General features: G+C 69.1%; 107 protein-coding genes, 2 pseudogenes and 1 riboswitch (2 of these 110 running past the window's edge). Of the genes and pseudogenes, 59 read left to right on the top strand and 50 right to left on the bottom strand.

All coding sequences use genetic code 11. The annotated features are described in order from the left end of the window. A protein-coding gene (locus ACZ5Z2_RS12885) for a PhoH family protein (RefSeq protein WP_464758990.1) crosses the window boundary here: on the bottom strand, window positions 1-191 show its 5' portion. The gene continues 793 nt to the left of window position 1, outside the view; 191 of the gene's 984 nt are visible here — the first part of the coding sequence; its start codon is at window positions 189-191; its stop codon lies off the left edge, out of view. A gap of 131 nt (window positions 192-322) precedes the next feature. Then, window positions 323-1,666 carry a tRNA (N6-isopentenyl adenosine(37)-C2)-methylthiotransferase MiaB gene (gene miaB / locus ACZ5Z2_RS12880; RefSeq protein WP_464758989.1) on the bottom strand — a complete coding sequence of 448 codons (1,344 nt, stop codon included), beginning with the start codon at window positions 1,664-1,666 and terminating at the stop codon, window positions 323-325. Between the two features lie 192 nt (window positions 1,667-1,858). Between miaB and ACZ5Z2_RS12875 the strand changes: the two genes are divergently transcribed. Next, the gene (locus tag ACZ5Z2_RS12875) at window positions 1,859-2,959 is read left to right on the top strand and encodes a lytic transglycosylase domain-containing protein (RefSeq protein WP_464758988.1); all 1,101 of its coding nucleotides are present in this window, start codon (window positions 1,859-1,861) and stop codon (window positions 2,957-2,959) included. Window positions 2,960-2,964: 5 nt separating this feature from the next. On the opposite strand, the gene ACZ5Z2_RS12870 is transcribed toward ACZ5Z2_RS12875, so the two are convergent. Then, entirely contained in the window at window positions 2,965-4,140 is a 1,176-nt protein-coding gene (locus ACZ5Z2_RS12870) for a S1C family serine protease (protein WP_464758987.1), read from the bottom strand. A 188-nt stretch (window positions 4,141-4,328) separates the two neighbouring features. Here ACZ5Z2_RS12870 and petA point away from each other — a divergent pair, with 188 nt between their 5' ends. From petA to ACZ5Z2_RS12845, 5 genes are all read left to right on the top strand, one after another. Beyond that, on the top strand, window positions 4,329-4,934 hold the full coding sequence (gene petA, locus ACZ5Z2_RS12865; RefSeq protein ID WP_464758986.1) for a ubiquinol-cytochrome c reductase iron-sulfur subunit: 606 nt from the start codon (window positions 4,329-4,331) through the stop codon (window positions 4,932-4,934). Continuing rightward, window positions 4,934-6,235 carry a cytochrome b gene (locus ACZ5Z2_RS12860; RefSeq protein ID WP_464758985.1) on the top strand — a complete coding sequence of 434 codons (1,302 nt, stop codon included), beginning with the start codon at window positions 4,934-4,936 and terminating at the stop codon, window positions 6,233-6,235. The genes petA and ACZ5Z2_RS12860 overlap by 1 nt, the downstream gene beginning before the upstream one ends. A gap of 28 nt (window positions 6,236-6,263) precedes the next feature. After that, window positions 6,264-6,995, top strand: coding sequence for a cytochrome c1 (locus ACZ5Z2_RS12855; protein WP_464758984.1), 732 nt, complete (start codon window positions 6,264-6,266; stop codon window positions 6,993-6,995). Window positions 6,996-7,072: 77 nt separating this feature from the next. Beyond that, on the top strand, window positions 7,073-7,696 hold the full coding sequence (locus ACZ5Z2_RS12850; protein ID WP_464758983.1) for a glutathione S-transferase N-terminal domain-containing protein: 624 nt from the start codon (window positions 7,073-7,075) through the stop codon (window positions 7,694-7,696). A 20-nt stretch (window positions 7,697-7,716) separates the two neighbouring features. Continuing rightward, entirely contained in the window at window positions 7,717-8,142 is a 426-nt protein-coding gene (locus ACZ5Z2_RS12845; RefSeq protein WP_464758982.1) for a ClpXP protease specificity-enhancing factor, read from the top strand. 1 nt (window position 8,143) lies between these two features. On the opposite strand, the gene ACZ5Z2_RS12840 is transcribed toward ACZ5Z2_RS12845, so the two are convergent. From ACZ5Z2_RS12840 to ACZ5Z2_RS12825, 4 genes are all read right to left on the bottom strand, one after another. Continuing rightward, window positions 8,144-8,578 (bottom strand): DUF3301 domain-containing protein, encoded by a 435-nt coding sequence (locus ACZ5Z2_RS12840; RefSeq protein WP_464758981.1) that lies wholly within the window; start codon window positions 8,576-8,578, stop codon window positions 8,144-8,146. Between the two features lie 109 nt (window positions 8,579-8,687). After that, window positions 8,688-9,548, bottom strand: coding sequence for a carboxylating nicotinate-nucleotide diphosphorylase (gene nadC, locus ACZ5Z2_RS12835; protein WP_464758980.1), 861 nt, complete (start codon window positions 9,546-9,548; stop codon window positions 8,688-8,690). Beyond that, window positions 9,545-11,848 carry a DUF1631 domain-containing protein gene (locus ACZ5Z2_RS12830; RefSeq protein ID WP_464758979.1) on the bottom strand — a complete coding sequence of 768 codons (2,304 nt, stop codon included), beginning with the start codon at window positions 11,846-11,848 and terminating at the stop codon, window positions 9,545-9,547. The genes nadC and ACZ5Z2_RS12830 overlap by 4 nt, the downstream gene beginning before the upstream one ends. Before the next feature lie 62 nt (window positions 11,849-11,910). Then, window positions 11,911-12,183: a Trm112 family protein gene (locus ACZ5Z2_RS12825; protein WP_464758978.1), complete on the bottom strand. Its 273-nt coding sequence runs from the start codon at window positions 12,181-12,183 to the stop codon at window positions 11,911-11,913. Between the two features lie 61 nt (window positions 12,184-12,244). Here ACZ5Z2_RS12825 and purE point away from each other — a divergent pair, with 61 nt between their 5' ends. Further along, window positions 12,245-12,748 carry a 5-(carboxyamino)imidazole ribonucleotide mutase gene (purE, locus tag ACZ5Z2_RS12820; protein WP_464758977.1) on the top strand — a complete coding sequence of 168 codons (504 nt, stop codon included), beginning with the start codon at window positions 12,245-12,247 and terminating at the stop codon, window positions 12,746-12,748. Further along, window positions 12,745-13,902 carry a 5-(carboxyamino)imidazole ribonucleotide synthase gene (locus tag ACZ5Z2_RS12815; protein WP_464758976.1) on the top strand — a complete coding sequence of 386 codons (1,158 nt, stop codon included), beginning with the start codon at window positions 12,745-12,747 and terminating at the stop codon, window positions 13,900-13,902. Before purE ends, ACZ5Z2_RS12815 begins: the two co-directional genes overlap by 4 nt. A 523-nt stretch (window positions 13,903-14,425) precedes the next feature. Here the strand turns inward: ACZ5Z2_RS12815 and tsf are convergent. Both tsf and rpsB read right to left on the bottom strand, forming a co-directional pair. Then, window positions 14,426-15,304 (bottom strand): translation elongation factor Ts, encoded by an 879-nt coding sequence (gene tsf, locus ACZ5Z2_RS12810; RefSeq protein ID WP_464758975.1) that lies wholly within the window; start codon window positions 15,302-15,304, stop codon window positions 14,426-14,428. Between the two features lie 104 nt (window positions 15,305-15,408). Next, window positions 15,409-16,275, bottom strand: coding sequence for a 30S ribosomal protein S2 (gene rpsB, locus ACZ5Z2_RS12805; protein WP_464758974.1), 867 nt, complete (start codon window positions 16,273-16,275; stop codon window positions 15,409-15,411). Window positions 16,276-16,590: 315 nt separating this feature from the next. Here rpsB and map point away from each other — a divergent pair, with 315 nt between their 5' ends. Then, the gene (gene map, locus ACZ5Z2_RS12800; RefSeq protein WP_464758973.1) at window positions 16,591-17,355 is read left to right on the top strand and encodes a type I methionyl aminopeptidase; all 765 of its coding nucleotides are present in this window, start codon (window positions 16,591-16,593) and stop codon (window positions 17,353-17,355) included. A gap of 165 nt (window positions 17,356-17,520) precedes the next feature. Beyond that, window positions 17,521-20,145 carry a [protein-PII] uridylyltransferase gene (gene glnD / locus ACZ5Z2_RS12795; RefSeq protein ID WP_464758972.1) on the top strand — a complete coding sequence of 875 codons (2,625 nt, stop codon included), beginning with the start codon at window positions 17,521-17,523 and terminating at the stop codon, window positions 20,143-20,145. Between the two features lie 54 nt (window positions 20,146-20,199). Here glnD and ACZ5Z2_RS12790 read toward each other — a convergent pair whose 3' ends face one another. After that, window positions 20,200-21,321 (bottom strand): HD-GYP domain-containing protein, encoded by a 1,122-nt coding sequence (locus tag ACZ5Z2_RS12790; RefSeq protein WP_464758970.1) that lies wholly within the window; start codon window positions 21,319-21,321, stop codon window positions 20,200-20,202. A gap of 40 nt (window positions 21,322-21,361) precedes the next feature. Further along, a complete protein-coding gene (locus ACZ5Z2_RS12785; protein ID WP_464758969.1) occupies window positions 21,362-24,451 on the bottom strand; it encodes a ligand-binding sensor domain-containing diguanylate cyclase in 3,090 nt (1,029 codons plus the stop codon). Window positions 24,452-24,731: 280 nt separating this feature from the next. On the opposite strand from ACZ5Z2_RS12785, the gene dapD reads away from it, so the two are divergent. From dapD to ACZ5Z2_RS12745, 8 genes are read left to right on the top strand one after another with little or no spacing between them, the layout of a single operon-like run. Continuing rightward, entirely contained in the window at window positions 24,732-25,559 is an 828-nt protein-coding gene (dapD, locus tag ACZ5Z2_RS12780) for a 2,3,4,5-tetrahydropyridine-2,6-dicarboxylate N-succinyltransferase (protein WP_464758968.1), read from the top strand. Beyond that, window positions 25,556-25,912 carry a Spx/MgsR family RNA polymerase-binding regulatory protein gene (locus tag ACZ5Z2_RS12775; RefSeq protein ID WP_464758967.1) on the top strand — a complete coding sequence of 119 codons (357 nt, stop codon included), beginning with the start codon at window positions 25,556-25,558 and terminating at the stop codon, window positions 25,910-25,912. The genes dapD and ACZ5Z2_RS12775 overlap by 4 nt, the downstream gene beginning before the upstream one ends. 3 nt (window positions 25,913-25,915) lie before the next feature. Next, a complete protein-coding gene (locus tag ACZ5Z2_RS12770) occupies window positions 25,916-26,413 on the top strand; it encodes a DUF2165 family protein (RefSeq protein ID WP_464758966.1) in 498 nt (165 codons plus the stop codon). A 4-nt stretch (window positions 26,414-26,417) separates the two neighbouring features. Then, window positions 26,418-27,482, top strand: coding sequence for a VIT1/CCC1 transporter family protein (locus ACZ5Z2_RS12765; protein ID WP_464758965.1), 1,065 nt, complete (start codon window positions 26,418-26,420; stop codon window positions 27,480-27,482). A 52-nt stretch (window positions 27,483-27,534) separates the two neighbouring features. Next, window positions 27,535-28,686 carry a succinyl-diaminopimelate desuccinylase gene (gene dapE / locus ACZ5Z2_RS12760; protein ID WP_464758964.1) on the top strand — a complete coding sequence of 384 codons (1,152 nt, stop codon included), beginning with the start codon at window positions 27,535-27,537 and terminating at the stop codon, window positions 28,684-28,686. 17 nt (window positions 28,687-28,703) lie between these two features. After that, a complete protein-coding gene (locus ACZ5Z2_RS12755) occupies window positions 28,704-29,336 on the top strand; it encodes an MAPEG family protein (protein ID WP_464758963.1) in 633 nt (210 codons plus the stop codon). A gap of 54 nt (window positions 29,337-29,390) precedes the next feature. Further along, entirely contained in the window at window positions 29,391-30,767 is a 1,377-nt protein-coding gene (locus tag ACZ5Z2_RS12750) for an MBL fold metallo-hydrolase (protein ID WP_464758962.1), read from the top strand. 15 nt (window positions 30,768-30,782) lie between these two features. Then, window positions 30,783-31,169 carry a DUF3224 domain-containing protein gene (locus ACZ5Z2_RS12745; RefSeq protein ID WP_464758961.1) on the top strand — a complete coding sequence of 129 codons (387 nt, stop codon included), beginning with the start codon at window positions 30,783-30,785 and terminating at the stop codon, window positions 31,167-31,169. Between the two features lie 5 nt (window positions 31,170-31,174). Here the strand turns inward: ACZ5Z2_RS12745 and ACZ5Z2_RS12740 are convergent, their stop codons facing one another. Both ACZ5Z2_RS12740 and ACZ5Z2_RS12735 read right to left on the bottom strand, forming a co-directional pair. Next, complete coding sequence (locus ACZ5Z2_RS12740; RefSeq protein WP_464758960.1) at window positions 31,175-33,580, bottom strand: penicillin acylase family protein; 2,406 nt, start codon at window positions 33,578-33,580, stop codon at window positions 31,175-31,177. Then, a complete protein-coding gene (locus ACZ5Z2_RS12735) occupies window positions 33,577-34,383 on the bottom strand; it encodes a phosphodiester glycosidase family protein (RefSeq protein WP_464758959.1) in 807 nt (268 codons plus the stop codon). The genes ACZ5Z2_RS12740 and ACZ5Z2_RS12735 overlap by 4 nt, the downstream gene beginning before the upstream one ends. A gap of 97 nt (window positions 34,384-34,480) precedes the next feature. On the opposite strand from ACZ5Z2_RS12735, the gene ACZ5Z2_RS12730 reads away from it, so the two are divergent. From ACZ5Z2_RS12730 to ACZ5Z2_RS12720, 3 genes are read left to right on the top strand one after another with little or no spacing between them, the layout of a single operon-like run. Further along, window positions 34,481-34,969 (top strand): NUDIX hydrolase, encoded by a 489-nt coding sequence (locus tag ACZ5Z2_RS12730; RefSeq protein ID WP_464758958.1) that lies wholly within the window; start codon window positions 34,481-34,483, stop codon window positions 34,967-34,969. After that, on the top strand, window positions 34,948-35,367 hold the full coding sequence (locus ACZ5Z2_RS12725) for an NUDIX hydrolase (protein ID WP_464758957.1): 420 nt from the start codon (window positions 34,948-34,950) through the stop codon (window positions 35,365-35,367). Before ACZ5Z2_RS12730 ends, ACZ5Z2_RS12725 begins: the two co-directional genes overlap by 22 nt. 46 nt (window positions 35,368-35,413) lie before the next feature. Further along, window positions 35,414-35,755 carry a zinc ribbon domain-containing protein YjdM gene (locus tag ACZ5Z2_RS12720; protein ID WP_464758956.1) on the top strand — a complete coding sequence of 114 codons (342 nt, stop codon included), beginning with the start codon at window positions 35,414-35,416 and terminating at the stop codon, window positions 35,753-35,755. 3 nt (window positions 35,756-35,758) lie between these two features. Here the strand turns inward: ACZ5Z2_RS12720 and ACZ5Z2_RS12715 are convergent, their stop codons facing one another. Both ACZ5Z2_RS12715 and parC read right to left on the bottom strand, forming a co-directional pair. After that, window positions 35,759-36,238: a hypothetical protein gene (locus tag ACZ5Z2_RS12715; protein WP_464758955.1), complete on the bottom strand. Its 480-nt coding sequence runs from the start codon at window positions 36,236-36,238 to the stop codon at window positions 35,759-35,761. Window positions 36,239-36,572: 334 nt separating this feature from the next. Then, window positions 36,573-38,810 (bottom strand): DNA topoisomerase IV subunit A, encoded by a 2,238-nt coding sequence (gene parC / locus ACZ5Z2_RS12710; RefSeq protein WP_464758954.1) that lies wholly within the window; start codon window positions 38,808-38,810, stop codon window positions 36,573-36,575. A 682-nt stretch (window positions 38,811-39,492) separates the two neighbouring features. Between parC and ACZ5Z2_RS12705 the strand changes: the two are divergent. After that, window positions 39,493-39,921: pseudogene (locus tag ACZ5Z2_RS12705) on the top strand (IS110 family transposase); the annotation flags it as partial. A gap of 9 nt (window positions 39,922-39,930) precedes the next feature. Here the strand turns inward: ACZ5Z2_RS12705 and ACZ5Z2_RS12700 are convergent. From ACZ5Z2_RS12700 to ACZ5Z2_RS12640, 13 genes are all read right to left on the bottom strand, one after another. Continuing rightward, window positions 39,931-40,263: a type II toxin-antitoxin system RelE/ParE family toxin gene (locus tag ACZ5Z2_RS12700; RefSeq protein ID WP_464758953.1), complete on the bottom strand. Its 333-nt coding sequence runs from the start codon at window positions 40,261-40,263 to the stop codon at window positions 39,931-39,933. Between the two features lie 6 nt (window positions 40,264-40,269). Continuing rightward, window positions 40,270-40,545, bottom strand: coding sequence for a ribbon-helix-helix domain-containing protein (locus ACZ5Z2_RS12695; protein ID WP_464758952.1), 276 nt, complete (start codon window positions 40,543-40,545; stop codon window positions 40,270-40,272). 128 nt (window positions 40,546-40,673) lie between these two features. Next, window positions 40,674-41,792, bottom strand: coding sequence for a cyclopropane fatty acyl phospholipid synthase (cfa, locus tag ACZ5Z2_RS12690; RefSeq protein WP_464758951.1), 1,119 nt, complete (start codon window positions 41,790-41,792; stop codon window positions 40,674-40,676). A 5-nt stretch (window positions 41,793-41,797) separates the two neighbouring features. After that, on the bottom strand, window positions 41,798-42,136 hold the full coding sequence (locus tag ACZ5Z2_RS12685) for a DUF190 domain-containing protein (protein WP_464758950.1): 339 nt from the start codon (window positions 42,134-42,136) through the stop codon (window positions 41,798-41,800). Between the two features lie 16 nt (window positions 42,137-42,152). Then, window positions 42,153-42,554, bottom strand: coding sequence for a fluoride efflux transporter CrcB (gene crcB, locus ACZ5Z2_RS12680; protein WP_464758949.1), 402 nt, complete (start codon window positions 42,552-42,554; stop codon window positions 42,153-42,155). 54 nt (window positions 42,555-42,608) lie between these two features. Next, entirely contained in the window at window positions 42,609-43,001 is a 393-nt protein-coding gene (gene crcB, locus ACZ5Z2_RS12675) for a fluoride efflux transporter CrcB (RefSeq protein ID WP_464758948.1), read from the bottom strand. Window positions 43,002-43,059: 58 nt separating this feature from the next. Then, window positions 43,060-43,149, bottom strand: a riboswitch (Fluoride riboswitch). A gap of 39 nt (window positions 43,150-43,188) precedes the next feature. After that, window positions 43,189-44,292, bottom strand: coding sequence for a DUF2235 domain-containing protein (locus tag ACZ5Z2_RS12670; RefSeq protein ID WP_464758947.1), 1,104 nt, complete (start codon window positions 44,290-44,292; stop codon window positions 43,189-43,191). Between the two features lie 90 nt (window positions 44,293-44,382). Continuing rightward, window positions 44,383-46,164 carry a DUF885 domain-containing protein gene (locus ACZ5Z2_RS12665; RefSeq protein ID WP_464758946.1) on the bottom strand — a complete coding sequence of 594 codons (1,782 nt, stop codon included), beginning with the start codon at window positions 46,162-46,164 and terminating at the stop codon, window positions 44,383-44,385. 88 nt (window positions 46,165-46,252) lie between these two features. Beyond that, complete coding sequence (locus ACZ5Z2_RS12660) at window positions 46,253-46,729, bottom strand: hypothetical protein (protein WP_464758945.1); 477 nt, start codon at window positions 46,727-46,729, stop codon at window positions 46,253-46,255. A 168-nt stretch (window positions 46,730-46,897) separates the two neighbouring features. After that, entirely contained in the window at window positions 46,898-47,173 is a 276-nt protein-coding gene (minE, locus tag ACZ5Z2_RS12655; protein WP_464758944.1) for a cell division topological specificity factor MinE, read from the bottom strand. 2 nt (window positions 47,174-47,175) lie between these two features. Next, window positions 47,176-47,991 (bottom strand): septum site-determining protein MinD, encoded by an 816-nt coding sequence (minD, locus tag ACZ5Z2_RS12650; protein WP_464758943.1) that lies wholly within the window; start codon window positions 47,989-47,991, stop codon window positions 47,176-47,178. A 55-nt stretch (window positions 47,992-48,046) separates the two neighbouring features. Beyond that, window positions 48,047-48,799, bottom strand: coding sequence for a septum site-determining protein MinC (gene minC / locus ACZ5Z2_RS12645; RefSeq protein WP_464758942.1), 753 nt, complete (start codon window positions 48,797-48,799; stop codon window positions 48,047-48,049). Beyond that, on the bottom strand, window positions 48,796-49,413 hold the full coding sequence (locus ACZ5Z2_RS12640) for a GNAT family N-acetyltransferase (RefSeq protein WP_464758941.1): 618 nt from the start codon (window positions 49,411-49,413) through the stop codon (window positions 48,796-48,798). Before ACZ5Z2_RS12640 ends, minC begins: the two co-directional genes overlap by 4 nt. Window positions 49,414-49,605: 192 nt before the next feature. Between ACZ5Z2_RS12640 and ACZ5Z2_RS12635 the strand changes: the two genes are divergently transcribed. The 7 genes from ACZ5Z2_RS12635 (at window position 49,606) to ACZ5Z2_RS12605 (ending at window position 57,835) form a co-directional block, all read left to right on the top strand. Next, on the top strand, window positions 49,606-50,826 hold the full coding sequence (locus ACZ5Z2_RS12635) for a sensor histidine kinase (RefSeq protein WP_464758940.1): 1,221 nt from the start codon (window positions 49,606-49,608) through the stop codon (window positions 50,824-50,826). A gap of 121 nt (window positions 50,827-50,947) precedes the next feature. Further along, window positions 50,948-51,589, top strand: a complete 642-nt coding sequence (locus ACZ5Z2_RS12630) for a response regulator (RefSeq protein ID WP_464758939.1) — start codon at window positions 50,948-50,950, stop codon at window positions 51,587-51,589. A gap of 295 nt (window positions 51,590-51,884) precedes the next feature. Further along, the gene (locus tag ACZ5Z2_RS12625) at window positions 51,885-53,213 is read left to right on the top strand and encodes an SRPBCC family protein (RefSeq protein WP_464758938.1); all 1,329 of its coding nucleotides are present in this window, start codon (window positions 51,885-51,887) and stop codon (window positions 53,211-53,213) included. Window positions 53,214-53,334: 121 nt separating this feature from the next. Further along, window positions 53,335-54,276: an ABC transporter ATP-binding protein gene (locus ACZ5Z2_RS12620; RefSeq protein WP_464758937.1), complete on the top strand. Its 942-nt coding sequence runs from the start codon at window positions 53,335-53,337 to the stop codon at window positions 54,274-54,276. Next, a complete protein-coding gene (locus tag ACZ5Z2_RS12615; RefSeq protein WP_464758936.1) occupies window positions 54,273-55,007 on the top strand; it encodes an ABC transporter permease subunit in 735 nt (244 codons plus the stop codon). The genes ACZ5Z2_RS12620 and ACZ5Z2_RS12615 overlap by 4 nt, the downstream gene beginning before the upstream one ends. A gap of 1 nt (window position 55,008) precedes the next feature. Further along, entirely contained in the window at window positions 55,009-56,925 is a 1,917-nt protein-coding gene (locus ACZ5Z2_RS12610; RefSeq protein ID WP_464758935.1) for a GldG family protein, read from the top strand. Between the two features lie 52 nt (window positions 56,926-56,977). Then, entirely contained in the window at window positions 56,978-57,835 is an 858-nt protein-coding gene (locus ACZ5Z2_RS12605; protein WP_464758934.1) for a cytochrome c oxidase assembly protein, read from the top strand. A gap of 57 nt (window positions 57,836-57,892) precedes the next feature. Here ACZ5Z2_RS12605 and ACZ5Z2_RS12600 read toward each other — a convergent pair whose 3' ends face one another. Both ACZ5Z2_RS12600 and ACZ5Z2_RS12595 read right to left on the bottom strand, forming a co-directional pair. Beyond that, complete coding sequence (locus tag ACZ5Z2_RS12600) at window positions 57,893-58,339, bottom strand: copper chaperone PCu(A)C (RefSeq protein ID WP_464758933.1); 447 nt, start codon at window positions 58,337-58,339, stop codon at window positions 57,893-57,895. Then, window positions 58,336-58,947: an SCO family protein gene (locus tag ACZ5Z2_RS12595; RefSeq protein ID WP_464758932.1), complete on the bottom strand. Its 612-nt coding sequence runs from the start codon at window positions 58,945-58,947 to the stop codon at window positions 58,336-58,338. The genes ACZ5Z2_RS12600 and ACZ5Z2_RS12595 overlap by 4 nt, the downstream gene beginning before the upstream one ends. Window positions 58,948-59,026: 79 nt before the next feature. Between ACZ5Z2_RS12595 and ACZ5Z2_RS12590 the strand changes: the two genes are divergently transcribed. The 4 genes from ACZ5Z2_RS12590 to ACZ5Z2_RS12575 all read left to right on the top strand — a co-directional run bounded on the left by ACZ5Z2_RS12590 (window position 59,027) and on the right by ACZ5Z2_RS12575 (window position 62,780). Then, window positions 59,027-59,401, top strand: coding sequence for a DUF423 domain-containing protein (locus tag ACZ5Z2_RS12590; RefSeq protein WP_464758931.1), 375 nt, complete (start codon window positions 59,027-59,029; stop codon window positions 59,399-59,401). Between the two features lie 49 nt (window positions 59,402-59,450). Then, window positions 59,451-59,795, top strand: a complete 345-nt coding sequence (locus ACZ5Z2_RS12585; protein ID WP_464758930.1) for a hypothetical protein — start codon at window positions 59,451-59,453, stop codon at window positions 59,793-59,795. 61 nt (window positions 59,796-59,856) lie between these two features. Then, window positions 59,857-61,038, top strand: a complete 1,182-nt coding sequence (purT, locus tag ACZ5Z2_RS12580; protein WP_464758929.1) for a formate-dependent phosphoribosylglycinamide formyltransferase — start codon at window positions 59,857-59,859, stop codon at window positions 61,036-61,038. Window positions 61,039-61,253: 215 nt separating this feature from the next. Beyond that, window positions 61,254-62,780, top strand: coding sequence for an FMN-binding glutamate synthase family protein (locus ACZ5Z2_RS12575; RefSeq protein ID WP_464758928.1), 1,527 nt, complete (start codon window positions 61,254-61,256; stop codon window positions 62,778-62,780). Here the strand turns inward: ACZ5Z2_RS12575 and ACZ5Z2_RS12570 are convergent. The 5 genes from ACZ5Z2_RS12570 to ACZ5Z2_RS12550 are packed head-to-tail and all read right to left on the bottom strand — an operon-like array spanning window position 62,770 to window position 66,387. Next, window positions 62,770-63,651 (bottom strand): diguanylate cyclase, encoded by an 882-nt coding sequence (locus ACZ5Z2_RS12570; protein ID WP_464758927.1) that lies wholly within the window; start codon window positions 63,649-63,651, stop codon window positions 62,770-62,772. The genes ACZ5Z2_RS12575 and ACZ5Z2_RS12570 overlap by 11 nt on opposite strands. A gap of 55 nt (window positions 63,652-63,706) precedes the next feature. Next, the gene (locus ACZ5Z2_RS12565; protein WP_464758926.1) at window positions 63,707-64,411 is read right to left on the bottom strand and encodes an arginyltransferase; all 705 of its coding nucleotides are present in this window, start codon (window positions 64,409-64,411) and stop codon (window positions 63,707-63,709) included. Window positions 64,412-64,463: 52 nt separating this feature from the next. Further along, window positions 64,464-64,856 (bottom strand): putative signal transducing protein, encoded by a 393-nt coding sequence (locus tag ACZ5Z2_RS12560; RefSeq protein ID WP_464758925.1) that lies wholly within the window; start codon window positions 64,854-64,856, stop codon window positions 64,464-64,466. Window positions 64,857-64,872: 16 nt separating this feature from the next. Next, on the bottom strand, window positions 64,873-65,739 hold the full coding sequence (locus ACZ5Z2_RS12555) for an acyl-CoA thioesterase (protein ID WP_464758924.1): 867 nt from the start codon (window positions 65,737-65,739) through the stop codon (window positions 64,873-64,875). A 57-nt stretch (window positions 65,740-65,796) separates the two neighbouring features. Then, window positions 65,797-66,387 (bottom strand): N-acetylmuramoyl-L-alanine amidase, encoded by a 591-nt coding sequence (locus ACZ5Z2_RS12550; RefSeq protein WP_464758923.1) that lies wholly within the window; start codon window positions 66,385-66,387, stop codon window positions 65,797-65,799. Window positions 66,388-66,461: 74 nt separating this feature from the next. On the opposite strand from ACZ5Z2_RS12550, the gene ACZ5Z2_RS12545 reads away from it, so the two are divergent. The 3 genes from ACZ5Z2_RS12545 to ACZ5Z2_RS12535 all read left to right on the top strand — a co-directional run bounded on the left by ACZ5Z2_RS12545 (window position 66,462) and on the right by ACZ5Z2_RS12535 (window position 69,654). Then, window positions 66,462-66,980, top strand: a complete 519-nt coding sequence (locus tag ACZ5Z2_RS12545) for an alpha/beta hydrolase (RefSeq protein ID WP_464758922.1) — start codon at window positions 66,462-66,464, stop codon at window positions 66,978-66,980. Further along, entirely contained in the window at window positions 66,977-69,163 is a 2,187-nt protein-coding gene (rlmKL, locus tag ACZ5Z2_RS12540; protein ID WP_464758921.1) for a bifunctional 23S rRNA (guanine(2069)-N(7))-methyltransferase RlmK/23S rRNA (guanine(2445)-N(2))-methyltransferase RlmL, read from the top strand. Before ACZ5Z2_RS12545 ends, rlmKL begins: the two co-directional genes overlap by 4 nt. A gap of 68 nt (window positions 69,164-69,231) precedes the next feature. Further along, window positions 69,232-69,654 (top strand): hypothetical protein, encoded by a 423-nt coding sequence (locus ACZ5Z2_RS12535; protein ID WP_464758920.1) that lies wholly within the window; start codon window positions 69,232-69,234, stop codon window positions 69,652-69,654. A gap of 77 nt (window positions 69,655-69,731) precedes the next feature. Here ACZ5Z2_RS12535 and ACZ5Z2_RS12530 read toward each other — a convergent pair whose 3' ends face one another. Further along, entirely contained in the window at window positions 69,732-71,234 is a 1,503-nt protein-coding gene (locus ACZ5Z2_RS12530) for a S10 family peptidase (protein ID WP_464758919.1), read from the bottom strand. Between the two features lie 221 nt (window positions 71,235-71,455). Between ACZ5Z2_RS12530 and ACZ5Z2_RS12525 the strand changes: the two genes are divergently transcribed. The 5 genes from ACZ5Z2_RS12525 (at window position 71,456) to ACZ5Z2_RS12505 (ending at window position 76,506) form a co-directional block, all read left to right on the top strand. Continuing rightward, complete coding sequence (locus tag ACZ5Z2_RS12525; protein WP_464758918.1) at window positions 71,456-72,292, top strand: SAM-dependent methyltransferase; 837 nt, start codon at window positions 71,456-71,458, stop codon at window positions 72,290-72,292. 57 nt (window positions 72,293-72,349) lie between these two features. Beyond that, window positions 72,350-72,649, top strand: coding sequence for a hypothetical protein (locus ACZ5Z2_RS12520; RefSeq protein WP_464758917.1), 300 nt, complete (start codon window positions 72,350-72,352; stop codon window positions 72,647-72,649). An 85-nt stretch (window positions 72,650-72,734) separates the two neighbouring features. Then, window positions 72,735-74,429, top strand: a complete 1,695-nt coding sequence (locus ACZ5Z2_RS12515; RefSeq protein WP_464758916.1) for a tetratricopeptide repeat-containing diguanylate cyclase — start codon at window positions 72,735-72,737, stop codon at window positions 74,427-74,429. A gap of 32 nt (window positions 74,430-74,461) precedes the next feature. Then, a complete protein-coding gene (locus tag ACZ5Z2_RS12510) occupies window positions 74,462-74,719 on the top strand; it encodes a hypothetical protein (protein WP_464758915.1) in 258 nt (85 codons plus the stop codon). A gap of 77 nt (window positions 74,720-74,796) precedes the next feature. Then, complete coding sequence (locus ACZ5Z2_RS12505) at window positions 74,797-76,506, top strand: GGDEF domain-containing protein (RefSeq protein ID WP_464758914.1); 1,710 nt, start codon at window positions 74,797-74,799, stop codon at window positions 76,504-76,506. 13 nt (window positions 76,507-76,519) lie between these two features. On the opposite strand, the gene ACZ5Z2_RS12500 is transcribed toward ACZ5Z2_RS12505, so the two are convergent. The 3 genes from ACZ5Z2_RS12500 to ACZ5Z2_RS12490 all read right to left on the bottom strand — a co-directional run bounded on the left by ACZ5Z2_RS12500 (window position 76,520) and on the right by ACZ5Z2_RS12490 (window position 79,705). Then, on the bottom strand, window positions 76,520-76,948 hold the full coding sequence (locus tag ACZ5Z2_RS12500; RefSeq protein ID WP_464758913.1) for an FKBP-type peptidyl-prolyl cis-trans isomerase: 429 nt from the start codon (window positions 76,946-76,948) through the stop codon (window positions 76,520-76,522). A gap of 94 nt (window positions 76,949-77,042) precedes the next feature. Next, window positions 77,043-77,756 carry an SH3 domain-containing protein gene (locus ACZ5Z2_RS12495; RefSeq protein ID WP_464758912.1) on the bottom strand — a complete coding sequence of 238 codons (714 nt, stop codon included), beginning with the start codon at window positions 77,754-77,756 and terminating at the stop codon, window positions 77,043-77,045. An 80-nt stretch (window positions 77,757-77,836) separates the two neighbouring features. Beyond that, window positions 77,837-79,705, bottom strand: a complete 1,869-nt coding sequence (locus ACZ5Z2_RS12490) for a 3'-5' exonuclease (protein WP_464758911.1) — start codon at window positions 79,703-79,705, stop codon at window positions 77,837-77,839. Between the two features lie 154 nt (window positions 79,706-79,859). Here ACZ5Z2_RS12490 and ACZ5Z2_RS12485 point away from each other — a divergent pair, with 154 nt between their 5' ends. The 3 genes from ACZ5Z2_RS12485 to ACZ5Z2_RS12475 all read left to right on the top strand — a co-directional run bounded on the left by ACZ5Z2_RS12485 (window position 79,860) and on the right by ACZ5Z2_RS12475 (window position 83,163). Continuing rightward, window positions 79,860-81,044, top strand: coding sequence for a GGDEF domain-containing protein (locus ACZ5Z2_RS12485; protein WP_464758910.1), 1,185 nt, complete (start codon window positions 79,860-79,862; stop codon window positions 81,042-81,044). Between the two features lie 225 nt (window positions 81,045-81,269). Further along, complete coding sequence (locus ACZ5Z2_RS12480; RefSeq protein WP_464758909.1) at window positions 81,270-82,349, top strand: 3-deoxy-7-phosphoheptulonate synthase; 1,080 nt, start codon at window positions 81,270-81,272, stop codon at window positions 82,347-82,349. Window positions 82,350-82,491: 142 nt separating this feature from the next. Then, on the top strand, window positions 82,492-83,163 hold the full coding sequence (locus ACZ5Z2_RS12475; RefSeq protein WP_464758908.1) for a DUF1345 domain-containing protein: 672 nt from the start codon (window positions 82,492-82,494) through the stop codon (window positions 83,161-83,163). Window positions 83,164-83,177: 14 nt separating this feature from the next. Here ACZ5Z2_RS12475 and ACZ5Z2_RS12470 read toward each other — a convergent pair whose 3' ends face one another. After that, window positions 83,178-83,660, bottom strand: coding sequence for a YajQ family cyclic di-GMP-binding protein (locus ACZ5Z2_RS12470; RefSeq protein ID WP_464758907.1), 483 nt, complete (start codon window positions 83,658-83,660; stop codon window positions 83,178-83,180). 186 nt (window positions 83,661-83,846) lie between these two features. Here ACZ5Z2_RS12470 and ACZ5Z2_RS12465 point away from each other — a divergent pair, with 186 nt between their 5' ends. Then, window positions 83,847-85,025: a BaiN/RdsA family NAD(P)/FAD-dependent oxidoreductase gene (locus ACZ5Z2_RS12465; RefSeq protein WP_464758906.1), complete on the top strand. Its 1,179-nt coding sequence runs from the start codon at window positions 83,847-83,849 to the stop codon at window positions 85,023-85,025. A gap of 384 nt (window positions 85,026-85,409) precedes the next feature. On the opposite strand, the gene ACZ5Z2_RS12460 is transcribed toward ACZ5Z2_RS12465, so the two are convergent. Together ACZ5Z2_RS12460 and ACZ5Z2_RS12455 are read right to left on the bottom strand one after the other, a co-directional pair. After that, window positions 85,410-85,871: a YaiI/YqxD family protein gene (locus tag ACZ5Z2_RS12460; RefSeq protein ID WP_464758905.1), complete on the bottom strand. Its 462-nt coding sequence runs from the start codon at window positions 85,869-85,871 to the stop codon at window positions 85,410-85,412. Beyond that, entirely contained in the window at window positions 85,868-86,749 is an 882-nt protein-coding gene (locus ACZ5Z2_RS12455) for a PhzF family phenazine biosynthesis protein (protein ID WP_464758904.1), read from the bottom strand. Before ACZ5Z2_RS12455 ends, ACZ5Z2_RS12460 begins: the two co-directional genes overlap by 4 nt. A gap of 159 nt (window positions 86,750-86,908) precedes the next feature. Here ACZ5Z2_RS12455 and ACZ5Z2_RS12450 point away from each other — a divergent pair, with 159 nt between their 5' ends. Then, a complete protein-coding gene (locus tag ACZ5Z2_RS12450; RefSeq protein WP_464758903.1) occupies window positions 86,909-87,514 on the top strand; it encodes a rhomboid family intramembrane serine protease in 606 nt (201 codons plus the stop codon). A gap of 37 nt (window positions 87,515-87,551) precedes the next feature. Continuing rightward, window positions 87,552-88,559 carry an aminopeptidase gene (locus tag ACZ5Z2_RS12445; protein ID WP_464761706.1) on the top strand — a complete coding sequence of 336 codons (1,008 nt, stop codon included), beginning with the start codon at window positions 87,552-87,554 and terminating at the stop codon, window positions 88,557-88,559. Window positions 88,560-88,624: 65 nt separating this feature from the next. Here ACZ5Z2_RS12445 and ACZ5Z2_RS12440 read toward each other — a convergent pair whose 3' ends face one another. The 4 genes from ACZ5Z2_RS12440 to ACZ5Z2_RS12425 form a co-directional block, all read right to left on the bottom strand. Continuing rightward, window positions 88,625-89,431 (bottom strand): c-type cytochrome, encoded by an 807-nt coding sequence (locus ACZ5Z2_RS12440; protein ID WP_464758902.1) that lies wholly within the window; start codon window positions 89,429-89,431, stop codon window positions 88,625-88,627. A 61-nt stretch (window positions 89,432-89,492) separates the two neighbouring features. Further along, window positions 89,493-90,449: an alpha/beta hydrolase gene (locus ACZ5Z2_RS12435; RefSeq protein WP_464758901.1), complete on the bottom strand. Its 957-nt coding sequence runs from the start codon at window positions 90,447-90,449 to the stop codon at window positions 89,493-89,495. 133 nt (window positions 90,450-90,582) lie between these two features. After that, a complete protein-coding gene (locus ACZ5Z2_RS12430; protein ID WP_464758900.1) occupies window positions 90,583-91,401 on the bottom strand; it encodes a sterol desaturase family protein in 819 nt (272 codons plus the stop codon). Between the two features lie 12 nt (window positions 91,402-91,413). Next, on the bottom strand, window positions 91,414-92,058 hold the full coding sequence (locus ACZ5Z2_RS12425) for a hypothetical protein (protein WP_464758899.1): 645 nt from the start codon (window positions 92,056-92,058) through the stop codon (window positions 91,414-91,416). A gap of 202 nt (window positions 92,059-92,260) precedes the next feature. Here ACZ5Z2_RS12425 and ompR point away from each other — a divergent pair, with 202 nt between their 5' ends. The 4 genes from ompR to pncB all read left to right on the top strand — a co-directional run bounded on the left by ompR (window position 92,261) and on the right by pncB (window position 95,883). Further along, window positions 92,261-92,995, top strand: a complete 735-nt coding sequence (ompR, locus tag ACZ5Z2_RS12420) for an osmolarity response regulator transcription factor OmpR (protein ID WP_464758898.1) — start codon at window positions 92,261-92,263, stop codon at window positions 92,993-92,995. Beyond that, window positions 92,992-94,275 (top strand): ATP-binding protein, encoded by a 1,284-nt coding sequence (locus ACZ5Z2_RS12415; protein WP_464758897.1) that lies wholly within the window; start codon window positions 92,992-92,994, stop codon window positions 94,273-94,275. Before ompR ends, ACZ5Z2_RS12415 begins: the two co-directional genes overlap by 4 nt. Before the next feature lie 13 nt (window positions 94,276-94,288). Further along, complete coding sequence (locus ACZ5Z2_RS12410) at window positions 94,289-94,450, top strand: hypothetical protein (RefSeq protein ID WP_464758896.1); 162 nt, start codon at window positions 94,289-94,291, stop codon at window positions 94,448-94,450. Window positions 94,451-94,698: 248 nt separating this feature from the next. Then, complete coding sequence (gene pncB, locus ACZ5Z2_RS12405) at window positions 94,699-95,883, top strand: nicotinate phosphoribosyltransferase (protein ID WP_464758895.1); 1,185 nt, start codon at window positions 94,699-94,701, stop codon at window positions 95,881-95,883. Between the two features lie 143 nt (window positions 95,884-96,026). Here the strand turns inward: pncB and queG are convergent, their stop codons facing one another. Next, window positions 96,027-97,124, bottom strand: a complete 1,098-nt coding sequence (gene queG, locus ACZ5Z2_RS12400; protein ID WP_464758894.1) for a tRNA epoxyqueuosine(34) reductase QueG — start codon at window positions 97,122-97,124, stop codon at window positions 96,027-96,029. 15 nt (window positions 97,125-97,139) lie between these two features. On the opposite strand from queG, the gene ACZ5Z2_RS12395 reads away from it, so the two are divergent. From ACZ5Z2_RS12395 to mutL, 4 genes are all read left to right on the top strand, one after another. Beyond that, complete coding sequence (locus ACZ5Z2_RS12395) at window positions 97,140-98,621, top strand: NAD(P)H-hydrate dehydratase (protein ID WP_464761705.1); 1,482 nt, start codon at window positions 97,140-97,142, stop codon at window positions 98,619-98,621. Next, the gene (tsaE, locus tag ACZ5Z2_RS12390) at window positions 98,618-99,079 is read left to right on the top strand and encodes a tRNA (adenosine(37)-N6)-threonylcarbamoyltransferase complex ATPase subunit type 1 TsaE (protein WP_464758893.1); all 462 of its coding nucleotides are present in this window, start codon (window positions 98,618-98,620) and stop codon (window positions 99,077-99,079) included. Before ACZ5Z2_RS12395 ends, tsaE begins: the two co-directional genes overlap by 4 nt. A 182-nt stretch (window positions 99,080-99,261) precedes the next feature. Beyond that, window positions 99,262-100,797, top strand: coding sequence for an N-acetylmuramoyl-L-alanine amidase (locus ACZ5Z2_RS12385; RefSeq protein ID WP_464758892.1), 1,536 nt, complete (start codon window positions 99,262-99,264; stop codon window positions 100,795-100,797). Window positions 100,798-100,823: 26 nt separating this feature from the next. Further along, the gene (gene mutL / locus ACZ5Z2_RS12380; protein WP_464758891.1) at window positions 100,824-102,650 is read left to right on the top strand and encodes a DNA mismatch repair endonuclease MutL; all 1,827 of its coding nucleotides are present in this window, start codon (window positions 100,824-100,826) and stop codon (window positions 102,648-102,650) included. Window positions 102,651-102,689: 39 nt separating this feature from the next. On the opposite strand, the gene ACZ5Z2_RS12375 is transcribed toward mutL, so the two are convergent. Further along, on the bottom strand, window positions 102,690-103,733 hold the full coding sequence (locus tag ACZ5Z2_RS12375; protein ID WP_464758890.1) for a GGDEF domain-containing protein: 1,044 nt from the start codon (window positions 103,731-103,733) through the stop codon (window positions 102,690-102,692). A gap of 297 nt (window positions 103,734-104,030) precedes the next feature. On the opposite strand from ACZ5Z2_RS12375, the gene ACZ5Z2_RS12370 reads away from it, so the two are divergent. Further along, window positions 104,031-104,963, top strand: coding sequence for a DUF1684 domain-containing protein (locus ACZ5Z2_RS12370; protein WP_464758889.1), 933 nt, complete (start codon window positions 104,031-104,033; stop codon window positions 104,961-104,963). A gap of 135 nt (window positions 104,964-105,098) precedes the next feature. Here ACZ5Z2_RS12370 and ACZ5Z2_RS12365 read toward each other — a convergent pair whose 3' ends face one another. Continuing rightward, window positions 105,099-105,881, bottom strand: coding sequence for an enoyl-CoA hydratase/isomerase family protein (locus ACZ5Z2_RS12365; RefSeq protein WP_464758888.1), 783 nt, complete (start codon window positions 105,879-105,881; stop codon window positions 105,099-105,101). A 129-nt stretch (window positions 105,882-106,010) separates the two neighbouring features. Between ACZ5Z2_RS12365 and ACZ5Z2_RS12360 the strand changes: the two genes are divergently transcribed. From ACZ5Z2_RS12360 to ACZ5Z2_RS12350, 3 genes and pseudogenes are all read left to right on the top strand, one after another. Further along, window positions 106,011-106,766: an FKBP-type peptidyl-prolyl cis-trans isomerase gene (locus ACZ5Z2_RS12360; protein WP_464758887.1), complete on the top strand. Its 756-nt coding sequence runs from the start codon at window positions 106,011-106,013 to the stop codon at window positions 106,764-106,766. A 33-nt stretch (window positions 106,767-106,799) separates the two neighbouring features. Continuing rightward, a pseudogene (locus ACZ5Z2_RS12355) lies at window positions 106,800-107,578 on the top strand (NUDIX hydrolase). Then, a complete protein-coding gene (locus tag ACZ5Z2_RS12350; protein WP_464758886.1) occupies window positions 107,575-108,420 on the top strand; it encodes a sulfurtransferase in 846 nt (281 codons plus the stop codon). The pseudogene ACZ5Z2_RS12355 and the gene ACZ5Z2_RS12350 overlap by 4 nt, the downstream one beginning before the upstream one ends. A gap of 469 nt (window positions 108,421-108,889) precedes the next feature. On the opposite strand, the gene ACZ5Z2_RS12345 is transcribed toward ACZ5Z2_RS12350, so the two are convergent. Continuing rightward, window positions 108,890-109,066 carry the final stretch of a beta-ketoacyl-[acyl-carrier-protein] synthase family protein gene (locus ACZ5Z2_RS12345; RefSeq protein ID WP_464758885.1) on the bottom strand. It continues 1,056 nt past the right edge of the window, so the window shows 177 of its 1,233 coding nt (coding positions 1,057-1,233); its start codon lies beyond the right edge, outside the window — the gene reads right to left on this strand; its stop codon occupies window positions 108,890-108,892.

Here is a 109,066-nt window from a genome sequence, read left to right as displayed (position 1 = left end):
ACTTTTTCGGCGCTGCGCGCGGCGGCTTCCTCGCCGATCGCCTTGAACAGGTTGCCGCGGTGGTCGATCTCCACGCCCAGGCGCAGCTCGATCTGGCGCAGGTGCTCGTCGAACGGCCCGCACAGGCTGGCAAGCCGGGCGTTGTCTTCCGGATCGAGGGCGAAATCGCGTTCGTTGAGGCCTGGGGTCATGCTTCTTGGCTTCCTCTCCCCTCCGGGGAGAGGATTGAGGTGAGGGGACGGTCTTGCGAAAAGCGCTGGAGCGTGCGACCAGATTGGCCCCTCACCCCGGCCCTCTCCCCGGAGGGGAGAGGGGGTAAAGCTCAGGCGGCCGCTTCGGCCAGCGCGTGCACGCGCCCGCGCAGCGAGTTGGCCATGGCGTCGGTGATCAGCACGTCGACGAAGCGCCCGATCATGCGCGCGTCGCCGGGGAAGTTCACGTAGCGCATGTTCTCGGTGCGGCCGGCGAGTTCGTGCGGGTTCTTGGCGCTCGGCTTCTCCACCAGAACGCGCTGCACGGTGCCGACCATCGCCTCGTTGATCTGCTTCGCATTGGCGTTGATCGCGGCCTGCAGGCGTTCCAGTCGAGCGTGTTTCTCTGCCATCGGGGTGTCGTCAGCGAGGCTCGCAGCGGGCGTGCCGGGACGCGCAGAGAAGATGAAGCTGAAGCTCTGGTCGAAACCGACGTCCTCGATCAGTTTCATGGTCTTGTCGAAGTCCTCGTCGGTCTCGCCGGGGAAGCCCACGATGAAGTCCGAACTGATGCAGATGTCCGGGCGCACGGCGCGCAGCTTGCGGATCTTCTGCTTGAACTCCAGCGCGGTGTAGCCGCGCTTCATCGCGGCGAGGATTCGATCCGAGCCGGCCTGCACCGGCAGGTGCAGGAAGTTGGCGAGCTTGGGTACGCTGGCGTAGGCCTCGACCAGCGAGTCGGAGAACTCCAGCGGATGCGAGGTGGTGAAGCGGATGCGACCGATGCCCTCGATCTGTGCGATGGCGTGGATCAGCACCGCGAGGTCGGCGATGCCGCCGTCGTGCATGGATCCGCGGTAGGCGTTGACGTTCTGGCCCAGCAGGTTCACCTCGCGCACGCCCTGTTCGGCGAGCTGCGCCACTTCCACCAGCACGTCGTCGAACGGGCGGCTGATCTCGGTGCCGCGGGTGTAGGGCACCACGCAGTAGCTGCAGTACTTCGAGCAGCCTTCCATGATCGAGACGAAGGCGGTGGGGCCTTCGGCGCGCGGCTCGGGCAGCCGGTCGAACTTCTCGATCTCGGGGAAGGAGATGTCCACCTGCGGCTTGCCGCTCTCGCGGCGCGACTCGATCAGCTCGGGCAGGCGGTGCAGGGTCTGCGGGCCGAACACCAGATCCACGAAGGGTGCGCGCTTGATGATGGCCTCGCCTTCCTGCGAGGCCACGCAACCGCCCACGCCGATCAACACCGGCTTGCCGCCCAGCTTGTGCTCCTTCCAGCGGCCAAGCTGGCTGAACACCTTCTCCTGCGCCTTCTCGCGGATCGAGCAGGTGTTGACCAGGATCACGTCCGCCTCGGACTCGTCCTGGGTCAGCTCCAAACCGTGCGAGGCCTTGAGCACGTCGGCCATCTTGGCCGAGTCGTACTCGTTCATCTGGCAGCCGTGGGTCTTGATGAAAAGTTTGCCGCTCATGGTGTGCTTGCCGTGGTTGTGCGGGGCGCGGCGCAAACGGCGCCGAACCGCGCATTTTACGCCGGCCGGCCCTTGCCCGCCATCGAGCGGGCTTGGCGGATCAGGCACTTGGAATGCCTGCGGCAGGGATGCAGCGCACGAAACGCCGGGCGCGCCCTTGGCGCGGACGCCGCGCGACGGCACACTGCCGGCATGTTTGATGCCGAGCGCCACAAGGGGAGTGCCGGCCGGCTCGATGCAGGCTCCCCGCCGTCCCGTGCGATTCCCGCGAGGATCGCGCTGGCTTGCGCCTTGCTCGCGGGCGCGTTGTGGCTGCCGAAGGTACATGCCGGCACCTTGTACCGCTGTACCGGCGCCAGCGGCGAGGCGGTGTTCACCAGCAGCACGGCGGGCTATCGCGGTTGCCACCGGCTGGGCAGCTACGGCGCGTCGGCGCGGCGCGCGCCCACGGTGTCGCTGCAGAACGTGCGGGGCACGGTGGTGGGCACGCGATCGCAAGCGGCCGTTGCCGCGACCTTGCTGTCCACCGTGAAGGGCAGCGTGCTGACGACGGCGAAGGCGGCGACGCCCGATGCCTTGCCGCTCGCTTCGGCGGTGCCGGCGGATATGCGCGGACATTGGACGTACCGCCAGGCCGGCGACAACGGCGCCTCTGCGTTGCCCGATGTGCCTGCCGCCACCGCGCCGGGCGACCGCGTGCTGCGCGGTGCGGTGTATCGCATCGCGCGCGCCGACGGCAGCGTGGAGTACACCAACATCCCGCCTGCCGGCCGCGAGGCGAAGGCGGCGAAGATGCTGTTCACCTATATAGCCACCTGCTTCGCCTGCAACCTGCACTCGAACGTCCACTGGGGCAGCGTGGCGCTCGACCTCACCGACTACGCCGACGCGATCCGCTCGGCCAGCGTGGAATACGGCGTGGACGAGGCGTTCATCCGCGCCATCATCCACGCCGAGAGCGCGTTCAACCCGCGCGCCATGTCGGTCAAGGGTGCGCAGGGCCTGATGCAGCTGATGCCGGCCACGGCCAGCGACATGGGCGTGCTGGACGCCTTCGACAGCGGCCAGAACATCCGCGGCGGCGCGCGTTACCTCGCCCTGCTGCTGCGCACCTTCAATGGCGACGAGCACCTCGCCGCCGCCGCCTACAACGCCGGCCCCGCCGCGGTGCAGCGGTACGACGGCGTGCCGCCGTATGCGGAAACCCAGGTCTACGTGCAGCGCGTGGACACCCTGCGCAAACGCTACGCGGCGGCGCTTCATCCGCCTTTGGCGGTGGCGCGGCCGGGCTGAGTTGCCTACTGCAGGCCGTCGTCGGTAGCGGACGTGCTGTTCGCGGTCATCGGCGGACGCTCGGTCAGCGTGGCCGTGACGTGGAACGGGCTGCCGTTGCGCAGGCCGGAGATTTCCACCGTGGTGCCGGGCTTGGTCGCCGACTCGCGCCGGCGCAGGTCGGACGGATCGCGGATGTTGTCGTCGCCGATGCGCAGCAGGATGTCGTGCGGCTGGATGCCGGCCTGCGCGGCGGGGCTGCCGGGGTACACGTCGGTGACCTGTGCGCCGCGCGCCGCCGCGGGCAGGCCGCTGTTGGCGGCCACCGGCACGAAGCTGTAGTCCGCGCCCAGCCAGCCGCGCACCACGTGGCCGGTGGCGACGATCTGGTCGAGCACGTTCCTGGCGGTGCCCACCGGGATCGCGAAGCCGATGCCCTCGGCATTGGCCGCCTTGCCGATCAGCAGGGAGTTGATGCCCACCAGCCGGCCCTCGGCGTTGACCAGCGCGCCGCCGGAGTTGCCGAAGTTGATCGCCGCGTCGGTCTGGATGAAGTCCTCGGCGCGGGAGTCGTCCAGCTGGCGGCCCACCGCGCTGACGATGCCCATGGTCACGGTCTGGTTGAGGCCCAGCGGGTTGCCTATCGCCAGCACCACGTCGCCGGGGCGGGGCTTCTGCTCCGCGAACCTAATCACCGGCAGGTTGCCGGCGTCGATCTTCAGCACGGCGAGGTCGGTTTCCTCGTCGAAGCCGACCACGCGAGCCTGGGCCACGCGGCCGTCGTACAGCAGCACCTGGATGTCGGTGGCGTGCGAGATCACGTGGTAGTTGGTGAGCACGTAGCCCTGCGCGCTGACGATCACGCCGGAGCCCAGCGTCTTCTCGTGGCGCTCGTAGGTGGTGAGCGTGCCGCCGAGCAACTGCTGCAGGATGGGATTGTCGTACATCTTGATCGCCGGCGCGTTGACGATCTTGTTGGCGTAGATGTTCACCACCGAAGGCGCGGCGGCAGTGACCGCATCAGCGTAGGAGGTGGGCGCCTGGATGGCCGGCGCCTCGGCCGTCGTGGCGCCGGGCAGGTGCAGGCGCGCACGCAGGCGTGCGCCGCTGGCCGGCCAGAACAGGCCGATCACGAAGGCTGCGGCGAGGCCGACGACGACACAGCGGGCGAGGAAGGCAAGCGTGCCGGCGGCATGTTTCATGTCGTGCTGCAGTCCGTGACGGGCGGGCGAACGGTAGGGTAGGCTGGCGACGGCAAGGAGCGTCGATACGCCGCGGCCCCTTTATTGTACGGTGTAGGGGCTGACGCTAGACTAACGTGATTTTCAGGGGTTCCAATCTGATTGTCGGGCGCGAGCCCTTCTTGACGCAGCAAGTACCGGAGAGCCTGATGGCGAACGAAGTCGTCGATCATGGCCGCCGCCGGTTTCTCACGTCAGCCACCGCAGTGGTCGGTGGCGTGGGGATCGTGTCGGCAGCCGTGCCCTTCATCAAGTCGTGGGAACCCAGCGCGCGAGCCAAGGCCGCAGGGGCTCCGGTCACCCAATCCCTCAAGAAGATCGAACCCGGCCAGCAGCTGATCGTCGGCTGGCGCAGCCTGCCGGTATTCATCGTCAACCGCACCCCGGCGCAGCTGGCCGCATTGCCGAAGCAGGATCCGCGCCTCGTCGATCCGAAATCCGACGGCGCCTCCGCCGCCCAGCAGCCGAAGTACGCGCAGAACGAGACGCGCTCGATCAAGCCCGAGTGGCTGGTGATGGTCGGCATCTGCACCCACCTGGGCTGCGTGCCGAACTACGTGGGCGAGATCAAGCCCGAGCCGTTCGACCCGAACTGGCAGGGCGGCTACTACTGCCCCTGCCACCACTCGCGCTACGACATGGCCGGCCGCGTGTACCAGGGCGTGCCCGCGCCGAAGAACATGGAAATCCCGCCGTACCACTTCATCGACGACACGACCGTGCAGATTGGCGTGGGTCCGGAGGGAGCAGCGTAATGGCCAACGTATTCGCAAGCATCGGCGACTGGGTCAACGAGCGCGCGCCGGGCCTCGTGCCCGTGTACCGCAAGCACATGACCGAGTACTACGCGCCGAAGAACTTCAACCTCTGGTACTACTTCGGCTCGCTGGCGATCTTGGTGCTGGTCAACCAGATCGTCACCGGCATCTTCCTCACGATGAACTACAACCCGAGCGCGGCGGGAGCCTTCGACTCGGTGCAGTACATCATGCGCGACGTGGAGTGGGGCTGGTTGATCCGCTACATGCACTCCACCGGCGCGTCGCTGTTCTTCGTGGTGGTGTTCCTGCACATGTTCCGCGGCATCATGTACGGCTCGTACAAGAAGCCGCGCGAGCTGGTGTGGCTGCTCGGCATGCTGATCTTCCTGGTGCTGATGGCCGAGGCCTTCATGGGCTACGTGCTGCCGTGGGGCAACATGTCGTTCTGGGGCGCCAAGGTGATCGTGTCGCTGTTCGGCACCATTCCGGTGATCGGCAGCCACCTGGTCGAGTGGATCATGGGCGACTTCCTGCCCGCCGACGCCACGCTCAACCGCTTCTTCGCGCTCCACGTGATCGCGTTGCCGATCGTGCTGCTGCTGCTGGTGGTGCTGCACCTGGCCGCGCTGCACGAGGTGGGCTCGAACAACCCCGATGGCGTGGACGTCAAGCACGGCCCCAAGGGCAACCGCTGGGACGCGCTGAAGCCGGCGGACGGCATCCCGTTCCACCCGTATTACACGGTGAAGGATCTGTTCGGGGTGGGCTTCTTCCTGATCGTGGCGGCCTTCATCATCTTCTTCGCGCCGACCTTCGGCGGCTGGTTCCTCGAGCACGACAACTCGATCCCGGCGAACAATCTGGTCACCCCGGCGGAGATCAAGCCGGTGTGGTACTTCACCCCGTTCTACGCGATCGTGCGCATGATCCCGTCGTTCGCGGGCACGGCGGTGTGGGGCGTGCTGGCGATGTTCGGCGCGATCGCGGTGCTGTTCCTGCTGCCGTGGTTCGACCGCGGCCAGGTCAAGTCGATCCGCTACCGCGGCACCGGCTACAAGGTGGCGCTGACGCTGTTCGTGATCGCGTTCTTCGGCCTCGGCGCGGTGGGCGCGGGCGTCACCGCGGAGGTGATCCCGGCCTGGTTCGGCAACGTCGACCTGACCACCTGGGAGAACGCGTTCGGCCGCACGATGACGCTGATCTACTTCGGCTTCTTCGCCTTCCTGTGGGCCTACACACATTTCGGCTGGGAAAAGACCAAGCCGGTTCCGGATCGGGTGACGACGCATGACTAAGCCGACGCTCTTGATGAGGCCCAACCTGATGAAGCGACTCCTTCCCGCGTTCGCGCTGGCCTTGGTTCTGCTGTTCGCCGGCCAGCCGGCGGCGCACGCCGAGGGCGAGGGGCAGCTGATGGCGTCCGGCTCCAGCATCCGCGACCAGGCCTCGCTGCAGCGGGGCGCGCGGCTGTTCTTCAACTACTGCGTGGGCTGCCACTCGCTGAAGTACATGCGCTACTCGCGCATCGCCGACGATCTCGGGCTGACCGAGCAGCAGGTGATGCAGAACCTCAACTTCACCGGCGCCAAGTTCGACGACCCGGTGATCTCGCACATGCCGGCGGAAGACGCCACGAAGTGGTTCGGCAAGGATCCGCCGGATCTGTCGCTGGAGGTGAGCGCGAAGACCGCCGACTGGGTCTACACCTACCTCAACACCTTCTACCTCGACCCGAAGAGCCCGATCGGCTGGAACAACACCACGCTGCCGAACGCGGCGATGCCGTTCCCGCTGTGGGAGCTGCAGGGCGAGCAGGTCGCGGTGACCAAGCCCGGTTCCGACGAGGTGGAGAAGCTCGACCTGGCCCATCCCGGCAAGCTGACCCCGGCCCAGTACCAGCAGGCGACGCGTGACCTGGTGAACTTCCTGGAGTACGTTTCGGAACCGGCGGCCCTGCAGCGGCACCATTACGGCGTCTGGGTGCTGCTGTTCCTGGCGCTGTTCACCCTGCTGGCCTACCTGCTCAAGAAGGAGTACTGGAAAGACGTGCACTGACTTTCCGGCAGAGACACCCACCGGATGCGGCGGCCATGGGCTGCCGCATCCGCGCAACCGCAACAGGAATACTGCGCATGGTTCCAAGCGCCCGCTCGCGTAACGCACTTACCCTCTACACCACGGCCGACGACGTCCAGTGTCATCGCGCCCGGCTGGTGCTGGCCGCCAAGGGCGTCAGCTACGAGCGCGTGATGGTCGATCCGGGCAAGCCGCCGGAGGATCTGCTCGACCTGAATCCCTACGGCAGTGCGCCCACCCTGGTGGATCGCGACCTGACCCTGTACGACGCCAGCGTGGTGTGCGAATACCTCGACGAGCGCTATCCGCATCCGCCGCTGATGCCGATCGATCCGCTTTCCCGTGCGCGCCTGCGCGTGGCCGCGGTGCGCATCGAGAAGGACTGGCTGACCGAAGTGGACACCATCCGCGCCGGCGGCCGCACCGCCGAGCCTGCGCGCAAGCGCCTGCGTGCGCACCTGCTGGCCGCGCTGCCGCTGTTCAAGGCGTCCAAGTTCTTCCTCAATCCCGAGATGAGCCTGGCCGACTGCCTGGTGGCGCCGGTAGTGTGGCGCCTGCCGTGGCTGGGCGTGGATCTGGGCCGCGAGGGCAAGCCGATCATGGATTACGGCGAACGGCTGTTCCACAGCCAGGGTTTTGCGCGCAGCATGACCGAGCAAGAAAAGGCCATGCGACCCTGATGAGCGAAGTAGTGCAACCGATGACTTCCAATCGCCCCTACCTGCTGCGGGCGATCTACGACTGGATCAGCGACAACGGCCTGACGCCGTACCTGCTGATCGACGCCACCGGCGAAGGCGTGCGCGTGCCGCCCCAGGTGATCAAGAACGGCCAGGTGGTGCTCAACATCGCGATGCGGGCGGTGGCGAACCTCGAGCTTGGCAACGACTGGATCGGATTCTCCGCACGCTTCTCCGGCGTCAGCCAGGTGGTGCGCATTCCGGTGGGCTCGGTGCTGGCGCTGTACGCGCAGGAAAACGGGCAGGGCATGATGTTCCCGACCGACGAGGAAGGCGGCGACACGCCGCCGCCTGCGCCTGCGCCCGACGAGCCGCCGTCCAGCCAGGGCGGCAGCGGCGACGACAAACCGAAGCGCGGCGCGCCGTTCCTGCGGGTCATCAAGTAGGTCAGTGCAGCGTGTTGCCGTCGGGGCGGCGGCGCGGGCGCAACGGAACCACATTGTTGCCGGGTTGTGTTTCGTCCGCCGGAACGTGCCGCCATGCCGCGGCATGATCCACGGGCTGTGGCGACGCGAGCGCCACGGTGGGCAGGCGCAACTCGCTCAGCACGTCGCCCTGCATCCACAGCGAAGCCTGCTCGCGATCCGCGCCGTCGATGCTCACCTCGAAACCGTAGCAGCGTTCCAGCCGGAATCGACCGGCCGCATGGCGCAGGCGCAGCGCGCGCAGGCCGACGGTTTCGTCCAGCAGCTGCACGCCGTAGCGCGCGCACTGTACGCGGGCTTCGGCAGTCGCACGCTCGCGTGCGCGGCTCAGCTTCAGCCACAGCGCGATTGTGGCGACCAGCGCCAGCAGCACCAGGAGATCGTCGACATTGCCCATGCCCGCAAGTGTGTGGGTGGGAGGAACGGCGCGCAAGCCGGCGACAGGCCGATCCTTGCGATCATCCCTGATCGCGGAGATCAGGCGGGCGACCTGCTTGGCCGCACTTTCAAACCTCCAGCCGCAACCGCAGCGAGAGGTCGACCGCGTGCACGTGCTTGGTCAGTGCGCCCACCGAGACGAAGTCCACGCCTGTGCGGGCGTATTCGCCGATGGTGGAAAGATCGACGTTGCCGGAAACCTCCAGCGGTACGCGCCCGGCGGCGATCCGCACCGCTTCGCGCATCAGTGGCACGTCGAAGTTGTCGAGCATGATGCGATCCACCCCAGCATCCAGCGCCTGTTGCAGCTCGGCCAGGTTCTCCACCTCGACTTCCAGCAGCAGGCCGGGATGCAGCCGGCGCGCTGCGGTTGCCGCGGGAGCGATGCCGCCCGCCGCGATGATGTGGTTTTCCTTGACCAGGATCGCGTCGTACAGGCCGATCCGGTGGTTGTGGCCGCCGCCGCAGCGCACCGCGTACTTCTGCGCCAGGCGCAGGCCCGGCACGGTCTTGCGCGTGTCGAGCACGCGCGTGCCGGTGCCAGACACGGTCGCCACGTAGGCGGCCGTGGCGGTGGCCGTGCCGGACAGCAGCTGCAGGAAGTTCAGCGCCGAGCGCTCCGCGCTCACCAGCGAGCGGGCGTGGCCGGACAGGCGGCAGATCACCGTGCCGGGCGCCACGCGTTCGCCGTCGCGCACCTGCCAGTCTATGCGCACCGAGGGATCCAGGCGCCGGAAGCAGGCGTTGAACCACGGGATGCCGGCGATCACCGCGTCGTCGCGGCAGGTCAGCGCGGCTTCGGCCATGCCGTCGGCCGGCAGCAGTTCGGCGGTGGCGTCGCCCTTGCCGAGATCCTCGGCAAAGGCGCGTTCCACGTCGGCGGTGATCAGTTCGGGGCTGGGCGGGTCGAACGGGAAAGCAGGGTTCATTCGGCGTCCGTGCTGGCGTCGGGCGATTCGGGCTGGCGCAGGCGGCTGACGATGGCGCTCATCGCGCGGTCGAACAGCGCATTGGTGGCCAGCACCTGCGCGTGGCCGCTGGCCAGCAGCACGGCCAGCTCTTGCGGCGAATAGTCCGCCACCTTCAGGCCGCGGCGGTTGACGAACAGGTAGCGGCCGCTCATCGGGCTGATCCACGACAGCTTGGCGCGCACCATCGGCTCGTCGGGCAACTGGAACTCCAGCCACACGCCGGGCTGCAGCGCTTCCACCTGCCGCCACTCGGGGCTGTCGGTGTCCACCGGCACGCTTTCCTCGGGCAGTTCGTCTTCCGCCTCGGCGTTCTGCTCGATGATGGGCTGGATGCTTTCCGGGATCGCGGCGACGACGGCGGCGTCGGTCGCCGGGGCGCCGGCGGAAGCGGAAGCGGAAGCGGCGGGCGCCGCGTGGCGCGGTTCGCCCAGTTGCTGGCCGTACCAGTCGCGCAGCTGCGCCAGCAGGCGATCGATGTCCGGCTGCTGGAACGCCACGTTGGCCAGGCCCTGGCGCAGCGCGCGCTCGATGCCGGGCAACAGCTGGCGCAAGTACTGGCGCGAGGCGGTGTCCGTCGCCGGCCGCGTGCTGGCGATGAAGTCGTCCACGAAGCGCAGCGCGTCGCGGAATTCGGCAGACTCCTCGCCCTGGCGCAGTTGCACCAGCACGAGGTGGTTGGCCCAGGCTCGCGCCAGCACTTCGTGCACCAGCGGCGGCAACTGGCGGCCGCCGATGCGGTCGACGATCTCGCGGGCGGCGCGGCGGCGCGCCTGTTCCAGCTTCTCGCGGCCGCGAGTGGATTCGGCCACGCGCTGTTCGGCCAGCTCGGAGCGGCGCCGGCTGGATTCGTTGAACTGCTGCAGGTCGGCCAGCAGGCGTTCGAAGATGCCGAGGTCGTCGTCGAACTCGTGCAGCAACTGGTCGACGATGGCCTTGATCTTGTCGTGCAGGCGGCCGTCGCGGTCGGAGTCCGACGACCAGCCCTTGGCCTGCTCGGCCAGCACATCGAGCAGGCGGCGCGCCGGATGCTGGCGGTGCGCGAACAGCTTGCGGTCGAGGATCGCGGCCTTGAGGTAGGGGATCTGCAGCCGCGCCAGCAGCGCCTGCATCTCGGGCGGCAGGGTGTGGTCTTCGAGGATGAACTCGAACAGCATGCCGACCAGGTCGATGGTGTCCTCGTCGATGCCGGCCACGTGGCTGGGCCGCGCGCCGCGCAGCGCGCCGAGCTGGCCCAGCAGCTGTTCCTTGAGCTGCGAGACGGCATCGCGGTCGAAGTTGCCGGTGCCGTTCACCATGGACGGCGCCTGCTGGATGTGGCCGGCCGCCAACTGGGTTTGCAGCACGCTGAGGGCGCCCAGCAGCTCGTTGGCGGACGGCGGCGGGCTGCCGGCATCGCCGGCTCGCGCCGGTGCGGGCGCATCGCCGCCGCGGCGGGCGGCGAACAGGCTGTGCAGGGTCTGCAGCAGTTCGGCGGCGGCTGGGTCGGCTTCGTCCGCGCCGGCTGCGCCCGCGGTGGCGGACGATGACGACACGGTTCCACGCGGCGCAGCGCTGCCGCCGCGCGGTGCGGCGACGCGCAACTGCGGCAGCACGCCGGCGCGCGCCAGCGTGTCGTTGGTTTCCGCGTACAGTTCTTCCAGCGTGGACAGCACGTAGCGGTCGAATAGCTTGTAGATCAGCAGCTTGACGCGCATGTCCGCGGTCAGCTCCTTCAGCGCCTGGCGGAAGGCCAGCGACAGCGCCCCGGGTGCGATGGGGTTGCTGGCGTCCTCGATCTTGCGGCCGCCGCAGATCACCGAGAGGCGCTGGTTGACCGCGAACAGGTCGCGCGCCAGCCGGCTCTCGTGCTTGCTGCCCATGCTGGTGATCGCCAGCGATTCTTCCAGGTCGGTGTCGGCCACCAGCGAGAGTTCGGCCATCGCCGGCACGGCTGACGCGGGCGTGGCTGCGCGGTTGGTCATGCCGCCCATCTCGCGGTTCACCGTGGCGAGGAAGTTGCGCTCGATGGCGGGGCGGCGCTTGCGCACCTCACGCATGCCGTCGAAGTAGTGCGTCTGGGTGGCGTTGTTCTCGGCCTTCTCGGCGAGGTCGAACAGCGCGTCGTCCACGTGCTCGAACAGGTTGCCCAGGCACTGCTGCAGGCGCTTGCCGGCGATACCGCGCACGGCGTTCAGCAACTCGCCCACGCGCTCGCCCGCGGCGGCGTCGGGGCGCGGCGTCAGTGGCACGATCTTGGGCGGTTCGTAGGCGTCGTTCATGGCCATACCGGGTGTCCGTCGATCTGGTCGTCAATCCGTCGAAGGGGATTCGAGGCGTGGGTTCAGGCGGCGGCCGGGAAGTCGCGCAACTGGGCGGTGCCGATGCCTTCTTCCGGCAGCATCACCGGGATGCCGTCGGCGACACGGTAGACCAGCTTGCGGTCGACGGTGATCAGGCCTTCGTCCAGACGCTCGTGCACCGGGGTGCCGGCCGTCGTCGCCACGTCGCCGGCCGCGATGGCGCCGTTCAGCGCGTCCAGCTCGGCGCGGGCCAGCAGGCGCACCGGCGTCTTGCTGACCGGGCAACAGAGGATGTCGAGCAGGCGCTTGTCCATGGGACGAAATCGTTGTGGAGCCGGAAAGCCCGTACAATAACCACTTTTGGGCAGCCGAACCATGACAGCAACGACGGAAACGCCGCGGGTGGGCGTGGTAATGGGCTCGCGTTCGGACTGGGAAACCATGGAGCACGCCGCCGCCGTGCTGACCGAGCTGGGCGTGGCGCACGAGGTGCAGGTGGTCTCCGCCCACCGCACGCCCGACTTGCTGTTCCGCTACGCCGAACAGGTGGCCGGGCGCGGCATCCGGGTGATCGTGGCCGGCGCCGGCGGCGCCGCCCATCTGCCGGGCATGCTGGCGGCCAAGACCCGGCTGCCGGTGTTCGGCGTGCCGGTGCAGTCCAAGGCCCTGAACGGCATGGATTCCCTGCTTTCCATCGCGCAGATGCCGGCCGGCATTCCGGTGGGCACGCTGGCGATCGGCCGCGCCGGCGCGGTGAACGCCGGCCTGCTCGCGGCCGCCGTGCTGGCGCTGCACGACCCGCGCCTCGCGCAGGCGCTGGAGGACTGGCGCGCGAAACAGACGCAGGCCGTGCTCGACCAGCCGGATCCGCGCGCATGAGCGAGTCGCGGCAGCCCGTGCTCGGCATCCTCGGCGGCGGCCAGCTGGCGCGCATGCTGGCGCTGGCGGCGGCGCCGCTGGGCGTGAACAGCCTGGTGGTGGACAGCGCCGCCGACGCCTGCGCGGGCCAGGTGGCGCCGCTGGTCAAGGCGGACTGGAGCGACTTCGCCGCGCTGGAGGAATTCGCGCGCAAGGTCGACGTGGTCACCTTCGATTTCGAGAACGTGCCGGCCGAGACGGCGCAGTGGCTGGCCGGGCGCGTGGCGGTGTTCCCGAACCCGCGTGCGCTGGCGGTGGCGCAGGATCGCCTCGCCGAGAAAACCCTGTTCCGCGACTGCGGCCTGCACACGCCCGAGTTCATGGCCGTGGACGATCGCGACGGCCTCGACCGCGCGCTCGCCGCGGTGGGCGCGCCGGCCATCCTCAAGACGCGCCGGCTGGGCTACGACGGCAAGGGCCAGTTCCGGCTGAAATCGCTGGCCGATGCGGATGCGGCCTGGGCCGCGCTGGGCGCGCAGGCGGCGAAGCATGGCCTGATCCTGGAAGCCTTCGTGCCGTTCCAGCGCGAGCTGTCGGTACTGGCGGTACGCGGACGCGACGGCGATTTCCGCACCTGGCCGCTGACCCGCAACTGGCACGTGGACGGCGTGCTGTCGATGAGCCTGGCGCCGGCGCCCGACATCGATGCGCTGCAGCCGCGCGCCACCGCGCTGGCGCGCACGCTGGCCGAGCGGCTGGACTACGTGGGCGTGTTCGCGCTGGAGCTGTTCGTGAAGGACGGCGAGCTGCTCGGCAACGAGATGGCGCCGCGCGTGCACAACTCCGGGCACTGGACGATCGAGGGCGCGCACACCAGCCAATTCGAGAACCACGTGCGCGCCGTGCTCGGCCTGCCGCTGGGCGACACCGGCGCGCGCGGGCAGTCGGCGATGTTCAACTGGATCGGCGAGCTGCCCGATCCCACGCCGGTGTTGCGTGGCGTGGATGCGCACTGGCACGACTACGGCAAGTCGGCGCGCGCGGGGCGCAAGGTGGGGCATGCCACGGTGTGCGCGCCGGATGCGGGGCAGCTGGCGCTGCGCCTCGAAGCAATCGGTCGCGGGCTGGGACGCGAGGCGCAGGTGGCGCCGACGATAGAGGCATTGCGCGGGTGAGTTGCCCGCTCCGGGCCACTGCTGTCCGGAATAATCTGGGGATGGTGCCGAAGGATGAAGACCCGCGCCGCTTGCACGAAGCATGGCGAGAAGGCGACTTCATTTCCGATAACAACCACCTATCCAGACTGTCATCCCGGCGAAGGCCGGGATCCAGTAGCGACCATGTTTGCTCAGGCCGCACGGCCACTGGATGACTCGCTTCGCTCGCCCCTTCGGGGCCGCCCTGCGGGCGTTCTGCGCGCTTCGCGCTTGTCCGGCCTGCGCCGGAATGACGAGAAAGACCGCGGCCACGAATGTTCAAAATTATTCCGGACAGTAGTGCGCTCCGGGCATGAAAAAGCCGCGGATGTCCGCGGCTTTTTTTGTGCTCTTTGCTCTTTGGAAGACCAGAGCCAGAGCGCCGTGCCTGAGGTCAAAAAAGGGGCTCCTGCCCCTTTTTTGACTCGCCTGATTCGCTGGGCGAATCAGGCTCCGCTGCGCGGGCGCCCATCCGTGGGCGCGAGGCGCGCAAGCGCGCCTCTTAGCCCTGCATCGCCTTGGCGACTTCGGCCAGGTAGTCTTCCTGCACCTTCTCGATGCCTTCGCCCACGGCCAGGCGCACCACCGAGACCACGTCGGCGCCTTCCTTCTTCAGCGCGTCGCCCACGGTGACGTTGGTGTCCAGCACGTAGGGCTGGCCGACGAGGGTGACTTCGGAGACGATCTTGTTGATCTTGCCCGAGACGATCTTCTCCAGGATGTCGGCCGGCTTGTTCTTTTCCTTGTCCGACATCGCGGCCAGCGCGATTTCCTTTTCCTTGGCGATGAAGTCGGCGGGGACGTCCTCGGCCTTCACGTAGGGCGGGTTCATCGCCGCCACGTGCATGGCGATGCCCTTGGCCAGCTCCTCGGAGCCGCCCTTGAGCGCCACGATCACGCCGATCTTGCCGCCGTGCGAGTAGGTGGCCAGCGGGCCGTCGTTCTCGACGCGCGCAGCGCGGCGCACTTCGATCTTCTCGCCGATGGTCGCGGTCTGCGCCTTGGCGGCTTCCTCGATGCTGGCGGAGCCAGGGAAGGCGGCGGCCTTCACGGCGTCGATGTCGCCGGCGCTGGCCTGCAGGGCGGCCTCGGCAACGGCGTTGGTGAACTCGATGAAGTTCGGCGCCTTGGCGACGAAATCGGTCTCGCTGTTGACCTCGACCAGCACGGCCTTGCCGCCGGCCTGGGCGGCGGCGATGCGGCCCTCGGCGGCGATGCGGTCGGCCTTCTTCTCGGCCTTGACCATGCCGGTCTTGCGCAGCCACTCCATCGCGGCGTCGATGTCGCCGTTGTTCTCGACCAGCGCCTTCTTGCACTCCATCATGCCGGCGCCGGAACGCTCGCGCAGTTCCTTGACGAGTTGGGCGGAGATATTGCTCATCGGTATTCCTCGAATGCTTGAGGCGTCGTGACGGTTCGCGCCACGACGCCGGGATGGGCCTTGTCGTTGTCGCTGCGACGGCGGTTGCCCGCCGTCACACCGCCTTACTTGGCGTCGCGCGGGGCGCGGCCTTCGCGGCCACCGTCACGGCGCGGCGCGCCGGCACCCTTGCGCGGGGCGGCATCGCGATCGCGGCGCGGGGCGGCCTTGCGCTCGGCCTTGGCGACCGGGTTGCCTTCCTCGTCCAGTTCGACGAACTCGTCGGCGTCGCCCTGGGCGGCGGCCGGCGCGGCGGCCTTGCCTTCCAGGATCGAGTCGGCGGCGGCGCGGGCGTACAGCTGGATCGCGCGGATCGCGTCGTCGTTGCCGGGGATCGCGTAGTCCACCAGCTCCGGGTTGTAGTTGGTGTCGACCACCGCCACCACCGGGATGCCCAGCTTGCGGGCTTCCTGCACGGCGATGTCCTCGTGGCCGATGTCGATCACGAACAGCGCGTCGGGCAGGCGGTTCATGTTCTTGATGCCGCCCAGCGAGTTCTCGAGCTTCTCGCGCTCGCGGCGGCGGGCCAGCACTTCGTGCTTGACCAGCTTGTCGAAGCTGCCGTCGGTCTCGGCCGCTTCCAGCTCCTTGAGCTTGGCCACCGACTGCTTCACGGTGCGGAAGTTGGTGAGCATGCCGCCCAGCCAGCGCGCGGTGACGAAGGGCATGCCGGCGCGGCTGGCTTCCTCGGCCAGCGCCTCGCGGGCGGAGCGCTTGGTGCCCACGAACAGGATGGTGCCGCGCTTCTGCGCCAGGCCCGACAGGAAGTTCATCGCGTCGGTGAACAGCGGCAGGGTCTTCTCGAGGTTGATGATGTGGATCTTGCCGCGGGCGCCGAAGATGTACGGGCCCATCTTCGGATTCCAGTAACGGGTCTGGTGACCGAAATGCACGCCGGCTTCGAGCATTTCGCGCATGGTGACTTGAGCCATGGTGTAACTCCTGAACGTTGGGCCTTTTCGTGTGGCCCGGGGGTTGGAACCTCCACGCATCCCCGGCTTCGACCGCGGCAGCGAACGCTGCGCGCGGCACCCCGAAGAACGGTGCCGATGCGTGTGTGGCGTTGGGTTTGGGATGCTGCCGCGACGCGGTTACAATCCCGTTTCGCCTTGCAGTTCGGCCGCTCGAAAGCCTCGATGACGGTCTGCAAAACTGTGAGATTGTAGCCGGTACGCCGGCGCGGCGGCAAGTTGCCTGCGGATGCCGGCTTGATCGGTACGCGCGGCGCCGCCATCTGGGTTCCCACTATGGCAATCACGCTGAAATCCCCGAAAGACCTCGAAGGCATGCGCGAGGCCGGCAAGCTGGCCGCCGAAGTGCTGGCCATGCTCAAGGAGCACGTCAAGCCCGGCGTCACCACCGAGGAGCTGGATCGGCTGGCCTACGAGCACATCGTCAACGTGCAGAAGGCGGTGCCGGCCAACGTGGGCTACCACGGCTTCCCCAAGACGCTGTGCACCTCGGTCAACCACGTGATCTGCCACGGCATCCCCAGCCCCGGCAAGGTGCTGAAGGACGGCGACATCGTCAACCTCGACGTCACCGTCATCAAGGACGGCTGGCACGGCGACACCAGCCGCATGTACTACGTGGGCACGCCCTCGGTGCTGGCCAAGCGGCTGGTGGAGACCACCCACGAGGCGATGATGCGCGGCATCCGCGCGGTGCGTCCCGGCGCCACCCTGGGCGACGTCGGCCACGCGATCCAGCAGCACGCCGAGGCGGCGGGCTTCTCCATCGTGCGCGAGTACTGCGGCCACGGCATCGGCAAGGTCTACCACGACGAGCCGCAGGTGCTGCACTACGGCAAGCCCGGCGCCGGCGTGGAGCTGAAGGAGGGCATGACCTTCACCGTGGAGCCGATGGTCAATGCCGGCAAGCCGCACACCAAGCAGCTGCCGGACGGCTGGACCGTGGTGACCAAGGATCACTCGCTCTCCGCGCAGTGGGAGCACACCATCGCGGTCACCGCCGACGGCTTCGAGATCCTTACGCCCTGGCCGGATGCCTGAGCGCTTACGGTAAAGAGCCTCGAACAGCCCGGTTGCCCGTGCGTCATCCCGGCGAAGGCCCGAGGCGCTTTACAACAGCGAAGCTGGTCATCCAGGGCCTTTGACTTCCCAGGCCGGGCGGCATGGCAGACTGGCGATTCCCTCCCGCCGCATCGAATTCCGCCGATGAGTATCGTGCTTCCACCGTTGCCGCGCCTGCCGCCGGCCGTGCCGCGTTCGGGCGTGTCCGCCGACGCGCGGCGTGCCCTGCGGCAGTTGCTGGGCGACGTGGATCGCGACCTGGCGACCGCGTTCCGCGAGGGCGCCGATGCCAGCGCGCTGGCGCGGCGGCGCGCCGAGGCGGTGGCGCGCATCGTGGTGCACGTGTGGACGGCCTGCCTCGGCGAGGTGAGCGGCGCGGCGCTGTTCGCGGTGGGCGGTTTCGGCCGCGGCCTGTTGTTCCCGCATTCCGACGTGGATCTGCTGGTGCTGGCCGAGCGCCCCGAGCCGGCGCGGCTGCGCGCGTTGGAGCAGTGCTTCGCCACGCTGTGGGACGTGGGCCTCAAGGTGGGTCACGCGGTGCGCGAGCCGGCGCAGTGCCGCGCCCTGGCCGCCGAGGACGCCAGCGTGTTCACCAGCCTGCTCGACGCGCAGTGGATGGCGGGCGATGCGGCGCTGGAAGGCACGCTGCGCGCCATCGTGGACGATCCCGCGTTGTGGCCGCCGCGCGACTACCTCGCCGCGCGCCTGGCCGAGCGCGATGCCCGGCACGCGCGCCACAACGACACCTCCAGCAACCTCGAACCCAACCTCAAGGACGGCCCCGGTGGCTTGCGCACGCTGGATTCGCTGCGCTGGCTGGGGCGCAGGCTCGCGCATGCCGGCGGCTTCGAGGCGATGCAGGACGCGGGCCTGCTCGATCCCGCCGAGCGCGCCAGCCTGTGCGAGGCCGAAACCACGCTGCGGCGCTACCGCTGGGCGTTGCACCAGGAAGCTGGCCGGCCGGAGGAGCGCCTGCTGTTCGACTACCAGCGCGCGCTCGCGGTGCGACTTGGCTTCGAGGACGAGCACGAGAAGAACCTCGGCGTCGAGCAGTTCATGCAGGGCTATTACCGCGCGGCCAGCCAGGTGGAGCGGCTGGGCGTGCAGATCGCCGAGCGTTTCGTCGAACTGCTGGAGCCCGCGGGCGAGGCGACGCCGGTGGGCGAGGACTTCGTGCGCCACGGCACCCGCCTGGCTGCACGCGATCCCGAACTGTTCGCGCGGCGCCCGGCGGCGCTGGTGGAAATCTTCATCGCGCGGCTGGACGAGCCGGGCCTGATCGGCTTCTCCGCCGACACCATGCGGCGCATCCACCAGGCCACCGCGCAGCACGACGGCAGGCTGGCCGACGATCCCGCGGTGCTGGCCGCCTTCCTGCGCCTGCTCAAGCGCGGCGCGCCGGCGGTGGACGCGCTGTGGCGGATGAACCGGCACGGCCTGCTCGCCGCCATCCTGCCGGCGTTCGGCAAGGTGTTCGGGCGCATGCAGTACGACCTGTTCCACGTCTACACCGTGGACGAGCACACGCTGCGCGTGCTGCGCCAGATGGCGCGCTTCGCCGATCCCGAGGCGCGCCGCGAATTCCCCGTGGCCTGCGACGTCTGGGCCAGCCTGGCCCAGCCGGAGCTGATGCTGCTGGCCGGCCTGTTCCACGACATCGCCAAGGGCCGCGGCGGCGACCATTCCGTGCTGGGCGAGGACGATGCGCGCGCGTTCTGCGCCAGGCTGGGCCTGCCCGCCGCCGACGGCGAGCGCGTGGCGTGGCTGGTGCGCTGGCATCTGCTGATGAGCACCACCGCGCAGCGGCAGGACATCACCGATCCCGACGTGGTGCGCAAGTTCGCCGACGCCGTGGGCGACCGCGAGCGGCTGGGGCGGCTGTACCTGCTCACCGTGGCCGACATCATCGGCACCAGCCCCAAGCTGTGGAACGGCTGGAAGGATCGCCTGCTGGCCGACCTCTACGCCGCCGCGCGGCAGGCGCTGCGCAGCGACACCCGGCCGGGCCACGATGCCGCGGCGCGCATCGATGCCTGCCGCGCGCAGGCGCTGATCCTGCTGCAGGACGAGGGCATCGCCGCGGAGGCGGCCGAGCGCGCGTGGGCCACGTTCCCGCCATCCAGCTTCCTGCGCCATCGCCCCGAGCAGATCGCCTGGCAGACCGCGGCCATCGTGCGCGCGGACGGCGCGTGGCCGCTGGTCGCGGTGCATCCGCTCTCGGTGCGCGGCAGCACCGAGCTGTTCGTCTGCACGCCCGACCGCGACGGCCTGTTCGCCAGCGTCACCGCGATGCTGGATCGGCTGCACTTCTCGGTGGTGGAGGCGCGCGTGCTCAACTCCAGCGCCGGCATGGCGATGGACACCTTCCTGTTGCTGGAGGCGGACGGCCAGCAACCGGCCAGCGCGGATCGCGCGGAAGAACTGCGCCAGCGCATGCAGCGCGCGCTGGCGCAGGGCGGGCAGATCCTGCCGCCCCGGCGCAGCATGTCGCGCCATTTGAAGCACTTCCAGATGCCGCCGCGCATCGACTTCCGCCAGGCGGGCGACGCCCGCACGCGCATGGCGCTGGTGTGCAGCGACCGCCCCGGCCTGCTGGCCGCGGTGGCGCAGGTGCTGGTGGCCTGCGACGCGCGCGTGCACGACGCCCGCATCGCCACCTTCGGCGAGCGCGTGGAGGATTTCTTCCAGCTCACCGACCGCAGCGATGCGCCGCTCGGCGAAGCGCAGCAGCAGCACCTGCGGCAGGCCTTGCTGGCGCGCTTGGGGTAGCCGTTCACGGGTTCCGGGCGCCGTGTGCCGGAGGTGGAGAACAGCGACGCGCCCTCAATCCACCGCGTCGGCGCCCCACAGCGCCTCCATGCTCACGGCGATGCCGAGCTGCCACAGGTTCACCACTTCGACGATGGTGTGCGCGTCCACGTCGCCGCTGCGGCGGATCGGCGAGGTCAGGCGCAGGCCGTTGTGCGTGGTGAGCGAGGCCACCACCGGCTGGTGGCCGCTGGCGCCGCGCTGGATCACCACGGCGAGCGAGCCGTTGCGCAGGCGCACGCCGGTGCCGGGCGGGTAGATGCCCAGGGTCTTGATGAACACCCTGGCCAGATCCACGTCCAGCGCCGCGCCTTCGTTGAGGAACATCCAGCGCAGTGCCTGCGTGGACTGCAGTGGCGGGCGGTAGTCGCGGCCGGCGACGCGCGCGCAGTACACGTCGGCCAGCGCCAGCAGGCGCGCCGGCCGGTTGATTTCCGCGGCGTGCTTGCCGGCGGGATAGCCGCTGCCGTCGGTGCGCTCGTGGTGGTCGCGTACGGCCTCCAGCCAGCGCTCGTCGGCCACGCCGAGTTCGCGCAGGCGCGCCATGCCGGTTTCGCAGTGCGCGTGCACCGCCGCCTGCTGGGCCTCGGTCAGCGGCGCGCTGCGCGCGACCAGCGCGTCGTGCAGGGCAAACATGCCGATGTTCATGGTCAGCGCGGCCGAGACGGTGGCGATGGATTCGTCGGGCTCCAGTTCGAGCGCCGCCCCGATGATCTGGCAGGCGATGGCGGCGTTCACCGCGTGGCGGCTGCTGTACGGCCCTTCGGTGCGCAACAGCATGCTCGCCAGCGTCACGTCGGGATTCGTCCGGCAGGCTTCGCGCACCTGCGCGGCAATGCCGGCCAGCGCCATCGGGAAGTCCGCCGGCGCGGGATCGGCCAGCAGCGCGTGCAGCCGCCGTCGCGCGTCCAGCACGCGGGCCAGCGGTGACAGTTCCGCCAGCTGCGGCGGCAGCGGGCTGCGGCACTCCTCGTCGGAACCGTAGAACAGGCCGTGCTGCAGCAGCATGTCGCGCTGGGCCTCGGTGTGGACGACCTGGCCGTAGCTCAGCAGCACGTTGCCCCGGGCATCGTAGGCATTGAAACGGATGGGGCGGCCGACGGTCAGTTCGGTCGCGTCGATGGAACGCCGCGGCACGGAGGCTCCTTGTGCGGGACGAAGATGGCCCGGAATGCGTTCACTTCATAGCTTCCGGCGGTTTTGCGCAAGTCCACGACGCCGCCACGGGCAGCGCCCCCGGCTCGGGCAGGCGGGACAGCGCCTCGCGCAGCACATCGGTCACGTTGCCTGCCGGCGGCGGCGTGGTCACCGGCGGCACGCCGGCCCAGGCGTTGCGGCCGTGCCGCTTCGCCGCGTACAGGCATTCGTCGGCGACGTTGACCACCTGCTCCCAGGTCAGCCGGTTGGGTGCGCTGGCGAAGAACGGGTAGCTGGCGAAGCCGATCGAGCAGCTGAGGCGCAGGTTCCGGCCGTCGTCCAGCGCGAAGCGGTGGGCGGCCACCGCGGCGCGGATGCGTTCGGCGTACAGCGGCCCGGTGTCCGCCGCGGCGAAGCGCGCCACGATCAGGAACTCCTCGCCGCCATGGCGCACCGCGGTGTCCGATTCGCGCACCACCGACATCAGCACGTCGCGGAACTGCTGCAGCATGCGGTCGCCGGCGGCGTGGCCGTGGCTGTCGTTGATCTGCTTGAAGTGGTCGATGTCCACCATCAGGAACAGCAGGTGCATCTGCCGCCCCGGCCCGTACCGCCGGGCGGCGGCGAGGTCGTGTTCGATGTGGTCGTCGAGATAGCGCCGGTTCTTGAGGCCGGTGAGCGGATCGACGAAGACCTGCTGGGCGAGCGCCGCGTTGGCGTCGCGCAGCGCCTGGTTGGCCTGCGCCAGTTCGGCGGTGCGCCGGGACACCAGCATGGCCAGCGCGCGGTTGCGCTGGCGCAGCGCATGCAGGCGCCAGCGGATCAGCAGGCTCAGCAACAGCACGCCGCAGGCCGACCATGCCAGCCAGGCCCAGGCCGTGCGGTACCACGGAGGCAGTATGCGGAAGTCGAACGTGGCTTCGCGGCCCTCCTGGCCGTACACGTTGCGTGCGCGCACGTGGAAGCGGTAGAAGCCGTCGGGCAGGTTGGTGTAGTCGCGATAGGCGTCGCCGCGCCACGGCGACCAGCCGCGATCCAGCCCTTCCAGCCGCGTCTGGTACTGGTTGGCGCTGGCGCGCCCGTAGCTGGGCAGGGCGAACTCGAAGCGGATCGAGTTCTGCTCCCACGGAATCCCGGGCGTGCCTGCGTCCGCGCGGTTGCTGGCGAACGGCACGCGGCCATCCTGGCCGACGACCCTGCGCAGCAGGGTGCGCAGTTGCGCGTCCTGCGGAGTGGCACGCGTGGGCCGGTAGCGGAACAGGCCCTTGTCGCCGCCTATCCACACGTCGCCGTCGGCGTCGTCCAGGAAGGCGGACATGTCGATACCGGCCAGCGGCTGCAGCGGAACGGCCTGCCAGCGCCAGCCCTTGCCGTCGCGCACCGCATGGCCGATCTGCTTGGAGCCGCCTGTGATGGCGGCGTACATCCACAGCGAGCCGTCGCGATCCTGGTGCACCACGTCGATCTGCTGCGGGCCGTCGGGGAACAGGCTGGCGAACGCCGGGTCGGGGCTGAAGCGCGAAGTGGCCGCATCGAAGCGGTAGAGGCCGTGCGCGGTAATGAAGCGCAGCCTGCCGTCGATGGCGACCAGGTCGTTGCGCTCCGCCGGCAGGCCGGCGTCGGCGTCGTAGTGGTCGACCTTGACGGCACGCGCGTCCTGCGGCCCCTGCCAGTCCTGCGGCAGGCTCAGGCGGATCGCGCCGCCCACCCAGGGGCTGAGCCACACGTGGCCCGCCGAATCCTGCCGGATGGCGCGGATTTCCAGCGACACGCCGTCGATGAGGCCCTCGTCGACCCACTGGCTGCCCACGCGGCGCAAGGTGCCGATGCCGTTCGGGTACCCCACGAACACGCGCGACGGATCGCTGGTGGAGTGCCACAGGGAGAGCGCCGAGGGCGAAAGCGCATGCCGCCGGATCGCCAGCGCCTGCCGGAAGTCGCTGCCGGTGCCGACGAACACGCCGTCGTCGCAGGCCACCAGCAGCTGGCCGTCGACTTCGGCAAGATCCCAGATCGGCCCCGCCAATTGCGGCACCTTCTCGAAATGGGCGTCGGTGCCGGCCACCAGGCGATACAGGCCGTCGGTGGCGCCCACGTAGAGCGTGCCGGCATGGCGCTGCAGCACCAGCGCGTCGTCCGGCAGCCCGGAGCGTTCGCCGAAATGGGTCAGCGGCGAGCCCATGTCGATGCGTGCGATGCCGTTGCCCTCGGCCACCCACAGGCCGTGTTCGCGCCCCTGCATCAGGGCCATCATGGAGTTCGTGCTCAGCCCGCTGCTGCGCGTCAGCGTGCGCAGCAGGCGGCCCTGCGCATCCAGCACGAACAGTCCGCCATGCACCGTGGCCGCGACCAGCCGGCCGTCGGCCAGCCAGGTCGCGTCGTACAGCAGGGCCTTGCGGATCGCCGCGTCGGCTTCGGTGGGCCAGGGGCGCCACGTGCCGTCGTGGCGGATGAACCAGCCCTGCGTGCGCGTGCCCGCCAGCAGGTCGCCCGGTTGCGCGCCAGGCCCGCGCCACGGCAGCAGCGCGTAGACCTTCTCTTCGGCGAAGCGTGCGCCGTCGGGCGAAAGCACCAGCCGGTCGCCGTCCATCTGCAGCAGGCCACGCCCCGTCTCGCGCAGGTACAGCCGGCCATCGATCATGAAGCTGGTGTGGAACGTGGTGCCGGGTTTCCACACCTTCATCGCGCCGTTGCGGTAGCGGAACAGCCGCGTGACGGTGACGAAGTACACGCCGTCGGCCGTGGGATAGACGCTCCATACGTCGGCGAAATCGCGCTCGCCGGGCGGCAGCTTGTCCCGCAGCGAGACGAAGGCCAACTGGCCGGCGGCGTCCGGCTTTAGGTAGCCGAAGTCGCCCACCGTGCCCACGTAGATGCGGTCGTCCGCGCCCAGCGCCAGCGAGCGCACCGTGGCGTGGTTGGGCACCGGGATGCGTTGCCAGCGCGCGCCGTCGAAGCTCAGCACGTAGCCGTCGACGTTGCCCACGTAGAGCACGCCCTCGCGATCCTGCGCCAGCGCCCAGTTCTGCGCGGCGGCGCCGTACTCGCTCGGGGAGAAGTTGCGGATGTAGGGCAGGCCGGCGTCGTTGGGCGCCGTGCTGGCGGCGACGGCAGGGGCGGGCGCGGGCAAGACGGGCGCCGGATGGACGGGAGCGGCCAGCAGGCAAAGCGTGGCCAGCGCCAGCACACGGGCAGAGCGCGTGCGGCGTCGGACTGGCTTGTCTACGACAGTGCCCGATCCATCCATCGCATCCTCACGGCAGGCGGCGCACCGCGCCGGCTCTCTTCGCGGGGTTTATCGGCCAGCCGGCATGAAGCTTGAGTGAGCGGGCCGGGCCGGCGGTTTCGCCGCGCGGCGCGGACGGGCACAATGGGGCGTTCCCCATCGACGATTTGGACGTCCATTTGCCATGACCAGCCTCGAACACCTGATCGACGACGCCTTCGGGCGCCGCAACGAACTGACCCAGAGCGAGATCGAAACCCACCTGCGTCCTGCGGTGGAACAGGCGCTGGGCCTGCTCGAATCCGGCGAACTGCGCGTGGCCGAGCCGGACGGGCAGGGCGGCTGGAAGGTCAACCAGTGGCTGAAGAAGGCGGTGCTGCTGTACTTCCGCATCAACGGCAACCGCGTGGTGGACGGCGGTTCGGCGCTGGCCTTCGACAAGGTGCCGCTGCGCTTCGCCCACGGCGACGACGCCGAGCTGCAGGGCCTGGGCGCGCGCGTGGTGCCCGGCGCGCTGGTGCGCCGCGGCGCGCACGTCGCCAGGGACGCGGTGCTGATGCCGAGCTACGTCAACATCGGCGCCTACGTGGGCGCGGGCACCATGGTCGACACCTGGGCCACGGTGGGCTCCTGCGCGCAGATCGGCGCGGGCGTGCATCTCTCCGGCGGCGTGGGCATCGGCGGCGTGCTGGAGCCGCTGCAGGCCAATCCCACCATCATCGAGGACGGCTGCTTCATCGGCGCGCGTTCGGAAGTGGTCGAGGGCGTGGTGGTGGAGCGGGGCAGCGTGATCGGCATGGGCGTGTTTTTGGGCCAGTCCACCCGCATCTACAACCGCGCCACCGGCGAAGTCAGTTACGGACGCATCCCCGCCGGCAGCGTGGTGGTAGCCGGCAGCCTGCCCGCGAAGGATGGTTCGCACAGCCTGTACGCGGCGGTGATCGTGAAGCAGGTGGACGAGAAGACGCGCGGCAAGACCTCGATCAACGAACTGCTGCGGAGCGGCGAATGAGCGCGACCCTCTATGGCCTGACCACCTGCGACACCTGCCGCAAGGCGCGCAACTGGCTGGATCGCTTCGCCGTGCCGTACACCTTCGTGGACTACCGCGCCAACCCGGTGCCGGCGGCCACGCTGAAGGTATGGGCGCAGCAGCTTGGCGGTTGGGAGGCGATGGTCAACAAGTCCTCCACCACCTGGCGCAACCTGCTGCCGCAGCGCAAGAACCCCGGCAGCGATCCGGAGTGGACGCTGCTGCTGAAGGAATATCCCGCGCTGGTGCGCCGCCCGGTGGTGCTGAAGGAGGACGGCAGCGTCAGCGTGGGCTTCAGCGACAACGGCTTCAAGAAGCTGTTCGGCCGCTGACGGATGATCGTGCGCCTCTGCAAGATCGTGGTGCTGGCGGTGGTGGCGCTGTGGATCGCGCTGGTCGCCTTCGGCAACCTCAGCGACTACGGCAGCAACTGGCCGTTCGTGCAGCACGTGCTGGCGATGGACACGATCTTCCCCGACGCGCATATCCGCTACCGCGCCATCCGTTCGCCGCTGCTGCAGCATGCCGCCTATGCGCTGATCATCGCGGTCGAGTCGCTGGCCGCCACGCTTTGCGGGCTGGGCACGTGGCGGCTGTGGCGTGCGCGCCGCGCCACGGCCGCGGCGTTCCAGCGCGCCAAGCGCGTGGCCGTGCTGGGCCTGACCACCGGCGTGCTGCTGTGGCTGGGCGGCTTCGTGGCGGTCGGCGGCGAATGGTTCGGCATGTGGATGTCCAGCCAGTGGAACGGCATCGAAAGCGCATTTCGCTTCGCCATCGTGCTGCTGGCGATGCTGGTCTGGCTGGGCCAGCGCGACGACGAACTGGATGGCTGACGACATGCCTGACCACCGCACACGCCGCTACCGCATCAACCTGCGCATCGAGCGCGACAACGCCGCGTTGTACGCGCGGCTGGCCGGGCTGGCCACCGATCCGCGGCTGGCACGCGCGTACCGGCGGATCGCCGAGGGCGAGCAGGTCAACGCGGCGTTCTGGGAGTCGCGCCTGCGCGAGCAGGGCGCGGCCGTGCCACCGCCCCGCACCGGCATGCGCGTGCGTGTGCTGGGCTGGTTCGCGCGGGCCTTCGGCACCGAGTTCGTGATGCCCACCGTGGTGCGGCTGGAGCACGCCGACCACGACGCCACGCCGGTGGATCGCAGCGGCCACCGCGACCACTTCGTGCCACCGCACGCGCGTGCCGAGCGCGGCCACAGCCATCGCGCGCAGAGCGGCAACACGCTGCGCGCGGCGGTGCTGGGCGCCAACGACGGCCTGGTTTCCAACGTCAGCCTGGTGATGGGCATGGCCGGCGCCGCCGCCAGCGACCGCGCCGTGCTGCTGGCCGGGCTGGCCGGGCTGGTCGCCGGCGCCTGTTCGATGGCGCTGGGCGAGTGGCTCAGCGTGAACAGCTCGCGCGAGTTCTACCAGGCGCAGATCACCGAACGCGCCGAGCGCCTCGCGGTGGCGCCGGAGGACGGCGTGAGCCACATCGCCGGCATCTACCGCGAGAAAGGGCTGGGCCGCGCCCAGGCCGAGCACCTGGCCGAGCACCTCACCGAGACGCCGCGTGCCGCGCTGGATACCGTGGTGCGCGAAGACCTTGGCGTCGATCCCGCCGAACTGGGCGGTTCGGCATGGAGTGCGGCGGTATCTTCGTTCTGCCTGTTCGCGTTCGGCGCAGCGTTTCCGGTGGCGCCGTACCTGTTCCTGCACGGCCACACCGCGATGCTGGGCAGCATCGCGGCCACTGGCGTCGGCCTGGCGATCATCGGCACCGGCACCTCGCTGTTCACCGGGCGCGGCATGCTGTTCTCGATCGCGCGGCAGTTCGGCATCACCATCGCCGCGGCCGCGGTCACCTATTTCGTCGGGCACCTGCTGGGTGCGGTGGTCACTGGCTGAGCGTTGCGGGAGCACTGTTATGCTGCGGCATCGTTCCGGTTGATCCGCCACCATGTCCGAAGTGCTCGACCTTGCCTGCGAACTGATCCGCCGCCGCTCGGTGACGCCGGACGACGCCGGTTGCCAGGCGCTCCTGGCGGAGCGCCTGCAACGCGTGGGTTTCCGCATCGAGCATCTGCGGCATGGCGAAGTGGACAACCTGTGGGCCGTGCACGGCGACCATGCTTCATTGGAGCCGGGCCCGACGCTGGCCTTCCTCGGCCACACCGACGTGGTGCCTAGCGGGCCGGAAACGGCGTGGCAAAGCCCGCCGTTCGAGCCGATGGTTCGCGGCGGAAAGCTGTACGGCCGCGGCGCCGCCGACATGAAGGGTGCGGTGGCGGCGATGACGGTGGCGCTGGAGCGCTTCGTCGCGGCGCACCCGGATCACGCCGGCCGCGTGGCGCTGCTGCTCACCAGCGACGAGGAGGGCCCGACCAACCTCGACGGCGTGCGCAAAGTGGCCGATGGCTTCCGCGCCCGCGGCGAGCACATAACCTGGTGCGTGGTGGGCGAGCCGTCGGCGAAGGCGAAGCTCGGCGATCTGATCCGCGTGGGCCGGCGCGGCTCGCTCTCCGGCACGCTAACGGTGCGCGGCGTGCAGGGCCACGTGGCGTATCCCGAGAAGGCGCTGAACCCGATCCACGCCTTCGCGCCCGCGCTGGCGGAACTCGCCGCCGAGCGCTGGGACGAGGGCAACGCGGATTTCCCGCCTACCTCGTTCCAGGTGTCCAACCTCAACGCGGGCACCGGCGCCAACAACGTGATCCCGGGCGAACTCGTCGCGCTCATCAACTTCCGCTACTGCACCGCCAGCCGCGCCGAAGACCTGCGCGCGCGCGCCGAAGCGATCCTGCGCAAGCACGGGCTGGATTTCGCGCTGGACTGGAACCTTTCCGGCGAACCCTTCCTCACGCCGCCGGGCGGCAGGCTGCGCGAGACGGTGGTGGCCGTCTGCCGCGAGCTGTGCGGCACGGAACCGGAACAGAGCACCGGCGGCGGCACTTCGGACGGCCGCTTCATCGCGCCGCTGGGCGCGGAGGTGGTGGAGCTGGGGCCGGTCAACGCCACCATCCACAAGGTGGACGAGTGCGTGGACGTGGCCGAACTGGAACGCCTGCCGGCGCTATACCAGGCGATCTGCGAGCGCCTGCTCGCTGGCTGACCTGCCGGAGGTGACGCATGGCTGGTGCCGCCCCAACGCAATCGCCGCAAAGCACCGCCGCGCAGCGGCGCGTGCTGATGTCCGGCATGCTGGTCGCGCTGCCGCTGGCGCTGGCCATGTGGTTTGCGCTGTATGCATGGCTGCCGCCGCTGGCGGGCATGGAATCCATGGGGAACCGGCTGGCGTTTGCGCTCAAGTGCTGCTGCGTGGCGGTGCTGCTGTGCTTCTTCATGGGCATCGAGGCGGTGGCGCACCAGCGCCTCGATTCCGCGGCGATCGACCCGCTGCAGGGCGCCGAGTCGCCGCGCATGAAGGTGGATCTGCGCTACCTGCAGCACACGCTGGAGCAACTGCTGCTGTTCATTCCCGGCCTGCTGGGGCTGGCGCTGTACTGCACCAGTGGCCGCGAGATGCGCGCGGTGGCGGCCACCACGGTGGTGTGGATCGTGGCGCGCTACGTGTTCTGGATCGGCTACCACAAGGCACCGCGGTTCCGCGCGCCCGGCCTGGTCGGCATGCTGCAGAGCGCGCTGGTGCTGCTGTACGTGTGCGCCCGCTTCGGCTACGAGCTGGCCGGTCTGCCGGGTGCGCTGGTGCTGCTGGTGCTGTTCGCCGCCATCGAGGCACGGCTGAGCTGGCTCAGCCGCTGAATCGGTTTGACGCGAAGCAGCGTCAGGGTGAGGTCTTTCGAGGGGAGGCAAGTCATGCGTATCGAATTCCACGGCGCGGCGGGCGGCGAGGTCACCGGCTCCTGCCATCTGATCGAGGCGGCTGGCAAGCGCATCCTGTTCGATTGCGGCATGGTGCAGGGCAGCCGCGACGCGGAGGCGCGCAACGCCGAGCCGTTCGCGTTCGATCCCGCGTCCATTGACGCGCTGGTGGTCAGCCACGCGCACATCGACCACATTGGCCGCGTGCCGCTGCTGGTCAAGCGCGGCTTCAAGGGGCCGATCCATGCGCAGGCGGCCACCTGCGACCTGTTCCCCATCATGCTGCTCGACGCCGCCTCGCTGTCCGAGCGCAGCGCCGAGTTCGAGAACCGCGAGCGTGCGCCGGGCCAGCCGGAAATCGAGCCGCTCTACACCGCCGCCGACGTCGCCGCAGCGCAACGGCAATTGCACCCGCTGCCCTACGAGGCGGACACGGAGATACTCCCCGGAGTGACGCTGAGCCTGCACGAGGCGGGGCACATCCTCGGCTCGGCCATGCTGGAGCTGCGTGCGGATGGCCGCTCGATGCTGTTCACCGGCGACGTCGGCATGCGCGGCACGCCGATCCTGCGCGACCCCGCGCCGGCGCCGCGCACCGACCTGATCCTGATGGAATCCACCTACGGCGACCGCAACCACAAGGATCGCGCCGCCACCGTGGCCGAGCTGGGGCAGATCCTCGCCGCGGCGCGCGCCGACGGCGGCAACGTGGTGATCCCCGCGTTCGCGGTGGGGCGCAGCCAGGAGCTGCTGTACTGGTTCGCCGAGCACTTCGATGACTGGAACCTCGCGCAGTGGTCGATCTTCCTCGACAGCCCGATGGCGGCCAAGGTGATGGCGGTCTACGATCAGCACGAGGAACTGTTCGACGCCGAGGCGGCGGCGGTGTGGCGCGGTCGCATCAAGCCCTTCCACCTGCCGAACCTGCGCGTGGCCGCGAGCGTGGACGACAGCAAGGCGATCAACCGCATCCACGGCGGCGCCATCATCATCGCGGGCTCCGGCATGGCCAACGGCGGGCGCGTGCGGCATCACCTCGCGAACAATCTCGGCAATGCGCGCAACCACGTGATCTTCGTGGGCTATCAGGCCGCCGGCACGCCGGGGCGATTGCTGGTCAATGGCGTGCCACGCGTGCACCTGTTTGGCAACGACATCAGCGTGCGCGCGCGGATCCACACCGTCGGCGGCCTCTCTGCGCATGCCGACCAGCAGGCCCTGCTGGAATGGTACGGCGCCAGCCCCAACCATCCGCCGGTGGCGCTGGCGCATGGCGAGAACCCTGCACGGGAGGCGCTGGCGGCAGCGTTGAAGCAACGCTACGGCGTCGAGGTGACCTTGTCACAGCCGGGCATGCAGCTCGACGTTTGAACAGGAGAAGCATCCATGCAAGCCACCGGCACGTTCACGGTGAAACTGGAACCGCAATCGCCTGCCCATGCCGACAGCGGCCTGGGCCGCATGGCCATCGACAAGCAGTTCGGCGGCGACCTCGAGGCGCACAGCCTCGGCGAAATGCTGGCGTTCCGCAGCGCGGTGGACGGCTCGGCGGGCTACGTGGCGATGGAGCGCGTGGCCGGCACGCTGCACGGCCGGCGTGGCGCCTTCGTGCTGCAGCACTCGGGCACGATGGATCGCGGCGCGTCCACGCTCATCGTGAGCGTGGTACCGGATTCGGGCACGGAGGAACTGGCGGGGCTGGCCGGCACGCTGGCCATCCACATCGATGCGCAGGGCGGGCACAGCTACACGTTCGACTACCGGTTGCCCTGACGCGATCAGCCCGCCGGCTCCAGCACCAGCGTGTGCAACGCGGGGCCGGGCAGCAGCGGCGTGGGGCGGCCGTGCACCCAGTCCTCGTGGCCCGCGCCGAAGTACGGTGACAGCGGATGGTCGCTCTGGCCGCCGGGCATTTCCAGGATGCCCTGCGCCTCGTGGCCGGGCGATACGTCCAGACGCTCGGAGGCGCCGAAGCCGGGGCTGGCCACGCGCGGCATGTCGTTGCCGCCGGGCAGTTCGTCGTCGGGCATGTCGAGGAAGCGCGCCACGAAGCCGGGCAGGGCGCGCGACAGCGGATGGTCGATGCCGGCGCGGTTGATCTCGCCCCAGCGGCGCGCGGCGAGGCCGCCGGGCTGGCTGCCCAAGGTGTCGGCCACGCGGCGCGCGGCATCCAGCAGCAGGGCATGCCAGCCCGCGTATTTCGGATCGAGCAGGTTGGCCGGTTGATGCTGCACCAGCAGCCATACCGCGGCCTCCGGGTCGCCGAGGCCGGGCCAGGCGAAGTCGGGATACTTCGCCTTGACGCGTGCGGCGAACGGCGCGAGCACGGCGTCGTGCACCTCGCGGCGGAAGGCGCGTACCAGCCGGTAATCCACGCTGCCGGGATCGGCGCGGCCGTGCCAGTCGGCGGTGAGTTCGCGCAGTTGGCGCAGGGCAGGTTCCCGTGTGTCGGCGAGCGTGTCCTGCAGCAGGTGTTGCCAGCGGGCGAGGAACAGCGCGCGGTCGTCGAGCTGGATGCCGAGCAGGTCGGCAGGCGCGAAGTTGGCGCGCGCGTCCAGGTCGTCGCGGATCTGCCGCGCACGCGCGCCGAGGTCGTGGCCGCCGTTGCCGAGCAGGGCCAGCGCGTCGCCGCCCACGGTGCGATTGTTGGCCGTCCACAGCCGTCCGCTGGCGGGATCGAGCACGCGCGGATACTGCGCGGGCGCGGCCCAGCCGATCCAGCCGGTGCCGGGGCGCGACCAGTCGGCGGGCCGTTGCGGGTCGTAGCCGGTGCGCAGCGGCACGCTGTTGCCGGCGATCGTCCAGCCGATGTGGCCGGCATCGTCGGCCACCAGCAGGTTCTGCGGCGGCATGCCGAACGTCGGCGCGAGATCCAGCGCCGCTGCCGCGCTGGCGGTGCGTTCCAGCCGCATCAGGTCGAGGTTGTAGGCGCGCGGCTGCTGGGCGATCCAGGCCAGCGCCAGCGGCGTGCCGTCGGCGTCCTGCGCCATGATCGGGCCCCAGCGCGTGTCCTCCACCTGCAGCGTGCGCGGCGCCTCGCCCTTCACGCGGATGATCTCGTCGTGCGTCCGGATCGGCGCCCAGCCGTCCGGCGTGCGGTAGCGCGCGGGATCGTTCGGGTCGCGCAGCACGCGCACCCAGTCCAGCCAGTCGCCGTAGCTGTTGGTGAAGCCCCAGGCGATCTGGCCGTTGGAGCCGACCACCATGGCCGGCGTGCCGGGCAGGCTCACGCCGACCACGTCGCGCTCGCCGTGCGGCGCGCCGGGATCGGGGTAGCGCAGGCGGGTGCGGAACCAGATGTCGGGCACGCGCAGCGCGAGGTGCATGTCGTTCGCCAGCATCGCGGCGCCGTTGCCGGTGAGCGCGCCGGTCACGGCGAAGTTGTTGCTGCCGGGGCGCAGGTCGTCGTGGCTGGGCGCGAGCACGGCGGCGAGGTCGGCGACGGTTTCCGGCGCTTGCGTGCGCAGGTCGAACACGCTGGCGTCGGGCGGCACCGGCTGTGGCGACGGCGGGCCTTGCAGCGGTGCTTCCCACGCGGGATCGGGCGCGAGCAGGAAATCCACCAGCGGGCCGGGCAGCGCCGCGCGCATCTCGCCGATGCGCAGCTCGCGCGTGTCGTGGCCGTCGCCGTTGAGGTCGAGGTACATCGCGGCGATGGTCAGCAGCGTGTCTTCCGAACGCCACGGCTGCGGCTTCTCGCGCAGCAGCAGGTATTCCCACGGCCGCACGCGCAGCGCGGCGAGGCCGGCGTTGACGCCGTCGCGGTAGCGGTCGAGCTGCCGGCGCTGTGCCGGCGGCAACTGCGCATAGGCGGCCTCGGCCACCGCGCGCAGGCGATGGCGGCGATGGTCGAGATCGACGGGCAGCGCCGCGGCGCCGACCAGTTCGGCCAGCTCGCCCGCGGCGACGCGGCGCGCCAGATCCATCTGGAAGTAGCGCTCCTGCGCGTGCACGTAGCCCAGCGCGTAGTCGATGTCGTCGCGGCTGCGGGCGGTGAAGGTGGCGGTGCCCAGCGCATCGCGCTGGATCTCCACGCGCGCCCGCACGCCGTGCACCCGCACCGCGCCGTCCAGCCGCGCGCGGCTGCCGGCGAGCAGGTACCAGCCGGCGCCGAAGGCGGCCAGCAGCAGGGCGGCCACGGCGGCCGGCAGGACACGCCACCAGCGCAGTCGGCGCGCGCTCATTGCGGCACGAACACCGCGAAGATGCCCGCGTAGGGCTTCACCAGGAAGGCCGGCGCGCCGGCGTAGCCTTCGCCTTCGACGAAGATCTGCGAGATGCTGCCGTCGAGGTAGAGCGCGTCGCGGCAGCCCAGCTTGTCGCGGAACAGCCGCGCGAAACCGTGGAAGTTCACCGGCACCTCGCTCACCGCGAACACCACTTCGGTGGGCGACTTCGCGCACACGCCGCTGCGCCATTTCAGGCTGCCCGAGTCGTCCACGAACTGCGGGTTGAGCTGGCCGGCGATCACCAGCATCGGGCCGGACTGGGTGGCCCAGCGCACCGGCTTGCCGTCGGCCTTGAACTCGGCGCTGGTGCGCACCGCGGCATGGCCGTCGGGGTAGATCGCGAACACGCCGTTCGGCAGCAGCGAGAAATTGCCCGAGGCGGGATTGCCGTGCGCCATGTTCAGCGGCACCAGCGTTTTGCCGTCTTCCACGTGCAGGCCCAGCGGCTTGTTCTGGCGGTCGTAGATGCCGGCGTTGGCGGCGAACAGCAGGCGCTGGCCGTGCGCCTCGCCCCATTGCTGCAGGGTCTCGATGTCGCCGTAGGCGTCGCCGCTGGCCGGGTCGAGCCAGTGCAGGCTGAGCGGGTCGTGCTTCAGATCCAGCGTCACCACGCGGTAGGCCTGGCCGTCGAAGCTCAGCTCGCGGCTCACCGGCCCGCGCGACGACGCGCTGCAGCCGGCCGCGCCCGCGAGCAGCGCCAGCAGCAGGAGTGGACGCGGAAACCGGAGGGCGGAGCGGGGGCGGGACGTCGTGCGCATGGGGACGATGGTCGCCGCCCTGCGCGGGTCGATGCAAGCCTGCGTGTGGCCGTGGCCGCCGCCGCTACAATGCACGCTTTCCGCGGCCGCATTCGCCATGCCCTACACGCCCATCGTCGCCACGCTCGGCTACGTGCTCTCGCCCGATCGCACGCAGGTGCTGATGATCCACCGCAACGCGCGCCCCGACGACCAGCACCTCGGCAAGTACAACGGCCTCGGCGGCAAGATGGAGCCGGGCGAAGACATCGCCGCCTGCATGCGCCGCGAGATCCGCGAGGAAGCCGGCATCGAATGCTTGTCGATGCAATTGCGCGGCACGCTGAACTGGCCCGGCTTCGGCAAGCAGGGCGAGGATTGGCTGGGCTTCATCTTCCTGATCGACCGCTACGAAGGCACGCCGCTGGCGAGCAATCCCGAAGGCACGCTGGAATGGGTGGCGCGCGACAAGCTGATGGAACTGCCGATGTGGGAAGGCGACCGCCACTTCCTGCCACTGGTGTTCGACGACGACGCGCGGCCGTTCCACGGCGTGATGCCGTACAAGGACGGCCGCATGCAGTCGTGGTCGTACAGCCGGCTTTGAGCGAGGCGCCGCGCATCCGCATCGTCGCCGCGGTGATCCGCGACGGCGCCGGCCGCACCCTGCTGGTGCGCAAGCATGGCGCGGAGGTGTTCCAGCAGCCCGGTGGCAAGCGCGATCCGGATGATGCCGACGACCTCGCCACGCTGGCGCGCGAGCTGCGCGAGGAACTCGGCTGCGCGCTGCGCCCCGGCTCCGCGCGCTTCCTCTGCCGCGCCAGCGCGCCCGCCGCCAACGAGCGCGGCCACGTGGTGGAGGCCGAGGTGTACGAAGTGAGCGTGGACGGCGAGCCGAGTGCGCAGGCCGAGATCGCCGAGCTGCGCTGGCTCGATCCCGCCGCGCCCGGCGTGCCGGTGGCGCGGCTGAGCCTGGAGCACATCCTGCCGTTGCTGTACGGCTGAACCGGATGGTTCCGGTAAAATGGCCGCCTCCCCGCAAGGCCGCGCCATGTCCGCCATCCCTTCCTGCCCGCAGTGCACGCTCGAGAACACCTACCCGGACGGCGACAACTACGTCTGCGCCGACTGCGGCTACGAATGGCCGCAGGTGGAGCAGGCGCCCGCCGAGTCCGCACAGGTTGTGCGCGACTGCAACGGCAACGCGCTGGCGGCGGGCGACACCGTCGTCGTCGTCAAGGATCTCAAGGTCAAGGGTTCCTCGATCCCACTGAAGCAGGGCACGGTGATCCGCAACATCCGCCTCGTCGAGGACGATGCCGAACACATCGAAGGCCACTCGGACAAGATCAAGGGGCTGGTGCTGAAGACCTGTTTCCTGCGGAAGGCCTGATGCCTACCACCCGCGGCCGTGGAAATGTCCCTGGCCCACGCCGATGGAGAAGCTGACGCCGCCCTTGGGATGGTCGCAGTCGCCGAGGTTCTTGCTGACGCTGACGGTGCCGGTCTGGTAGTTGCCGCTGGTGTGGTTGCCGGCCATCACGCCCATGCCCACGCTGCCGTGCATCTGCGGCTGGTTGTAGGTGGAGTCGTCGCAGGTCTGCGTGCTGGCGCTGCGGTCGTCGGTATTGCCCATGCGGCCGCTGGTATCGCCGTAGTACTCGCCGGGCGCGCTGCCGGGATTCGACGTGCTGGCGCTGCTGGCAGGCTTGGCCGTGCTGCCGCTGGCGGCGGGCAGATCGGAGGGCATGTGGTTGACCTGGGGCAGCTTGAGGTTCAGCGGCGGTGGGGGCTGGTTGGAGGTGGTTTGTGCCCAGGCCGCGCCGGCGAACAGGCTGGCGGCGAGCAGGGCGGTGGCGATGCGTGGGGTCTTCATGGGGAAACTCCGGGGCTTGCCGCGTTCAACGCGTGAGGGACGGCGGCGTGCACACCTTAAGGAAACTCCGGGTTTTGCTCGTCATTCCTGCGAAGGCAGGAATCCAGTGCCATTGCGTTCATAGTTTGGAGGCACTGGATCCCAGCTTTCGCTGGGATGACGAGCAAGAAGCCGATTGATTAAGCCTTCTTTAAGGTTCGATGCGCGGTGCCAACGGAGTTCCATGGGGGATCTTTGCGACCTTGGCCCCTCACCCCAACCCTCTTCCTCGCTCCTCAAAGCAGGGCCATCCATGGCCCTTCCCCGCGTCCCGGAGGGGAGAGGGGGAGTTTCGTCAGCCGGTGGTTTCGATGCGCTCCACGCGGCGCAGGCCGCGCGGCAGCAGGCCGCCGCGGGTGGCACGGTTGCCGCCGTATTCCACCAGGTCGGCCCAGCGCAGGGTGAGCTTGCGCGCGCCGGCGTACATCGTGACCTCGCCCTTGCCCTCGGCCACCACGGCGATGCCGGCCACGCGCTCGCCTTCCGCGAGCTGCTTCTTCGGCACCTCGATCAGCTTGTTGCCCTTGCCCTTGTCCAGCTCCGGCAGCTCGGCCACCGAGAACATCAGCAGGTGGCCTTCGCTGGTGACCACCACGATGCGGTCGCGCGCCGGGTCGGCGCTGGCCTGCGGTGCCAGCACTTTCGCGCCGTCGGTCAGCGAGATGATCTGCTTGCCGGCCTTGTTGCGGCCGGTGAGTGCCTCGAAGCGGGTGACGAAGCCGTAGCCGAAGTCGGTGGCGAGGATCAGGCGCGTGTCGTTGTCGCCAGCGACGATGGCGTCGAAGCTGGCGCCCGCCGGCGGCGTGAAGCGGCCGGTGAGCGGCTCGCCGTTGCCGCGCGCGGAGGGCAGGGTGTGTGCGGGCGTGGAGTAGCTGCGGCCGGTGGAGTCGATCACTGCCACCTGCTGGGTGGTGCGCGCCTTCGCCGTGGCGAGCAGACCGTCGCCCTCGCGGTAGCTCAGGCCTTCGGCGTCGATGTCGTGGCCCTTGGCGGCGCGGATCCAGCCCTTCCGGCTCAGCACCACGGTGACCGGCTCGCTGGCCACCAGCGCGCTTTCGTCCAGCGCCTGCGCGGCCTCGCGCTCTACCAGCGGCGAACGGCGGGCGTCGCCGTACTTCTCGGCGTCGGCGCGCAGCTCGTCCTTGATCAGGCCCTTGAGCTTGGCCGGCGACTTCAGCAGCACGTTGATGCGCGCGCGCTCCTCTTCCAACTGGTCGCGCTCGCCGTTGATCTTCATTTCTTCCAGCCGCGCCAACTGGCGCAGGCGGGTCTCGAGGATGTAGTCGGTCTGCTCCTCGCTGAGGCCGAAGCGCGCCATCAGCACGACCTTCGGCTCCTCCTCGGTGCGGATGATGCGGATCACCTCGTCCAGGTTGAGATAGGCGATGCGCAGGCCTTCCAGCAGGTGCAGGCGGCGCTCGACCTTGGCGAGGCGGTGGTTGAGGCGGCGCGTCACCGTATTGGTGCGGAACGCCAGCCACTCGCCGAGGATCTTCTTCAGATCCTTCACCTGCGGGCGGCCGTCCAGGCCGATCATGTTGAGGTTGACGCGGAAGCTCTTTTCCAGATCCGTGGTGGCGAACAGGTGCGGCATCAGCTCGTCGGCGTCGACGCGGCTGGAGCGCGGCACCAGCACCAGGCGGATCGGGTTCTCGTGGTCGGACTCGTCGCGCAGATCCTCGATCATCGGCAGCTTCTTCGCGCGCATCTGCGCGGCGATCTGCTCGAGGATCTTCGAGGGGCTGACCTGGTGCGGCAGCGCGGTGATGACGATGTTGCCTTCCTCGCGCACGTACACCGCGCGGGCGCGCACCGAGCCGGTGCCGTTCTGGTACATCGCCAGCAGTTCGTTGCGCGGAGTGATGATCTCCGCCTCGGTGGGGTAGTCCGGGCCCTTCACGTGCTCGCACAGCTCGGCCACCGTGGCCTCGGGCTCGTCGAGCAGGCGGATGCAGGCGGAGGCCAGTTCGCGCAGGTTGTGCGGCGGGATGTCGGTGGCCATGCCCACCGCGATGCCCATGGAACCGTTGAGCAGCACGTGTGGCACGCGCGCGGGCAGCCACGAGGGTTCCTCCAGCGTGCCGTCGAAGTTCGGCACCCAGTCCACCGTGCCCTGGCCCAGCTCGCCCAGCAGCGCCTCGGCGATCGGGCTGAGCTTGCTCTCGGTGTAGCGCATCGCCGCGAAGCTCTTGGGGTCGTCCGGCGAGCCGAAGTTGCCCTGGCCGTCCACCAGCGGGTAGCGGTAGGAGAACGGCTGCGCCATCAGCACCATCGCCTCGTAGCACGAGGTGTCGCCGTGCGGGTGGAACTTGCCGATCACGTCGCCGATGGTGCGCGCGGATTTCTTGGGCTTCGCACTGGCGGCCAGGCCAAGCTCGCTCATCGCGTACACGATGCGCCGCTGCACCGGCTTCAGGCCGTCGCCCACGAAGGGCAGGGCGCGATCCAGCACCACGTACATCGAGTAGTCGAGGTAGGCGCGCTCGGCGTATTCCTTGAGCGGGATCTGTTCGTAGTTGGCTTGCAGGTTCATGCAGGGGTTTTCTGGCACGGGCAACCGGAGGATGGTGCCAGATCGGCCGGGTGGGGGACAGCTTGACGCGTGGCGCATGGCTGCGGGGCGAGGCTGTGCGCCGGTGGCGGCGGCGTCCCGTGGACACTGGCATGCCGCGACCGGCAGGGTCGGGGTTCAGGCTCCCGATGCTGGGCAAAAAGCCTGGAAAGCCGGGTGGCGATCTCGAAACGGCGAGCAAAAAGCTTGGGAGGCCAGCCTCAAGGCTCGGGACGCCGGGCCAGGAGCTCGGGTCGTCATGCTTTGGGCTCGGACTGCCGAGCAAAAAGCCCGGATGAGAGCCTGCGTGCGGTGGACGACCTGTTGACGAAGTGGCGACTTTGCGACACACGGCGCCTGCCGAGAACGAGATGGACGCGCAAACCCACACCGGCGCGCACGCTGCAAAGGCCGACCAAGCGCCCGCGAACAACACACGCAGGCTGGCCGGAAGCATAACGAAGAAACGATGCTGATGCGAAGCGCGGCCGAGATGCTGGCATCGACCGGGCGCCAACCCGGAAATGCTCTTGAAGCCTAACGCTGGAATTAGGCGGCGGCGAAGCCGTCCGCTTGGATGAGTAAAAAGAGACTTCCCCTCCTTTCGGCCTCAAGGGCCATGATGGTGTTGCGACACAACCGTCACTACGAAGAGGAAGTCTCCATGAGCACTATAACCATCGGCGTGGATTTGGCGAAGAGCGTGTTTTCGGCGTGCGAGATGGACGCGACCGGTCATGTGCTGCGGCGGCAGGATCTGCGGCGTGAGCCGTTCGGTCTGTGGCTGGCCCAGCAGCCGGTCGGCACGGTGGTGGCGATGGAGGCGTGCAGCGAGGCGCACGATTGGGCGCGGCGCTGCCTGGCGTATAAGCTGCAGCCGCGGATCATCGCCGCGCAGTTCGTCAAGCCGTTCCGCAAGGGCAACAAGGCCAAGAACAATCGGGCCGATGCCGAGGCGATCGACACCGCAGCGCGCTAAGGCAACATGCGCTTCGTGCCGGTCGAGTCGGTCGATCAGCAAGTGCGACTGTCCTGGCATCGGGTGCGTGAGGGCTACAAGGCCGAGTCGCTGGCCATCGGCAACCGGATCCGGGCGCGTGCTTCATAGGGCATAGAGCGGAGCGTGCGGCTCGTGCAGCGTGCTTTCATAATCCTCGCCGCCGAAGTACACGCCGACCACGTAGACGTCGTCTGGTTCGACCACGATGGCGATATTCGCTGAATGACCGAATCCGATCACATGCAGGCCGGGGAGGATGTCGGGTCGCGGATGACCGCGCTGGGGAAAGGTGGCCAGATCACGGAAGTAATCCAGCAAGCTGGCGATGTAACGGTCGGCGATCGACGAGCCCGCATGTCGTGCGATGTAGTCCCACTGGAGGGCCAGCTTTGCCTGGACGGCTTCATCCACCGTGACCCTGTAGATCTTTGGCATTGAGGCTCAGGCCTTTTTCCTGCCATGCCTGATCAGGGCGTCCTGCATTTGATCGACGGACAGGCCGCGGCTTGGGTTGGCCTTCAAGGCCTGGTAGTTCGGCACTACTTCATCGCGCAGCCATCGTTCCACGGCTGCGTTGCGGGCTTCGAGGGCACGCAGGCTGTCGCTGATGACGGCGCTCACGCTGGCATATTGGCCCGAGTCGGCCAGCGCCTGAACCTGCCGTGCCTGTTCAAGCGGCAGCGAGATGCTGAGTTTGGTACTGCGCGTGCCGGGCATGCCCGAAGCCTCGATGATGGTGGGAAATGATCCTACCACCGGGTGGATTCGCGCGCTTCGGTATTGCGTGGCTCATGGTGCGCCAATGGATGCGCCAGGCTGCCCTGAACCTTGCGGGGCCGCAGACTTCAACGCGGCACGCGCAACCCACCCGGCACGCCGTTCGGGCTCAGCACCAGTTGCCACAACTGGTCGCGCCGGCTGCGAAACACGGCGGCGGAGGCGGCGAGATAGTAGTGCCACATGCGGTGGAAGCGTTCGTCGTAGGTTTTCGACAGTTCCGGCCAGGCGGCGTCGAAGTTGGCGCGCCAGGCGGTGACCGTGCGGTCGTAGTCGGCGCCGAAGTTGTGCCAGTCCTCGACTACGAACATGCCTTCCAGCGCGGCCGTGACCTGGCTGGCGGCGGGGATCATGGAGTTGGGGAAGATGTATTTCTCGATCCACGGGTCGGGCCGCGCGGGCGTGTTGTTGCTGCCGATGCAGTGCAGCAGCGAAAGGCCGTCTTCCTTCAGGCAGCGCCGCACGGTTTCGAAATAGGCGCGGTAGTTGCGGCCGCCCACGTGTTCGAACATGCCGATGGAATAGATGGCGTCGAACGGTTCGTCGAGTTCGTGGTAGTCCTGCAGGCGGATCTCGATGGGCAGGCCCTTGCACAGCTCGCGGGCGAACTCGGCCTGCTGTTGCGAGACGGTGATGCCCACGCCTTCGATGCCGTGGCGCTCCGCCGCGTATTTCAGCGCCACGCCCCAGCCGCAGCCGATGTCGAGCACGCGCTGGCCGGGCTTGAGTTGCAGCTTGCGGCACACCAGGTCGAGCTTGGCTTCCTGCGCGGCGTCGAGGTTGTCCGCCTGCGCCCAGTAGCCGCAGGAGTACATCTGCCACTGGCCCAGCATGGCGGCGAACAGGTCGTTGCCGAGGTCGTAGTGCGCCTTGCCGATCTCGAAGCTGTGCTCGCCGCGTTGCAGGTTGACGAAGCGCGCCTTGAGGTGGGCGATCAGGGTGTCCAGCGTCTTGAGGTGTTCATCCAGATGCGAGGTGAGCAGTTTCGTCATGAGGCCGGGTAGGTCGTCCGCGTCCCACCAGCCGTCCATGTAGGCCTCGCCCAGGCCCAGCGAGCCGTGCGCGAACACGCGCGCGTAGAGGTGGTCGTCGTGCACGCGCAGGTCGGTGGGGGCGCTGCCGTCGAGGTGGATGCCGGCGTGTTGCAGCAGGTCGTCGGCACGTTGTCGCAGCGAGTCCTGGCTCATGCCGATCACTCCTTGCCGAGGATGCCGATGCTGGCCGGCTCGCGGGCGTAGACCAGTTCCACGCCGGCCTGGCGCACGAGGTCGAGCAGGGCGTCGGCCTCGCTCCCGCGCAGCAGGAACTCCACCTTCACCGGCAGGTCGTCGGCCAGCTCGAAGAAGGCCTCCTGGTGCAGCACGCCGTGGCGGCCGAAGCCGGCGATGGCGCGGAACACCGAGCCGCCGCCGAGCTTGTGCTTCTTGGCCTGTTCCAGCAGCCATTCGGACAGCAGCAGGCCGTCGTGCCGCGCGTGGAGGTGCGTGTAGAAGCGCAGGTAGACGCCGTCGATCAGGGTTTCCTGGGTCATGTCCGTTTCCTTCGAATCAGTGGGCGCCGGCGGGGCGGCGCAGGATGCTTCGCATGAGGAAGATGCCGAGCAGGGTGAGGGCCAGGGTGCCGAAGAGGTGGGCTGCCACATGCAGGCCGAACCACAGGTACTGCCCGTGCAGGAGCAGGGTGTTGGCTTCGGCGGAAAAGGTGGAGAAGGTGGTCAGCCCGCCGAGGAAGCCGGTGGCGGCGAACAGGCGCACCGCCGGCGGCAGGGTCTGGAAGCGTTCGAACACGCCCATCAGGCAGCCCATCAGCAGGCCGCCGATGAGGTTGGCGGCGAGCGTGCCGGGCGGCAGGTTGGGGAAGGTGTGGTTGAGCAGCACGGCCAGGATCCAGCGCAGCCAGCATCCGAGCAGGCCGCCCAGGCCCACGGCCAGGAATCCGGGGAAATTCACGATGCGGCCTCCTGTCTGGCGCTCCGGTAGTTCGAGGGGGTTCGCATGGGCATGTCAGTGCAGCACGATGCGGACGAGGACGATGCCGAGCATGGTCAGGCTGAGCGTGCCGGCCAGGTGCGCGATCACGTGGATGAACGTCCACAGCGACTGCCGGCGCAGCAGCAGCGTGTTGGCCTCGGCGGAAAAGGTGGAGAAGGTGGTCAGCCCGCCGAGGAAGCCGGTGGTGGCGAACAGCTGCACCGCGTGCGGTATCGCCGGGTAGTGGCTGAATACGGCCATCACCAGGCCCATCACGATGCCGCCGATCAGGTTGGCGGCCAGCGTGCCCAGCGGCAGGGTGGGGAACACCGGGTTCAGCAGGATGCCGAGTATCCAGCGCAGCCAGCAGCCCAGCATGCCGCCCAGGCCCACGGCAACGAATCCAGCAAAACTCACGTTGGGCATCTCCTGTCTGCGTGGCGATGGGTTCGCGACGACAGGCACGCCTGCGCCGCCGGAATCCGGTGGTGCAGGCATCATCAGCTTCGGTGCGTGCGCACTGGAGCGGTTCGTTCCGCGGGGGAACGGGAGGCATGCCATCTCCCTCATGCCCGCATCGTAGCGGATGCGGCGCGGAAATGACCAATCGCGCTCAGGCGACGCCCGGTGGCGGCACGATCACATCGTTGCGCAAGGCCTGTTCCAGCGAAGGCGAGCGGTAGTCGGCCAGCCTGGCGTGCCGCCACACCGATGCGTCGATGGTCTCGTTGACGCCGCCGCCGATCACGCGGTCGAACGGCGGCTTGAACAGCTTGTAGATGCCGCCCATGAACTCGCCGTAGGAGTCGCGCGGCACGCCGTGGTCGGCATCGGGCGAGGGCGTGAAGGGTTCCGTGCAGGCCAGGCCGGCGGCCATCGCCTTGCGCTGCAGCCACGCCAGCGCGATGTCGGGCAGCGGGTCGGGCGTGCGGCCGGCGCCGTCATGGTCGTTGCCGCCGCCCACGTCGGCGTGCGCGCCCACGAACCAGCGCTGTTCCACCTCGATCTGCTCGGCTTTCTTGTCGGTGGGCCGTTCGCCGGGAGCGAGCATGTCGGGGTTGCGCGTCCACTTGGTGGGCGCGAAGTCGGCGCGGTGTTCGTCCAGCGCCAGCGCCTGGTAGGCGTGCTTGACGATGTAGCTGAGGTCGGTGTCGTGGAATTCGTAGTGCGCGCGGGCGAACGGGAACCACGCGGCGGTGTCGGGTATGCCGAGCGAACCCACGGTGTCCCACACGCCGATGAAATGGACGTCCGTTTCGCTTGAGCGCGCGGCGCGCCAGGCCACGGCGGGGGCGTCGCCGGGCTTGACCTTGGTGTCGCGGTAGAAGGTGTAGGCGGCCTCGATGGCCTTCTCGTCGACGCCGCCATCGGCGCCGCGGCGCAGCAGGCCGCATTTGCGGATCAGTCCGCCCAGGCTGCGCGCGGTGTAGGCGCCGCGGCTGAAACCGAACAGCCAGATCTCGTCGCCGGGCTGCCATTGGCGGCACAGCCAGCGGTAGCCGTCCTTCACGTTGCCGGACAGGCCGTAGCCGAACGCGCCACCGAGCAGGTGGGTCATGCCGGGCGCCACGCCCACGCCGGGGATGTATTCGACGAGCTGTTCGACGCCGGCCACGTCATGCGGCGCGATCAGCCGGCGCAGGCGTTCCACGTTGGTGTTCGATTCCGGCTTGTTCCAGGTGCCGTCGAACAGTGCGATCAATCGGCGCGTGCTCATGTCGTCCTCCGTCGCGGCGTGCGCCGCAGCCATCGAAACGTCAGGTCGCCCGTGCGTCCGCGCCTTGCCTGGCGCGGACGGCGCGCTGGCTCACAACACCGGCGAGTCGTCCCCCAGCATCGCCTTGCGCACGATGGCGATGGGCGCGAAGCCCTGCTGCATGAAGGCGTCGTGGAAGCGTTCGAGGTTGAAGTCCTTGCCCTGTTTCTTTTCCACGTCGGCGCGCAGTTTCTGGATCTCCAGCTTGCCCAGCGTGTAGTAGAGGTAGGTGGGGTCGGAAGTGCCGCGCTTGGTTTCCACCTCGCCCACGGCGCGCGACTGGTAGCCCTCCTTCACGAAGAAATCCACCGCCTGCGCCATGGTCATCTGGCCGGTGTGCAGCTTGATGCCGACGATGAAGCGCGCGTTGCGCAGCAGCGCATCCTGCAGCTGGCCGAGGCGCAGCAGCAGTTGCTGGCGGCGGTCGTGCGGGTAGAGGTATTGCGCCAGACCTTCGTCCAGCATCATCTGCTCGCAGTAGTGCGCCCAGCCTTCCACGTTGGTGTTCGCACCCAGCAGCTTGCGCACGCGGTCGTTCAGGTGGTGCATCCACAGGAACTGCACGTAATGGCCGGGATAGGCCTCGTGCGTGGCCACGCTGTTGATCACCGGGTAGCTGAACTGCGCCATGAATTCGTCGGTGTGCTGCTTGTCCCACGACGGGTCGGGCAGGGTGACGTTGAGGTAGGCCTCCTTCGCCACCGTCTCGTAGGGCCCGGGCGTGTCCATCGAGGCGAAGGTGGTGGCGCGCATGAAGGGCGGCGTTTCCTCCACGATGGGACGCACGTCGGAGGGCACGGTGATGATGTGCTTCTGCCGGATGAAGTCGACCAGCTTGCCGAGGCTGTCGCGGAACACGTCCAGCAATTTGTCCGGCGCGGGATGGTCGGCGGCCAGTTCGGCCAGCACCTGCCGGGGCGTCTTGCCGGGGTCGAGCTCGTGCGCCACCTTGGCGAACTGCTGCTGGTTCGCGCGCATGTTCGCGGTGTCGATGGCGATGAGCTGGGCCAGCGGCAGGGTGACCATCTCGTCGTACTTCAGCTTGTCGCGGTAGGCCTGCGCGCCGAGGCGGAAGTCGCCGTGCGAGCGCGGCAGCAGATCGGTCTTCAGCCACGCCTGGTAGTCCTGCAGCGCCTTGACGACCGCGCCGTTGCTGGCGGCGAACTGCTGCTTGAGATCCGCGTCGGCGACATCGGCGAAGGCCGAGGGCACGTCGTGCTGGAAGAAATCCACCAGGCCGGGCAACTGCTCCAGCGCGATCTGGGTGTAGACCAGCGGCGGGTCGTCGAGGTTCTGGCGCGCGTCGGCCAGCGCGGCGGGCATCTGCTTCTCGCGGGCGATCAGCGCGCGCAGCCGCGTCTCGGGCGAGGCGAACTTGCGCTCCATCAGGGTGAACGCGCTGCTGGCGATGCCGCTGGAATAGTTGTCGGGATTCTTCTGCCACGGCCGGATGGTTTCGAGCGTGAGCAGGGTGCTGCGGATGTTGTTGAGCACCAGCTCGCGGTCGCCGCGCACGAATTCGCCCAGCGTCTTCGGGTCGACGGCCGACACGCGCACTTCCCACTGCTTCAGCGCCTTGACGTTGGCGTCCACGCCGGCGTGCGAGTAGTCCTCCAGCTTGCCGTCCCAGGCATGGAAGCCGTCGGCGGTGGCGGTGCTGGGGTTGGTGGGGAAGTAGTAGCTGTCGAAGTACTGGTCGGCCAGTCGCGTGAAGGCCTGGTCGGCGGCCGTCGCCGGTGCGGTAGCGGTGGATGTGGGCTGCGCGGCAAGCGCGGTGCCGCCCAGCGGCAGGGCAAGGGCGATGGCGCAGGCGATCCGGCTGAGCGGTGTCATCGTGAGGGTTCCCCGTGGCGTGATGGATCGCATCGCGTGCGGGCGATGCGGCAACGGGACAAGCGTAGCGCAGCGTGCGCCGCTGCGTTTACGGCGCGGAGCCGATGGGCAGCAGGCCGCGTTCGAGCAGCCAGCGCCGCGCGTTCTCCGCGTCCTGCTCGAACCAGGCGCGGGTGGAGCCGAGCCGGAAGCTGTAGCCCCAGGCGTCCATGTCCGCCATCAGGCGCGCGCGGCCCACGCCCGGCAGCTCGTCGGCCAGCACGATCTGCAGGTAGCAGGTGGCGTCTTCCTCCTCGATGGAATCGGTGGCGTCGGTGTGCACGGCGGCGCGCCGCTCGGGCGGCAGCACGATCAGGTGGCAGGCCTCGTGCAGCAGCGAGTGCACCGGCGTGTCGGCGCGCGCGTGGACGTCGTGGCCGATGATGCCGGCCTCCTCGTCGCCCCAGTAGCTGCCGGGAATCGGCGCGCCGTCGGCCACCCGGTGCAGGGCGAGGCCGTAGCGGGCGAGCAGGGAATCGACGCTGGCGGTGTCGATGTCGGCGAGGCGTAGTACGGGGCTGGACATTGCGCTCCCTCTCCCCTCCGGGGAGAGGGTTGGGGTGAGGGGTAGGGCTGGCGGAAAGGCTGATCTTCGTGGGTTTTGGAAGCAAAACACCTTGCTGCGGCGGCAGGCGTGAGGCTGGCGTGGCCCCTCACCCCAACCCTCTCCCCAAAGGGGAGAGGGAGTAGAGCATCAGGTTGCGGGGTTGGCCGCGGCCTTGCCTTCGGGCAGCGCCACCGAGAGCTCCAGCACCTCGTGTCCGCTGTCGCGCTCGACGTTGATGTTGATGGCGTCGATGTCGACGTGGACGTATTTCTTGATGACTTCGAGCAGTTCGCTGCGCATGGCCTCCAGGTAATCGGGGCCGCCGCGGGTGGAGCGTTCTTGCGCCACGATGATGCGCAGGCGCTCCTTGGCGAGGCCGGCGGTGGGCTCGGGGCGGCGCTTCAGGAAGTCGAGAATGCCCATTGTCAGCCTCCGAACACGCGCTGCAGGAAGCCCTTCTTCGGCACCTCGAGGAAGCGCAGCGCGCGCTCCTCGCCGAGGATGCGGGCCACGGTGTCGCCGTAGGCCTGGCCGGCGTTGGAGGCTTCGTCGAGGATCACGGGCACGCCGGAGTTGGAGGCGGCCAGCACCTGTTCCGACTCCGGGATCACGCCCACCACGTTGATGCCGAGGATCTCCTCGACGTCCTTCACGCTAAGCATGTCGCCGTTGGCCACGCGCGCCGGGCTGTAGCGGGTCAGCAGCAGGTGCTGCTTGATCGCGTCGCCGCCGCGTTCGGCGCGGCGGGTCTTGCTGGCGAGCAGGCCGAGGATGCGGTCGGAATCGCGCACCGAGGAGACTTCCGGGTTCACCACCACCACCGCGTGGTCGGCGAAGTACATCGCCAAGTGCGCGCCCTTCTCGATGCCGGCGGGGGAGTCGCACACCACGTAGTCGAAGCCGTCCTCGGAGAGGCCTTCGAGCACCTTCTCCACGCCTTCCTGGGTGAGCGCGTCCTTGTCGCGGGTCTGGCTGGCGGCCAGCACGTAGAGGTTGTCGTGGCGCTTGTCCTTGATCAGCGCCTGCTTGAGCGTGGCCTCGCCGTGCACGACGTTGACGAAGTCGTACACCACGCGGCGCTCGCAACCCATGATCAGGTCGAGGTTGCGCAGGCCGACGTCGAAGTCGATCACCGCGACCTTCTTGCCGGCCATCGCGAGGCCGGTGGCGAGCGAGGCGCTGGTCGTGGTCTTGCCGACGCCGCCCTTGCCCGAAGTGACAACTATGATTTCAGCGGTCAAGGAACCATCTCCCGGTAACGTTTATTGTCGTTGTGATTGTCGCGTTTGCGGCGGGTCAGAGCCTGGCCAGCAGCAGTTTTTCCCCTTCCAGCCAGCATCGCACGGACTGGCCTTCGAGGTCATTGGGAATCTGCTCGAACACGCGGTAGTGGCCGGCGATGGCCACCAGCTCGGCGCGGAAGTCGTGCACGAAGATCCGTGCGTCGGCGTTGCCCTGCGCGCCGGCCATGGCGCGGCCGCGCAGGCCGCCGTAGACGTGGATGTCGCCGTCGGCGATCACCTCGGCGCCGTTGGCCACGGTGCCGGCGACCACGAGGTCGCGGTCGCGCGCATAGACCTGCTGGCCGGAGCGCACGGCACCATCGTGGTGCAGCGTGCCGGCCGCGCCTTCGGTCGCGGGCGAGGAGGGCGCGGCTTCGCGCGCGGGCGCTGCGGCCGGCGCGGGAGCGGCGGCGTTGCCGCCGGTAGGCTCGTAGGCGGCGCGGAACTTGGCGATCAGCGGCAGGCCCATGCGCTTGGCCAGCGCCTCGGTCTCGCTGGTGCCGTAGGCCAGGCCCACCGGCAGCATGCCGGCGCTGCGCACGGCCTCCAGCAGCGCGTCGACGGTGCCGTCGTCGGGCAGTTTCAGCAGGTGGCTGAGATCCAGCACCACTGCGGCGCGGGAGAACAGCTGCGGTGCGCTGTGCACGCGGCGCTCCAGCTCTTCGCAGAGCGCGGCGGCGTCCACGCGCTTGATGCGCACGTTGGCGATGCCGACCTGGCCGAAGCGCAGGTCGCAGGCGTCGGAAGTTTCCATGGTTGCGTTCACTGGGCGCGTTCCCCGGCGATTCGGCGCGGGTTGGGCGCGGGTTTGTCGTGCAGGCGCTCGGCCAGCCAGGGCACGTCGGGCAGGCCGCCGCGCGCCAGCCAGGTTTCGCGCACGTAGGCGTAGCTGGGCAGTTCCTTGGCGAGCAGGCTCACCTGGCGGCCCTTCGACCCCATGCGCTGCTGGCCCACTTCCTGGAAGCCGTAGGTGCCGTGGAACAGCACCACCACGTCGTCGCGCGGCTCCAGGAACACCTCGCAGGCGAGCAGTGGCACGCGCACTTCGGCGTAGCTGGTGACGTCGCAGTAGAAGATGCGGCCGAGGCCGTGGCGGCGGTAGGCGTTGGCGATCACGATGCGGTCGATGTACGCGAACTGCGCGTAGCGCTCGCCGAACCAGCGGTAGTTCGGGCTCTGGTAGTCGCTGCCTTCGCGCAGCGCGATCAGGAAGCCGGCGAGGTGGCCGTCGATCTCCGCCACGCGGAAGTAGTCGGCGCGCTCGAAGAAGTAGCGCAACTGAGCGGCGTCGAGGGCGATGATGGATCGACCGGCTGCGTTGTTGAGGGCCAGCACGGCATCCAGGTCGTGCTCGCTGACGTCGCGGATGGCAAGGGCCATTCGTTGCTCCGCAGGGGATGAAGTGGGCCTGGGCCGGAGGGCTTGCGGCAAGCGCGCATTATGGCATGCGCCCGCCAGCGGCACACCTCGCGGCGCGGTATGTAAAAGCGCCGTAAAGCCGCAACGGGCCATTCGTCATGGATGACTTCCCGCGCATTGCATGGGCATGGCGCGTGTCCAATCATGCACGGTATGTCCCAAGTCAATTTCAGCCATGTCCGGCTGCTGCGCTTCGCCGGATTGTTCACCTACCTGTGCGTGGGCACGCCCCTGCTCACGCACTGGGCGACCGATCGCCTGAGCCTGCTGCATCGCTCGGATTTCGCGCTGCTGCTGTGGTCGATCTGCTACCTGGTGTTCGGCGTGCTGTACTGGGCGGTGACCTACGACCTCGGTTCACGGCGCCATCTCGGGCTGCGCCTGCTTGGCCTGATGGTGATGACGCTGGCGTCGCTGGCGATCGGCTGGTACAGCCACAGCGGTCTCACCGCGATGTTTCTGGCTCTGATGGCGATGGTGCTGCCGTGGCTGCTGCCGTTCTGGCTGGGCGTGCTGTGCATGGTGCTGCAGAACGCCTGCCTGGTGGCGGTGTTCTCGCGCTTTCCGGAATTTCCCTCGCTGGCACTGGCCTTCCTGCAGACCATCATCTACCTGGGCATCTGCGCACTGGCCTTTGTCGCCTCGGTGGTGGCCAGCCAGCAGACCGACGAGCGCGAGGCGCTGCGCCGGCTCAACTCCGAGTTGCGCGCCACCCGCGCGCTGCTGGCCGAATCCAGCCGGCTGGCCGAGCGCATGCGCATCGCGCGCGAGCTGCACGACCTGATCGGCCACCACCTCACCGCGCTCAGCCTGAACCTGGAAGTGGCCAGCCACGTCTGCAACGAGGACGCCGTGGCGCACGTGCGCAAGGCGCAGGCCACTGCCAAGCACCTGCTGGCCGATGTGCGCGAGGCGGTGAGCGAGCTGCGCCAGGACGACGCGATCGACCTCACCCAGGCGCTGCGCAGCCTCACCGAGGGCGTGCCGGGGCTGAACGTGCAGGTGTCGATGCCGCCGCGTTTCAGCGTGGAAGACCCGCGCCGCGCGCAGGTGCTGCTGCGCTGCGCGCAGGAGATCATCACCAACACCGCCAAGCATGCCGGCGCGCGCAACCTGTGGCTGACCTTCGCCTACGCCGGGCCGAGCCTGCTGGGCCTGCATGCGCGCGACGACGGTCGCGGCACCGCGCAGCCGGAGGCGGGCAACGGCCTGTCCGGCATGCGCGAGCGGCTGGCCGAGTTCGGCGGCAGCCTGACGCTGGAAACCGCACCGGGCGAGGGCTTCGCGCTTACCGTCCGCCTGCCGCTGGGCGAGCAGCAAGAACTCGCGCATGCGCCGTCGCGCGTCGAGCCGCCCGCGTTGAGTGTGCCGTGATGCGCGTTTTCCATTCGCGCCGCACGGTTTCGGCGTGCCAGAATGCTCCGGTTCGGACACCGCCCTGTTCCCTTCGTCATGCGCCGCCGCGCCGGCACGACGACCGCTTCGAGGATCCGCGATGATTTCCGTCTGTCTCGTCGACGACCAGAACCTGGTGCGCCAGGGCGTGCGCTCGCTGCTCGACCTCGCCCAGGACATCCGCGTGGTGGCCGAGTGCGCCGACGGCGCCCAGGCGGTGCAGGAGATCCCGCGGATCAGGCCCGACGTGGTGCTGCTCGACCTGCGCATGCCGAACATGAGCGGCCTGGAAGTGCTGCAGGCGCTCGGCGCGCGCAACGAGCTGCCGCCCACCATCATCCTCACCACCTTCGACGACGACCAACTGGTGCTGCAGGGCCTGAAGGCCGGCGCGCGCGGCTACCTGCTCAAGGACGTCTCGCTGGAGCAACTGGTGGAGGCCGTGCGCACCGTGGCCGCGGGCGGCTCCCTGGTGGCGCCGATGGTCACCCAGCGCCTGCTGGCCGGGGTGGGGCGCATGCAGAACCAGTTCACCAGCCTGGAACAGCCCGACCCGCTGACCGAGCGCGAGACCGAGATCCTGCGCCTGCTCTCCGGCGGCTACTCCAACAAGGAGATCGCCAACTCGCTGAAGGTGGCCGAGGGCACGGTGAAGAACCACGTTTCCAACATCCTCTCCAAGCTGGGCGTGCGCGACCGCACCCGCGCCGTGCTCAAGGCGCTGGAGCTGGGTATCGTCTGAGCCCGCGGCGCAGGGCGACCGTGCGCCCGCGGATGCTGCGGCGCAATGCCGGCGGAGGGCCGGCAAGCCTGTCGCATCAAGGCCTTGTGGCCGTCCAAACGGCCTGCCGTGGGCCGATGGCGTTCCGGCGCACGAGCAAGTAACATCCGAGCCTTCGGCGCTCGCCGACCCCCGCCATCTCCCCGTGTTTCGAGCCGACTGCATGGCTCGCACGACGGCTGGGGCAACACCTGAGTACCGCGTACAGACGCTCGGAGACCCTGGAATGATGCGTGTTCGTGTTCTTGAATTTCTGATGGCGTGTGCCATTGTCGTCGGCGTTGGCGTGCTGGCTGCGGTGGTGATGCCCGGCAGCGGCCACATCGAGCGTTCGCTGGTGCTCGGCAAGGACATGCGCCAGGTCTACGATGTGGTGAACAACCTGCGCCGCCTGCCCGAGTATTCGGTGCTGAGCGTGCGCGACCCGCAGATCAAGTACACCTTCTCCGGCAAGGCCTACGGCCCCGGCGCCGAAGTGAGCTGGGCCAGCGGCAACCCCGTCGTGGGCAACGGCTCGATCACGATCGACAGCGCCACCCCGAACTTCAACAAGGTCGACGGCACCGCCAAGACCGCGCAGGTCGTGTGGGACATCGACAACGGCTGGAAGGGCTACGACAAGACCTTCACCTTCGACATGGAGCGCCAGGGCAGCCGCAACCAGCTCACCAACATCACCTGGTCGTACGACGTGAAGTACGGCTGGAACCTGGTGAACCGCTTCGCCAACCTGTACATCCACGGCGATCCGGACTCCTTCATCGAGTACGGCCTGAACAACCTGCAGAACGTGCTGGCCGCGGTGCCGAACGTCAACTACGGCGACCTGATCCCGTACATCCGCCAGACCGAGCAGACGCCGGTGCTGCTGGTGCCGGCCTCGATCCAGCGCAAGGACGGCATCGACGGCCTGAACGACACCGTCAACAAGGCGGTGGCGCAGATCCAGGCCGCGGCGAAGAAGCTGGGCGTGAACGTCACCGGCCCGCGCATCCTCTTCACCACCAACTACGGCGACACCACCTACACCTTCGACGTGGCGATGCCGATCGACTCGAGCAGCCTCAACGTCAACGGCCAGGCCCAGCAGCTCACCGCGCCGACCACGCCGGCGATGGACGCCAGCGCGCCGGCCGACGCCGGCACCGCCGCGGCTCCCGCCGCCCCCGCCACGCTGAACCCGGGCGACCACGACAAGTTCGGCCGCCTCGTGGTGGACGGCGACGTGCGCGCCACCCTGGCGTTCGGCGGCGCCGCGCTGGAAGGCGTGTGGAACGGCACCGCCGCCGGCGTGCCGCAGACCCGCGACATGCTGAAGGCCTATGCGCTGACCCACGGCTACAAGTTCGACGACGTGGTGAACCGCAGCTACGACATCCTCGCCAAGCCCGAGGTGAAGGACGCGCAGGGCAACATCACCAGCTACGCCGAGTTCGACGTGTACCTGCCGATCACCAACGCGCCGGATCAGACCCCGGAGCAGGCTGCCGGCATCAAGCAGCCGACGCTGGATGCGGAGCCCGCCGCTGCCGGTACCGCGCCGGCGCCCGCCGGCACCGCACCGGCGCCTGCGGCGAGCAACTGATCCGCGGTTGCGGCATCATCGAGAGGCCCTTCCCCGGAAGGGCCTTTTGCTTTGTGCCGATGCGGGGGAACCTTCCGCCCGCCATGCGGTACATTGCGGGGATGCCCGCGCACGACGACCCATGATCGAAACCGAACGACTCACCCGCCGTTACGGCCACCTCACCGCGGTGGACGCGCTGAGCATCCGCGCCGAACCCGGCCAGGTGCTGGGCCTGCTCGGCCCCAACGGCGCGGGCAAGTCCACCGCGATGCGCATGATCGCCGGCTTCCTCGCGCCCAGCAGCGGCACCGCGCGGGTCTGCGGGCACGACGTGCAACGCGAGCCGCTGGCCGCGCGCCGCGCGCTGGGCTACCTGCCGGAAGGCGCGCCCAGTTACGGCGAGATGACGGTGCGCGAGTTCCTGGTGTTCATCGCGCGCATGCGCCGGCTCGGCGCCGAGGTGGGGCGCCGCCGCTTCGACGAGGTGGTGGGCTGGCTGCAACTGGAAAGCGTTCTGGAAACCTGCATCGAGACGCTGTCCAAGGGCCTGCGCCGGCGCGTGGGCCTGGCCCAGGCGATCCTGCACGATCCGCCGGTGCTGATGCTGGACGAACCCACCGACGGCCTCGACCCGAACCAGAAGCACACCGTGCGCCAGCTGATCGACGCGATGGCGCGCGAGCGCACCATCCTGATCTCCACCCATCTGCTTGAAGAAGTGCACGCGCTGTGCAACCGCGTGGTGATCCTCGCGCACGGCCGCCTGCAGGCCGACGCCACGCCCGCCGAGCTGGAGGCGCGTTCGCGCTATCACGGCGCGGTGTCGTTCAGCGCGGCGGGCAGCGGCGTCTCGCAGGAGATGCTGGGGCGCCTGCCGCAGGTGGCGGCGATCGAGGTGGATCCGCTGGACGGCCGCGTCACCGTGTTCCCCAAGCCGGGCGCGCGCATCCTCGAACCGGTGGAGCAACTGCTGCGCCAGCAGGGCCTGGAAGTCTCCGAGATCCAGCTCGAACGCGGCCGGCTGGACGAGGTGTTCCGCCAGATCACCACCGCGCAGGACGGGGCGGGGGTGAACGCGTGAGCCCGGTCAATGCGGTGATGCGGCGCGAGCTGCGCAGCTTCTTCGTGACGCCGATGGCCTGGGTGTTCCTGGTCATCTTCCTGGTGCTGGCGGGCATCCTCACGTTCTACGCGGGCGACTTCTACGAGCGCGGCCAGGCCGACCTGCAGCCGTTCTTCGTGATGCACCCGTGGCTGTACCTGATCTTGGTGCCGGCGGTGACCATGCGCATGTGGGCGGAGGAGGCCAAGGGCGGCACGCTGGAACTGCTGCTGACCCTGCCGCTGACGCTGTGGCAGGCGATGCTGGGCAAGTTCCTCGCCGCGTGGCTGTTCATCGGTCTGGCGCTGGCGCTGACCTTCCCGATCTGGCTCACCGTGAACTACCTGGGCGCACCCGACAACGGCGCGATCTTCGCGGGCTACCTAGGCAGCTGGCTGATGGCCGGCAGCTTCGTGGCGATCGGCGCCTGCCTGTCCGCGCTCACCCGCAGCCAGGTGGTGGCCTTCGTGCTCACCGCCACCGTCTGCGTGCTGCTGATCCTGGCCGGGCAGCCGCAGGTGCTGGACTTCTTCTCCGGCGCGCTGCCGCGGCGGCTGATCAACGCGCTGGCCTACCTCAGCATGCTGCGGCATTTCGAGGCGATCGCGCGCGGCGTGCTGGATCTGCGCGACCTGGCGTATTTCGTGTTGAGCACGCTGGGCTGGCTCGGCGCCGGCGTGCTGCTGCTCGAACTGAAGCGGGTGCGCTGAGATGCGGCGCCTGCGCTTGCCCGGGACGTTCACCAGGCCGCTGCGCGTGAGCCGGCGCGCGGCGATCCATGCCGCGCTGGCCCTGCTCACCTTGGTCGCCGTGTCGCTGATCGTCTCCAGCGGGCACTGGCTGCGCGCGCGGCGCATCGACCTCACCGCCGACAAGCTGTACACGCTTTCGCCCGGCACGCTGCAGATCGTCGACGGCTTGCGGCGCCCGCTGCGGCTCACGCTGTACTTCTCCGAACACGCCACGCGCGACCTGCCCAAGCTGCGCAGCTACGAGCAGCGCGTGCGCGACATGCTGCAGGAGATCGCCGCGCGCTCGCACGGGCGCGTGCAGCTCGCGGTGATCGATCCGGTGCCGTACTCCGACGACGAGGCCAGCGCCGAAGGCGCCGGGCTCACGCCGGCCAGCGGCGGCAGCAACGGCGAGCGTGTGTTCTTCGGCCTTGCCGGCAGCGCGATGCCCGCCGGCAGCGACGGCGAGGCGGCCGAGGGCGCGGTGCCCGAGCGCACACTGGCGATCCCGTTCTTCGACCCGGCGCGCGAAGCGTTCCTGGAATACGACATCGCCAAGCTGCTGTACGAGTTGAACCAGGCCAGCAAGCCGCACATCGGCGTGATCAGCTCGCTGCCGGTGGAGGGCGATCCGGCGCTGGGTCAGCAGCCGTGGGTGGCGGTGCAGCAGCTGTCCCAGCTGTTCGACGTGAAGACACTGGATCCGGCGGGACTGAAGCAGATCGGTTCCGACATCGGCGTGCTGCTGCTGATCCATCCCAAGCACCTGCCGGCGGACGCGCTGTACGCCATCGACCAGTACGTGCTGCGCGGTGGCCACCTGGTGGTGTTCGTCGATCCCGACGCGGAACTGGACGACACGCCGGGCGATCCGGCCACGGGCGGCCTGCCCGACCACAGTTCGGATCTGCCGCGGCTGTTCGCGGCCTGGGGCGTGCGCTACGATCCGCGCGAGGTAGTGCTGGATCGCGCGCATGCCTTGACCATCGAACTGGCCGGCAGCAGCGTCAGCCATCCGGCGATGCTGTGGCTGGACACGCAGCAGCTCAACCGCGGCGACGTGGTCACCGCCAGCCTGCAGCGCATCGACCTCTCCACCGCCGGGCATTTCGACCTTGCGCCGAACGCCAGTGCGCGGCTGATCCCGCTGCTGCAGAGCAGCCAGGACGCCGAAGCGGTGCCGGTGCAGCGCGTGCAGCAGGCCGGCGACAATCCTTCGCTGCTGCTGCAGGGCTACAAGCCCGACGATGTCCGCTACGTGTTCGCCGCGCGCCTGCGCGGCCGCTTCGACAGCGCCTTTCCCGAGCGGGCGAAGCAGCCCGGCCACCTGGCGCATTCCGCGCCCGGCGACGAGGTGATCCTGGTCGCCGACACCGACCTGCTCAGCGACCGCCTGTGGGTGGAGCCGCAGACCATCCTCGGCCAGACCGTGATGCGGCCGTTCGCCAACAACGGCGATTTCCTCGGCAATCTCGTGGACAACCTCAGCGGCTCCTCGGCGCTGCTGTCGATCCGCAGCCGCTCCACCTCGCAGCGGCCGTTCACCCGCGTGGAAGCGCTGCGCAACGTGGCCGACCAGAAGTTCCTGCAGAAGGAACAGGAGCTGGAGCGCGAACTGGCCGAGACGCGCCAGCGGCTGGCGGAGCTGCAGCCGGGCAAGGGCGGCCATGCGGACAACGGCAGCGCCGAGCAGCGGCAGGAGATCGAGCAGTTCCGCCAGCGCCAGCTGGCGATCAACAAGGAGCTGCGCGACGTGCAGCACCAGCTCAACGCCGAGATCGATGCGCTGGGCCTGCGCCTGAAGGTGATCGACATCGTGCTGGTGCCCGCGCTGCTGGCGCTGCTGGGCCTGCTGTACGGCTGGCGGCGCACGCGCCGCAACCGGCGGCGCCGGTGACGAGGGCGGCAATCCGCCGCAACGGCCGCGTCGGCGCGAAGGCTATGCTGGGATGATGTCCGCACTGCTGAAATGGATGGTGCCGTGGGAGTTTTCGTGGGTGTTCCTCGCGAGCTTCCTCGTGGCCGGCGTGCTGTACTGGCGCGGCAGCCGGCGCCTGCGCGTGAGCCGCGGTCGCCGCGTGGCGTTCTGGGTCGGCATGGCGATCATCTGGCTCACGCTGCAGACCTACCTGGATTTCTACGCCGAGCACGAGTTCTTCGTGCACCGCCTGCAGCAGCTGCTGCTGCACCACCTCGCGCCGCTGCTGATCTGCGCCTCGTATCCCGCCGGCGTGCTGCGCGCGGGCCTGCCGCGGCGCTGGCGCGTGCGCTGGCTGAAGCGGCTGCGGCGTTCGTGGCCGTGGCGCATCGTCAGCGGCGTGCTGTTCCAGCCGCTGGTGGCGTCGCTGCTGTTCGTGTTCTTCGTGCTGGTCTGGCTGGTGCCGTCGGCGCAGACGCTGGCCATGCTGGACTGGCGCGTCTACCGCTTCATGAACTGGACGATGCTGCTCAGCGGCTTCGTCTACTGGTCGCTGATCCTCGACCACCGGCCGCATCCGCCGGGGCGCATGGGCGCGGGCCTGCGCGTGCTGTCGCCGGGCATCACCATGGCGCCGCAGATCCTGGCGGGCGCCATCGTCACGTTCTCGCGCAGCGACCTCTATCCGATCTTCGAGATCTGCGGCCGCGCGTTCACCTTCAACGTGCTCACCGGGCAGATGATCGGCGGCGTGATCACCTGGGTGCCGGCGGCGATGATCGAATCCGTCGGCGCGCTGCTGGCCTTGCGCCAGTGGCTGCGCTTGTCGCGCAGCGGGCGCCTGCCGCGCAAGACCTGGCAGGCGCCGCGCCGGGCCGCGCTCCACTGATCGACGAATGGCCGTCCGTTTGATCCTGGCGATCGGGGGCGATCGCAAGGCAAGGGCTCAGTCCTTGTCGCTCAACGCGCTGGCCGGCCGCGCGAGGAAATCCACCGGCAACGTGGAGCCGTCGCCGAACTTCAGCGTGACGTGCACCGTGTCGCCCGGCTGCACGGGGTGCCTGGCGTCCATCAGCATCAGGTGATAGCCGCCGGGCGCGAGCGCCTGGGTGCCGTGCGCGGGGATCGGCAACGCGGCGACCATGCGCATGCGGCTCATGCCGCCCGCGCTGGAACTCTCGTGCAGCATCGCCTCGCCGTAGGCGGGAGTGTCGGCGCCGGTCAATGCGACGGGCGCGGCGCCGTCGTTGCGCAGCACGACGTAGGCACTGGCGGGCAGGGCGCCGGGCAGCACGCGTATCCATGCGTGGCTGGCCGTGACATGTGTCGTGGCGCCGGCGTGCGCGAGGCCGGCGACGAGCAGGCCGGCGAAGAGGACGGCGCATCGCTTCATGGGGCAGCTTCCGAATTCAGCAGAAGTTTGATGTCGTGCACCAGGTCGTCCTGCGGCGCGCTGGCGTCGAGCACGCGCGCGTGGCCCGCGCGATCGAACACGTAGATCGCCGAGCTGTGGGTGACCTCGTAGTTGCCGCCGTTGCTGGCGGGTTCGCGGGTGAAGCCCGAGCGGTAGCGCTTGCTCAATGCCTCGATCGCGCTTGCGCTGCCGGTGAGCCCCACCGCGCGCTTGTCGAACGCGTTGACGTAGGCATGCAGCACCGCCGGCGTGTCGCGTGCCGGGTCGACGCTGACGAACAGGATGCGCACGTCGTCGGCCTGCTTGCCCAGTTGCTGCATCGCCACGTGCAGATGGGCGAGGGTGAGCGGGCAGACGTCGGGGCAATGCGTGTAGCCGAAGTACAGCAGCACCACCTTGCCGCGGAAGTCGGCGGCGCTTGCCGGCTTGCCGTTGTCGTCGGTGAGCCGGAACTGCAGATCCGGCATGTGTCCGCTGATGTCGGTGAGCTTGAACGGCAGCGCGTCGCGGTGGCAGCCGGCCAGCAGCAGGACGCCGGCCAGCGGCAGCAGGAGCAGGGCGTGGCGCAGGAGGCGCGGGAGCTTCATGCGAGAATCCGTGGGCATCGATCCTTCAAGCATACGCCAGCGCCTTCGCTGTGCGACCGCCCGCTTCCGGAGTCAGGCCATGCTGCGACAAACTGTCCGATCCCGCGCCGGCTTGCTTGCCGGTTTCGCCGGCGCCAGCGCGGTACTGCTCGGCGCGTTCGGCGCGCATGCCTTGCGCGGCGTGCTCGATCCGGTGCATCGCGAACTGTGGCGCACCGCCGTGGAATACCACGCATGGCACGCGCTGGCGCTGGTGCTTGCGGTGGGCCTGGGCAGCGGGCGCGCAGGCCGCTGCGCCATAGTCGCATTTGCCTGCGGCATCGTGCTGTTCAGCGGCAGCCTGTACGCGCTGGCGCTGGGTGCGCCGCGCTGGACGGGCATCGTCACGCCGTTCGGCGGCGTGGCCTTCGTGGTCGGCTGGATCGCGCTGGGCATGGCGTTGCGTCCGCGCTGATTGCCGATGGCGTCATCCGCTTGTCACGCCGCCGCGGAAACATGGTGGCATGAGGCTCGCCGCGATCCCGCATTCCCATCCACGAGGGCTGGCCGCCGTCATGCTGGCGGCGCTGGTCGCGATCGTGCTGGGCGGCTTTGGCCTGGCTCGGCCGCGCCCCGGGATCGAGTTGCCCTTGCGCGGGCATGGTGTTGGCCACGACGTGCTGCTCGTCGTGGACGGCGAAGCCGACCGCTTGGCCATCTATGCCACCGACGGGCGCCCGCTGGGGCAACTCGACGTCGATGCCGCGGCTGCGATGCTGGATCGGCACGACGGCCGCGTGCTCGTGATTGCCGGGGGCGGCTCGCGCGACCGGCCCGCGCCGCCGCGGATCAGCGTCGGCGACCGCTGACGCGCATTCGGGCCGTTTTCCGGCCCGCTACAATGCCGCTTTGTCCGCGCCGGAGCATCCGATGAAGCCGTTTGGCACGCCCCATTCCGACCATGCCGTGCGCGTGCTGCTGCTGGGTTCCGGCGAGCTGGGCAAGGAGCTGGCGATCGAGCTGCAGCGCTACGCGGTGGAAGTGATCGCGGTGGATCGCTACCCCGACGCGCCGGCGATGCAGGTGGCGCACCGCAGCCACGTGATCGACATGCTGGACGGCGTCGCGCTGCGCCGCGTGATCGAGGCCGAGCATCCCGACCTGGTGGTGCCGGAGATCGAGGCGATCCACACGCCCACCCTGATGGAGATGGAGCGCGATGGCCTGCACGTGATTCCCACCGCGCGCGCCGCATGGCTGACCATGGATCGCGAAGGCATCCGCCGGCTGGCCGCGCAGGAGCTGGAGCTGCCCACTTCGCCCTACCGCTTCTGCGACAACGAGGCCGACTACCGCCGCGCCGTGGCCGATGTCGGCTATCCCTTCGTGATCAAGCCGGTGATGAGCTCCTCGGGCAAGGGCCAGAGCGTGGTGCGCGGCGAATCCGAATTGCAGCACGCATGGGATTACGCGCAGTCCGGCGGCCGCGCCGGCAAGGGCAGGGTGATCGTCGAGGGTTTCGTCGACTTCGACTACGAGATCACCCTGCTCACCGTACGCCACAAGGGCGGCACCAGCTTCTGCGCGCCGATCGGCCACCGCCAGGAGGACGGCGACTACCGCGAGTCGTGGCAGCCGCAGCCGATGAGCGACAAGGCTTTGGCCGAGGCGCAGCGCCAGGCCGCGGCGGTGTCGAACGCGCTGGGCGGCTGGGGCGTGTTCGGCATGGAGTTCTTCGTCAAGGGCGACGCGGTGATCTTCTCCGAGGTCAGCCCGCGCCCGCACGACACCGGCCTGGTCACCCAGATCTCGCAGGATCTGTCGGAGTTCGCGCTGCATGCGCGGGCGATCCTCGGCTTGCCGATTCCGGCGATCCGCCAGCTCGGCCCCTCCGCCTCGTGCGCGGTGCTGGTGGAAGGCGAGGGCCGCGCGCCGCGCTACCATGGCGTGGCGGCGGCGCTGGCCGAGCCGGATACGCAGTTGCGCCTGTTCGGCAAGCCCGAGGTGAAGGGGCGCCGGCGCATGGCGGTGACGCTGGCGCGCGACGTCGATGTGGCGGCGGCGCGCGCGAAGGCGGTGCGCGCGGCGGCGCAGTTGTGCGTGGAGCTTTGACTCCCTCTCCCCGCCGGGGAGAGGGCTGGGGTGAGGGGCGGTTCTTGCGGGATGCCTTCATCGAAGCCTGCTTCGATCCACGGCATCGCAAGCCTTGACCCCTCACCTCGATCCTCTCCCCGAGGGGAGAGGAAGAACAGCACACTTCGACTCCGCTCGTCGCGCGAGCTACGCTCGGCACGAAAACATGTCTTCGCAACGAACGGGAGTCGCATATGCAATCCACGGGTTTTTCGCACTGGCTGGTAGTGCTGGTGCAGACGTTCGCGGTGCTGTTCCTGCTGTTGCTGGCGGTGGCCGTGGTGGTGGTGGCGGCAGTGTGGGTGCTGGATCGCAACCAGACCGGCAACGCGGTGCTGCGCAACTTCCCGGTGATCGGCCACTTCCGCTACGGCTTCCTGCGGCTGGGCGAGTTCTTCCGCCAGTACCTGTTCTCCAGCGATCGCGAGGAGCTGCCGTTCAACCGCGCCCAGCGCGTGTGGGTGTACCGCGCGGCGAAGAACGCGGAGAACACCAACGCGTTCGGCTCCACCCGCGACCTGCGCGCGGAGGGCGTGCCGTTTTTCGTCAATGCGGCCTTTCCTTCGCTGGGCGACCATCATGTGGAGCCAAAGCCGGTGCGCATCGGCCCGTACGCGCGCGAGCCCTACGACCATGCCGCGTTCTTCAACATCTCCGCGATGAGCTTCGGTGCGCTCGGCGCGCCCGCGGTGCGCGCGCTGTCGCACGGCGCGGCCAGGGCCGGCATCTGGATGGACACCGGCGAGGGCGGCCTGGCACCGTACCACCTCGAAGGCGGCTGCGACATCGTGTTCGAGATCGGCACCGCCAAGTACGGGGTGCGCACGCCCGACGGCAAGCTGGACGATGGCAAGCTCGCGGCGATCTGCGCGCACAAGCAGGTGAAGATGGTCAGCATCAAGCTCGGCCAGGGCGCCAAGCCCGGCATGGGCGGCCTGCTGCCGGCAGGCAAGGTGACGCCGGAGATCGCCGAGATCCGCGGCATTCCGGTGGGGCAGGATTCGCAGAGCCCGAACCGGCACCTGGACATCGGCAACGTGCCCGAGCTGCTGGACGCCATCCGCCACATCCGCGAGCTCACCGGCAAGCCCACCGGCTTCAAGGCGGTGTTCGGCGACATGCGCATGATCGAGGAGCTGTGCGACGAGGTGCACCGGCGCGGCATCGAGAGCGCGCCGGACTTCATCATCGTGGACGGTTCCGAGGGCGGCACCGGCGCCGCGCCGCAGACCCTGATGGAAGGCGTGGGCCTGCCGCTGCACGAGGCGCTGCCCGCGCTGGTCGACACGCTGGTGGTCAAGGGCTTGCGCGAGCGCGTCAAGGTGATCTGCTCGGGCAAGCGCATCACCGCCTACGACGTGGCCTGGTCGCTGTCGATGGGCGCCGACTTCGTCAACTCCGCGCGCGGCTTCATGCTGGCGCTGGGCTGCATCCAGTCGCTGCAGTGCAACCGCAACACCTGCCCCACCGGCATCACCACGCAGGATCCGAAACTGCAGCGCGGCCTGGTGGTGACCGACAAGAGCGAGAAGGTGGCGAACTACGCGAAGAACGTGATGCACGAAGTGGGCATCATCGCCCACAGCTGCGGCGTGGACGACCCGCGCCAGCTCGACCGCACGCATTGCCGCGTGGTGGGCGACGACGGCATCTCGGTGCCGCTGGTGAAGCTGTTCCCGTATCCGGCGGAGCCGGACGCCCCCGGGCGGCTCAGTTCGTGACCCGGTTGCGGCCGCCGCTCTTCGACCGGTAGAGCTTCCTGTCGGCATCCTCGAGCAGGGATGCCGGCGTCGGCATCTCGGGAGCCAGCTGCGACACGCCCAGCGAGGCGGTCTGCCGGATCAGGTGGCCCTGGATGTCGAAGGTGTGGCCTTCGAAATTGCAGCGGATGCGCTCGGCGATCTCGCAGGCGGTCTTGTCGTCGGTACCCGGCAGCAGCACGACGAACTCCTCGCCGCCGAAGCGGCAGAAGATGTCGGTGGCGCGGATGGTGGATTTCGCGATGGCCGCGGTTTCGCGCAGGATGCCGTCGCCGACGCCGTGGCCGTAGGTGTCGTTGACCTTCTTGAAGAAGTCCAGGTCGAAGTAGATGACGGAGAGCGGCCGCGCCCAGGCGCGCGCCAGCTTGAACTCGTTGTCCAGCGACTCCAGCAGGTACTTCTTGTTGAAGATGTTGGTGCCTTCGTCGATGGTCGCCATGCGGTAGATCTTGTCGAGGAACACGTTCTCGACGTTGCCGTGCGCGAAATACTTGAACACGATGTTGCCGAGGCGGATGAGGTCGCCGTCGTGCAGGTACTGGCGGCCTGCGACTTCCTTGTCGTTGATGTAGATGCCGTTGGACGAGCCGAGGTCGACCATGACCACCCCGTCGTCCTGCTGCACGCACTGGGCGTGGGAGCGCGACACGCTCTGGTCGTTGACGAAGATGTCGACGGTGGGCGCGCGGCCGATGGTGGTTTCCGCGTGTTCGAGCACGTAGCGCTTGCCGAGGTTCGCGCCGCTGTACTGCACGAGGCAGGCGTTCGACTGGAGGGGCGGGTGGGCGACGGCGCTGGCCGGGCGTGCGATGGTGGTCTTGTCGTCAACCATGGTTGTCCAGGTGTTTGCCGTGCGGTTCGTGTCGTGGATGGGAGCCGCGCCGCCTTCAGGGCGCGGCCGTCCATCCTTCCGCCGTGCGCAACTGCAGGGGCCGGAAGCGCCGCTTGTAGTCCATCTTCGGGTGGCCCTCGATCCAGAAGCCGAGGTAGACCCAGGGCAGGCGGCGCTGCCGGGCCAGCTCCACCTGCTGCAGGATGGCGAAGGTGCCGAGGCCGCGGCTTTCCTCGTCGGGGTCGTAGAAGGTGTAGACCGCCGAAAGGGCGCCGCGGCAGACGTCGGTGACCGCCACGCCGAGCAGGCGTTCGCCCAGGCGCAGCTCCAGAAACACCGTGGGGCTCCACGGCGCGGTGAGGAAGCGGCGGAAGTCGCTGGCATCGGCCTCGTCCATGCCGCCGCCGGGATGGCGCTGGTGCAGGTACTTCTCGTACAGCGCATGGCGCTCGGCGTTGTAGCCGGCCAGGCATTCGGTGACGGTGAGGTCGGCGTTGCGCTTCAGGCAGCGCCGCTGCGAGCGGTCGGGCTGGAAGTGCAGTGCGTCGATGCGGCATGGCCGGCAGGCCCGGCATTCCGGGCAATGCGGGAAATACAGGTGGCCGCCAGCGCGGCGGAAGCCGCGTTCCAGCGCCGGCCCGTACATCTGATCCAGCTGCGGCGCGGCCGGATCGAGCACGAGGTTCTGCGCCGTGCGCTCGGCGTAGTAGCCGCAGGCGTGCGGCAGGGTCTGGAACAGGCGGACTTGTTCGGAGCGCATGGCCCGATTCTAGGCCGGAAATCGCACCTCGCGCACGTTGCCCCGGGCGGGGTCAGATCACGCCCTTGGAACGCAGCACGACCAGCAGGATGGCGCCCGCTATCGCCAGCAGCACGATGCGGCGCGCACGCGCCACGGTGTATTTGCGGCGCGCTTGCGGCGAAGGATTGCGCGCCTCGGCCAGATCCCGCCCGAAGCGCACCACCGGCTCGATGCCCAGTTCGCGCATCAGCTCGCGGGCGCGGGTGTAGTCGTCGGCGTGGGTGATCCACACCTGTTCCCACCGGTCGCGCGCATCGTCCGGCTCGCGGTAGCTGAAACGGCGATGTCCGTGCGTGCGCCAGTTGGAGCGGTTCTCCACCTGGGATTCGATGCCGTGTTCGGCCAGCAGGGCGACCACGCGGTCGATGTTGCCGGGGCGGGGGGAGGTATAGATCTGGCGCATGCGTCGATTTTACCGGTCAGCCGCCGCGCAGGCGGATCAGGCCTTCCTGCGCGGTGGAGGCCACCAGCCGGCCGGCGCGATCGAAGATCTGCCCGCGCGCCAGGCCGCGGCCGCCCTGGGCGGTGGGGCTGTCGAAGGAGTACAGCAGCCATTCGTCCACCCGGAACGGACGGTGGAACCACAGCGCGTGGTCGAGGCTGGCCATCTGCACGTTGTGGGTGAGGTAGGAGATGCCGTGCGGCAGGGTGGCGGTGCCGATCAGGTGGAAGTCGGAGGCGTAGGCCAGCAGGGCGCGGTGCAGCACCGGCGAATCGCCGATCGGCGCGGCCAGCCGGAACCAGATGTGCTGGATCGGCGGGCGTTTCGCCGGGTGCATCTCGTCGCGCGGCCACACCAGGCGGAACTCGAACGGGCCGTCGATGCCCAGCCAGCGCTGCAGCTTCACCGGCAGCTTGGCCAGTTCGTCCGGCGGCAGCGGGCGCATCGGCTCCACGTCTTCCGGCGCCGGCATCTCGGGCATCGCGGTCTGGTGCTCGAAGCCCTTTTCCGGCACCTGGAACGAGACCGAGCCGTTGAGGATGGGCTGGCCGTGCTGGATCGCCAGCACCCGCCGCGAGGAGAACGTGCCACCGTCGCGGGCGCGCTCCACGCTGTAGACGATCGGCGCGTCGATGTCGCCGGCGCGCAGGAAGTAGGCGTGCAGCGAATGCGCCTCGCGCGAGGGATCGACGGTCTGCTGCGCGGCCGACAGTGCCTGCCCCAGCACCTGGCCGCCGAACACGAAGCGCGTGCCGATGTCGCGGCTCTGGCCGCGGAACAGGTTGTCCTCCAGCCGCTCCAGTTGCAGCAGCTCGACCAGTTCCTGAACGTGTTCTTCGCGCATGCGGACGGGCTTCGGGCGTGGGGAAGCGCCGATTATAGCGGCCTGCGCTCGAACGCCTCAGTTCGCCGGTGGGATCGGGGCGGGAGACTCCGGCTTGATCCGCGCCAGTCCGCTTCCCGCCAGAACCTCGTCCCACGGGAACAGCGGGCCGGGGTCGAGCTTGCGCGGCACCGTCAGCGCCGGATCGTCGCTGGCCGCCACGCGGGCGGTATCCAGATCCTCGTGGCCGGCGATCTCGCGCAGGTTGGGGTAGTCGTGGTGCAGTTGCGTGAGCAGCGCGCGCAGGGCCGCGATCTGCGCGGCGGTGTAGGGCTCGGTCATGGTCTGGCGGCGCGAGTCGAACCAGTCGGGGTAGCGCCCGCGGTTCACCAGCTCGATGCCGATGGACTGGGCGTTCCAGCCGCGCACGTGGTTGGCCACGCGGGTGCCGGGCACATAGCGGTAAACCGCGCCGTCGCGGTCGATGTAGTAGTGGCCGCTGTTGCCGGCGCCGCTGTCGTACAGCGCTTTCTCGCCGTATTCGCGGGCCGTCGCGAGGTCGGGCAGCTCGGTGCAGTGGATCACCGCCAGGGTCACGGCGCTGGCCGGGCGCTCGGGCAATTTCGCCACGTAGGGCAGGGGCTGGTCGTGGACGGCGAGCATGGGCATGCGCGGAGTCTCGCATGGCGCCCGCTATCATGTGCAACCGCAGTACGCGGCACCCACGACTCCCGGAGACCGCGATGCGCGGCCACATCATCCTCTCGCACGGCCTGGATTCCAGCCCGGGCGCCACCAAGATCGGCACGCTGGCGGCCTGCGCCGAGGCGCGCGGCTGGCGCACGCGGCGCCCGGATTTCCGCGCGCACGACGGCGGCGGCTATGCGAACGCCGTGGCGCCGCGCGTGGCGCAGTTGCGCGAAGCCATCACCGCGTGTGACACGCCGCCGGTGCTGGTGGGCTCCAGCATGGGTGCGTTCGCCTCCGCGCTGGCGTCGCTGGAAGCGCCGGTGGCGGCCCTGTTCCTGCTCGCCACACCGCCGCTGATCCCCGGTTACGCGCAGGCGCTGGAGCTGCGTACCGGCGTGCCGGCGATGCTGGTGCACGGCTGGCGCGACGAGGTGTGCCCGGTGTCGGCGGTGCAGGCGTTCGCCGCGTCGCGCCGGTTGCCGCTGCTGCTGCTGGACGACGACCACCGCCTGCTCGCGAGCATGGACGCCATCGCCGCGCAGTTCGACGTGCTGCTGGAGGCGCTGGCATGAACCGTTACTTCGCCACCTGCCCCAAGGGGCTGGAATACCTGCTGCGCGACGAACTGGCCACACTGGGCGCGCAGGACGTGCGCGAGGCGCTGGCCGGCGTGCACTTTGCCGGCCCGCTGGAAACCGCCTACCGCGCCTGCCTGTGGTCGCGGCTGGCCAGCCGCATCCTGCTGCCGCTGGCCGAGTTCGAGGCGGCGACGGACGATGCGCTCTACGCCGGCGTGCAGGCGATAGCCTGGTCGCAGCACCTTGCCGCGCACGCCACGCTGGCGGTGGATGCGCACACCGCGCTGAGCAAGCTCACCCATAGCCAGTTCATCGCCCAGCGGGTGAAGGACGCGGTGGTCGACCAGTTCCGCCAGCAGGGCGGTACGCGCCCCGGCGTGGACACCGACGAGCCGGACGTGCGCCTCAACCTGCGACTCAAGCGCGACCGCGCCACGCTGTCGCTGGATCTCACCGGCTCGCCGTTGCATCGCCGCGGCTGGCGCGAGCTGCAGGGCGAGGCGCCGCTGAAGGAAAACCTCGCCGCCGCCATGCTGCTGCGTGCGCGCTGGCCGGAAATCTACGCGCAGGGCGGCGCCCTGCTCGACCCGATGTGCGGCTCCGGCACCCTGCTGGTCGAGGCCGCGCTGATGGCGGCCGACGTGGCGCCCGGCTGGCGCCGCGACTACTACGGCTTCCTCGGCTGGCAGCAGCACGACATCGCGCTGTGGCGCGGCCTGCTCGACGAGGCGCGGCAGCGCGCCGAAGCGGGCCTGAAGCAACTGCGCCCCTGCTTCTTCGGCAGCGACGCCGACCCGCGCATGGTGCAGACCGCCAAGCGCAACGCGCAGGAAGCGGGCGTGGCCGGCTTCCTCCAGCTTGAGAAGCGCGACATGGCGCATGCCGAGCCGCCGGCTGGCGTGGAACGCGGGTTGGTGATCACCAATCCGCCGTATGGCGAGCGTCTGGGCGAGCGTGCGCAGATGCCCGCGCTCTACCACGCGCTGGGCGAGCGCCTGCGCACGCGGTTCGCGGGCTGGCGCGCCGCCGTGCTGGCGGGCGACGCCGAACTGGGCCGCGCGCTGGGCCTGCACGCCGAGAAGAAATACGCGCTCTACAACGGCGCGCTGGAAACACAACTGCTCACGTTCGAGATCCGCTCGCGCGACGAGGCGCCGCGCGAGCAAAAGCCGCTGTCCGCCGGCGCGCAGATGCTGAAGAATCGGCTGGAGAAGAACCTCAAGCACCTGCGCAAGCGGCTCGCGCGCGAAGGCATCCACTGCTGGCGCGCCTATGACCAGGATCTGCCCGAATACGCCGCCGCCATCGACGTCTATGCCCGCGAAGGCGGCGATGCCTGGCTGCACGTGCAGGAATACCGCGCCCCCGCCGACGTGCCCGCCGAGGTGGCGCGTCAGCGCCTGCGCGAGATCGCTCGCGTGGCCGGCGAGGTGTTCGCGGTGCCGCGCGAGCGCATCGCGCTGAAGACGCGCGAACGCGGCAAGGGCGGTTCCAAGTACGGCCAGTTCGATCAGCGCGGCGAGTTCGTCGAGGCGGAGGAGGGTGGGCTGCAGTTCCTGGTCAACCTCACCGACTACCTGGACACCGGCCTGTTCCTCGACCACCGCCTGGTGCGCGCGAAGCTGCGCGAGCTGGCGGCGGGCCGGCGCTTCCTCAACCTGTTCGCCTACACCGCCACCGCCAGCGTGTACGCGGCGGCGGGCGGCGCGCGCGACACCACCAGCGTGGATCTGTCGGCCACCTACCTCGACTGGGCTTCGCGCAACCTCGCGCTCAACGGCTTCACCGGCGCCAAGCACCGCCTGATGCAGGCCGACGCGATGGCCTTCCTGCGCCAGGATCGCGCGCACTACGGGCTGATCTACGTCGATCCGCCGACCTTCTCCAACTCCAAGCGTGCCGATGACTTCGACGTGCAGCGCGATCACGCGGCGTTGCTGGATGCCTGCGCGGAGCGGCTCACCAACGATGGCGTGATCGTGTTCTCCAACAACTTCCGCCGCTTCAAGCTGGATGAAACCGCGCTGGCGGAACGCTTCGACATCGAGGACTGGAGCGCCGCCAGCATCCCGTTCGACTTCGCCCGCCGCGCCGACATCCATGGCTGCTGGCTGCTGCGCCATCGCAGGCCTGAAGGCGAGTTCAATCCGTGGAGCGAGGCGCGTCCGAAAAGGTGAACTCTTCAGTTCGGATTAAGTGCGGGAAGCCGAGCATCGATCCCGCAGACCCACAGGAGGTTTTCCCCATGTCCAAGCGCAATGTCGGCAAGTTCCTGGCCATCGGCATGGCCGTGACCGCGGCAGTGGCGATGCCGCTGAGCGCGTCCGCGCATGGCTGGGGCCGCGGCGGCTATGGCTACCCCGGCGGCTATCACGGGGGTTACTACCACGGTGGCTACTACCACGGTGGCTACTACCGGCACGGCGGCTACTGGAGCGGCGGCCGCTGGATCGCCGGCGCCATCGTCACCGGTGCGGTGGTCGGCCTCGTCTCCAGCGCGCTGGCGCCGCGCCCGGTGTACTACGCCCCCGCCCCGGTGGTGTACGGCCCGCCCGCCCCGGTGGTCTACGAGAGCGCGCCGCCGACCGTGGTCACCACCCGCACGGTGGTGTACAGCAACGGCTACCCCACGCAGTACGTGCGCGACGACGGCTACGACGGCAACTGACCGCAGCCGTGTCGTTGAAAGCAGAAAGCCCGGCATGGCCGGGCTTTCTGCTTTCCGGGACGGCTTGCCGCACGTTCCTACTTCACTCCGTACAACCCCTTCACGTCCCGCAGCAGGTCGGCCTGGCTCGAAGGCCGCGCGTAGAACATGTGGCCGCCGGGGTATTCCTTCACCTGCACGCGGGTGGGGTCGCCCATCGCGGGCATCTGGTCGACGATCAGCACCGAGGCCATGAACGGGCAGGAGAGGTCGTCCCAGCCGTGGGCGATCAGCACGCGCAGGCCGGGGTCGTTCGCCACCGCTTCGCGCAACTGCTTCACCGAGCCGAGGTTGGCGTCCTCGTCCTCGTGCCACAGCCGGTTCACTTCGTAGCTGAGTGCGTTGTAGCGGCCGTCGTACTTCCAGCCGACGGTCTGGGTGATGAAGTTCACCATCGCCGTGGTGGTGGGCGCGATGATGCCGTTGAGGATGGGGTCGCCCGAGCGCTGGTGCGGCGCGTAGGGGAACGGATCCCAGGCGGTGACGTTGGAGTCGTAGCGGCTGCCCAGCTTGCCCTCGGCGCGGTACACCTCGCGCAGGTAGGCCTGGGTTTCCAGCCGGCCGCCGGAGCGCTGCACGAACACCGGGTCGAGGCCGGTGAGTTCGGTCACCTTCTTGATCATCGCGTCGGTGGCCGCCGGATTGCTGCGGCCCTGCATCAGCGTGTCGGCGTAGGTGGTGCGGGTGTAGTCGACGATGGACTGCATCGCCTGCGCGGTCAGCTTGCCCTCGCGTTCGAGATGCGCGGCGGCGATCGAGGGCAGGGTGAGCATCCACGGCAGCGGGGAGACGTTCTCGTCGTCCGACGCGGCCGGGTCGAGGTAGGGCGACAGCAGCACCACGCCGTTCATCGCCACGCCCAACTGGGTCTGCAGGTAGTCGGTGATGCGCGGGCCGCGGAAGCCGCCGTAGCTCTCGCCCACCAGGTACTTGCGCGACTCCATGCGGCCGTTCTTCAGCAGCCAGTCGTAGATGATGCGCGAGAGGTACTTGATGTCGTTGTCGGTGCTGTAGAAATCCTTGGTGGCCTGCTTGTCGTCCACCAGCGCGCGGCTGAAGCCGGTGCCGACCGGGTCGATGAACACCAGGTCGGTGAAGCCCAGCCAGGTGCCGGGGTTGTCGTGCAGCGTGGCCGGGTCGGAGGGGTTGTCGCCCGCCACGCCGAAGTTCACTTTCTTCGGGCCGATGGCGCCGAGGTTGAGGTAGACCGAGGAGGCGCCGGGGCCGCCGTTCACCGCGAACGTCACCGGGCGGTTCTTGCCCGGCATGGTGTAGGCGGTGAACATCACCTGGGCGATCACCTTGCCCGTTTCGTCGCGTACCGGCAGCGTGCCGACGGTGGCGGTGTACGACAGCGTGCGGCCATCCACCGAGGCGGATTGCGCCACGTGCGCGTCGGCGGGAAAGGGCGGCAGGTGGAAGCCGTTGCTGTCGCCCGGTGCTTCCGCCGCCGGGGGCTTCTTGTCGGCGGCCAGCGCCTGATGGTGGAAACCGGCCAGCAGCAGGGCTGCCAGCAGGCTCGTTTGCAGCGGCTTGCGCATGGGTGTGTCCTCGCGGGAGTAAAACTCTGGAAGCCCTGATCCTGCCCGTCGTCCCGGCGCAGGCCAGGATCCAGTACCTTCAATTCATGGAGCGAAAGACCACTGGACTCCTGCTTGCGCGGGAATGACGGACACGAAGCCAAGGCGATTCGGGTATCCCCTAGCCTAGCGAGCCGTGGCGTGACACAACTGTGCCTTTAGGCATGCCTTATGATCGTCGGATGACCAAGACAAAGCTTCCCTCCCTGAACGTTCCCGGCCGTGGCCGCCTCGCCTGCGTGGGCCTGGGCATGACGCTGGGCTCCCATCTCACCCCGCTGGCGCGCAGTCACATCGAGCAGGCGGACGTGGTGTTCGCCGCGCTCTCCGACGCCATCGCGGAAGAGTGGCTCAAGCGCATGCACCCGGACGTGCGCAGCCTGCAGCCCTACTACGCCGAGGGCAAGCCGCGCATGAAAACCTACCGCGAGTGGGTGGCGCTGATGATGGACGAGCTGCGCGCCGGCAAGCGCGTCTGCGGCGTGTTCTACGGCCACCCCGGCATCTTCGCGTGGTCGCCGCACAAGGTGATCGAGCAGGCGCGCGCCGAAGGCTATGACGCCAACATGGAGCCGGGCATCTCCGCCGAAGATTGCCTGTACGCCGACCTCGGCTTCGACCCAGGCCGCTACGGCTGCCAGCACTTCGAAGCCAGCCAGTTGCTGTACTGCGACCGTCGCATCGACCCCGCCGGCTACCTCGTGCTGTGGCAGGTGGGCGTGATCGGCAACCGTTCCGTGGGGCGTTTCGACACCGGGCTGGCCTACCGCGCCCTGCTGGTGGAGCGGTTGGAGCAGGACTACCCGTCCGACCACGAGGTCATCGTCTACCGTGGCGCCACCCTGCCCATCGAGCAGCCGCGCATCCAGCGTATTACCCTACGCGAGTTGGCCTCGGCGCCGTTGACCGCCGAGGAAACCGTGGTGCTGCCGCCAGCCGTGACCTTGCAGCCGAACCGTGCCATGCTTGAGCGACTGCAGGCGCTGGATGTGGCAGCTCGGGCCGGTGCCATAGCTTGAGTTCCGAGGCGGTGCCCGGTTAGGCGCCGAAGTGATCAAGGGGAACAGGGGGACGACATGACCGATACGACCGATACGATCGAGTTGCTGGAAGCCATCGGCAGCGATGCATCGCTGCGTTATGCGCCGGCTGATGCGTTGAGAGATGTACTGGAGCAGGCACAAGCAAGCGCCGAGTTCAAGGCGGCAGTGGTGGCGGGCGATAGTGCGGCGTTGCGTGTGGAGCTTGATATTCATCAGATTCCGCAGACTCCCCAGGCACCGACTCATGAGCCGGGACATGGGGACGACGAGGAGGATGACGAGGGAGTCCAATCGGAGGGTCTCCAACAGAGCCTTTCTTCCCAACGGGATTAGCGGAGACACGGCCGTGCAGTGGGGGGCATGTAGCTTGCGGCGGTGGGTCGCAGGCATAAGTTTCGCCAGCTGCCTGTGTTGGCAGATGGTTCTTGCCACGACCTCCATTACTGATCCGGATGCCTTTCTCAAGCAGACCGCAAAGCTGCAACTGACAGATCACACGCGGTTCCTTGAACAGTTGGCCCAGCTTAACCGGCAAGCCTCGCGGTTGACGCCGGATCAGCGTTGGGGCTTGCGGCAACTGAATGCATGGGAGGCCATGTACGAGGGCGATTACGCCAAGTCGGAGGTGTTGCTTCAGGACATCATCCAGCACTCCGGCGACCAGTCGCGGGTGGATCGCGCGTCTGCTTTTCTGTTGGGTCTGCTTGGGCTCACTAAGCACTACACCGAGGCATTCGAGCTAGCTAATCAACTTGCAGCACGCATTCCACAGGTCGCGGATGCAAAGACCCGTTCCCCGTTGCTGTTGAACCTGTCGAGTACCTTAGGCTTGGCCGGACAGACCGATCTGGCTGTGCGCTATGCACGCATGGCGATGGCTATCGCCAGTCCTGCCGGGGAGAGTCCGTGCTATTCCGCTACCTTCATGGTTCAGGCGCTCTACAACGGTCATCGGCTCAAGCCTGACAGTCCTGAGTTGCAACAGGCTTTCGACGCTTGTCCGGCGGACAGCGAGCCGGTTTACCACGCGCAACTAGTACTCACACTCGCTGACCTCTATGCGAATGGGGGGCAGCCACGCAAGGCGCTGACTCTGCTCGACGGGATCGAGCCCAGCCTTGATGTCAACGGTTATGCCCTTGCCAAGCTGTCGGCCTTGGTCACCAGATCGCAGGCATTGGCCGCCTTGGGTGATGACGATGCTGCCAAGAAAGTGGCTTTGACTGTGCTCGCCAGGAAGAAGTCCAGCAACATCGATGCGTGGCTGAAAGACACCTACGAGGTGCTTTACCGCGTTGAGAAGAAGCAGGGTCATGACGCGGCAGCGCTCGGCTATTACGAGCAATACGCTGCACTGGACAAAGCCTATCTCGACGACATCAATGCGCGCGCAATGGCCTACGAAACCGTGCAGCAGCACGTGCTGGCGCAGAAGCTGGAAACTGTAAAACTGAGCCAGCAGAACGCGGCGCTGCGCCTGCAGCAGAAGCTGGACGCCAAGACGGCCGAAACCAATCGCCTGTATCTCGTGCTGCTGCTCGTGGTGCTGGGCTTCGGCGTGGTGTGGATGTTCCGGCTCAAGCGCTCGCAGTTGCGCTTCAAGCGGCTGTCGCACCTGGACGGCCTCACCACCACCTACAACCGCCAGCACTTCATGGATGAGGCCGCACGCGTGCTGCACTCGCTGGAAAAACGGCAGGGTGCGGCGTGCCTGGCCATCATCGACCTCGACCACTTCAAGCGTGTCAACGATACCCACGGCCACGCCATGGGCGACGAGGTGCTGCGGCGTACGGTCGATGCCAGCCGCCAGCACCTGCGCCCCATCGACCTGTTCGGTCGCCTTGGCGGCGAGGAGTTCGGCATCCTGTTGGTGGACTGCTCGCGCGAGCAGGGCGTCGCCATTGCCGAACGCATCCGATCCGCCATCGAATCCACCGTGGTGGAATGCGACGGCGTGATGACCACGGTATCCACCAGCATCGGCCTCGCTTTCACGGCCATCAGCGGTCACGATCTGCGCCGCCTGTGCACCGACGCCGATGCCGCCCTGTACCGCGCCAAGCGCGGCGGACGCAATTGCGTGATGGCCGACGAAGCCACCGCGGCCTGACAACCAATGCTGTTAATACCGGAAGAAACACCATGACCGATACGATCGAGCTGCTGGAAGCCATCGGCAGCGACGCTTCGCTGCGCCGCGCCACGGCGGAAGAACTGGCCGATGTGCTTGGCCGGGCGCAGGCTTCGCTGGCGCTGCAGGATGCGGTGGTGCAGGGCGACCGTACGCTACTGGCCGCGGAGTTTGGCAGCACGATGTACTACGTGACTGAGACGTCGCAAACGCCGCATAAAGACGACGAGGATGAAGAGGACGAGGAGCCGGAGTCCCGGCTGGACTGAGCTAGGGGCCGGACGGCATGTGCATGCTGTCGAAATGCTTGCGGATGGGATTCGTGCTGCTGTCGATGGCTTGCTGCATGCCTGTGCGTGCCGGCGTTGCCGCCGCCAGGGTGGATTCGGCCGGTGATCTCGACCGGGCCGATGGCCTGCAAAAGACGGATCACCCGAAGTTCCTGAAACTGCTGGCGCAACTGGATCGGCAGACGTCGCACATGACACCTGCCGAGCGATGGCATCTGCGCTATCTCGACGCGTGGGAGGCCACCTACGAGGGGGATTACGCCCGCGCCAATCCGCAGTTCCGTGAGATCATGGCCCGTTCGGGCGATTCTGCCCTAGCCACCAAGGCAGCGGCCTTGTTGCTGAGCAACCTGGGCTTCACGCACCAGTACATGCAGGCCTACGAACTGGCCGCTCGTCTGGTGACCGGCTTGCCGGCTGTGAAGGACGCGCCGGCGCGTTTCGCGTTGTTGTTCAACCTGTCGCTGACCATGGACTACGCCGGCCAGTACGGGCTCGCCATCAACTATGCGCGCATGATGGAAGCCTCGGTTCCTCCGGGCGAGGCTTTGTGCAGTCCGCGCAATCTGCAAATGGCGGCCACGTACGACAGCGGGAAGCTGGAGGCTTCCAGCCAGGAGCTGCAGCGCGCCATCGACACGTGCGTGGCAGCGAAGCGTCCCGCCTTTGCCAACGCCTTGTGGCTGATGCAGGATGCCGCCTATCTCGACGAAGGGCAGCCGGGCAAGGCATTAGCTCTGCTCGAACGGATCGGCCCGGCCATCAAGGCCTCGGGTTACTACCCGCAGATCTTGTCCATGCACGCGAAGCAGGCGATGGCACACGCGCAACTCGGCCAGGACGACGCGGCCCACAAGGCGGCGCTGGCCGTCTTGGCGATGGATCGCGCGGGCGGCGACAACGAATGGCTGCGTGCCGCCGACAAGGTGCTCTACGAAGTCGCCAAGCGGCAGGGGCGCGATGCCGAGGCGTTGCGGTATTTCATGCAATACGTGGCGCTGGACAAGGCCTATCGCGACGACATGGGCGCGCGTGCGCAGGCTTACGAAGTGGTGCGGCAGCACGTGTTGACCCAGCAACTGCAGACCGAGCAACTTGCGCGACAGAACGCCGCGCTGCACTTGCGCAGCGCATTGGACGCCAAGACCGCCGAAGCGAACCGGCTGTATCTGGCGTTGCTGCTGTTGCTGCTGGCCGCCGCCGCGGTGGCGATGTTCCGGCTCAAGCGTTCGCAACTGCGCTTCCAGCGCCTGTCGCGGGTGGACGGCCTGACCGCCGTGCTCAACCGCCAGAGTTTCATGGCCGAGATCGTGGGCACGTTGCAGCGGCTCGAACGGAAGGCGGGCGCCGCATGCCTGGTCTATCTCGACCTCGACCACTTCAAGCGCATCAACGACACCCATGGCCATGCCGTGGGCGACGAGGCGTTGCGGCAGGTGGTGGCCACCTGCCGCCAGCACCTGCGCCCGGTCGACGTGTTCGGACGATTGGGTGGCGAGGAGTTCGGCATCTTGATGGTGGACTGTTCACGCGAGCAGGGCAGGCAGATCGCCAACCGCATCCGGCGCGCCATCGAGGCGGCGGCGGTGGAATACGGCGGCCTCGCGGTGGCGGTCACCGCCAGCGTGGGGCTGGCCTGCACCGACAGTTCCAGCCACGATCCGCGCCTGTTGTGCACCGACGCGGACGCCGCGCTCTACCTCGCCAAGGACAGCGGCCGCAATTGCGTGGTGGCGGACGGCGGGCGCGACGCCCTGGTGGCTTGAGGCGCGGTGGCGCTCAGCGCACGCCCACCAGTTCCACGTCGAACACCAGGGTGGCGTTCGGCGGTACGGCGTCGCCCGCGCCGCGGCTGCCATAGGCCAGCCGTGCGGGGATGACCAGGGTGCGCTTGCCGCCCACGTGCATGCCGCGGATGCCCTGATCCCAGCCAGCGATCACCTCGCCCGCGCCCAGCGTGAAACTGATCGGTTCGCCGTTCTCTGCCGAGCTGTCGAACTCCGCGCCATGGCGATTCTTCGCGTTGGCGTCGTACAGCCAGCCGATGTAGTTCACCTGAACCACGTCGCCGTCGCGCGCCACCGTGCCGGTGCCGACCACTCGGTCGGTCTTCTGCAACTGGGCAGTGTTGTTCGCGGCCCATGCCGATGGCATGGAGGCGAAGGCGCCCAGCAGGATGGCGGTGAACGCGGCGGGAAGGCGGCGCATGCGAGGTATTCCGGGAACAAGGTGCCGCGCAGTCTAGCGGAGCCCCGGACTGGCCGTGGCGCAGCCGGCCCCGGGCACCGGCTTGGTCGGCGGCTCAGTGATCCTGGTGGTCGCCCTTGTTCCTGGGGGCGGGCTTGCCGTGTGCGGGCGCGGGCTGGCCTGCACTGGGTCGGCCCGCGGGAGCGTGTTGCTGCGGGGCCGGCGGAGCCTCGGCCGGTCGCGCCATCTGCGGACGCTGCGGCGAGGGCCACGGGTTGCGACCCTGCATCGGGCGTGCCGGCGGTTGTGGCAGGTTGCCGTACGGTGGAGCCGGATGGTCAGGCAGGATGCCATGCGGCGGCCCTGGGCGATGCGGCGCGTTGCCGCGCGGGGGCATCGGGTGGCGCATCGGCGGCGGTGGCGGCCGCCGCGGCATGGGGTGTGCGTACCAGCGGGCGCGCTGGCGGTAGAACGGACGGTTGCGGTAGTAGCTGTCCCAGTAGGTGCCTATCACGAAGCTGACGATGGGGATGCCGATCTGCGCGCCGTACTGCGGCGCCAGCACGTACTGGTTGTCGTAGTCGTACTGGATGAAGTTGCCGGCGATCCAGCCGCGGTCGCCCTGGAAGATCACGTCGCACCATTCCCAGCCGCTGGTGCAGCCCTGGACGTCCAGCGGGGCGCCGGCTGGAATGGTTTCGATGAGCGGGTAGCTGGAATCCGGGCCGGCGCGGAGGTTGACGTTGCCGGTGGCATAGCCGTCCGCGGCGAGCGCGAACGCGGGCAGGACGAGCAACGGGAGCGTGGCGAGCCAGGCGATGCGTTTCATCGGAACTCCTCCTGTGAGGGGCGTGCTGTCTCGGTGCGAGCTTGCGCTGGATCGGATGAACCCAGCGAAACGGGGCAGCGTCAGCCGGGCGGCGCCAACTGCCCCTGCACCTCGTTGATCGAATCGCGGATGCGCTTGGAGAACACCGAGTCGAGGTGGTGGATCAGCACCAGCCGCTCGGTGGCGCGGGTCATCGCCACGTAGAGCAGGCGCGCCTCGTCCGCCTCGCTCTGGCCCTCGTGCGGCAGCGAGCCCAGGCCGGGCACGATCACGAAGGGGAATTCCAGGCCCTTGCAGGAGTGCATGGTGAGCAGCTTCACGCTGTCCTTCACCACGAACAGCGCCTGCTTGCCGCGCTCGTCGGCGAGGCTGGAGGGGATCTCAATGCGTGCGAGCGCCTCGTGCAGCTTCTCGCCTTCCCAGTTGTTGCGGTAGATCACCGCCATGTCGCCCCACGGGCGCCCGTGCGCGCGTTCGTCGCGCAGCTGGGCGATCAGCGCGTCGAGTTGGGCGGCGGCGGTGTCGGTGCGGATCAGCTCGGGCAGCGGGCCGCGGCGGCCGGCGCTCTCCGGTGCGATCAGCGGCACGCCGTCGTCGTCCTCGACGCGCGCGGCGAGCAGTTCGCTGGCGAAGTTGCGCGCCACCGCGAGGATTTCCAGCGTGTTGCGGTAGTTGAGCTTGAGGATGGTGGTACGGCCCTGCGCCTGCACGCCCAGGCTTTTCCAGCTGATGCGGCGGCGATCGGCCTTGCCGTAGATGTTCTGCGCGTCGTCGTACAGCACCAGCAGCGAGTTGGTGGCCGGGTCGATCATCTGCACGATCAGCTTGTACCAGTCCGGCTCGAAGTCGTGGCCTTCGTCCACCAGCACGGCGCCGTACTGGAAGCGCGGGATCTGGCCCTTGTCCACGCCCTCGATCACGCGCTCCACCATCTGCTCGAAGAAGCGCTCGCCCTTGGGCGGCAGTTCCACGTGGTAGCTGGCGAGCATGCGCCGGCACCAGCGATGGAAGTTGTACACCTGCACCTTGTCGCCGAGGCCGCGTTCGCCGATGAGCTGCTCCAGCCGCGCCGCCAGCGCCTTGTTGTAGCAGAGCACCAGGATGGGCCGGCTCGTCGAGCGCGCCAGCTGCATCGCGCGGAAGCCCAGGATCATGGTCTTGCCGGAGCCGGCCACGCCGTGGATGACGCGGTGCTCGCCGCCCAGCGAGCGCGCGAGCTGCTCCTGCTGCGTGTCCATCACCTTCACCAGCTCGGGGATTTCCAGCGCGCGCACGTCCTTGCCTTCGGCGGCGAACAGGCCGAACTGGCCGCTGCCCGGCTCCACGCGGATCTCGGGGAACAGGTGCCAGCGCACGCGGTCGATCTGCGGCAGGGTGAGCGCCACCGGAAAGACTTGCGGAAACATTGCCCACAGCCGCTCCTGGAAGGCTTCGGAGTCCACCGTTTCGTACAGCTCGTCGCGGCAGATCGCCAGGTGCGCGGGAATCACCGCGTCCAGCCCGCCTTCCTGGAACTGGTTGCGGGTGATGTTGGCCAGCACCACGCCGTGGCCCCACGGCATCGCCAGCTTGCCCGCGTGGCGGTGCCCTTCGGGAAAATGCAGCGCAGGGTCGCGTTCCAGCACCACGACCACTTCCAGCGCATACGAGCGCGCCTGCAGCAGCGGATTGACGGCCGTGGCCAGCCCGCGTTCGGTGACCAGGGTGAACTGGGTCTTGTCGGCGTGGCGGATGGTGTCGGCCTTCCAGTCCTTTACCTCCAGCACCAGCAGGCCGCGGCGCGGGTGGAACACCACGAAGTCGGGCTGGCGCTGCTTCAGGCCCACCGGCACGTCGTACCAGAGCAGGTAGTCGTCCTCCAGCTTCTGTTCCAGCCGTTCGGAGACGCGCTTCTCGCCGCCGGTCATGCGCGGCAAGCAGCTGTTGCGGGAGGGGATGAGCGTGGCCATACCGGCTTCCGTGGAGTGCTTGCCGGAAAGTAGCTGAACGGCCGAGGCTGTCAACGGTGGCCCAGGGCGCCGGAAAACGTGAGCTGTTTCTCAAGTTTCGTGATGATGGCCGATAATCCTACGATGGCTCGGACGTTGGCCCTGGGGAGGGCGGATGCCTGTCTTGGTACAAAGTCTGTCGCTGCTCGCTGCCATGCAGGCGGCGACGGTGGCGCTGATGCTTTGGCTGGGAGTGCGTTCGGACGCGAGCCGGGCGGTGCGCAGCCTGCATCTGCGCGCCAGCGCACTGGCGGTGGAAGCCATGGGCTATGCCGCGCTGGCGTTCCGGGATTACCTGCCGCACGCCTTTGTGCTGCTGGGCGGCAATGCCCTCAACCTGCTGGCGCAGGCGATGAGCGTGATCGCGTTGCGCATGCTGCTGAACGTGCAGTTGCGCTGGCGCGCGACCGTCGCGGTGGGGGTGATCGGCTGGGCCGGCGTGGCCTGGTTCGCCGCCGTGCAGCCCGACTACCAGAGCCGCGTGCTGTGGGGGTCGGTGGCGATCGCCTGCTACCTTCTGCTCAACATCGACGCGCTGCTGCGCGACCGCCGCGACCGCTGGTCGCGGGCGCGCTACGCGCTGCTGTGGATCTTCTCGCTGTCGCTGCTGCTGCTGGTGTGGCGCAACGGCGTGATGTGGCTGGCGCCCACGCGGCTGGGCAGCGTGCTCACGCCAAGCCCGGTCAACGTGTTCTGGATGCTGCTGTCGGGCATGCAGTCGCTGTTCTACGGCCTGGGCTTCCTGCTGCTGTACAACGAACTGCTGCAGCGCGAGCTGCACGTGATGGCGCGCGTCGATTCGCTGACCGGCGTGCCGAACCGGCTGGCGCTGGAGGAGCGCTATGCCGGCATGCTCGCGGCCCCCGGCGCCGCGCAGTCGCCGTTCTGCCTGCTGTTGCTGGACATCGACCACTTCAAGAGCGTGAACGACCGCTTCGGGCATGACTGCGGCGACAAGGCGCTGAAGGCGCTGACGCGCCGCGTGCGCGACGTGCTGCGCGGCACCGACATGGTCGGCCGATTGGGCGGCGAGGAATTCATCGTGCTGGCGCCCGACCTGCATCAGGGCGCCGGTCAGGCACTGGCCGAACGCATTCGGGCGGTGGTGGCGGCCTCGCCGGTGCGCATCGACGGCCGCGAGCTGCCGTTGACCGTGTCGGTGGGCGTGGCCGAGGCCGAGCCGCACGAGCGCGACATGTCCACCACGCTGCGGCGCGCCGACAAGGCGCTGTACGTCGCCAAGCACGGCGGCCGTAACCGGGTGGAGGTGGCGCCGCGCTACAGCGTCGGGCAGGCCTGAGATAGATCGACCGGTTATTTGCAGCGCGCGGAACGAAGTGCTATTGATGGACGCCATGACCCACTCCGCCCGCCAGTACTTTTGGTTTTATGGCTATCCGAAGCCGCTGGCGGAGGCATGGGTGCGATCGTCCTGACGAAACACTGAAACCCCATCCCGAAAGCCGCCAGCGACACCGAGGCGGCTTTTTTCATGGCCGCCGCACCCCACACGAGGAAAGCCGCCATGCCACACGCTTCCACCGACGACCTGCGCATCCGCAGCATCCAGCCGCTCGCCACGCCTGCCGAGGTGATGGACGAGTGTCCCGCCACGAACGCGGTGCTGGACACCGTAGGCCATGCGCGTACGGCGCTGCACCGCATCCTCGACGGCGCGGACGACCGCCTCGCGGTGGTGATCGGCCCATGCTCCATCCACGACCCGCGCGCCGCGCTGGACTACGCGCAACGCCTGGCGGAGCAGCGCGGGCGCTTCGGCGGCGAGCTGGAAATCGTGATGCGCGTGTATTTCGAGAAGCCGCGCACCACGGTGGGCTGGAAGGGCCTGATCAACGATCCCGACCTCGACGGCAGCTTCCGCATCAACAAGGGCCTGCGCGTGGCGCGTCGGCTGCTGTGCGACATCAACGCGCTGGGCGTGCCGGCGGGCAGCGAGTTCCTCGACATCATCTCGCCGCAGTACCTCGCGGATCTGGTGGCCTGGGGCGCGATCGGCGCGCGCACCACGGAGAGCCAGGTGCACCGCGAGCTGGCTTCGGGCCTGTCGTGCCCGGTGGGTTTCAAGAACGGCACCGACGGCAACGTGAAGGTGGCGGTGGACGCGGTGCAGGCGGCCGCGCATCCGCATCACTTCCTCGCAGTGACCAAGCAGGGCCAGGCCGCCATCGCCGCCACCAGCGGCAACCGCGACTGCCACCTGATCCTGCGCGGCGGCAAGCTGCCGAACTACGATGCGGCCAGCGTCGATGCGGCTTGCGGCGCCATTGCCAGGGCAGGCCTGCCGGCACGGGTGATGATCGACGCCAGCCACGCCAACAGCAGCAAGAACCCGGAGAACCAGCCGAAGGTGGTCGCCGACATCGCCGCACAGATCGAGGCGGGCGAGCGGCGCATCGTGGGCGCGATGGTGGAAAGCCACCTCGTCGCGGGGCGCCAGGATCTGGTGGACGGCCATCCGCTGGCCTATGGCCAGAGCATCACCGACGGCTGCATCGGGTGGGATGAATCGGTGCGCGTGCTGGAGCGGCTGGCCGACGCGGTGCGCCGGCGCCGCGAGCTTGCGAAGGACGAACTGGCGGCGTGAGGACACGCGCGCGATCCTCCCATGGCCCGCGTTGCCGTGCCGTGGCCGCCATGCGGAGACCGGGAGCAGGCTCCGGGGCGGTATCCTTGGCGGCATCTTTCATGGAGGTCGCCATGCGTCACCAGTCCACGGAGCCGAGCGCATGAACGTCGCCGCATCGAAGCCGCGACGGTTCCGGCTGCTGCACTTCATCCGCGCGCGTCCGCGCCTGAGCACCTGCACGGCGCTGTTCGTGCTGGCCACGGCGCTGCTGGCGCTGGCCGGCATGCACATGGCGCCGGCGCTGCTGCTGGGGTTCGATCTCGGCGCGTTGCTGTACCTCGTCACGCTGGCGCGCATGTTCGCGCGTTCCGGCTGCGAGCACATCGGCCGCCAGGCGAGGCTGCAGGACACCGGCCGCCGCGCCACGCTGGCGGTGGCGGTGGGCGTGTCGCTGGTGGTGCTGATGGCGCTGACCACCGAGCTGCACGCGGCCAAGGCCGGCGGCGCATCGGCGGTGGGCGTGGCCGCGCTCAGCGTGGTGCTGTCGTGGCTGTTCATGAACACCACCTTCGCGCTGCACTATGCGCACAGCTACTACGGCGACGACGGCCACCTGCAGGGCGGGCTGGATTTCCCCGCCACGCCCAAGCCGGACTACTGGGACTTCGTGTATTTCTCGTTCGTCGTCGGCATGTGCTTCCAGGTGTCCGACGTCACCGTCAGCGGCCGGCACATGCGGCACATCACCCTGCTGCACAGCGTGGTGGCGTTCTTCTTCAACGTGTTCATCCTGGCGATCAGCGTGAGCGTGGTGGGCAGCCTGGGCGGCTGAGCGCGCGCCGCGCGTCAGTCGCGCAGGTTGTCGAACTGCAGCGGCAGCTCCACGTCGGCCTTGCGCAGCACGGCCATCGCGGCCTGCAGGTCGTCGCGCTTCTTGCCGGTGACGCGCAGCTTGTCGCCGTTGATCTGCGCCTCGACCTTGAGCTTGGCCTCCTTCAGCACGGCTACCAGCTTCTTCGCCACCGGCTGCTCGATGCCCTGCTTCACGGTGATCTTCTGCCGTGCGCCGGCGAGGTTGGTTTCCACTTCGCCGACGTCCAGCGCGCGGACGTCGATCTTCCGCGTGGTGAGCCGGCCGCGCAGGATGTCCAGCATCTGCTGCAACTGGAAGTCGCTGGGCGCCGTGAGCAGGATCTCTGACTTTTCCAGCGCGAACTTCGCGTCCGAGCCCTTGAAGTCGAAGCGGTTCGCCAGCTCGCGGTTGGCCTGATCCACGGCGTTGGTGAGTTCGTGCTTGTCGACTTCGGAGATCACGTCGAAGGAGGGCATGGCGGCGGCTCGCGGATGTGATGAAGCGGAAAGTGTAAGTGATGCGGCTGGGCGATAATGCGCGCCTTCATACGCTCGTCATCCCGGCGAAGGCCGGGATCCAGTGCTTCATACGGGAAAGACACTGGATTCCGGCCTTCGCCGGAATGACGGGCAACAGCGTGACGAGGCCGGTATGGTGGTGACTTGAAAACGGATGTGCTGATCGTCGGCGCCGGTGCCGCGGGCCTGATGTGCGCGATCGCCGCGGGGCGGCGCGGTCGCCGCGTGCTGGTGGTGGATCACGCCAACCGCGTCGGCAAGAAGATCCTGATGTCCGGCGGCGGGCGCTGCAACTTCACCAACACCGGCGCGTCGCCCGCGAACTACCTCAGCGCCAATCCGCATTTCGCCAAGTCCGCGCTGGCGCGCTACACGCCGGCGGATTTCATAACGCTGGTGGAGAAGCACGGCATCGCCTACCACGAGAAGGAACTCGGGCAACTGTTCTGCGACGACTCCTCGAAGCAGATCGTGCGCCTGCTGCTGGACGAATGCGCCGCGGCCGGCGTGCGCATCGAAACGAGTTGCGGGGTCGAGCGCGTGCGCAGGACGGACGAAGGTTTCGCCGTGCTCACCGCGCGCGGCGAGGCGCATGCCGAGTCGCTGGTGGTGGCCACGGGCGGCCTGTCCATCCCCAGCATGGGCGCCACCGGCTTCGGCTACGAGCTGGCGCGCCAGTTCGGCCATGCCGTGCTGCCGGTGCGCGCCGCGCTGGTGCCGCTGACCCTGAGCGGCAAGCACCAGGAGCATTACGCCGACCTCGCCGGCGTGGCGCTGCCGCTGGCGGAGGCGCGGGTGGGCAAGCGCGCGTTCCGCGCGGGCCTGCTGTTCACGCACCGTGGCCTGAGCGGGCCGTCCATCCTGCAGATTTCCTCCTACTGGCAGCTGGGCGACGACCTGCGGCTGGACTTTGCGCCGGATGCCGACTTGGGCGACTGGCTGGTGGCGCAGCGCGGTGCGCGTCCGGCAGCGGAATTGAAGAACGTGCTGGCCGATGCGCTACCGAAACGTCTGGCGCAGCGCCTGTGCGAATTGGTCTTCCAGAGCCGCCCGATGCGCCAGTACCGCGATGCCGAGCTGCAGGGGATCGGCCGGCAACTGCACGATTGGCCCATCGTCGCCAGCGGCACCGAAGGCTACCGCACCGCCGAGGTGACTCTGGGCGGCGTGGACACCGATGGGCTTTCCTCCAGCACCATGCAATCGAAGCTGGTGCCCGGCCTGTACTTCATCGGCGAGGTTGTGGACGTCACCGGCTGGCTGGGCGGCTACAACTTCCAGTGGGCCTGGGCCTCGGGGCATGCGGCAGGCGAGGTTGTCTGAGTCGGCCCAGATCTCGCTCGTCATTCCGGCGAAGGCCCACTGCTGTCCGGGATAATCTGGGGATGGTGTCGAAGGATGAAGGCCCGCGCCGCTTGCACGAAGCATTGCGAGAAGGCGACTTCATTTCCGATAACGACCACCTATCCAGACTGTCATCCCGGCGAAGGCCGGGATCCAGTAGCGACCATGTTCGCTCAGGCCGCACGGCCACTGGATGACTCGCTTCGCTCGCCCCTTCGGGGCCGCCCTGCGGGCGTTCTGCGCGCTTCGCGCTTGTCCGGCCTGCGCCGGAATGAGGAGAAAGACCGCGGCCACGAATGTTCAAAATTATTCCGGACAGTAGTGGGCGAAGGCCGGGATGACGAGCGGAAACCGGCTAGCGGCTCAACGCCGCCGCTGCTGCAACCAACGATCGAGCTGGTTCGCGAACGCTTGCTTGTCGCGCGCGTGGAACGGCGCATGGCCGCCGGTGTCGACGCCGGCGCCGCGCAGTTCGTCCATGAAGTTGCGCATGGCCAGGCGCTGGGCGATGGTGTCGGGCGTGTGCAGTTCGCCGCGCGGGTCGAGCGCGAGCGCGCCTTTTTCGATAACGGCCGAGGCCAGCGGAATGTCCTGCGTCACCACCAGGTCGCCAGCTGCCACGCGGCGCGCGATCTCGTGGTCGGCCACGTCGAAGCCGCTGGGCACCTGCACGGCGCGCACGTAGCGCGAGGGCGGCGTGCGCAGGTACTGGTTCGCCACCAGGGTCACCATCACCTGCGCGCGCTCGGCCGCGCGGAACAGGATCTCCTTGATCGCCACCGGGCAGGCGTCGGCATCGACCAGGATCTGCGCGGCCTCGCTCACGCCGCGTTCCAGTGCAGCGCGCCGTCGACGATGGTGTGGGTGCGGCCGCCGATCCACACCGCGCCGTCCGCGATGCGTGCGACGAGCTGGGCGTCGTGGCCGATCTCGCGGCCCTGGCTCACCACGTAGCCGCCGGCCAGCGCGCCGTGCGGTTCGGCCTGCGCGATGTAGGCGGCGATCAGGCCGTTGGCGGCGCCGGAGGCGGGATCCTCGATGATGCCCACGCCGGCGGGGAAGGCGCGCACCACCAGTTGGTAATCGGGATGCGCGCTGCGTGCGAATGCGCACAGACCCATGCTGTCGCTGGCGTGGGCCAGCGCACCGATCGCGCTGTGGTCGGGCTGCCAGGCGCGCAGCGCGGCCTCGCTCGCCACCTCGGCCAGCCACCAGCGGCGACCGCCGTCGACCAGCGCGGGCGGCAGCGCGCCTGCGCCGATGCCGGCCAGCGCGGCGGAGAGCAGCGGATGCGCACCGCGGCCGGTCTGCAGCACGCGTTCGCCGGGCGACTTCAGCAGCAGATGGCGGTTGGCGTCGGCGCCTTCCACGCGCAGCGGCAGCGTGCCGGCGCCGCATTCCTGCCACAGCAGGCCGTCCACGGGCTGCGCCAGGCCCCATTCCAGCGCGGCGTGCGCGCTGCCCACGCTGGGGTGGCCGGCAAACGGGATCTCCTTGTGCGGCGTGAAGATGCGCACGCGGTAGCTGGCCGCGGGGTCGGTGGGCGGCAGCAGGAAGGTGGTCTCGACCAGGTTCGTCCAGCGCGCGAAGCGCTGCATCGCCTCGCCGCTCCAGTGCGTCGCGCCGATCACCACGCCGAGATGGTTGCCGCCGCCGTGGGTGGCGGCGAAGACGTCGAGGTGCAGGTAGCGGAGCGGCGGCATGGGCGGGACGTTGGCGTAAAGCCGGGCATCATAGCGACTGCGGCGCGTCGGCGTGCCGGCCCATCCGGCATATCGGGCACGGACGGTGGCATAAGCGCCGGTCGACAAGCCGCGGCGGCACGGCGAAGATGGCGCCTTTGCGACTGCCGCGGTGCCTCCATGCCGATCACCCTCATCATCCTCGCGATCACCTGCATCGTCTCGTTCATCGCCCTGAACAACCGCAAGCTGATGGACGACCTGATCCTGTGGCCGCCCGCGATCACCCGCCATCGCGAGTACCACCGGCTGGTGACCTACGGCCTGGTGCACGCGGATCTCGGCCACCTGCTGTTCAACATGATCACGCTGTTCTTCTTCGGGCGGGCGATGGAGGGCTTCTACGCCAGCCAGCTGGGCACGTTCGGTTTCGCGCTGTTCTACATCGGTGCGCTGGTGGTTTCGATCCTGCCTACCTACCTCAGGAACCGCGGCAACCCGAACTACCACAGCCTCGGCGCCTCGGGCGCGGTGTCGGCGGTGCTGTTCGCTTACATCCTGCTGGCGCCGTGGTCGCGCATCATCGTGTTCGTGGTGCCGATGCCGGCGATCCTCTACGCCGTGCTCTACACCGCGTACTCGATCTACATGGACAGGCGCGGGCGGGACAGCATCAACCACAGCGCGCACCTGTGGGGCGCGGCCTACGGCGTGGTGTTCACCGTGCTGGTGAATCCGCGTGTGCTGCCGTATTTCCTCGGTGCGCTGTCGCATCCGCAGTTCTGAGCGCATGCGAGGATTGCGCCTGCTCGCGTTGGCGGCGATGAGCCTCATGCTGTGCGCCTGCACCAGCCTGCGCTATTACGCGCAGGCCGTGCACGGGCAGGGCGAGCTGGTGTTGCGCCGGCAGCCGGTGCGCAAGCTGCTGCGCGATCCGGCGACCGATCCGAAGCTCGCCGCGCGGCTTGCGCAGGCGCTGGCCGCGCGCGAATTCGCCAGCCGCCATCTCGGCCTGCCCGACAACCGCAGCTACACCACCTACGTGGCGTTGCACCGGCCCTACGTGGTGTGGAACGTGTTCGCCACGCCGCGCTATTCGGTGGAGGCGGTGCGCCACTGCTTTCCCGTCGCCGGTTGCGTGGCCTATCGCGGCTGGTTCGGCGAGGCCGCCGCCGAGGCCGATTCGGCGCGCCTGCGCAGCAGGGGCGACGACGTGTGGGTGGGCGGCGTGCCGGCGTATTCCACGCTGGGCTGGTTCGCCGATCCCATCCTCTCCAGCATGCTGGGCTGGGACGACGACGAGCTGGCCGGCACGATCTTCCACGAGCTGGCGCACCAGTTGATCTACGCCAAGGGCGACACCGCGTTCAACGAATCCTTCGCCACCTTCGTGCAGGACGAAGGCCTGCGCGAGTGGCGCGCCTCGCGGGGGCTGCCGCCGGCGGACGGGCGCGCGCAGGCGATGGACGACGGTTTCACCAAGCTGGTGCTGGATCTGCGCGAGCGCCTGCGGAAGCTCTATGCCAGCGGCGCGGACGCCGAAGCGATGGAAGCGGGCAAGCAGCGCGAGATCGCCGCGTTCCGCCAGCGCTACGCCGCATGGCGCGATGCGCATTTCGCGGGCGACCGCCGCTACGACGCCTGGGTGGCCAGGCCGATCAACAACGCGCGGCTGCTGCCGTTCGGCCTGTACGACCAGTGGACGCCGGCGTTTGCCGCGCTGTTCCGCGCGAGCGGCGCGCAATGGCCGGTGTTCTACGCGAAGGTGCGCGGGCTCGCGCATGAGCCGAAGGCGAAGCGCGATGCCGAACTCGAGGCAGGGCTGCGCTGAATGCTTGCGATCGTCCCTGATCGCGAAGGTCAAATGGGTGACCATCCCTGGCCGCACTTTTCAATTCAATGCACGGCCTTGTGCTTTGCCATGTAGCGCAGGTAGGCCAGCACCGCGTCGAGGTCGGCGTCGCTGAGCGATTGCTGGGTGGGGAAGCCGTGCATCTTCGCCTCGGGCCAGCGGTGCAGCGACTGCGGATTGCGGATGAAGCCGCGCAGCAGGTCGGCGCGCAGGTATTCGGTGGGGTTCCAGGGCAGGTTGAGATCCGGCCCCAGTTTCGCGTCGCCTTCGCCGTTGATGGTGTGGCAGGCGAAGCAGGTGCGCTTGAACACGTCGAAGCCATGGTGCACATCGGCGTCCGCATCGGCGGCGGGCACGACGGCCGGGAAGCGTGCGTCCACGCCGGATATCACGTGGATCGCGGCCAGTTGATAAGGCCACTGCTCGGGGCCGATGTGCGCGGCCTGCGGGTTCGTCCACACCAGGTAGAACGGGCCGGCGCCTTTGGCGTTGCCGGCGGGCTTGGGCCAGGGCTGCGCGGGATCTTCCACCGCCAGCCATGCTTGCGCGCCTTGCGTGTTGAGGATGACGTCGGCGGGGATTTCCGCGGTGAAGCCGTCGGTGGCGACGAACTGCAGGTGCTCGCCCGCGTGCAGGCCGGCCAGCAGCGCGCGCAGAGGCACGGCGCGGTAGCGCATGCTGCGCTGGAAGGCCACGTCGGCCGGGATCGTCACCGTGGTCGCGTCGCCGCGCGCGAGCAGTTGCGTGCTGCTCCAGATCTTCGTGCCCTGGCCGAGGTCGATGCGCAGTTCGGCGGCGCGGGCGGCGAACGGCAGCGCCAGCCAGAGCAGGCCGCAGAGCAGGTATTTCATGGGGGCGTGCATCACGGCGGCGGCGCGGATCGCGCCGCCGTCATCCTCGCACGCGCGGACGTCAACCGCCGCCCAGCCGTCGCGCGATCGACGGGTCGAGGCCGCGCAGGAAGTTCTCCACCGCCGCGGTGTAGTCGCCGGGCAGGCCGAGCTGCTCGTTGATCTCCTCGTGGCTGAGGTCTTCGGGCAGCATCTGCGCGCGTGCGCCCAGGCTGCTGGCCTTGGCCACGAACTGTTGCGCCTGCGGGCAGGAGTCCTGGCGGCGCGACGAACACACGGCGAGGAAGGGTGCGATGCGCGTATCGAGCCGCCGGTACGGCGAGGCGGCTGTCCAGAGCGAGGGATCGCTGCCGAAGGCCTGGTCGTAGAGGCGCAGGTGGCGGCCCTGCATGATCTTCGCCATGTCGTAGCCGGCACTGTCCAGCGCCACCGTGCCCAGCCACGGCGTGGCGCCGCGGTCGAGCGCCAACGATGGCGCGGCGCTGATGAGGCTCACCAGGTGCGCGCCCGCCGAGTGTCCCATCAGGACGAAGCGCTGGCGGTCGCCGCCCCACGATGTGGCCATGCGCTGTGCGGTGGCCAGCCCCAGGCCCAGATCCTGCGCCTGCTGCAGCGGGTTGGCCGCGGGCGCCAGCGGGTAGGCCGCCGACACCACGATGATGCCGCGCGGCACCCAGCGCGCCACCTTGTTCTGCACCACGCGGGTGGCGGCCTTGTCGCCGCGCGTCCAGCCGCCGCCGTGCACCAGGAAGATCACCGGCGCGTCGCGCACCGGCTGTTCGGGCAGGTAGACGTCGAAGCGTTCCTGCGCGTCGTTGCCGTAGGCGACGTCGTGGACGACGCGTACGCCGGCCGGCGGCGTGGTCATCAATTCACCGGCGCCGGCACGGCCCTGCTGTAGGCGGCGCTGCATCAGCGCGCGGCGGAACATGCCGGTCTGCGCCGCGGCGGGCGGCGGCGCCAGCGCGGCCACGGCGAGCGCGGAGCACAGCACAGCGGGCCAGTTGCGATGTTTCACAAGGGTCTCCCGTGAGGTTTGCAGTATGCCGTGCGCGCCGGTGCTCAATGGCTGCCGTCGAGGAGATGCGCCATCGTGGCTGGCAGCGCGGCGAGCGCGGCGGAAAGGGCGAGGATCAGGGCGCGGGTTTTCATCAGGGCCTCCCGAAGAGAATGCGCAGGGCCTGGCGCGGATCGCGTGCCGCACGCAGCGAGATCAGCAGGCGATGCCATTCGCCGAACACTATGGCGAGCGGTCGCCGCGAGGGCAGCGGATGCGCCAGCCCGTAGCGGATCGGCGCCTCCGCGCGTTCCTCGCGCAGGGTGCCGAACAGGCGGTCGAACACGATCAGCACCCCGCCGTAGTTGCAGTCCAGGTAGTCGGGGTTGGAGGCGTGGTGCACGCGATGGTGCGCCGGCGTGTTGAGCACCCATTCCAGCGGCCCCAGCCGGCCCACCGCCTCGGTGTGCAGGAAGAACTGGTAGTGCAGGTCGAGCGCCAGCAGCACGCCGACCAGGCGCGGGTCGAAACCGGCCAGCACCAGCGGCAGGTAGAACAGCCAGCCCAGTGACAACAGGTGCGTCCAGCCCAGCCGGATCGCCGCGAACAGGGTGAACTCCTCGGGCGTGTGGTGCACCGCGTGCGTGGCCCACATCCAGCGCACCGTGTGGCTGGCGCGGTGGTAGCCGTAGTAGGCGAACTCCACCGCGACGAAGCCGGCCAGCCAGGTGCGCCAGTCGTGCAGCGGCCAGTGGTGCGGCGCCAGCCGCCACGCCATGGCGTAGATCGCGGCGATGGCGGCAGCGGTGAGCGCCGCGCTCAGCACGTGCCCCGTGCCGATCGCCAGCGATGCCAGCGCCGCCTTGCCGTCGTAGCCGCGCCGCGCCACGTGGCGGCGCCACCACCATTCCAGCAGCGCCAGCGGCAGCATGGCCAGCAGGAAAAACAGCGATCGTGCGTGTCCAATGGGCATGGTGTCGCTCCGTCAGTGTTGGCAGGGGATGGCGTTGCCGTTGGCGTCGGCGCAGCTTCCGCTGTGGGTGATGCCCTGGCCCTTGGTGTAGCTGGTCTGGCCGGTGTAGGTGTCGCCGGCGGCGTTGGTGAGGGTGCCGTCGTGGGTGGCGGTGTCGTTGAACGCGGTGGTGCGGCCGTCGTAGCTGCCGCGCGCGCCGCTGGCGGTGGTCTGGCGGCTGGCGTTCCACTGGCCGTCGCTGCTGCGCGCGTAGTTGCCGCTGCTGGCGTAGCTGCCGCCAGCGGCGCCGGAGCCGTTGCGCTGGAAGCTGCCCTGGGCGGAGCCGTCGGCGTTGCGCGTGTAGTTGTTGCTGCCGGTGAAGCTGCCGCCGTTGGCGCCGTTGGCGCCGGTGACGCTGGTGCCGCCGCGGTGGCTGAGGCTGCCGTCCGGGTTCACCGAGGTGGCCGAACCGTGTGCGGCCGTACCCCTGGCGCCGGAAACGCGGCTGCCGCGGAAGTGCGTGAGGCCGCCCTGGCCGTTGCCGACGGTGCCGGCCACGTGTCCGGCCTTGGCATTGCGCCAACCGCGGACGGCGGCCTGCGCCGGCATGTCCACCGCGGCGGCGAACGTGCCGGCCAGCGCGAACGAGGCGAGGCGGAGGGAGTGGGCGAGGTTCATGGCGGAACTCCTGTGCGGGGGAAGGGCGCCTTCGGCATGGGCGGCGGCGTGGCGTCACTCTCCCGCGATCGGCGCGGCAAGGTGTTTCCGCGCCCGCCCCGGATGTGAGCGTTTGTTGCGGGTTCGCCGGCCGGAAACATTTGCTTGCAATTGGCGCTTGGCGCCGCTTGCCGGCGCCGTGGCGGGCGGAGATAGTCGCGCCATGGACACGCCACACATCCTCGTCGTCGACGACGACCTGCGCCTGCGCGACCTGCTGGAGCGCTATCTCGCCCAGCAGGGTTTCCGCGTGCGCGGCGCGGCGCATGCCGCCGCCATGCACCGCGAGCTGGCCGCGCACCACGTCGACCTGATCGTGCTCGACCTGATGCTGCCCGACGCGGATGGCCTGTCGCTGTGCCGCAGCCTGCGCGCGGACGGTTTCGACATGCCGATCATCATGCTCACCGCCAAGGGCGACGAGGTGGATCGCATCGTGGGCCTGGAGATCGGCGCCGACGACTACCTGCCCAAGCCCTGCAATCCGCGCGAGCTGGTGGCGCGCATCCGCGCGGTGCTGCGCCGGCGCCCGCCCGTGGTGGCCGGCGCGCCGCAGGCCGAGCGCGAGGCGGTGCGCTTCGGCCGCTTCAGCTTCGATCCGGCCAGCCGCCAGCTGCTGGACGGGGCGGAAGCGGTGAAGCTCACCAGCGGCGAATTCGCCGTGCTGGCGGCGCTGGTCGGGCACCCGTTCGAGACGCTGAGCCGCGAGCGGCTGATCGCACTGGCGCGCGGCCGCGAGCACGATGCTTTCGACCGCAGCATCGACGTGATGGTGTCGCGGCTGCGCCGCTGCGTGGAGGACGACCCGCGTCGCCCGCGCTGGCTGCAGACGGTGTGGGGCAAGGGCTACGTGTTCGTGCCGGACGGCTCGGTGCAGGGCGGGACGGAGGAAGCATGAAGCGCAAACCCACCACCTTTGCCCTGGTGCTGGCGCTGCTGGCGCTGGCGCTGCTGCTGGCGCTGGGCCTGTCGGCGCTGTTCGCGGCGCGCTTCAACCGCCAGGTGGCCAGCGACCTTTACGCCCGCCTCGCCACCGCCACCGCGCTGGCCACCGACGCGCTGGCGCCGCGCCATGACGCCGATGCGCAGCGCACGCTGGCGCAACTGCGGACGCTGGGCGTGCGCTTCGCCACCGGCACGCCGCCACCTTCCACGGTGCGCGTGGCGCCAGTGGCGCGCACCGCGGCGCGGCGCATCGGCGTGGAGCTGGGCGATCCTTCGCGCGTGGTGCTCACGCAGACGCCGGACACGCAGATCTGGGTGCGCAGCGAGCAGTTGCCCGGGCAGTGGATCGTGATGCGCGAGCCCAGCAACCGCGAGCGCCTGCTGGCCTCCTCGGTGAGCACCGCGGTGCTCGCCGGGCTGATCGCGCTGGCGCTGTCCGCGCTGCTTGCACGCATGCTGACGCGACCGCTGGAACGGCTCGCGGCCCGCGCCGGTGCGCTGCTGGCCGGCGAGCCGGTGGCGCTGGACGACAGTTCGCGCGAGGTGGAGCGCCTCGCCCAAGCCTTCCGCGAAGCCGGTGCACGCCTGCGCGGCAGCGCGCGCGAACGCGAGCTGATGCTGGCCGGCATCTCGCACGACCTGCGCACGCCGCTGGCGCGGTTGCGTCTGGCGCTGGAGCTGGGCGACGCCGGCGACCCGCAGCGCCGCGAGGCGATGGTGGCCGACCTGGAGGAACTCGACGGCGCGCTGGAGCAATGCCTCGCCCTCGTGCGCGACGGCCGCGACGAGGCGCTGCGCGAGCTCGACCTCGCCACCCTGGTCGGGCAACTGCTCGGCCTGCGCCGCGAGCCCGACGCCTGGCAATGCATCGGCCCCGCCAGCTTGCCGACGGTGGCGCGCACCAGCCTGTTGCGCCGGGCCATCGCCAACCTGATGGACAACGCCGAACGCCACGGTGCCGCACCGTTCCGCGTCGAACTCGGCCGCGATGCGCGCGGCGCCTACGTACGCGTGGCCGACACGGGCCTGGGCGTGCCGCCCGAGTTCCTGCCGCAACTGGGCCGGCCGTTCCTGCGCGGCGACCGCGCGCGCAGCAGCGCAGGCACCGGGTTGGGCATCGGCATCGCCATGCGCGCCGCCGAGCTGCACGGCGGCGCGCTCGAACTCGCCAACGCGCAGGGCGGCGGCTTCGTCGCCACGCTGCGCCTGCCCGATCCTTCACCGCTTGCCTGATGGAACCATCGCCATGCCGATCGTCATCCGCATCGCGCTGCTGGGCGCGCGTGGCTGGCCGCGCCAATACCGGAGCCGACGAGACGGGGGGGGCTTCTTCCTCGATCCTCCGTGCGTTGGTTTCTTGGCGCGCGTCATGCCATCGCCACCATTGCCGCGGCTGGCTGAAAACTGAACCATAACGATTTATCGACTTGAACTTCCCCCGGATCGACTACACTAAGCACACATATCGCCGTGAGGCGAAAGGAGGCGGGGCAGCACATCGCACCGTCGAGGGGTCGGCCCCTCTCTCCCCTCTTGACGCGCCGACCTGACGAACCCCGGCAACTACTCCCCTGGTTGCCGGGGTTTTTTATGCCCGCGATTCGGGATAATCGAACCCTTGGCGCGACTGGCGCCGCCGCGCCGTACAGGCGACGCATGATCGTCGAATCGCTGCTGGACACCGACCTCTACAAGTTCTCGATGATGCAGGTGGTGCTGCACCACTACCCGGCCGCGCAGGTCGAGTACCGCTTCAAGTGCCGCAACCCCGGCATCGACCTGGTGCCATGCATCGACGAGATCCGCAGCGAGCTGGCGATGCTGTGCACGCTGCGCTTCAGCACGGAGGAACTGGACTACCTGCGCGCGATGCGCTTCATCAAGAGCGACTTCGTGGATTTCCTCGGGCTGTTCCAGCTCAACGCGAAGTACGTGAGCATCGAGCCCGCCGCGGCAGGCAAAGGCGAGATCGAGATCCGCATCAAGGGCCCATGGCTGCACACCATCCTGTTCGAGGTGCCGCTGCTGGCCATCGTCAACGAGGTGTACTTCCGCAACACGCAGCCCGGCCACGACCTCGCCGAAGGCCGGCGCCGGCTGCGGGAGAAGATCGCGCTGCTGCACGGCACGCCGGGCTACGAGCAGTGCCGCATCGCCGACTACGGCACGCGCCGGCGCTTCTCGCGCACGTGGCACGAGGAAGTGCTGATGGCCCTGCGCGATGGGCTCGGCACGCAGCTCGCCGGCACCAGCAACGTGTGGTACGCGTGGAAACTGGGGCTCACTCCGCTGGGCACATTGGCGCACGAGTACCTGCAGGCGCACCAGGCGCTGGGCCCGCGCCTGCGCGACTCGCAGGTGGCGGCGCTGGAGGCCTGGGCGAAGGAATACCGCGGCGACCTCGGCATCGCGCTCTCCGACGTGTACGGCCTCGACGCGTTCCTGCGCGACTTCGACATGTACTTCTGCAAGCTGTTCGACGGCGCGCGCCACGATTCCGGCGATCCGTTCGACTGGGGCGAGCGCATGCTGGCGCACTACCGCGCCAACCGCGTCGACCCGCGCAGCAAGGTGCTGGTGTTCAGCGACGGGCTGGACATCCCCAAGGTGATGCAGCTCTACGAGCACTTCCGCGGGCGCTGCCTGCTGGCCTTCGGCGTAGGCACCAACCTCAGCAACGACACTGGGCCGACGCCGCTCAACATCGTGATCAAGATGATCCGCTGCAACGGCCAGCCGGTGGCCAAGCTCAGCGACTCGCCGGGCAAGAACATGTGCGAGGACGCGGCCTACGTGACCTACCTGCGGCAGGTGTTCGGCATTCCCGATACGCAGGGGTGATGCCGGGAGATAACTTCGGACAGTCTGTTTTTCGCTCGTCATTCCGGCGCAGGCCGGAATCCAGTCGCCGTGCGGCTTGAACAAGCGTGGTCGCTACTGGATTCCGGCCTGCGCCGGAATGACGAACTGGTGGGGGTGCCTTCCTACTGCGCCTGCCGCGCCAGCGCCCAGGCCACATGTTCACGCACGATGGGCGAAGGATGGTCGGCGCGCGCATCGAGTGCATTGCGTACCGTCGCCGATCTCGGCGCATTGCCCAGCGCCACCGCGATGTTGCGCAGCCAGCCCTCGTAGCCGGTGCGGCGTATCGCCATGCCTTCGGTGCGTTTCAGGAATTCCTCCTCGCTCCACGCGAACAGCTCGACCAGCTTGGCGCCGTCGAGGCTGTGGCGCGGCGCGAAGTCGGGTTCCTCCGTTTCCTGCGCGAACTTGTTCCACGGGCAGACCAGCTGGCAGTCGTCGCAGCCGAAGATGCGGTTGCCCATCGGCGCGCGCAGCTCCTCCGGGATCGAGCCCTTGAGTTCGATCGTGAGGTAGGAGATGCAGCGGCGCGCATCGAGCCGGTACGGCCCCAATATCGCCTGCGTGGGGCAGATGTCGATGCAGCGCGAGCAACTGCCGCAGTGCGCGCTGGCCGGCTCGTCCACCGGCAGCGGCAGGTCGGTGTACAGCTCGCCGAGGAAGAAGTACGAGCCGGCGCGGCGGTTGATCAGCACGGTGTGCTTGCCGATCCAGCCCAGCCCCGCGTTGCGCGCCAGCGCCTTCTCCAGCACCGGCGCGGAATCCACGTAGGCGCGGTAGCCGAAGTCGCCGACCACGCCGTGGATGCGCTCGGCCAGCTTCTGCAGGCGGTTGCGCATCAGCTTGTGGTAGTCGCGGCCCAGCGCGTAGCGCGCCACGTAGCCGGCCTCGCCGTCGCGGATCACCTCCCACGCATTGCGCGTGCCCGGCGGCACGTAATCCATGCGCACCGAGATCACCCGCTGCGTGCCCGGTTCGAGTTCGGCCGGGCGCGCGCGCTTCGCACCGTGGCGCGCCATGTAGTCCATCTCGCCGTGGTGGCCCGCCGCGAGGTAGGCCTCCAGGTGCTTCTCGTCCTCGTCCAGGTTCACGCCGCTGATGCCGGCCTCGGCGAAGCCCAGCTCGCGGGCCCATTGCTTGATGTCGCGGGCGAGGGCGGCGTAGTCGATGGCGGTGCTGGCGGGCATGCGGGCATTGTAGGCGGGCGACGCATGGCGCATGCCTATAATCCGCGCATGTCCGATTGCCCGCACAGCCATCAGCTCTACACGGTCGCGCAAGTGCGCGAGCTGGATCGCCGTGCCATCGAAGCGCTGGGCGTGCCGGGTTTCGAGCTGATGCGTCGCGCGGCGTGGGCGGCGCTGTCCAGCCTGCGCCGGCACTGGCCGCAGGCACGGCGCCTCGCGGTGCACTGCGGGCCGGGCAACAACGGCGGCGATGGTTTCCTGTTGGCGGTGCTGGCGCGCGAGGCCGGCCTGCAGGTGGACGTGCTCGCCCTGGGCGAGACGTCCTCGGGCGATGCCGACACGGCGCGGCAGGCGTGGATGGATGCTGGCGGCGGCGTGCGCCTGTGGCGGCTGGGCGACGCCTTGCCTGCCGCCGACGTCCACGTCGACGCGCTGTATGGCACCGGCCTGCGCCGTGCACCGGAACCGGCGGTGGCGGCGCTGATCGAGGCGATCGACGCCAGCGATGCGCCCGTGCTGGCACTGGACGTGCCCTCGGGACTGGACGCGGACACCGGCCAGGTGCCCGGTGCGGCGATCCATGCCGACGTCACGGTGAGCTTCATCACCGCCAAGCGCGGGCTGCACACCGGCCGCGCCGCGAACGTCGTGGGCACGCTGGAACTGGATGCGCTGGGCCTGCCCGAATCGCTGTGGCGGGACGTGCCGCCCGATGCGCGGCTGCTGACGGCCGAGCACCTGCCGCCGCGCCCGCGCGACGCCCACAAAGGAACGAACGGCCACGTGCTGGCGATCGGCGGCGAGCACGGCATGGCCGGCGCGATCCGCCTGAGCGGCGAAGCCGCGCTGCGCGCCGGCGCCGGCCTGGTCAGCGTGGCGACACGTGCGGAACACCTGTTCGCCCTGAACGCCGCGCGTCCCGAGTTGATGGCGCACGGCGTCGATGGCCCGCAGGCGCTGGAGCCTTTGCTGGCCCGCGCCAGCGTGCTGGCGGTGGGGCCGGGGCTGGGGCAGGGCGCCTGGAGCCACGCGCTGTGGCTCACCGCGCTGGACAGCGGCAAGCCGCTGGTGCTCGATGCTGACGGGCTCAACCTGCTGGCGCGCGAGCCGCGCCGTTTCGCGCAGCCGGCGGTGCTGACGCCGCATCCCGGCGAGGCGGCGCGCCTGCTCGGCTGCACGGTGGCCGAGGTTGAGGCGGATCGCTTCGCCGCCGCGCGTGCGCTGGCGGATCGCTTCCATGCGGTGGCGGTGCTGAAAGGCTCGGGCAGCCTGATCGCCGCTCCGGATAGACGTCTGGACGTCTGTCCGTGGGGCAATCCCGGCATGGCCACGGGTGGCATGGGCGACCTGCTCACCGGCATCGTGGCGGCGCTGCTGGCGCAGGGCTGCGATGCGTGGCAGGCGGCCTGCCTGGGTGTCGGCCTGCATGCGCGCGCCGGCGACTGCGCGGCGCGGCAGGGCGAGCGCGGCCTGCTAGCCACGGATCTGCTGGCGCCGCTGCGCGCGCTGGGCAACGGAATCGACGCATGACCGAACAGTTCCTGGCATTGGCCGACGAGGCCGCCACCGGTGCGCTGGGCCGCCGTTTCGCCGCGGCGCTGGCCGGCGGCGGCATGGTGGTCTACCTGCACGGCGACCTGGGCGCGGGCAAGACCACGTTCGCCCGCGCCTTGCTGGGCGCGCTGGACGTGGGCGAGCGCATCAAGAGCCCCACCTACAGCCTGATCGAAGGCTATGCCGCGCACGGCCAGCCGGCGTGGCACCTGGATCTCTACCGCATCGCCGATCCGGGCGAACTGGAATGGCTGGGGCTGGATGCCTTGTCCGACCCGGCGGCGCTGGTGCTGGTGGAATGGCCCGAACGCGGGCGCGGCGCGTTGCCGTTGCCCGACCTCACCCTGCACCTGGCGTACGCCGATGGCGGGCGGCGCGCGCGGTTCGAGGCGCACACCCTGCGCGGCCGGGACTTGCTGGCTCGCCTGGGCTGAGTTTCGGCAGCAAGTCGCGGTTTTTCTTTGGGAAATTCCCGCCGCCGACCCGGTGGCGGCGACCCATGCATGAGCGACTTGCGAGCCATAGCTAGATACTCGCTGACAAATGGTCTGCAGGTTATGGATATTCAAGGGAAAACTTCTTGCTTTCCCGCTGCGCCTGCGATTCAATGCGCCTCATGCGTGGCTACCTGAACAACTTGGGTGGGGTGCTTGTCGTCGCTTTCGCGGCGGCGATGGCGCCCGTTGGCGCGCACGCGGCCGATGTCACGTCGGCGCGCGTCTGGGCCGATGCCAGCCACACGCGGCTGGTGTTCGACCTGGACGGCAAGCCGGACTACCGCATCGACCGCCGGGACGGCCGGGTCGTGGTGGATCTGGCCCGGAGCAGGATCGCGGGCGATTACGCCGATCCGGGCGCACACGGCCTGTTCCGCGGCATGAGCCACAGCCAGCGGGGCGGGAGCCTGCAACTCACGGCGAACGTGGCCGCCGGCAGCAAGGTGCGCAGCTTCGTGCTTGCGCCCAGCAAGGGCGACCATTACCGGCTGGTGCTGGATCTGCTGCCGGGCGGCAAATCCGCAGCGGTTGATGATGCCCCGGTGGCCGCCGCTCCAAGCGGCGAACCCACGGATGCGCGGCCGGAGCCCGTCGTGGCGACGGTGACGGCCCGCCACGACAGCAAGGCCATCGGCGCCAGCCGGCAGGCCACCCAGCAGGCCGCCGCGCTGCTGAACGGCCAGCGCAAGGTGGTGGTGTGCGTGGACGCCGGCCATGGCGGCAAGGATCCCGGTTCGCACGGACCGGACGGCACGCTGGAGAAGAACGTCACCCTGGCGGTGGCACGCGACCTCGCCGCGCAGATCAACAAGCAGCCGGGCATGAAGGCCATCCTCACCCGCGACGGCGACTACTTCATTCCGCTGGCGCGCCGCTACCAGATCGCCCGCGAGCACGACGCCGACCTGTTCGTCTCCATCCATGCCGACGCCTTCACCAGCGGCGACGCGCGCGGCTCCTCGGTGTGGGTGCTGTCCTCGCGCGGCAAGAGCTCGGTGGCGGCGCGCATGCTGGCCGACCGCGAAAACAGTTCCGACCTGATCGGCGGCGTGTCGCTGGACGACAAGAGCGACGGCCTGGCCAAGGTGCTGCTGGACATGCAGCAGGGCTGGGCGGTGCAGGCCAGCGACACGGTCGCCGGCAACGTGCTGAAGTCGCTGGCGCAGATCGGCCCCACCCATCGCGGCTACGTGGAGCGCGCCAACTTCGTGGTGCTGCGCTCCCCCGACGTGCCTTCGATCCTGGTCGAGACGGCTTTCATCAGCAACCCGAGCGAGGAGCGCAAGCTCCGCGATCCCTTGCACCAGAAGGCGCTGGCCGAAGCGGTGATGAGCGGCGTGAAGAGCTACTTCGAGTCCACGCCGCCGCCGGGAACCTGGTTCGCGGCGCAGGAAGCGCACCGCAACGGCGTGGAGCTGGCCTCGGCCAAGGCGGGTAAGCCGGCGAAGGCTGCTGCCTCCGGTCGCCGCGACGAGCCGGCCACGCAGCCCGTCGCCGATGCCGGCGTGCGCGACCTGCATCGGGTGGGCGAGGGCGAAAGCCTGCGCAGCATCGCGCGGCAGTACGGCATCAGCGTGGGCGCGCTGAAGAACGCCAACCACATCGACGGCAACGTGGTGCGCGCCGGCACCGTGCTGGCTATCCCGGCGGGCTGATCCAGCCGAACTGCTAAAGTGCGCGGATGCCCGTCATCCGTCCGCTGCCCCCCGAGCTCATCAACCAGATCGCCGCCGGCGAGGTGATCGAGCGCCCCTCGTCCGTGGTCAAGGAACTGGTCGAGAACAGCCTCGACGCCGGCGCCTCGCGCATCGAGGTCGACATCGAGCAGGGTGGCGCGCGGCTGATCCGCGTGCGCGACGACGGCGGCGGCATCGCGCCCGACGAACTGCCGCTGGCGGTGGCCTCGCACGCCACCAGCAAGATCGGCAGCTTCGACGACCTGGAGCACGTCGCCAGCATGGGTTTCCGCGGCGAGGCGCTGGCCTCGGTGTCGTCGGTGGCACGCTTCGCGCTCACCTCGCGCCAGCGCGAGGCCGACGCCGCGTTCCGCATCGAGGTGGACGGCGGCAGGCTGCAGGCCGCGCGCCCCGCGCAGCATCCGCCGGGCACCAGCGTGGAAGTGCGCGACCTGTTCTACAACGTGCCCGCGCGCAAGAAGTTCATGCGCGCCGAGCGCACCGAGTTCGCGCACATCGACGACCTGCTGAAGTCTCTGGCGCTGGCGCGCGGCAGCGTGGAGTTCCGGCTCAGCCACAACGGCAAGCCGGTGCGCATCTGGAAGGCTGCGCGCGACGCGCAGGCGCAACTCGCGCGCGTGGCCGAGGTGCTGGGCGAGGATTTCCCCGCGCAAAGCCTGCGCGTGGATCACGCCGCCGCGGGCATGCGGCTGTCCGGCTGGGTGGGCTTGCCCACCGCCTCGCGCAGCCAGTCCGACCAGCAGTACTTCTACGTCAACGGCCGGCTGGTGCGCGATCGCGTGGTGGCCCATGCGGTGCGCCAGGCTTACGCCGACGTGCTGTTCCACGGTCGCCATCCGGCCTTCGTGCTGTACCTCGAACTCGATCCCGCCGGCGTGGACGTCAACGTGCATCCGGCCAAGCACGAGGTGCGCTTCCGCGAGCAGAGGCTGGTGCACGACTTCCTGTTCCGCACCCTGCACGAGGCGCTGGCGCAGACCCGCGCCGGCCAGGTGGAATCGCATGCGCAGGCCGACGACGGCCGCCTGCACATGAGCACCGCGAGTGCGCCCGCGCCCGGCCTGCCGGCCATCGCGCGCATGTCGTCGTGGCCCGCGCGCGCCGAACAGAACCGCCTCGCGCTGGGCGTGCGCGACGAACCGCTGGCCGACTACGCCGCGCTGCTGGGCGAGCCGCCGCGCGCGGCGCCGGTTGCCGCGTCCATGCCGGCGACGGAAGAGGGCGAGGCACCCCCGCTGGGCTACGCCATCGCCCAGCTCAAGAACATCTACGTGCTGGCCGAGAATGCGCAGGGCCTGGTGCTGGTGGACATGCACGCCGCGCACGAGCGCATCACCTACGAGAAGCTCAAGGCCGGCCGCGTGTGCAGCAACCTGCGCTCGCAACTGCTGCTGGTGCCGCTCAACCTCGCGGTGAGTGCGAAGGAAGCCGCTGCTGCGGAAGAGCATGCCGATGCCCTGGCCGAATGGGGCTTGGAGCTGTCGCGCAGCGGGCCGTCCGGCGTGGTGGTGCGGCGCATCCCCGCCTTGCTCGAAGGCGCCGACGTGACGCAGCTCACCCGCGACGTGCTGGCCGAACTCGCCCAGCACGGCAGCTCGCGCCGACTGCAGGAACTGGAGAACGAGCTGCTTTCCACCATGGCCTGCCATGGCTCGGTGCGTGCGGGGCGGCGCCTCTCCATCCCCGAGATGAACGCGCTGCTGCGCGAGATGGAGGCCACCGAGCGTTCCGGCCAGTGCAACCACGGGCGGCCCACCTGGACGCAGCTTTCGCTGGCGGAACTGGACAAGCTGTTCATGCGCGGACGTTGAAGTCCGGGCGCCCATGGATCGATCCTGCCCGCGCAGGGATCAGAAGAGGTCGATGCTGCCGGTGGCCACGTCGTCGCCGAGCAGGCCGCGGCGTTTCAGATCCTCGTGGCCGCAGACGGCGTTGCGGCCGTTTTCCTTGGCGTAGTAGAGCGCTTTGTCGGCTCGTTCCAGCGCGTTTTCCGGATAATCCTGCCGCCGCACGCGGGTGTAACCCATGCTGATGGTGACCCTGCCCACCTGGGGGAACACGTGCTCGGCCACCTGCTGGCGGAAGCGTTCCAGCATGGCAAGCACGGTGCCTTCGTCCAAGCCGCCGAGCAGGGTCACGAACTCCTCGCCACCGAAGCGGAACTGCACGTCCTCGCGCCGGAAACCACGGGTCATGAGCTGCGAGAGGAGCAGGATCACCTCGTCGCCGATCAGGTGGCCGTAGGTGTCGTTGATGCGCTTGAAATGGTCGATGTCCAGGATCGCCAGCCACACCCTCGGTTGTTCGTCCGCCGGCTGCTCCGCCGACACCTGTTCGTTGGTCTTCAACAGCTGGCGCAACTGGCGTTCCAGGCTGCGCCGGTTGTACAGGCCGGTGAGTTTGTCGCGCTCGCTCTCGTGGAGCAGCGTGGCGTAGTTGGCGTAGATGCGCGCGAAGCCTTCCGCCAGCAGGTGGCTGGTTCCCGCCGGTGTCGGGCTGTGCAGTTGCAGTTGCAATGCGCCGATCACGCGCTTGTCCTGCAGGATCGGCACCAGCAGGTTGTACGCGCCTGCCGTTTCGTGCGCCGTGGTTCCGCCTTGCGCCATGAAGCACCGCAGGGGCTCCCACTCGGGTGCCGAGGGATCGGTTACCTCGATGGGCAGGCGGTAGCCGCCGTTCCCATCGGATTCGCAATGCACGATCTCCATCGGGCCATTGCCGTCGTGCCTGGCGAGCGAAACGCTGCGTGCGGCGGTCAGTTCGGCCAGCGTCAACACCATGCTGTGGTCGAGGGCTCCCACATCGCGGTGATGGGTTATCGCCGCCACCGAATCAAGCAGGCGCACCTGTGCCGTCCCCCCTGGCGGGGTGGCCCGCTCGCCAGTATCGATCATGTCGTGCCTTTTCATGGGATGGCCGATGCGGGGGGACTGTAGGAGCCGGGAGGGGGAGAGTCAATCGAGCCGGGAAGCCGCTTCCGCGGCTCTCCAGCCGGCGGGACAACCGCAAAGCCTGTCGCCCGGATGCCGCCGGATTTCGTGCGACCGGCACGCGTATCGTCCACATGCGGCGCGAGTCGATCGGCGCGGGCGCGGTGCGGCGTGGCGAGAGAAGGCCGCAGAGCCATGCAGGCTTGCCGGTTGCGCGCCCGGCTGCCCATACTCGGAACCTTTCCTGTTCGAGGCCCGCCCATGTTGCGCGCCGCCACCACCCTGCTTGCCGTTTTTTCCGGAGTTGCCGCCGTGTCTGCCGCCGATGCCCCGTCTTCCAGTACCGCCCACGTGCAGCAGATCGAACAATGGCGCGCCGGCCGCGTGGCGCGGCTCACCGCGCAGGACGGCTGGCTCAGCCTGATCGGCCTGGAATGGCTGCACGAGGGCGCAAACCGCGTGGGCAGCGCCGTCGACAACGACATCGTGCTGAAGGCCGGCCCCGCGCATCTCGGCACGGTGACGCTGATGGCGGATGGCGCGGTGCGCATCGCGCTGGACAAGGACAGCGGCGCCACTGTTGACGGCAAATCCGTCGCCGAAGCACCGCTGGTCGACGACATGCACGCCGGCGCGGATGCCACGCCCACCACGGTGCGTTTCGGCCACGCGAGTTTCTTCGTCATCGACCGCGACGGCCGCAAGGCGCTGCGCGTGAAGGACACCGACGCCGAGGCGCGCCGCGACTTCGCCGGCATCGACTATTTCCCGATCGACGCGAGCTGGCGCATCGAGGCCGACTGGGTGCCCTTCGTGCCGGAGCACGACCTCGAGATCGGCACGGCCATCGGTACCATCGACAAGGTGAAGGTGCCGGGCAAGGCGGTGTTCCACCGCGACGGCCACGCGTTCGAGCTGCTGCCCTACCAGGAGGAGCCGGGCGGCGAGCTGTTCTTCGTGATCGCGGACAAGACTTCGGGCAAGGAGACTTACGGCGCCGCACGCTTTCTCTACGCGGCGCTGCCCTCCGGTGGCATCGACAAGCCGGGCAAGGTGGTGCTGGATTTCAACAAGGCCTACAACCCGCCGTGCGCGTTCACGCCGTTCGCCACCTGCCCGCTGGCGCCGCCGGAGAACCGGCTGGATGTCGCGGTAACGGCGGGCGAGAAGAAATATGCAGGCGGGCATCACTGAACCTGCTTCCTCTCCCCTTTGGGGAGAGGATCGAGGTGAGGGGCGGGTGCTCGCGAAGTGGCTTCGATGGGAGCCTGCTGCGAGCATGTCCCCTAACCCCAGCCCTCTCCCCGGAGGGGAGAGGGAGAATGGCGATCAGGCACCCTTGAACGCCGCCTTGCGCTTTTCCAGGAACGCTGACGTACCCTCGCGCATGTCCTCGGTGGAGAACATCAGCGCGAAGCCCTGCGTCTCGAATTCCAGACCCTGATCCAGCGCAGCCTCGCCGCCCTGCAGCACCGCGTCGAGGATGCCAGCGGCGGCCAGCGGCGCGGCGGCGGCGAGCTGGTCGGCCAGCGCGGCTACCGCCTCGTCCAGCGCCTCCGGCGCCACCACGCGGTTGACGATGCCCAGCTCATAGGCACGTTGCGCGTTGATGGTCGCGCCGGTGAGGCACAGCTCCAGCGCGGCGCTGCGGCCGGCGAGGCGCAGCAGGCGCTGGGTGCCGCCGAAGCCGGGGATCAGGCCGAGGTTGATCTCGGGCTGGCCGAACTTCGCCTTCTCGCTGGCCACGCGCAGGTGGCAGGCCATCGCCAGCTCCATGCCGCCACCCAGCGCGAAGCCCTGGATGCGCGCGACCACCGGCTTGCTTAGGCGTTCGATGCCCGTCATCAGCTGCTGGCCGGCGCGCGAGAAGCCCTGCGCCTGCACCGGCGTGTAGCCGTTCATCTCGGCGATGTCGGCGCCGGCCACGAAGGCCTTTTCGCCCGCGCCGGTGAGCACCACCGCGCGCACGTCGTCGTCCTGCGCGGCCTGGGCGAAGGCGAGGGTCAGCTCGTTGAGCGTGTCGCGGTTCAGCGCGTTGAGCTTGTCCGGGCGGTTCACCGTGATGGTGCGCACCGCGCCGCGGTTGGCGATTTCCAGATTGCGATAGGCCATGGGCCGGCTCCAGCGGTGGCGAAACGCACATGGTAACAGCGGGAACCTTTATGGCCGCTCGGGTTCCTACCTGCACGGGGCGGACGAAACCCTTACGATGTGGCGCCCTGGCGCGCGATGGAGAACGGCATGACACGACTGCGTTGGCTGCTGCCCTGCCTGCTACTGGTCGGTGCGGCGCACGCGCAGACGCGCATGCAACCGCCGGCGCAGGCGCCGGCACCGGCGAAGCTGGACAAGGCCAAGCTTTCCTATGCCATCGGCTACCAGATCGGCAGCCAGTTCGCCGACGGCCGCAGCCAGCCCGGCGTGCCCGACATCGACATCGCCACCCTGCAGCGCGCGATCCAGGACGCCTACGACAAGCGCCAGCCCGCGGTGTCGATGCAGGCGATGCACCAGCAACTGCGCGCCTTCAACCAGCAGTTGCGCACCGACGCGCAGGCCGAATTCGAGCAGGTCGCCGCCGCCAACGCGCGCAAGAGCGCCGCCTTCATGGCGCGCAACGCCAAGCTGCCCGGTGTGGTAACGCTGCCGTCCGGCATCCAGTATTCCGTGATGAAGAAGGGCGACGGCAAGGCCAGCCCCACGGTCACCAGCACGGTGGTGGTGAACTACCGCGGCATGCTGGTGGACGGCACCGAGTTCGACAGCACCTGGGCGCACGGCGCGCCGGTGAGCTTCGCGGTGGATCACGTGATCCCCGGCTGGCGCGACGTGATCCCGCGCATGCGCGTGGGCGACCGCTGGAAGGTGGTGATCCCGCCGCAACTGGCCTACGGCAAGGAAGGCGCGCTGCCGCGCATCGGCCCCAACGAGGCGCTGGTGTTCGAGATCGAGCTGCTGGCGATCAAGCCGGATACGACGGAGCACGGCTCGCCCTGAGCAAGCGCCGGCCCGCTGCTAAAATGGCGGCACATGTCGAACCAACTTCCTTCCGCACCACCTGCGGCCACGCCGTGCATCGGCATCTGCCGACTGGATCCGCAGGGCTATTGCATCGGCTGCCGCCGCACGATCGACGAAATCGGCCGCTGGCGCGCCATGAGCGAGGCGGAGCGCCTGCGCGTGATGCGCGACGTGCTGCCGTTGCGGAAGCATCCATGAACGACGATCTGCTGCCGGCGCTGCTGCCTCTTTCGGAACCGCCCACCGCGCCGGGCTGGAACCACGCCGACATGAGCGAGCTGCTGGGCACCGCGCAGCGCCGGCAGGCCGCGGTGCTGCTGGCCCTCCGCGACGGCGGCGAAGCGCGGCTGGTGCTCACCGTACGCACCGACGACCTGCCCTCGCACGCGGGGCAGGTGGCGCTTCCCGGCGGGCGCATGGATCCCGGCGACGCCGACGCGCTGGCCACCGCCCTGCGCGAGAGCAAGGAGGAAATCGGCCTCGATCCGTCGTTGGTGACGCCGCTGGGCTACCTCGACAACTTCGAGACGATCAGCGGCTACCGCATCACGCCGGTGGTGGCGCGCATCGCCGAGTACGCCGCGCTGAAAGCCGCGCCCGGCGAAGTGGCCGAGGTGTTCGAGGTGCCGCTGGCGTTCTTCCTCGATCCGGCTAACCTGCGCCGCTACACCATGGAATTCCGCGGCCACCGGCGCGAGATGGTGGAGTTCGTGCACGGCGGCCACCGCATCTGGGGCGCCACCGCGGCGATCCTGCTCAACCTGCTGAAGAGGATGGGACGCGCATGAAGACCACGCTGGTTTCCGCAGCCGAGCTCGCCGCGCTGCCGCCGGGCGAGGTGCTGGTCGTCGATTGCCGCAAGGATCTCGCCGACCCGGCCAAGGGGCGGTGCGACTACGAAGCCGGCCACATCCCCGGCGCGGTCTACGCCGAGCTGGACACGGATCTATCCGACCTCTCGCTGCAGGCGCAGGGCCTGGGCCGCCATCCGCTGCCATCGGCGGAAGCCTTCTCGGCCGTGCTTGGCCGCTGGGGCTGGCGGCCTGGCCTGCAGGTGGTGGCCTACGACGCCGCCAACGGCGCGCTGGCCGCCGCACGCCTGTGGTGGCTGCTGCGCTTTGCCGGTGAACGCGCCGTGGCCGTGCTCGACGGCGGCTACGGCGCATGGCTGGCCGCCGGCCTGCCGGTGGAAACCGTCGTGCCGCAGCGCGTGGCCACCACGGTGTCGGTACGCTTCGACCCCGCGCAGGTCGTGCTCGATCACGCGGCGCTGCATGCCGCGCCTGTGCCCTTGCTGATCGACGCCCGCGCCGCCCCGCGCTATCGCGGCGACGTGGAACCGCTCGACCCCGTCGCCGGCCACGTGCCCGGCGCGCTCAACCGCCCATTCGCCGACAACCTCGCCGCCGATGGCCGCTTCAAGGGTGCGGAGGAACTGCAGCGCGAATTCCGCGCAGTGCTGGGCGCGCGCGCGCCTGCCGACGTGGTGCACATGTGCGGCTCCGGCGTCACCGCCTGCCACAACCTGTTGGCGATGGAGCACGCCGGACTCGCCGGCTCACGCCTCTATGCGCCTTCGTGGAGCGGGTGGGTGAGCGATCGTTCGCGGGCGGTGGCGAAGGGCGGGTGAGGCGCAGAGCGCTTTTGGTTGTTTCTGACATCTCGTTTGCGCCAGCAGGCGCACGAAACGGCTTTGTCGCCTGCGCCGGTACAAAGGCGCTGGATGACTCGCTGCGCTCGCCCTGCGGGCCGCCCTTCGGACGTTCTGCGCGCTTCGCGCTTGTCCTGCCTACGCGCACTACTGCCCGGAATAATTTTGAACATTCGTGGCCGCGGTCTTTCTCGTCATTCCGGCGCAGGCCGGAATCCAGTGGCCGTGCGGCCTGAGCGAACATGGTCGCTACTGGATCCCGGCCTTCGCCGGGATGACAGTCTGGGTAGGTGGTTGTTATCGGAAATGAAGTCGCCTTCCCGCAATGCTTCGTGCAAGCGGCGCGGGCCTTCATCCTTCGACACCATCCCCAGATTATTCCGGACAGCAGTGTGCCTACGCGGGAATGACGAGCAACGCAGCGACCCGCTTGCTTGAGGCGCTCCGATCAGGGCGCCCGCTTCAACGCCAGCACGGCGTTGAGGCCGCCGAACGCGAACGAATTGCTCAGTACCGCACGCACCGGCATTTCGCGCGCGACGTTCGGCACGTAATCGAGGTCGCAGGCCGGATCGGGCTTGTCCAGGTTGGCGGTGGGCGGCACCACGTTCTCGCGCAGAGCGCC

Source organism: Rhodanobacter sp. G1 (genome assembly GCF_055397855.1).
The sequence above is the reverse complement of the archived record's forward strand: the minus strand, read 5'-3'. Positions and strand labels throughout refer to the sequence as shown.

Excerpts from the sequence above, each read along its gene's own strand:
- ACZ5Z2_RS12415 (WP_464758897.1), top strand. The coding sequence starts at position 92,992 with ATGAAGCGCAAACCCACCACCTTTGCCCTGGTGCTGGCGCTGCTGGCG.
- ACZ5Z2_RS12600 (WP_464758933.1), bottom strand. The coding sequence starts at position 58,339 with ATGAAGCGATGCGCCGTCCTCTTCGCCGGCCTGCTCGTCGCCGGCCTC.
- ACZ5Z2_RS12700 (WP_464758953.1), bottom strand. The coding sequence starts at position 40,263 with ATGCCAAAGATCTACAGGGTCACGGTGGATGAAGCCGTCCAGGCAAAG.
- ACZ5Z2_RS12475 (WP_464758908.1), top strand. The coding sequence starts at position 82,492 with ATGAACGTCGCCGCATCGAAGCCGCGACGGTTCCGGCTGCTGCACTTC.
- ACZ5Z2_RS12495 (WP_464758912.1), bottom strand. The coding sequence starts at position 77,756 with ATGAAACGCATCGCCTGGCTCGCCACGCTCCCGTTGCTCGTCCTGCCC.
- ACZ5Z2_RS12485 (WP_464758910.1), top strand. The coding sequence starts at position 79,860 with ATGCCTGTCTTGGTACAAAGTCTGTCGCTGCTCGCTGCCATGCAGGCG.
- ACZ5Z2_RS12860 (WP_464758985.1), top strand. The coding sequence starts at position 4,934 with ATGGCCAACGTATTCGCAAGCATCGGCGACTGGGTCAACGAGCGCGCG.
- ACZ5Z2_RS12830 (WP_464758979.1), bottom strand. The coding sequence starts at position 11,848 with ATGAACGACGCCTACGAACCGCCCAAGATCGTGCCACTGACGCCGCGC.
- ACZ5Z2_RS12570 (WP_464758927.1), bottom strand. The coding sequence starts at position 63,651 with ATGGTTGACGACAAGACCACCATCGCACGCCCGGCCAGCGCCGTCGCC.
- ACZ5Z2_RS12735 (WP_464758959.1), bottom strand. The coding sequence starts at position 34,383 with ATGCGCACGACGTCCCGCCCCCGCTCCGCCCTCCGGTTTCCGCGTCCA.
- ACZ5Z2_RS12395 (WP_464761705.1), top strand. The coding sequence starts at position 97,140 with ATGTCCGATTGCCCGCACAGCCATCAGCTCTACACGGTCGCGCAAGTG.
- ACZ5Z2_RS12360 (WP_464758887.1), top strand. The coding sequence starts at position 106,011 with ATGACACGACTGCGTTGGCTGCTGCCCTGCCTGCTACTGGTCGGTGCG.
- ACZ5Z2_RS12545 (WP_464758922.1), top strand. The coding sequence starts at position 66,462 with ATGCGCGGCCACATCATCCTCTCGCACGGCCTGGATTCCAGCCCGGGC.
- ACZ5Z2_RS12740 (WP_464758960.1), bottom strand. The coding sequence starts at position 33,580 with ATGAGCGCGCGCCGACTGCGCTGGTGGCGTGTCCTGCCGGCCGCCGTG.
- crcB (WP_464758948.1), bottom strand. The coding sequence starts at position 43,001 with ATGCCCAACGTGAGTTTTGCTGGATTCGTTGCCGTGGGCCTGGGCGGC.
- ACZ5Z2_RS12855 (WP_464758984.1), top strand. The coding sequence starts at position 6,264 with ATGAAGCGACTCCTTCCCGCGTTCGCGCTGGCCTTGGTTCTGCTGTTC.
- ACZ5Z2_RS12410 (WP_464758896.1), top strand. The coding sequence starts at position 94,289 with ATGCCGATCGTCATCCGCATCGCGCTGCTGGGCGCGCGTGGCTGGCCG.
- ACZ5Z2_RS12445 (WP_464761706.1), top strand. The coding sequence starts at position 87,552 with ATGAGCCTCATGCTGTGCGCCTGCACCAGCCTGCGCTATTACGCGCAG.
- minE (WP_464758944.1), bottom strand. The coding sequence starts at position 47,173 with ATGGGCATTCTCGACTTCCTGAAGCGCCGCCCCGAGCCCACCGCCGGC.
- ACZ5Z2_RS12870 (WP_464758987.1), bottom strand. The coding sequence starts at position 4,140 with ATGAAACATGCCGCCGGCACGCTTGCCTTCCTCGCCCGCTGTGTCGTC.
- ACZ5Z2_RS12505 (WP_464758914.1), top strand. The coding sequence starts at position 74,797 with ATGCCTGTGCGTGCCGGCGTTGCCGCCGCCAGGGTGGATTCGGCCGGT.
- ACZ5Z2_RS12685 (WP_464758950.1), bottom strand. The coding sequence starts at position 42,136 with ATGACCCAGGAAACCCTGATCGACGGCGTCTACCTGCGCTTCTACACG.
- cfa (WP_464758951.1), bottom strand. The coding sequence starts at position 41,792 with ATGAGCCAGGACTCGCTGCGACAACGTGCCGACGACCTGCTGCAACAC.
- ACZ5Z2_RS12550 (WP_464758923.1), bottom strand. The coding sequence starts at position 66,387 with ATGCCCATGCTCGCCGTCCACGACCAGCCCCTGCCCTACGTGGCGAAA.
- dapD (WP_464758968.1), top strand. The coding sequence starts at position 24,732 with ATGACCAGCCTCGAACACCTGATCGACGACGCCTTCGGGCGCCGCAAC.
- ACZ5Z2_RS12840 (WP_464758981.1), bottom strand. The coding sequence starts at position 8,578 with ATGGGCAATGTCGACGATCTCCTGGTGCTGCTGGCGCTGGTCGCCACA.
- ACZ5Z2_RS12350 (WP_464758886.1), top strand. The coding sequence starts at position 107,575 with ATGAAGACCACGCTGGTTTCCGCAGCCGAGCTCGCCGCGCTGCCGCCG.
- ACZ5Z2_RS12440 (WP_464758902.1), bottom strand. The coding sequence starts at position 89,431 with ATGAAATACCTGCTCTGCGGCCTGCTCTGGCTGGCGCTGCCGTTCGCC.
- ACZ5Z2_RS12470 (WP_464758907.1), bottom strand. The coding sequence starts at position 83,660 with ATGCCCTCCTTCGACGTGATCTCCGAAGTCGACAAGCACGAACTCACC.
- ACZ5Z2_RS12365 (WP_464758888.1), bottom strand. The coding sequence starts at position 105,881 with ATGGCCTATCGCAATCTGGAAATCGCCAACCGCGGCGCGGTGCGCACC.
- ACZ5Z2_RS12525 (WP_464758918.1), top strand. The coding sequence starts at position 71,456 with ATGACCAAGACAAAGCTTCCCTCCCTGAACGTTCCCGGCCGTGGCCGC.
- ACZ5Z2_RS12490 (WP_464758911.1), bottom strand. The coding sequence starts at position 79,705 with ATGGCCACGCTCATCCCCTCCCGCAACAGCTGCTTGCCGCGCATGACC.
- mutL (WP_464758891.1), top strand. The coding sequence starts at position 100,824 with ATGCCCGTCATCCGTCCGCTGCCCCCCGAGCTCATCAACCAGATCGCC.
- ACZ5Z2_RS12640 (WP_464758941.1), bottom strand. The coding sequence starts at position 49,413 with ATGGCCCTTGCCATCCGCGACGTCAGCGAGCACGACCTGGATGCCGTG.
- ACZ5Z2_RS12520 (WP_464758917.1), top strand. The coding sequence starts at position 72,350 with ATGACCGATACGACCGATACGATCGAGTTGCTGGAAGCCATCGGCAGC.
- ACZ5Z2_RS12635 (WP_464758940.1), top strand. The coding sequence starts at position 49,606 with ATGTCCCAAGTCAATTTCAGCCATGTCCGGCTGCTGCGCTTCGCCGGA.
- ACZ5Z2_RS12375 (WP_464758890.1), bottom strand. The coding sequence starts at position 103,733 with ATGATCGATACTGGCGAGCGGGCCACCCCGCCAGGGGGGACGGCACAG.
- rlmKL (WP_464758921.1), top strand. The coding sequence starts at position 66,977 with ATGAACCGTTACTTCGCCACCTGCCCCAAGGGGCTGGAATACCTGCTG.
- ACZ5Z2_RS12755 (WP_464758963.1), top strand. The coding sequence starts at position 28,704 with ATGGCTGGTGCCGCCCCAACGCAATCGCCGCAAAGCACCGCCGCGCAG.
- ACZ5Z2_RS12620 (WP_464758937.1), top strand. The coding sequence starts at position 53,335 with ATGATCGAAACCGAACGACTCACCCGCCGTTACGGCCACCTCACCGCG.
- ACZ5Z2_RS12555 (WP_464758924.1), bottom strand. The coding sequence starts at position 65,739 with ATGCGCGAAGAACACGTTCAGGAACTGGTCGAGCTGCTGCAACTGGAG.
- ACZ5Z2_RS12595 (WP_464758932.1), bottom strand. The coding sequence starts at position 58,947 with ATGAAGCTCCCGCGCCTCCTGCGCCACGCCCTGCTCCTGCTGCCGCTG.
- petA (WP_464758986.1), top strand. The coding sequence starts at position 4,329 with ATGGCGAACGAAGTCGTCGATCATGGCCGCCGCCGGTTTCTCACGTCA.
- ACZ5Z2_RS12770 (WP_464758966.1), top strand. The coding sequence starts at position 25,916 with ATGATCGTGCGCCTCTGCAAGATCGTGGTGCTGGCGGTGGTGGCGCTG.
- ompR (WP_464758898.1), top strand. The coding sequence starts at position 92,261 with ATGGACACGCCACACATCCTCGTCGTCGACGACGACCTGCGCCTGCGC.
- ACZ5Z2_RS12610 (WP_464758935.1), top strand. The coding sequence starts at position 55,009 with ATGCGGCGCCTGCGCTTGCCCGGGACGTTCACCAGGCCGCTGCGCGTG.
- ACZ5Z2_RS12745 (WP_464758961.1), top strand. The coding sequence starts at position 30,783 with ATGCAAGCCACCGGCACGTTCACGGTGAAACTGGAACCGCAATCGCCT.
- pncB (WP_464758895.1), top strand. The coding sequence starts at position 94,699 with ATGATCGTCGAATCGCTGCTGGACACCGACCTCTACAAGTTCTCGATG.
- ACZ5Z2_RS12825 (WP_464758978.1), bottom strand. The coding sequence starts at position 12,183 with ATGGACAAGCGCCTGCTCGACATCCTCTGTTGCCCGGTCAGCAAGACG.
- ACZ5Z2_RS12535 (WP_464758920.1), top strand. The coding sequence starts at position 69,232 with ATGTCCAAGCGCAATGTCGGCAAGTTCCTGGCCATCGGCATGGCCGTG.
- ACZ5Z2_RS12370 (WP_464758889.1), top strand. The coding sequence starts at position 104,031 with ATGTTGCGCGCCGCCACCACCCTGCTTGCCGTTTTTTCCGGAGTTGCC.
- ACZ5Z2_RS12455 (WP_464758904.1), bottom strand. The coding sequence starts at position 86,749 with ATGCCGCCGCTCCGCTACCTGCACCTCGACGTCTTCGCCGCCACCCAC.
- ACZ5Z2_RS12630 (WP_464758939.1), top strand. The coding sequence starts at position 50,948 with ATGATTTCCGTCTGTCTCGTCGACGACCAGAACCTGGTGCGCCAGGGC.
- ACZ5Z2_RS12845 (WP_464758982.1), top strand. The coding sequence starts at position 7,717 with ATGACTTCCAATCGCCCCTACCTGCTGCGGGCGATCTACGACTGGATC.
- ACZ5Z2_RS12625 (WP_464758938.1), top strand. The coding sequence starts at position 51,885 with ATGGCGTGTGCCATTGTCGTCGGCGTTGGCGTGCTGGCTGCGGTGGTG.
- tsf (WP_464758975.1), bottom strand. The coding sequence starts at position 15,304 with ATGAGCAATATCTCCGCCCAACTCGTCAAGGAACTGCGCGAGCGTTCC.
- ACZ5Z2_RS12670 (WP_464758947.1), bottom strand. The coding sequence starts at position 44,292 with ATGAGCACGCGCCGATTGATCGCACTGTTCGACGGCACCTGGAACAAG.
- miaB (WP_464758989.1), bottom strand. The coding sequence starts at position 1,666 with ATGAGCGGCAAACTTTTCATCAAGACCCACGGCTGCCAGATGAACGAG.
- parC (WP_464758954.1), bottom strand. The coding sequence starts at position 38,810 with ATGAACCTGCAAGCCAACTACGAACAGATCCCGCTCAAGGAATACGCC.
- map (WP_464758973.1), top strand. The coding sequence starts at position 16,591 with ATGGCAATCACGCTGAAATCCCCGAAAGACCTCGAAGGCATGCGCGAG.
- ACZ5Z2_RS12575 (WP_464758928.1), top strand. The coding sequence starts at position 61,254 with ATGCAATCCACGGGTTTTTCGCACTGGCTGGTAGTGCTGGTGCAGACG.
- ACZ5Z2_RS12720 (WP_464758956.1), top strand. The coding sequence starts at position 35,414 with ATGTCCGCCATCCCTTCCTGCCCGCAGTGCACGCTCGAGAACACCTAC.
- ACZ5Z2_RS12480 (WP_464758909.1), top strand. The coding sequence starts at position 81,270 with ATGCCACACGCTTCCACCGACGACCTGCGCATCCGCAGCATCCAGCCG.
- queG (WP_464758894.1), bottom strand. The coding sequence starts at position 97,124 with ATGCGCCATGCGTCGCCCGCCTACAATGCCCGCATGCCCGCCAGCACC.
- ACZ5Z2_RS12695 (WP_464758952.1), bottom strand. The coding sequence starts at position 40,545 with ATGCCCGGCACGCGCAGTACCAAACTCAGCATCTCGCTGCCGCTTGAA.
- ACZ5Z2_RS12765 (WP_464758965.1), top strand. The coding sequence starts at position 26,418 with ATGCCTGACCACCGCACACGCCGCTACCGCATCAACCTGCGCATCGAG.
- ACZ5Z2_RS12660 (WP_464758945.1), bottom strand. The coding sequence starts at position 46,729 with ATGTCCAGCCCCGTACTACGCCTCGCCGACATCGACACCGCCAGCGTC.
- ACZ5Z2_RS12775 (WP_464758967.1), top strand. The coding sequence starts at position 25,556 with ATGAGCGCGACCCTCTATGGCCTGACCACCTGCGACACCTGCCGCAAG.
- purE (WP_464758977.1), top strand. The coding sequence starts at position 12,245 with ATGACAGCAACGACGGAAACGCCGCGGGTGGGCGTGGTAATGGGCTCG.
- nadC (WP_464758980.1), bottom strand. The coding sequence starts at position 9,548 with ATGAACCCTGCTTTCCCGTTCGACCCGCCCAGCCCCGAACTGATCACC.
- ACZ5Z2_RS12815 (WP_464758976.1), top strand. The coding sequence starts at position 12,745 with ATGAGCGAGTCGCGGCAGCCCGTGCTCGGCATCCTCGGCGGCGGCCAG.
- glnD (WP_464758972.1), top strand. The coding sequence starts at position 17,521 with ATGAGTATCGTGCTTCCACCGTTGCCGCGCCTGCCGCCGGCCGTGCCG.
- rpsB (WP_464758974.1), bottom strand. The coding sequence starts at position 16,275 with ATGGCTCAAGTCACCATGCGCGAAATGCTCGAAGCCGGCGTGCATTTC.
- ACZ5Z2_RS12585 (WP_464758930.1), top strand. The coding sequence starts at position 59,451 with ATGAGGCTCGCCGCGATCCCGCATTCCCATCCACGAGGGCTGGCCGCC.
- ACZ5Z2_RS12665 (WP_464758946.1), bottom strand. The coding sequence starts at position 46,164 with ATGACACCGCTCAGCCGGATCGCCTGCGCCATCGCCCTTGCCCTGCCG.
- ACZ5Z2_RS12450 (WP_464758903.1), top strand. The coding sequence starts at position 86,909 with ATGCCGATCACCCTCATCATCCTCGCGATCACCTGCATCGTCTCGTTC.
- ACZ5Z2_RS12500 (WP_464758913.1), bottom strand. The coding sequence starts at position 76,948 with ATGCGCCGCCTTCCCGCCGCGTTCACCGCCATCCTGCTGGGCGCCTTC.
- ACZ5Z2_RS12605 (WP_464758934.1), top strand. The coding sequence starts at position 56,978 with ATGATGTCCGCACTGCTGAAATGGATGGTGCCGTGGGAGTTTTCGTGG.
- ACZ5Z2_RS12515 (WP_464758916.1), top strand. The coding sequence starts at position 72,735 with ATGGTTCTTGCCACGACCTCCATTACTGATCCGGATGCCTTTCTCAAG.
- ACZ5Z2_RS12530 (WP_464758919.1), bottom strand. The coding sequence starts at position 71,234 with ATGCGCAAGCCGCTGCAAACGAGCCTGCTGGCAGCCCTGCTGCTGGCC.
- dapE (WP_464758964.1), top strand. The coding sequence starts at position 27,535 with ATGTCCGAAGTGCTCGACCTTGCCTGCGAACTGATCCGCCGCCGCTCG.
- ACZ5Z2_RS12560 (WP_464758925.1), bottom strand. The coding sequence starts at position 64,856 with ATGCGCCAGATCTATACCTCCCCCCGCCCCGGCAACATCGACCGCGTG.
- purT (WP_464758929.1), top strand. The coding sequence starts at position 59,857 with ATGAAGCCGTTTGGCACGCCCCATTCCGACCATGCCGTGCGCGTGCTG.
- ACZ5Z2_RS12875 (WP_464758988.1), top strand. The coding sequence starts at position 1,859 with ATGTTTGATGCCGAGCGCCACAAGGGGAGTGCCGGCCGGCTCGATGCA.
- ACZ5Z2_RS12590 (WP_464758931.1), top strand. The coding sequence starts at position 59,027 with ATGCTGCGACAAACTGTCCGATCCCGCGCCGGCTTGCTTGCCGGTTTC.
- ACZ5Z2_RS12750 (WP_464758962.1), top strand. The coding sequence starts at position 29,391 with ATGCGTATCGAATTCCACGGCGCGGCGGGCGGCGAGGTCACCGGCTCC.
- ACZ5Z2_RS12565 (WP_464758926.1), bottom strand. The coding sequence starts at position 64,411 with ATGCGCTCCGAACAAGTCCGCCTGTTCCAGACCCTGCCGCACGCCTGC.
- ACZ5Z2_RS12430 (WP_464758900.1), bottom strand. The coding sequence starts at position 91,401 with ATGCCCATTGGACACGCACGATCGCTGTTTTTCCTGCTGGCCATGCTG.
- ACZ5Z2_RS12730 (WP_464758958.1), top strand. The coding sequence starts at position 34,481 with ATGCCCTACACGCCCATCGTCGCCACGCTCGGCTACGTGCTCTCGCCC.
- tsaE (WP_464758893.1), top strand. The coding sequence starts at position 98,618 with ATGACCGAACAGTTCCTGGCATTGGCCGACGAGGCCGCCACCGGTGCG.
- ACZ5Z2_RS12510 (WP_464758915.1), top strand. The coding sequence starts at position 74,462 with ATGACCGATACGATCGAGCTGCTGGAAGCCATCGGCAGCGACGCTTCG.
- ACZ5Z2_RS12425 (WP_464758899.1), bottom strand. The coding sequence starts at position 92,058 with ATGAACCTCGCCCACTCCCTCCGCCTCGCCTCGTTCGCGCTGGCCGGC.
- ACZ5Z2_RS12385 (WP_464758892.1), top strand. The coding sequence starts at position 99,262 with ATGCGTGGCTACCTGAACAACTTGGGTGGGGTGCTTGTCGTCGCTTTC.
- ACZ5Z2_RS12850 (WP_464758983.1), top strand. The coding sequence starts at position 7,073 with ATGGTTCCAAGCGCCCGCTCGCGTAACGCACTTACCCTCTACACCACG.
- ACZ5Z2_RS12715 (WP_464758955.1), bottom strand. The coding sequence starts at position 36,238 with ATGAAGACCCCACGCATCGCCACCGCCCTGCTCGCCGCCAGCCTGTTC.